Origin of the sequence: Gordonia humi, from assembly GCF_014197435.1 — a bacterium.
Lineage (GTDB): Bacteria > Actinomycetota > Actinomycetes > Mycobacteriales > Mycobacteriaceae > Gordonia > Gordonia humi.
Genome location: NZ_JACIFP010000001.1, coordinates 2,351,598 through 2,466,940 on the forward strand (window position 1 = coordinate 2,351,598; position 115,343 = coordinate 2,466,940).

Consider the following 115,343-nt stretch of genomic DNA (forward strand, 5'->3'; position numbering starts at 1 on the left):
ATTCGTGTAGGACCGCGTCCAGTTGCGCTTCTACCCAAGTCGGCAACATTGACGGGACGCCTAGAACGCGACGCAGAGTCTCGTCGGCTCCTCGTGACTTGTTCTCCAGGTCGAGCAACCGGCTTTCGACTTTACCGTCGACAAAATCGAGGGCGTAGACGTTGGAAGTGGGAACGCTCGTGACTACAAAAGGGCTATGTGTTGACACCACGAAGTGTATGTTCGGGAAAATCTCCAGGAGGCTGGGCAGTAGCGTCCGCTGAAGATTTGGGTGTAGGTGATTTTCGGGCTCGTCAAAACAGACAGTATAGTCTCGCTTTTGGAACGATCCGATAAGAATCATCCACGCATACTCTATTAGGGCGCTGATGCCCCCGGATACGCCGTCGACAGGAAACCTAGTGGTTTGAGTTTCGATATAGAGCTCGGGGGATTCCACTTTCAACCTGACAAACCCTAAGTCGGCAGGAAGGAGCTTTGTGAGCGCCGACTGAAAACCGTTCCACAGGTACTGTGCAGAGCTGTTTGCCCGTACCGCCGAGGTGTCTTGGCTGAATACCGCTGCCGCAATTAGGGATTCCTTCAACTTGAGGGCTGGTGTATCCTTTCCAAATTGGGTGGTGTTTAAATTGGGATACGCCCTCTTTAGTTGTTCGCTTATGTAGGCGTTGAGTAGCGAATCAATACTCATGAAAGAAGTGGGTATCGTTGACACCGATGTAGGTGATGGTGGCGTTCGGTGCGAAGTTATGAAGAGGCCATCCATCGGTTTCTGATTCTGCCACGTGGTCACAAAGGATGACTTTGAAGAATCGGGAACGACAAGCCGACATTCGGTGCCATCCGAGTAGGTGAGTATGCTGCTACGATTGATTTCCCGCCTTGAGACCTCGTGGGTGATCTGGTTTTCCCATTTCTCTTGGTAGTCCAATGGGTCACCAGAGAACTTCGGTTTCCAGGAGAAGTGTGGGCTGAGGAGATTTAGGATTGTGGATTTTCCTGAGCCATTGGCTCCTGTCAGTACCGTGAGGCGATTATGAAACTTGACATCGACGTTTCTGAACTGTCTCCAGTTGGATATTTGGATTCTTGAAAACCTATTCATGCTTGCACCTTGGGCTGGGTATTCATCGCGTCAGTAAATTGAATACTTGGATCGACACGTGAGAAATGATGGTGGGCGAGTTTCATATCGATTTCACGATCGACGTTGGTGAACGGCTCCTGGTAGGTGATGCCGTCGACGGTGAGGTCGGCCGGCTTGAAGGAGCCCTTCTTGCGGTACTCAGACGCAAGCTTCGTTGAGAGTTGGCGGCCGGTTGCGTCGTACAGGGCTTCACGCTCGTACTTCTGCAGGACCGGGAACTGAGTACGGTAGATCGTAAGCAGCTCATCAGCAGTGATGCCGAGCATGATCGCGACGATCGCGTCGATCTCGACGAGGGCCTGACGACGGTCGGCAGCGTGTCGCAGCGGCGTTGACCACTCCCACTGCTTGCCGATCTCGCCGAGCGGCACGCGCCCGGCGTAGTCGACGCCAACTCCAGGAACCCACGAATCCTTCCGCCAAGCGTCGTTGTACAGCTCCTCCCACAGCGGTGCGTACGGGCGGACCAGGCAGTTCAATCGGAGCGTGCGGAGGATGAGTTGGGATTCGAGTGGGTGGTTGCGGATGTGCGGAATACGACGGGTGACGCCGTGTTTAAGCTCAGATACTCCAGCTGCCTTGATGAAGAAATCGACTGGCACCGATGACCAGATTCCGTTTGCAACTGCCAGGTCAGCGAATGAGGGAAGATCGGCGGAAAGGACGGTCCCGACGAAGCACGGCCCTGGCGCCACGATTGCAGAGTGCAGAGTCCGGACTGTTGCCGAGTCGGCCATGCGGCGCCAGGCGAGGCGGAAGAATGACGAACTGGGTTCACCGTGCCACTTAGGGTAGGCGGCAATGTACTCGTCGTACGGTTTCGCGACTTGGTAATTAGTACGTGGGATGAGATCTTCCGAGAGTGTTTCAAGGTCCAGCGTTTCGTATAGGTCCTCCCGTCCGGGGGCTGCGTCCGCCTGTTGGTTAACTGGCGTCGCGACGGTGAGATGAGGCCCCTGTAAGATGATGTCTTTCCACACCGTTGGCGTGGTCTGGCGTGATTCGAAAAGCCCGCGCTTTCGGTCTGCAGATTCATGCCAACCGGCGGTCCAATGGAAGTCGATATCGCCGAGGCGTGGCGCGGCGACAATCTTTTCAAGAACCTTAGTACTCGCCGTATTTACGGGGTAAAGCATCCGAGCCTCGGTTGCAGGGGTACCGGGCTCATCGATAAGCGCCCCCCAGGTCGCCAACTGGCTCTCGGTGACCCTGATGATGCGTTCCGCATGCGGCCGCTGATCCCAGTCGCCTTTTTCGTCTTTGACACCTGGGGCGGTGCCAGTCCCATCGTGTTGAAGTGACCTGACAACTGTGTCTGGGTGATAGAGTGCGGCTCCCTGAAGGAAGTCCACGCTCGTTGCCGCTCCGTACACATGAACGGCATACGGTCGGGTGTGCTGAATCTCGTTGAATAGCTTAAGTTCGTTGCGGAAGAGCCAGTGTCGTCGTAGCCGTTGATACGCTTCCTTACGGAGGGTCTTTGCCCTTAGCTCAGTGAAATGGCTATCCGGGTGAATGAGGCTGGTAATTCCAGTGGCACCCATCGATCGCCACGTCCGCTCTATAAAGCAGCGGTACAAGTCCGGCTGCAGTCCAACCAGGACGGGGCGGTCGACTCCCGACCCGAGATTCTCCTTCACCCCGGCCTGTTCGGCACGTTCGTCGAGGTAGGCATGGAGAATCTCCGGACTGTTGAGTGCATCCTCACGCTTGGCGCGCTTGACTGGCTCGGCCGGCTTGTTCGTCAATTGCCACCACGGATCGAACTCGGCTAGCATCCCGGCCTCATCCCAGTCTGGCCGCACCCACGGCGGATTTCCGACCTGCAGGTCGAAGCCGCCGCGCGCAAACATCGGAGCGAAGTCCAGTTCCCAGTGGAAGAACCCTTGCCGATCCGCAATGTCGGCGGTGGCCGTCAGCCACGGGGCCCGGTCGAGCGCCTTCTCAATCGGCAACGCCTGCGCGAAGGTGCGGTCGGTGTCCTCGGCAAGGTCGAGTTCCTGCCAGTTCATGTCGCTGGCGAGGCTGGTCTGCCCGTACTTCTCGAACTTCCCGACCTTCGGCGGCACACCAAGAATCGCCTCCAGACCACCTACCCAAAGATCCCAATCCGGCGGGTCGATCTCAGTCGTTAGCGGCCACGACCAGAGAGCGCACCACGCATCCATCGCCCTGCGCAGCCGACGGTAAGCGCCATTTTCGTCGTTCAGCGCCTGTTCGATCTGCTCGCGCGTCACCGTCGGTGTTTGCTCTTTTGGTTTCGAACCCCACAGATCAATGTCGCGTCGAATCTCTGATTCCGCGATCGTCAACCGTCGGAGCGTGAATTCCCACAGCGTCTCCACTCGCTGTGCCAGCGAGGTGAGGCGTTTCGCGATTTCCTTGCTGGGTGACTTGCGGATTTCGTTGCGCCATAGCCGCAACTCTTCGCGCTTCTCGGGCGCATACTTCTTTGCTTCCGCGGTGTCGATCACCGCGCCCCAGCCCTCGGAGGGTAGGAGGAAGTGGTGGATGCCGGTGCCGATGGGGTTTCGACCAGGCTCAACCGGCGACGAGAGCGCCACATCCTTCGCGGGAGTCTTCAGCCACTGCTTCTTCGTCAGCAGGCTCGGCGCGTAGACCGACCGCCGTGCACCAATCAGCGAGTTGCCGCGGCGCAGGTGCAGACCGAACCACGGGGCCTGCAACCCGGCGACCATCGTGTCCAACCACAGTGAGATTTCCGCAAGCTCCACGGCTGTGGCGTTGAGGTCCACGCCGTACACCTGGTGCAGCGCAATGTGTGCCTTCACCTTCTGCAGCTCGACCGGGTACTGGTCGGCGTCGATCAGCTCGCCCAGATCCTCCTGCTTGCGTTTGAGGTACTCGGCTGCCAGCTGGCGAACCGCCTCGATGGCGAACGCGCCGGACCCGAGAGCTGGCTCACAGATGCTCAGTTCCAGGATCTGCTCGGGCGTCGTCCGCTCGTAGTTCTGGTCCAACAGCTCTTCAAGAGCCTGCGAAACCACGAACTTCGTCAACACTTCGGGGGTGTAGTACGAGGCCGACTGCTGGCGTTCGCGGCCAGCGAGCCGAAACACGAAGGTGCCCTTGCGGTGCAACACCGGCTTCTCCTCGCCGGTTGCCTCGTCGACCGCGCGGACGAAGTCCTTCTCATCCAGGTGATCGGAGCAGTCGACAGGAACCACCCACGAACCCTTCTCCGGGTCACCGTTCTTTGCGACCTCGTACAAGTCTTCCTCCGCGAAGAAGCCGGTGTAGCTCATCAGGCCCTCGTACACCGCGCCCAGCTGGTTGATACCCAGTTCCGCATAGGAGATGAAACCGCGGTCGGCGCCCTTGCGGCCCTTGCTCTCCTTCGACAGCAGCAGATGTTCGAGCACCCGCTGCGTGGCCTCGTTGCCGAGGCCCACCTCGTCGATCAGCGCCGTCGACTCGGGCTTGAACAGGTCGGCGCGCAGCGGCTGGAACTCCAGGCCCGGCGCCGGATCGTCCGCGACATCCTTCCGCACGGTGGGGGCGTGGCCGCGGTCCACGAGCCGGAACAGCGTCGCCAGCGACTCGTACAGGTGTGTGCCGGTGCGGGCTTGCTCCGACACCAGCTCGGTGAGCGTCAGCTCCCGCAGCCGGTCCAGGCCGTAACCCTCCTCGTACTCCGCCGTGCCGGTCGGCAGAACCCTCATCTCCGGCGACGCCTCCGCATACAGCAGGAACAGGATGCGGTACAGGAACCGCAGCGAGTGCTTCGCGAGATCCTGCCCGTCAATGCCGTCGAGAGTCAGGCCCTTGGCGGCGCGGCGCCGGACCACCTCGTTGGCGATGATCTCGATGGAAAGCCGTATGCCTTCACGCAGGTCCTTCGAAACTCCGACGGTGTGCTTGACCGAATCGTCCAGGACCCCGGTCCACCAGATGTTGCCGTCGGCGTCAGGCAGCAGCGCTTGGCGTCCGAACATCGCGGCGACACGGTCGACCTCGCCGCCCTTCGCCTCGTGGCGTCGCTCCGCGACGACGAGGAGGTCCACGGCGAGGTATCGACCCTCAGCCCATCGCTCGGCTTCGGCGAGCAGCAGCCACTGGCCGGCCTGCACCACCACGAACGCAGGCGGCATATCGGATCGGAACGCGGCGGACACGGTCTTCGACGCCGACTCGATCGGCTTGCCGTCCTCAATAGCCGGGGTGATCAGCAACCCGGTGTCTGGGTCGAGCAGATCCTCGATCGAGGCGACCGGTGCGGCCTGCAGAAGCAGCACACTCGCGGTGCCGTCGAGTTTCGCGTCCGGAATCTCCAGCTCAGAGCCAGCGCGTTCGGCGGTGAACGTCGACAGCGCGCCCGGATAACCGAACGTGGTCCGGGCCAGTGTGTGTGCCTCTGGTGCGGCGTCGGGGTTCTCTGCCAGCCCGGCCAGCGCGGTTTGCAGGGCACCAGTGGCGGCAAGGAGGTCGTCGCGGACCGTTGTTCGGCCCGCTTTCTTCTCCGCATCCCACAGCTTGCGTAGTTCCAGCACTTTGCCGTGGAACGACTCCTTCGCGGAGTCGGTGGTGAAGTAGTGCTCGCTGATCCAGTCCTCGCCGATGACGATGGAATCGAAAGACGCCACGACCTACTGGTCCTTTCCGGAGGTGTTGGGAACGATGAGTAATAGCGGTCGCACCAACTGCTGGGTGGGAGCGAGGGATTCGGCGAGACGCTGCTCGTCAGCGATCCGCCGTGACCAGGTATCCACCTTCTTACGCTGCGCGCCAAAGAGTTCGAGTTGTTCGGCGCCGGTGTGCCAGCGGTCGCCGCGTCGCCGCCACTGGTCCAGCCGTTCGGTGGCGGCCCTCTCCTGCGCGTCGAGCACCGTTGTCTGCATCGTCGTCGTCGCTTCATCCACTGCGATCGGCACCAGCGACCGGTACTGCTCGACGTCGGCGACGGGACCAGGGTTCGCTGACCCCGGCTGCAGCCCCGTCTCCGTGGTGAGGAAATCGAGATCCGCTCGCGTCTCCACTACACAAAACGACGGGTTGTTTGGATTGGGGAATTCGGCGGTGGAGAACACCCGTGAGATCAACTGGCCGCGCCGGTTCATCAGCGTGCCCATCAGAAGGACTGTGGGGGAGTCGACGTCGCCGCGTATCACGAAGATCTGGCCTCGGCCCAACGCGCTCAGTGCGCGGTCGCTCGCCCAGTCGAGCACGGGGTGCAGTGGTCCGAGGTAGTGGGCCTCCGGCCACGTGGTGTTCGCGACGCCCTTGCCCTCGCGGGCCGCGGCGAGCTGAGCGTTGCCGACTTCCGGGGAGGTCGCGAGGGTGAGTCGTTCCATCACCCTGCCGTGCTGCAGGTAGTTCTGCGGCAGCTGCCCGAGGCGCTGCCGCAGATCCCGCGGCGGTGTCAGCTCGGCGACGGCGTGGTTGGCGTGCACAGTCCAGTCGATGCCACCGGCCTCGATGCTTGCGTGCGGAACGTCGTGGAACGCGGCCTTGAGGGCCTCGTCGAGGAAGGTGAGGTCGTCGGCGTATAGGCTCTGCCGCGGGGCCTGCGGCAGAGCGGCCGCAGGGTCGTCGTCTTGCGTTTCCTCGAGATCGAACTGCGCGAAGAACGCGTCCAGATCGTCGCCGGCGGCGACCTCCTCGGCGTCGCGAATCTGTTCGCTGAGGGTGGCCTTGCCGATCAGGATGTCGCGGATTGCGTTCTCCTCGTCCGTGACCGAGTGCTTACCCATGAGTGAGGCCACGTCGCCGAGAGTGCCGTGTGCCTGATTCTCGCGCTCCAATAGGCGCGAGAGCACCCGAAGGTCACCGGAGAAGTCCGGGTCTGTCGGTTCCAGAATGAGCGACGAGATGACGGGAGGGTGGGTCTGTCCGTAGCGGTCGATACGGCCGTTGCGCTGTTCGATCCGAATCAGTGACCACGGGATGTCGAAGTGGATCAGATCATGACACTGTGCGTGAAGGTTCACACCCTCCGATGCGACGTCGCCGGTGACGAGCACACGGATCGGCGAGGTCTCTAGCTTGAAGCTGTCTACTATCTCCTGTTGCTCGACATCCGACAGCCCACCGTGGAGCATCGCGATGTTCTGCGGCTTGAGCCCCAACTGCTTCGGCAGGTGCTCGGTGAGCCACCGCAGTGTTGCGACGCGCTCCGCGAAGACCACGGCGCGAGTGTCGGATCTCGCGCCGACTCCGATCTCCTTGAGTCGCTTCACCAGCGCGGCCTGCTTGCCTGCCGAGTCCGTCAGGGCCTTCGCGTTCAGTTCGTCGAGAGTGTCCAGCGCTGCGAGTTCGGTGGCGTGGTCGGGGACCTGAGGGTCGAGTTTGGCCCGACGCTGCTTGATCGACTCCGCGAGCGCGGCGGGGGAGGAGAGGAAGGCCTTGGCGAGTATCCACGGAAACAGTGCTTTAGTCGCGCCCGAGTATGGGGAGCGGCCGGTAGCCGGGTGCAGCCATGTCTGCGACAGTTCGTGGGCGACGGCGTCCTCTGCCTGCGACGGCTTGACGAGTCGGTGGACCGGTTCGGCGCGTTCGGCCCAGTCGCTGCCTACTTCCGCGGCTACCTCTGGGTGGTGTCGGTGCCGCCGGATCAACAGTGACGCCACATCTTCCTTGGTGAAGCTGCCGTCGGCGGCGACCGCCGTTGGGTCGAGCAGGCGCAGCAGCTCTGCGAACGACTCCTCTTTACCGTTGTGCGGCGTCGCTGATGCGAGGATCAGAGCCTCCGTGTTCGGTGCGAGGACACGGGCGAGTTCGTTGTTCTGCGTACCGACGTTGGTCAAGTTGTGGGACTCGTCGATGACCACTGCGTCCCAGTGCTGACGCTGGAGATGCGCCTTGTAGCGGGGGCTCTTGAGCGTGTCGATCGAGATGATCGCCCGCTTGAAGTACGTGAACGGGTTGCGCGTCGCCGGCAGTTTCTGCCGCACCTTTTGAATACCCGTCGAGTCCAGTCGTACGAACGGCAACGCGAAGCGGCACCACAGCTCGTGCTGCATCTGTTCGAGCACGTGCTTCGGGGTGACGATCAGTATCCGCTCGCCGCGTCCGCGCCGAACCAGCTCCGAGAGGATCATTCCGATCTCGAGTGTCTTGCCCAGACCGACGGCGTCTGCGATCAGAATGCGCGGGCGGATGTGTTGCGGATCGAGGGCCTTCGCCACTGCTGCGCGCTGGTAGCCGAGCGAATCGGCGAGCATCTGTGTCGACACCGTCAGAGTCTGGTCGCCGTAGGGGACCGGCGTCTTACGCAGGAGGGCCTCCAGCCAGAGCCGAGAGTCACGGTAGCCAGGAGAACCGTCCGCGACGACCTCGGCGTTCCTGGGATCCTGCGGTTTGATCGTGTCGAGGCTCGAGTAGAAGGACGCGGTCGTGTCCGCGACGAGCTCCGACAGACCTCGCGCTTTGATGAGCCACCCGTCAGAACCCTGCTCGGCCGACGTCACGAGCCATTCCTCGTCGCGGACCACCACGATAGAACCGGGCGCGACGTTGAGGTCGACGTGTGTCGTCATGCGGTGTGGCTCCTCGGGGCGGTGACGGTGGTCTCAGACTGTTAATCTAGCGAAGTCTGAGTTATGCGAGTTGTGTACCCAAGTCAATGTCTGGGAAACAGTCGGTCGGCGCCAATCTAACTGGTGGTTCGGACATCCCAGGAGTAACGACCGTTTTGATGGGCTGACGGCACCCCATCATTTCGAGCCACGGCACGACTCCAGCGAGTACCCAGTTGTATGTGACTCGCCAAATTGTGGCGGGGAGCGAGGGGATCTCTGGGAGCAGGTCGTCGTCGATCACGTGGAAGCTGTTGAGGGAAACTGCTACGGACGACATTAACCGGCAGGATCGTCAGGTTGACCGCTTCACCGGAGGATCGACGGCCTTGCGTCCGCTCGTCGCTGAAGCTCGGATACCGCATTCCACTGGTGGTAGCGTTTGTACGTGCTTTCGCGGTCGTCCTCACGCATTTCGAGGAGACCTTCGGTCCAATATGCGATCATGCTGCGCCGCACGCCTGGCAGACCGAGCAGCTCGAGCGCATCGTCGAAGCCACCACAGAACCATATACCTGTGGCCCGATCACGCTGCGTGGCATAGTCGACGTCGTCGACAGAGCCTCCATGCTGCCGGGCCCACTGTGTGACTTCGGGGAAGTCGTTGATCAGGCGGTCGACCATCAGGAAGTTGGTGTGTCCATTTTCGCCGCGGCGTGGAGTCGATGAGAAGGCGACCTCGTGCGAACCGATGTTGACGGTGAAATATCTGCCGCCGCTCGTGGTGGTGAAGAGGGTGAGGGTCCATGCGCCTTGATCGTCGACGAAGTTCGGCAGTCCGGCGTACTGATAGAGCGTGTCGAGGTACGCCGCCAGCCGTGGGTCGTAGAAGCAGCGTTCGAGTTTTGGGTACGCGTACATCTCGTCCACTGTCGGTATTGACCGGAGGAGAGCCAGCGCTTCGGCGAGTGGGATGCGGAACAACTCGTTCTGGCCCGAGACCGATGAATCGTGGTGCGCACGAATCTGACGGTGGATCCTGGTCTCTACCGCGACCGAATCGTAGACCTGGACGACGTCGGCGATGGTCCACGGTCCGAGCTCCTTGTACGGCGAGGTGTTGTTGATTTCGCGGAGTCGATGCGGCGGCTGTTGGTTGGTTCGGCCGATCTTGACGCTCGGGCAGTTCGGTGAGGTCAGAACGTAGACGTAGCCGAGGTCGTTGTGAGATGGCATCGGGTGGGAAGCTCCTCGGCTATGTAGGAGGCGGTCCGCTTGGGTACCCGGTGGCACCGCGTAGTCCGCCGACAGACAGGATTTTCACAGTAGCGGTGAAGACTCTGACATGTGTCGTCGATCGGCGGATTCCGCATGTTCGGATGGCGGGGCCACTGATGGTTGTCAGAAACTTCGACGTAGCGATCACCGTCGTGTTCGAGAGCGACCAGACGGACGACGACTGGATCGACGCAGTTGTCGCGGATATGGGTGATCGGTGTGCCATCGACCTTTTCGGTCGCGGTCCACGGACCCGCAGCGCGCGGGTCGTCGAAGACGGCAGGACTGAAGTTCTGGACGCGTCCGGCGTTGGTCTTACGCGCCAGGCTCGCGGGGAACGGTCCGCGGACCACACCACTGTGTTCGCCCGGCGTCGACGGTTCCCATTTCACGATGTCGAGCCGGTTGGTCAAGTCGTTGCCGGCGTCGAAGGATGCTAGCTCGGAGTCGGTGCCGGGAACGATCAAACCCGGCGAGATCTTGCCGCGCAGCTTCACGTTCGCGACCGTCGATCGGCTCGATCTCGTCGGGGTGGACAGGCGCGCGAGGATACGCATGGCGATGCTTTTCGAATGGAGAACTCAGAAGCGTAAGTCGGAACTGCGACGGTGTCGCCTCATTTGTCTCCGTGGATGCTATTCACACGGTCTGGCCGCGACGGATTCGGCTTACCTCATGGTACCAATGAGGCACGATGGGCATATGCCTCGAATCGACGTCACCCAAGGCGACATCACCCGCGTCGACGCCGACGCTGTCGTCAACGCAGCGAACACTCGCATGCGTGGCGGTGGCGGCGTCGACGGCGCCATCCATCGGGCTGGTGGACGGGCGATCCTCGAGGACTGCATTCGACGGTTTCCCGACGGCCTGGCAGCCGGCGGGGCCGGGTACACGACGGCGGGTGACCTGCCCGCGCAGTATGTGATCCACACCGTCGGACCGAATTTCTCTGCGGGACAACGCGACCGCTCACTGCTCGAATCCTGCTATCGGAACAGTCTCGCCGTCGCGGACGACCTGGGCCTGCGCAGAGTCGCGTTTCCACTGATCAGCGCCGGCGTCTACGGATGGCCGATCGACGACGCGATCGCCGCGGCAGTCGACACGGTCGCCGGCGCGATGACGTCGGTTGAGACGGTCACGTTTGTGGCGTTCAACGATGAGTTGGCCGATCGCCTGCGCACGCATCAGATGCTCGCGACGCCGCTGCGGATCCTGGCCGGCCTGCGCGAAGCACATCGACGCGGCCGCGGAGACCTCCGGTTCGTGCCGTACATCTACGCGACGGGCGCGTGGCGGATTGAGATCGGTACTCGTCGCGCGGTCCACGACCAGGGAAGCAGTCCGCGCGTCGGCGATGCCGGTGGAATTCTGCGGTATTCGAGTGCGCAGGGGACCGAGTTCGGGAGCGGTCGAGTCACAGGGGCGACGCCGGTCGGCGCCGTCGCCGATCTGATCATCGCGTCGACGGCCGAGGAGAATGGGGTGCGCTCACCCGCTTACGGGGCGTGGCTCGACGCGCTGATCGACGCATGCACCGACAAGCGCGCACTGCCGTACGCGTTCGACGACGAAGACGGCGCCGACGGGCAGGTGTGGAGGCTGACCGGAGGTCATGGAACGGTGCCGGTGCCGCCGAGCCCCGAGTTCGATCGTGCCTGAGGACAGACAGCGACGTCGTTGTGCAGATCGTCGGCGGGCTTGACTGTGAACGGTCAGGAAATCCTGAGGCTCCAGATACCAGAGATTCAGGTCGTCGCTGGGGACATCACTCTGTTCGTAGCTATTGCGATCGTCAACCTGAAGGATAGGAAGTCCGTGTGCTCTCGAAGCAGAACGTCGACATAGCGGTGGTCTTCTTCTGAATCAGTGAGAGCGAGTGTCGGTGGCCACCGGTAATCTGCACGTGTCGGACTGCTCACGGATCAACGGAGAAGGAGAGGCTCAGTGGCGGAGGAATGGAGCGTCGTCGACCTCAGCCGCGTTGTCTACTCCTCCGGGAAAGTGTTCGACGGGCTGTCGACCGGGCGCCTGGACACCGAGAACTTCCTCGCCGACGGCAGCCTTGAAGGAATCGCGTCGCGTGCGGACCTCGCGTTGCTCGAAGATCTTCGGGATGCGGCGTCGTTCATCATCGGCAACGCCGACCGGGGTGTGGATGCGAACTTCGTCAAGGCGCTCAACGCGACGATCACTCGCAGTGGCGCGTTGCATCCGGGCCGACTACGGACAGCTAGTCAGCGGATCGGCGTTGCGACGCAGCATGGCAGACACGAGCCGAAGGCGCTCACCGACGATGAGTTGCAGACTCTGATCGAGTCGGCGTCGGCGAGTGATGACGTCCTTGAGGCGGCAGTCGACCTGTTCGTAGCAGTTGCGAAGGCACAGCCGTTCGAAGATGGCAACAAACGAACTGCGATCTTCGCGGCCAATGCGTTGCTCATCAAGGGCAGCGACGTCATTCTCACTATCCCCGTCAGCGAGGACGACCCGACGGTGGCGTCGTCGTTCAACGAGGCGTTGGCGCGTGCGTACGTCTTCGACGACCCCGACGATGTGAAGGCGATGCTTCGGAGTCGAGGCCTGGTGTCCCGGACCGCGTGACGTGCTGCGTCACATCCGCTCCACCAGCGTCGATAGCACGTCCCTGCGACCGTTAGACTCACTCTCGTGACGAACCCATCCTCAGAGCATCCCCGCCCTGTCCTCGTCGTCGACTTCGGAGCCCAGTACGCCCAGCTCATCGCTCGGCGCGTGCGTGAGGCTCGGATCTACTCGGAGGTCGTCGCGCACGACGCGCCGCTCGAGGAGATCACCGCGAAGAACCCGGCGGCCATCATCCTCTCCGGGGGGCCGGCGTCGGTGTACGCCGACGGTGCGCCGACCGTCGACGAGAATCTGTTCGACCTCGGGGTTCCCGTGTTCGGCATCTGCTACGGCTTCCAGAAGATGGCGTCCGCACTCGGCGGTGTCGTCGCCAACACCGGCGGCAGCGAGTTCGGCCGAACGACATTGACGGTGTCGGGCGACGGCGCACTGCACCGCGGGCTCCCAGAGACCCAGCCGGTGTGGATGAGCCACAACGACGCCGTGCAGACCCCGCCCGACGGATTCGCCGTGACCGCGTCGACGCCGGGCGCTCCGGTCGCCGCGTTCGAGTGCGTCGAGCGCCGCATGGCCGGCGTCCAGTATCACCCCGAGGTGATGCACAGCCCGCACGGCCAGGAAGTGCTCACCCGCTTCCTCTACGAGGTCGCAGGCCTCGAACCGACGTGGACCGCGGCCAACATCGCCGAGGCGCTCATCGCCGACGTGCGTGAGCAGGTCGGCGACGGCCTGGCGATCTGCGGTCTGTCCGGTGGCGTCGACTCCGCCGTCGCCGGTGCGCTCGTGCAGCGCGCCATCGGCGACCGCCTGACCTGTGTGTTCGTCGACCACGGACTTCTCCGAGCCGGTGAGCGCGAGCAGGTGCAGAACGACTTCGTCGCAGCCACCGGCGCCCGTCTGGTGACGGTCGACGCCGAGGAGACCTTCCTCGGCCACCTCGACGGCGTCTCCGATCCGGAGACCAAGCGCAAGATCATCGGCCGCGAGTTCATTCGCTCCTTCGAGGGCGCCGTCTCCGACGTCCTCGGCGACCAGGCGGCCGACGGTAAGAAGGTCGACTTCCTCGTCCAGGGCACCCTGTACCCGGACGTCGTCGAATCCGGCGGCGGCAGCGGCACCGCGAACATCAAGAGCCACCACAACGTCGGTGGTCTCCCGGAAGACCTCGAGTTCAAGCTCGTCGAACCGCTCCGCCTCCTGTTCAAGGACGAGGTGCGTGCCGTCGGACGCGAGCTCGGACTGCCCGAAGAGATGGTCGCCCGCCAGCCGTTCCCCGGCCCGGGTCTGGCCATCCGCATCGTGGGCGCAGTCACCAAGGACCGCCTCGACCTGCTGCGCAAGGCGGATCTGATCGCCCGGGAGGAACTCACCGCGGCCGGGCTCGACGGCCAGATCTGGCAGTGCCCCGTCGTACTGCTCGCCGATGTCCGCAGCGTCGGTGTGCAGGGCGACGGCCGCACCTACGGTCACCCGATCGTGCTCCGTCCGGTCTCGAGCGAAGACGCCATGACCGCCGACTGGACCCGCATTCCCTACGAGGTGCTCGAGACCATCTCCACGCGCATCACCAACGAGGTTCCCGACGTGAACCGCGTGGTTCTCGACGTCACCAGCAAGCCGCCGGGGACCATCGAGTGGGAGTGATCCTCCCATAACTTCGAAGCGTCAGGCCCTCGCACTCGTAGAGAGCGCGAGGGCCTGATGTGGTTCCGGGGTCAATGCCACCCGGCGATCGCGGTCGTCAGCGATTCTCGAATCGCGCTCGGTGGCTGTGACAGATCGATCTGCCGTACGCGAACAGGGATACCGGTCAATTCGATGTCGAGGTCCCTTCCGGTGGATCCGTCGACAAGAGCCCCGATCAGCAGCGCCGACGTCGTCACCGTCGCATCCCCGGCGAAGACCGACGCATAAGAGTGGATCTGACGGACATACCCGGGCTTGATCATGGTCTTGCCGTGCCACTGATCGAACATCGGGGCGAACTTGCACTCGACGACGGTCTGATGGTGCGGTCCGCGGATCACCGCGTCGGTCTTCAGCCGCGGTAAGAACGCGAGATGCTCGGGATCGCCCGAGGCCGGCCAGGGCCTACTCGGCGCCGAGACCGTCGCGTCGTCGAGCCGGACCCGATAGAAGCCGCGCACCGCGGCCTCGAACAGCCAGCGGAACGCGGGCTCGTCGTCGACGACGGCGGGAAGACCGACATCGCCGGGAGTGTGCTCGGGCGCACACATGTCCCGAACGAGCCGGCTGGTCCGCAGCAGCGCGCGGTCGACCGAGTCGAAGTGACCGTACTGCTCCTTCGACAGGTCGGCCGCCGTCGGATCGACCGGGGCGACTCCGCTGCGTTCGAGCGTCCGCGCGGTCGTCAGACACCGACGGCGGACACGCTCGGAGGAGGCGCGGTGCGCGGCGCGGCGCAGTGTGATCAGCATGTACCGGTACCGCGGCAGATCGAGGGTCTGCTCGGTGTAGCGACATCGGATGCGGCCGGACTCGGTCAGTCGTCGTCGGGCGGTGCCCAGATGATCGATGCGGCCGCGGACCCGCGACAGCGCCTCCGTGCGTGGGCGGTAGCCGACGGACATCATCGACCGGATCCGCGCGTCGACGTCGCGGGCGAACGTCTCGGCGACCGCGTCGAGGAGGTCGTTGTCCCGCTCACCGCGCAGCAACGACTCCTTCTGCGCTCGATCAGTGAGCCTGTCGAGATGGTCCGACGCGTACAGGAGGAGGAACCAGACGCTGCGGACGTCGATCCTCGTCGTACCCGCCCCGGCTCGGTACATCTCAGAGGCCCGACATGAGGTCGGCGACGACGTCGTCGACCGTCGCCGGAGCGTCGTGCCAGTATTCGGCGAGCTGAGGTCGGACCGATGATTCGACGACCGAGGTGAACCAGGTCGCGAGATCGGGGGCCTCGAGCCCGGGCGTGAAGTACGCGTGTCCGATCCGGAACGACGGGCCCAGGCTCGGGTCGTCGGCGATGCGCTGGTTCATCGCGACGATCCGGGTGCGCAGGCCGTCGATACGGGTAGGTGCGTCACTGCGGAAGCGGCCGGCGAGTTCGGCCGCCCATGCGTCGGTGAACTGCGGTTCGAGCTCGAAGAAGGCGAAGCGGCGGCGCAACGCGAAGTCGACGAGGGCGAGCGACCGGTCCGCGGTGTTCATCGTGCCGACGACGTACAGGTTGTCCGGAAGGAAGAACGCGAGCTCGTCGTCGCGCATGTAGGTCAGCTCGAGGGCGTCGGCCGCCGTGCGCTTGCTCCGCTCCAACAAGGTGAGCATCTCGCCGAGAGCCTGTGCGGGGTTGCCGCGATTGAACTCTTCGATGACGATGACGTGCGGGATGTCCGGTGCGGTGCGTGCGCGTGCGGCGTGCTGCAGCAGAGGTCCATCGACCAGGGTGAGTCTGCCGTCGCCGCCGGGACGCCACCCTCGTACGAAGTCCTCGTACGAGGTGCCCGGATGGAACTGAACCGACCGCACCGCATCGTCGAGTCGGCTCCCGATGAGCGCGTACGCCAGTCGTCGGGCGAGCCAGGTCTTACCGGTGCCGGGAGCGCCCTGCAGCACGATGTTCCGGGTCTCGCCCCACCGCTGAACGATCTTGCGGAGCTCCTCGGGGGAGTGGAAGGCGCCGTCCGCGATGATCGATTCGACGGTGTAGTCGCCGTCGACGACGGGGCAGGCGGTGTCTACGTCGCCGTCGACCTCCTCATCGTCGGGCTGCCAATACGACTTGAGCGGCTCGGCATAGTAGTCCGGCGTGTCACCGGGTTCGGACTGCAGCCAGAATCGGAGTGCGGCGAGATCGACGTCGACGTCGTCGGACGGGGCGCGACCGGTCACGGACGGGAAGAACGATTCGACGATGGCGCGCTTCTGACCGACCGACACGATCGACATGAAGTAGTCGGGGTGGCCGAGGTAGGTCAGACATGCCCGCAGCGACGGCTCGGCGGCTCCGGGGGAGCCGTGCACTGTCGCGCGCCAGAGCAGCGGATCCGCGAACGCGGCGTCGACCTCGTCCGCGGGCAGCGCGCGGAGGTGCCGGGCGAACTCGATGAGAACGGACAACTGCTGGAATCTGCGGATCGTGAACGCGACGCCGCCGTTGAAGATCGGGTGATCGAGCGCGTCGTCGACCTCCGCCGGGACCCGATGGTCGACCTCGACATCGCGGAGCACGGACTCGATGTTGGCGAGCTTCTTCTGCTTCGACACCTGCATGATCGGCAGCATCTGCAGGAGATAGATCTCGGCGAACAGGATGCGGACGTCGTCGCCGGTGCCGGCGAGCTGTTTGTCGAGCTTGGCGGGGAACGACGAGCCCGAGACGTCCGGCTGATTGACGAACCGCTCGACCAGCGTCTCGATGTTCGCCTCCGTCCAGACATCTCGCTCGCACAGCACGGAGCCTCCGGACCGGAGCGCGTCGAGAAACATCGCGGCGGCGACCTTCACCGGGCCCTCATCGGCGCGGTGCTCACACGGGATCGGCGGTACGTCGATGGCGGTCGGCGATGCATGCTCGGGCACGGGAGGGTCTCCTCGGGGTCGGGATCGCGATTGATGCGTCGATGGCGATGGTAGTGACGAGCCACGACAAATCGTCGCGGCGGAGGTCAGACCCGCCCGTCACGCTCGGAGACGATCCGGTCGTAGTCGCGTTTGCCGCTGATCCTCAGCAGCGGAATGTCGTCGATCTGGTCGAACGTCAAGACTGCCTCGGGGCGGGAGAGGCGTTCGACGTCGTCCTTCGACGGTTCCGGGACCACGATGGCGGCGTCGACGAAGTCCCAACCGGTGATCGAATCGTGGGTCCACCGACGTTCGTTCTCATCGAGCTGGCGATCGTGGGAGAGAAACCAGTTGGCGATCAGACGACGCTGCCCGGGCAGAAGAGTCCACACCTTTTGACGATCGATCCTGGCGTGCGCCGTCGGACGCATCACGCCGAGCCACTCGAGGTCGCCGTCGCTGTTGAAGAACTGCCAGAAGCGGTACTTGTCGACATTCACCATGGTGGAACGGTAGCGGGCGGTACCGACGAAATCGGCGCTACCGCCGGTGGATCCCGCTGGCGACGAGGCCGACGCCGATCACGACGCCGATCACGAGGATGGTCCAGGGGACGGCGCTGGTGGAGCTGATGTCGGGGCCGTCGGCCAGGCCCCATCCTGCGACGAGGAGGGCGAGGACGCCGAGGACGGCGAGGAACGGACTGCGTCGTCCTTCGGCGGTGGTCTCGGTGGACTGGTCGTCGGTCATTTGGTCATCTCCACACCGCCGACGGTGACATGGGCGTCAATGGTCAGGGTCGGGGTCTTCGCATCGGGATTGATCAGGCCGTCAGTGCAGGTCACGTCGCCGACGGTCACCTCGCAGTCGGTGCGGACGCGGATGTCGTCGGGCAGGTAGACGGTCATGTCGCCGACGCCCTGGCGCAGACGGATCGTGCGGTCGCGATCGAGCGGACCGAGATCGCGGAGGTCGAGGGTGGTCGAGCCGAGGGTCAGCTCGTACGAGTCGCGCAGGTCCGTCGCCGCGCGCGGATGCCAGGTCCGGTCGCCGACTCCGCCGTTCGGGAACGGGCCGCTCATACCGGCGAAGCCCGTCGTCGCGACGACGACGACCGCGGCCACGAGGGTGACCGGAACCAGACCCGAACCGCCGCGCTTGCGGGTCAGCGCGCCCATCACCAGGCCGAGTCCGAGGACGGCCAGCACCAGCGAGGCGATCCTGCCGGGAGTGAACCAGTCGACGCCGGCCAGATTCGCGGCGGCGCCCGCGGCGCCGGTCATGACGGCCAGTCCGAGGAAGATCGGCGTCACCGGTGATCGCGGCACCCGCGGCGCCGGCGGCTCGGCGGGAACGGTCGGCTCGGGAAGATCCCACGCGAACTTGGCCGCGCCCAACGGATCCCAACTCGGCGGCTGATCGATCGGAGCGGTCGGCAGACCGTCGGCCGGAGTGCCGGCGGGCAGAGTCGGCTTGGTCAGATCGACGCCGCCCGGCGCCTCGACCATCCCGGCCATCACCGGAGCAGGCGCCTGGACGAGCTGATCCGCGGAGGTGCCGGCCGGGGCCTGCGGAGTTCGCTGGTACAGCAGCCACCAGCCCACGCCCATCAACAGGAACCCGAGGAAGCCGCTGCTGCCCCAACGGAACTGCGAGCCGATCACCGAGAACACGATCACCGCGAGGATCGCCAGCGGGACCACCTTCGAGAGCGGATGGTCGTTCCGGTTCCAGTTGTGGCGGCGTCGTCTGTGCTCGCGGCGAGGCTCGGTCTCGTCATCGGCGGGAAACGCGATCAGCGCCGCGATGTACAGCAAGACGCCGCTGCCGCCGAACACGGTCGCGACGACGAAGGCGACCTTCACCAGCGTCGGATCGACGCGGTAGCGGTCGCCGATCCCCGCGCACACGCCGCCGATCGTGTTCCCTTCACGGCGGCGGACAGGCCGGGTGGTCCACATGTCCTGGATGGTCGAAGCGTTCATGTCATCAATAGTGTCGCCCGAACGCCGTCGGCGGATCGGGCTAAACCCTGAGATGCTCCCTGATGTGCGGACCGCCCCGTTCGTGCCACTATCGAATCAATGACTTCACAGATTCGACCCCGGCCCGAGCCGCGGCTGCGACGACGCAGCGGCGGCAAGGTGATCGCGGGTGTGTGCGGCGGCGTCGCCGATCACCTCGACGTGTCCGTGTTCCGCGTACGCGTCGTGTTCGTCGTCCTGGCCGCACTCGCGGGAGCAGGAGTCCTCGCGTACGCGTTGCTCTGGTTCTTCTGCCCGGCGGGCGACGACACGGCCCCCGCCGAACCGCGAGAACGACGACAGGCGTACGGCCTCGTCGTGATCGGCGTGATGGCGCTGATCGGCAACCTGATCGTCGCGTCGAGCGCTCCCGCGCAGTCGTTCCTGGCGGTCCTGTTCGTCCTCGGCGGCGCCGCCCTGGTGTGGCGCGAAGCCGACGTCACCGGACTGTCGACGGGACGCTCGCGGCTGCTCACCTGGTCGCGGCTGATCCTCGGTGCGTTGTTCGTCATCGGCGGTCTCGTCGTGATGGTCGCCGCGCCCGACACTCCGCTGGCCGGTATGAACCCGATCCTGCTGGCAGTCCTGGTGACCATCGTCGGCGGCGTCTTGCTGACCGTTCCCGTGTGGATGCGGATGCTGCGGGCCCTCAACGAGGAGCGCGCCGCGCGCATCCGCACCGACGAACGCGAGGAGATCGCCTCCCACCTGCACGACTCGGTGCTCCAGACGCTCGCGCTGATCCAGAAGCAGGCGTCCAACCCGGACACCGTCGCACGACTGGCGCGCAGCCAGGAACGTGAACTGCGCCAGTGGCTCTTCGGCGACCAGGCACGGCCCAACGAGTCGCTCGCCGCCGCGATCAGTGCCGTCGCCGTCGAAGTGGAGGAGACCTACGGTCCCGAGATCGAGACGGTCACCGTGGGCGACGTGACCGCCGACGAACTGCGCGACCCCGCGCGAGCCCGGGCGTGGGGCGCACTCGTCGCCGCTACACGCGAGGCCCTCGTCAACGCGGCCAAGCACTCCGGCGCCTCCACGATCGACGTGTACTGCGAGGTGGTCGACGACGAGGTGGAGGTGTTCGTCCGCGACCGCGGTGTCGGATTCGACGTCGACGCCGTCGACCCGGACCGCCAGGGCGTGGCCCGATCGATCCGAGGCAGGATGGAACGCGCGGGCGGTCGGGCACGGGTCACGTCGACGCCGGGTCGCGGCACCAACGTCGCACTGACTCTGCCGCGTACCGCCGAACTGACCGAACGACCCGCCGACCCTCGCCCCGAGAACGACCAGGAGATCGCATGAGTGAGTACCGACTGTTCCTCGTCGACGATCACGGAGTGTTCCGCTCCGGAGTCCGCGCCGAACTCGCAGGCGAGGACGGATTGGAAGTGGTCGGCGACGCCGGAACCGTCCCCGAGGCGATCGCGCAGATCACCGCGACGCGTCCCGACGTGGTGCTGCTCGACGTCCACATGCCCGGCGGCGGAGGCGTCGCCGTGCTCCGCGGCGTGACCGACGCCCTCGGATCGGAGGCCCCGGTGTTCCTGGCGCTGTCGGTCTCGGATGCCGCGACCGACGTCATCGCGACCATCCGCGCGGGCGCCCGCGGCTACGTCACCAAGACCATCGACGGCAAAGAGCTGGCCGACGCGGTACGACGGGTCGCCGAGGGCGACGCCGTGTTCAGCCCGCGACTGGCCGGTTTCGTCCTCGACTCCTTCACCGGGAAGTCGGCCGTGCCCGAGCCGCACCTGGATCCGGAACTCGACTCGCTGACCAAACGCGAACTCGAAGTGCTCCGGCTGCTGGCGCGCGGATACACCTACCGCGAGATCGCCGAGGAACTGTTCATCTCGGTCAAGACCGTCGAGACGCACGCGTCCAACGTGCTGCGCAAGACACAGCAGTCGAACCGGAACGCGCTGACGCGGTGGGCGGTCAACCGGCAGTTGGGGTAGGGGCGCTGCGGCTCGACCGGCGAGGCTCGCTACACCGTCAGCACGATGATGACGGCGACGATCACCGTCAGCAAGACCAACAGGGCGAAGATCGCGGCGGCCAGGCCGAGATTGCTGCTCTGCTGGGGCTGCTGTGGATAGTAGGGCTGCTGGTAGGGGCCGGACTGGGGTTGTCCGGGGTATCCCATCTGCGACGGGTTCGACGGGTACGGCACCGGCTCGGGTGTCATGCGCGGAGCGTAGTTGCCGCTGGTGGTCGGGGCCACCTGGGTCGGCGCGTGCGGCGGCGGAGTCGGGGTGGTCGGCGGTCGTACGGGTCCCGGCGTCGCGGCAGGCGGCACGAGGGTCTCGCGCGCCGACTTGGCTCGCTGCGGTTTGGTCGTGACGAGGCCGGTCAGCACCTTCTCGGTGGTGCCGAGTGTTCCCGCCGCGAACTGCACCAGTAGATCACGAGCCTCCGACATCGTCGGCCGAGCCGCCGGTGAGGGCTGCAGGAGTCGCAGCAGCACCGGTTCCAGCGCGCCGGCGCGGACCGGCGGATCGATGTTCGCGTTCGCGGCGCGGTGCAGCGTCGCGATGTAGTTGTCGTTGTCGCCGTACGGAGGTCGGCCCTCGACCATCGTGTACAGTGTGGCACCCAGCGAGTACACGTCGGCTGCTTCGCCCGGTTCGTCGCCGCGGGCCACCTCGGGCGCGAAATAGGCTGGTGTGCCGGTCACGATGCCGGTCTGAGTCAGCGAGACGTCGTCCTTGGCGCGTGAGATCCCGAAGTCGGTGATCTTCACCAGGCCCAGACTGCGTCCGCTGTTCGCGATCAGGATGTTGGCCGGTTTGATGTCGCGGTGGATGATGCCCGACGCGTGCGCCTCGGCGATGGCGTCGGCCACCTGCGCGGCGATCTGCGCGGCCTCGACCGGTGGGATCGTCTCGTTGTCGCGGAGGACGTCGGCCACGCTGTGCGACGGAAGGTACTCCATCACCAGCCACGGATTCTCGCCGTCGAGGGCGACGTCGTGCATCGCGATGGCGTTGCGGTGGGACATGCGCGCCGCCAGCCTGCCCTCGCGCATCGCGCGTTGGCGGTTGGTGAGGGCTTCGTGGTCGGTCATCCCGTCGGTCGAGAGGACCTGCTTGACGGCGACGTCACGGTCGAGCAGCGTGTCGCGGGCAAGCCACACCGCGCCCATGCCGCCGCGCCCGATCTGTCTGACCAGTCGATAGCGGCCGGCGACGAGGTACGAGGGTGCAGGCGCGGCCGGTCCGGTCATGGGCTGAGTCTAAGCGATCGCCGTTCGTCGTCGTCCGGACCCTTGACGCGGAGATAGAACATGTGTTCGGATGTTGGCATGAGTGGGTTGCCCGGACTGGTCGCGGACAGTCTCGAGCGGACCGTCCGGTTCCCCGAGGCGCCGCGGCTGACTGTGCACGAGACGTGCTCGCGGACCGTGCTGCGTTCGGTGACCGGCGATCGACGGCATCCGTACGACTACGCGCTCGAGACGATCACGCGCGCCGGCGACGACGCGCATGTCGCGGTGAATGCCGCCGCCGTGCTGCGGCGAGAGCTGCGTCGTCGGTCGTGGCATCGGTCGACGGTGGCGATCGGTGCCACGGGCTCGGATCCGTACGGGCACCTGGAGGAGCGGTATCGGCTGATGCCGGGAGTCGTCTCGACGCTCGCCGAGTTCGAGACGCCGTTCGCGCTGTACACGGGGTCCGACCTCGTGCTGCGCGATCTGACGATGCTGCGCGTGGTGCGGCATGCGGTGCCGACGACGGTCGTGGTGACCGTACCGTGCCTGGACGTCGACCTGTGTCGACGTGTCGATCCGGACGGGTCGTCGCCGGTGGAGCGGATCGAAGCCGTGCGACGTCTGGCCGATGCCGGGCTCGCGCCGCACGTGCGGATCGCGCCGCTCCTGCCGCTGCTGACCGACTCGACGTCGCAGCTCGACGAACTGCTCGGACTGCTCGCCGAGGCGGGCGCCGATCGAGTGTCCGTGTCGGTGCTGGTGCTCTCCGACGACGGCTACCTCGACTGGCTGGCCGACGAGCATCCGGCGCTGGTGCGCCGATACCGGTCGCTGTACGGCCGTGGATCCTATGCGCCTGCCGACTATGCGGTCCGGCTGCGCGAACGGATGGCGCCGCTGGTCCGTCGCCACGGACTCGAACGGCCGCATGATGAGGAGGTGACGCCGGTGCGTGAGGCGGCGCCGGCGGTGCACGAGCAGGATGTGGGCGAGCAGGCGCTCACTCTGTTCTGATGCTTGTATCAATGCGTGAGTGCACACGAACTGGTGACGACGATCGTCGCCGTGGCGATCTTGGCGTGCGTAGCCGTCGTCGTGCTGCGCATGTACCGGGTACCGGGGAACTGGGCGCCCGCGTGGGCGATCGTGCGCGGTGCGCTGCAACTCGCAGTGCTCAGCGTGATCCTGGCCGGGGTCATCACGAGTCCGCTTCTGGTGGGTGTGGGGATCGCGGTGATGTTCGGTGTCGCGGTGACCACCGCGACCATGCGGATCGGGGCTCCGGGCGGACGGCGCCGCGCCGTCGTGTTGGCGGCCGCGGCCATCGCTGCCGGGGTGGCGGTGTCGTTGACCGTGGTGTTCGCCTCCGGCGCGCTCGACTTCTCGATCCGCTATGTCCTGGCGATGGCAGGCATCGTCATCGGCAACACCATGAACATCGTGTCGCTGACCGGGCGGCGATTCGCCGAAGCGGTGAACGAGCGGTGGGACGAGGTGCAGGCATGGCTCGCGATCGGTGCGACGCCGCGGCAGGCCACGTCCGACATGGCCCGCCATGCCGTGCACAGCGCCCTGGTGCCGTCGATCGATCAGGCGCGCACCACCGGCCTGGTGACGTTGCCCGGTGCCTTCGTCGGCGCGATCTTCGGCGGACTCTCACCGTTGGAGGCGGGCCGGTTTCAGATGCTGGTGCTGGCCGCGCTGCTGGCCTCCGGTGCGATCGCATCGGTGACCGTCGCGCATGTCACGTCAGCGGTGACCACACGTCCCGTTCTTCCCGACCCCGGTCGGTCGCGGAGTATGCGCAGAGCGCGGCGGTCAGCAGCATGACGACGGTCAGCGGGATGAGGACGGCCTTGCTCGGCCCGAGTTCGGTGCCGAACGGTACGAGGCCGACCTGATCGAGGACGTTGTTCGAGTACCAGCCCGGCCAGATCATCACCGCGACCGGGACGAACGCGCCCAGGACGCAGACGACGGCGGCCGCCGCGTTGGCCAGACGCGCCACCGGCTGTGCTTGAACGGCGGGCATCAGCGAGATCAGCGCGGCAAGGATTGCGACGATGGAGGCCGCGATGACCAGCCAGCCGCGGCCTGCGGGGGCGAAGTCGTCGACACCGGCCAGACCGCCCATGCCCAGTCCGTTCCAGGAGACGTCGAACCCGACTGGACGCAGACTCATCCAGGGGAGTGCGGTGAGGGCGATCGCCGTCGCAGCGGCGACGATCGTGGCGAACGGGAACAGGCGAGACGACTGCATGACGCCGACTGTAATGGATTCGCTTTCCGTCGGTGATCTGCGGCGTTGACGATTGTCGGACCCCGCAACTAAAGTATCGAACAGAAGTTCGAACACCGGGGATTGGGGAAGCGATGGCTCGGTCAGCAAGTTCCAGCACAGGGCGACGGGACGTCCCCGTGGAGATCGAAGAACTGCGTCGTCGACTGGCGAGTATGAGCGGTGACGCGATGGCGGAGACGTCGACGCTGCCGGTCCCGGAGGCGATGACGCCGTTGTTTCCGCGAGGAGGTCTCTCGCGCGGGACGGTGGTCTCCTCGGTCGGGGCCACCACTGTGCCGATGGCGATCATCGCCGCGGCCACCAGATCCGGAGCGACGGCCGCTCTCGTCGGACTGCCGCGACTGAACCTGGCCGCGGCCATGGACATGGGCGCCGATCTGAGCCGTGTCGCCGTGGTCACCGAGCCGGGGGTGGACCCGTTCGAGGTGGCCGGAGTGCTGCTCGACGGGATCGACCTGGTGGTGCTCGGGTCCGATCTGGGGCACGGACGCTTGCGCGGTCCGGTGACGCCGTCGCGGGCTCGGGTGCTCGCGGGGCGGGCGCGTAAGCAGTCGTCGACGCTGCTGGTGCTCGACGACGACTGGCCGGGGGCCGCCGTGCGAATCGAAAGCGAGGTGACCGACTACCGCCATGTGCCCGCTCGCCGCAGCGGGTACGGCCGGATCGGAGGGTTCGGGGTCGACGTGCAGGTGTCGGCGTCGGGGGCGCGTCCGTCGTCGGGCCGGTTCGACCTCGTGGCGCCCGCGATGGGAGAGGGACCGGTCGACGGTCACGGCGGGTTGGAACTGGTGGCGGCCGCGGGCAGTGCCGTGGTGCCGTCGCGTCCGCGTCTGGCCGTGGCGAATTGACCGGCGGGCAACCGGGGGAGTCGGGTCCGTCGCGTCGGGTGATGGCGGTGTGGTGCCCGGACTGGCCGGCCGTGGCGGCCGCGTCGACGGCGGGGCTGACCGCCACGGCACCGATCGCGGTATTGGAGGCGGGCACGGTGCAGGCGTGCTCGCGGGCGGCACGGGCCACCGGTGTGCGACGAGGCATGCGCAAGCGGCAGGCGCAGTCGTTGTGCCCGGATCTGGTGCTCTCCGATGCGGATCCGGCGCGAGACGGGAGGCTGTTCGATCCGGTGGTGACGGCGGTGACCGATGTGGTCCCGCTGACCGAGGTGCTGCGTCCCGGCCTGCTCGTGGTGACCGCCGACCGCGCCGCGCGCTATTTCGGCGGAGAGGACGCGCTCGCCGAACAGATCGTCGACGCCGTCGCCACGACCGGGGTCGTCGCCTCGGTCGGGACCGCCGATGAACTGTTCACCGCGGTGCTCGCCGCGCGGTCGGGTCAGACGGTGCCCCCGGGGACGGATGCCGCTTATCTGGCCACGAGACCGATCTCGGACCTCACCGTCGAGTCGACGCTGTCCGGACCGGAACGCGGGAATCTCGTCGACCTGCTGTGGCGACTCGGCCTTCGAACCCTGGGGGCGTTCGCCGAACTGTCGGCCGCCGATGTGACATCACGGTTCACCGCCGACGCGGTGACCGCGCACCGACTGGCCGCCGGGATGCCCGGACGGCGTCCCAGTCGCGCGCCGATCCCCGCCGCGCTGGAGGTGGAGTACGAATGCGATCCGCCGATCGATCGCATCGACGCGGCGGCGTTCCTCGGTCGCCGTCTCGCCGACGACCTGCACCGACGTCTATCGGCGGCGTCGCTGGCCTGCACCCGGTTGACCGTGCATGCGATCACCGAACGCGGCCAACGGCATTCGCGGACCTGGCGATGCGCCGAACCGCTCACCCCGGAAGCGACGGCCGACCGTGTCCGGTGGCAGTTGGAGGGTTGGCTGACCGGTGGTGCGCGGGGCGGGAGCGCTCCCGACTCGCCGATCGCCAGGCTGCAGCTGGAACCGGTGGAGGTGGTCGACCCGGGGACTCTGCAGTACGCGTTCGTCGGCGCCGGACTGCCCACTGCCGTCGGTGACGGTCTCGGCGACCGCGCTCGACGGGCTCTGGTCCGCGTGCAGGGGTTGCTTGGCGGCGAAGCCGTGCGGGTGCCGGTCCGCAGCGGCGGTCGCGGTCCGGCCGAGCAGGTGTCGCTGGTGGCATTGGGCGACGAACTCGTCGCCGAGCGGGACCCGGACGCGGCCTGGCCCGACCGGTTGGCTCGGCCGTCGCCTGCTCTGCTCTCGCACACCGATGCCGAGGTGCTCGACGCGGACGGTCGTCTCGTCGCGGTGACCCTGCGCGGTGCGTTCACCGCCGAGCCGACGGACGTGCGGATCGGACGCAGTCTGCATCGCCTGCGGTGGTGGGCCGGTCCGTGGCCCTTCGGATCGGCCGCGCAGCCTCTCGCGGTGTCGGCGAGAGCCCAAGTGCTGCTGGAGGATTCGCGCGCATTGCTGCTGTGCTATCGGGAAGAGGAGTGGACGGTGGAGGGGGTGTACGAGTGAAGGGGGCCTCGACGGGTGGGATGCTACTTCCGACCCAACGCCGCGTCCGACTCGCCGACCATCAGGAACTCCTGGTGCATGATGCGGGTGGTCAGGCGGGGCAGCAGGTGGTGGCCCGCGTCGACGAGATCGCCGAGAAAGGTGTTGATCCTCGTCGGACGGTCGACGACGGCGTGCAGCACCCGGGCGGCGGCCTTGTCGACGCTCCACACACCGTGCTGTGATTCGTAGGCGTCGGTCGGCGCGATCATCCGAGTCCGCGTCAGCGGGAGTCGCACGGTGCTGAACGTGATGTGGTCCGAGAGGGTTTCGGCCGCGGTCGCCGCGCTGAACGCCTCGAGCGCCGCCTTCGACGCGGCGTACGCGCCGAACCTCGGCCCGCGACTCTGCACGGCGATCGACGACACGTTCACCACGTGCCCGGACTGACGCTCGGCCATGTGCGGGAGCAGTGCGAGGGTCATGTAGACGGCGCCGAAGTAGTTGACGGCCATCGTCCGCTGATAGTCGTGCGAGCGGTCCACCGCGTTCAGCGTCGACCGACGGATGGATCGGCCCGCGTTGTTGACCAGCACGTCGACGTGACCGTGCTCGGCGATGATCGACTTCACGACGGTCTGCACCGATGCCTCGTCGGTGATGTCGGCCTGGTATGCGTACGCTCGGCCGAGCGGCAGTCCGTCGACGGGCGTCTCGGTCTCCAGTTCGGCGACGGCCTCGGCGAGCCGGTCGGCGTCGCGGGCGACGAGGAAGACGTTCGCACCCCGGCGGATGCACATACGCGCCGTCGCCCGGCCGATACCAGCGGACGCGCCGGTGATCAGGATGTTGGTGCCGACCAGCGGTCCACGCAGATCCCGGCGACGGTGCCGGGCCGGATCGAGATTGTCGTACCAGTACCGCCACAGTCGCGGGCCGTACTCGGTCAGATCGGGGATCTCGACGCCGAGTTCGCGCAGCGTCGCGGCCGAGGAGTCGCTGCGGAAGTCGACCGGAAGCGAGACGAGGTCTGCCATGACCGGCGGAACCCCGAGCTGGGCCACCACCAGATCGCGTGCGGCACGCAGCGGACCGCGGGAACCGGCCGCCAGAAGCGGGCGTACCAACGCGTTCGGCACGACGTCGAATCCGCGCGGCGCGTCGAACGCGGGTGCCAGCGCGTTGACCATGTCGGTGATGGTCCTCGGTGTCGGATCGGCCAAGTGGAACACGAGCTCGCTCTCGTCGGGACGGTGGTCGACGAGAGCGACGATAGCGTCGGCCACGTAGTCGACCGGCACCAACTCGATGCGTCCGAGGTCGGGCATCGGCATCTTCACGAACGACGGCAGCTTCCCGAGACCGGCCAACTGGCCGAAGAAGTAGTAGGGGCCGTCGATCTTGTCCATTTCGCCGGTGCGCGAGTCCCCGACGACGGCGGTCGGCCGGTAGACGCGCCAGCGCAAGTCAGGAGCATCACGGACGATCTTCTCGGCTTCGAACTTGGTGCGATGGTACGGGGTGGGGAAGCCCTGCCCCTTGTCGAAGTCGGTTTCGGTGAAGACTCCGTCGTAGTCGCCGGACACCGCGATCGACGAGACATGATGCATCATCGCGTCGAGTTCGACGGCGAGCGCGGTGACCCGCCGCGTGCCCTCGATGTTCGCCGCTTCCTGCGACGCCGCATCGGCCGCCATGTCGTAGATCGCGGCCAGATGGATCACGTGGTCCACGTCGCCCAGAGCCGCGGCGTCGACGCCGAGGCCGTCGACGGTGAGATCGCCGGTCGCGGTGATCACCCGGTCGCCGCCGTCGATCGTCTCGAGCATCTGAGCGAAACGCGGCACCGATGCGGAGCGGACGACCGCGGTGATGCGCACGGCGGGATCGGCGGCGAGGAGTCGCTGCAGTACGCGGCGGCCGATGAAGCCGCTCGCGCCCGTCAGAAGGTATCCGGTCACTGACACAGGTTCTCATATCTGTGTCGAAGCCGTTCGATCGAACCAGTCGGGTGTGTCTTGACGACCGCATCGCTCCGGTGCAGCGTGAAGCCATGCCTGTCGAAGAACTGCTCCGTCTCGGAACCGTCCGCCCGATCGTTCGCTGGGGTGAACCTGTCTTGCACCGCCCCGCCCGGCCGGTCACCGACTTCGGTGACGACCTTCAGAACCTTCTCGCCGACATGTTCGCGACCAACCGAGCCGCGTCCGGTGCGGGACTGGCGGCGCAGCAGATCGGTGTCGACCTGGCCGTCTTCATCTACGACTGCGCCGATGAGACCGGGCGACGCCGCACCGGGGTCGTCTGCAACCCGATATGCGAGCAGCCCCGGGGCGCCGAGCGACGTCTGATCTCGTACGACGAGGGGTGTCACTCGCTGCCGGGCGCGTTCGTTGATCTGGCGCGCCCCGAGTCGGCGACATGTCGAGGGTTCGACCAGTTCGGTGAGCCGATCGAGTTGACCGGCGGCGGTACATTCGGCCGGTGCCTGCAGCACGAGACCGATCACCTGGGCGGGACGGTGTTCGGCGATCGGTTGTCGTCGAAGAAGCGCAGACAGTTGTATCGCCGGTTCGAGGAGACGGCGGACGAGTATCCGGCGGAGTGGCCGGTAGAGATCGCGACGAGTCGTATGCGGTGACATCTTCCGAGCGTCCGCGCGATGGCAGTCATCGAACGTACGTTCTATACTGTCCTGGTGGGTTGGAGTAATGGTCCGCCGACCTGGTCGGAGATGGAGAGAGTGCTGTCGGGGCGGTCCCCCGGGGCCAATGACCGAGGCGGCGATACGTTCCCGCCCACGGCCGACGGCAGGGTGCCCGGCGACGGGGGCGACTCGCCCGCGTGGTCGCGCAGACGGGGCGAGTACGTGGCCGCCGACATCGCGCACGGCCGGTCGACCGTGCCGTACGCCGAACTGCACGCGCACAGCGCCTACAGCTTCCTCGACGGTGCATCGATGCCGGAGGCCATGGTCGAGGAGGCGCAGCGACTGGGTCTGACAGCACTCGCGCTGACCGATCACGACGGCTTCTACGGTGTCGTGCGTTTCGCTGAGGCGGCGCGAGAATTCGGCATGCCCACTGTGTTCGGGGCGGAGCTGTCACTGCAGCGCGATGCGGCCCGGGCCGGTGCCGTGGACCCGCCGGGCGATCACCTGCTGATTCTCGCGCGCGGCGCCGAAGGCTACCGGCGGCTCTCGCGCGTCATCGCCGACGCGCACATGAGCGGCGGCGAGAAGGGACTGCTTCGGTACGACGCCGATGCCATCACCGCGGCGGCCGTCGGCGGGCACTGGCAGGTCCTCACCGGCTGCCGCAAGGGGACGGTCCGACGAGGCCTGGCCCGCGCCGGACGGCACGGCGCTCGTGATGCGCTCGGCGACCTCGTCGAGCGGTTCGGGGCGGGCAACGTCGCTGTGGAACTGACCGCCACCGGCGTGTCCGACGACGACGAACGCAATGCGATCCTCGCCGACCTGGCCGCCGAGATGAGCCTGACGACGGTCGCGACGACGGGCGCGCATTTCGCCGGACCGGCGAACCGCAGGCTGGCGACGGCGGTCGCAGCGGTACGCGCCCGCACCGACATGAACACCATCGACGGCTGGCTCCCCGGCGTCGGCGGCGCCCACCTGCGCAGCGGCGACGAGATGGCACGACTGCTGTCCGCTCATCCCGACGCCGTCGAGCACGCTGTCGCCATCGCCGCCGACTGCGCGTTCTCCTTGGCGCTGATCGCCCCGAATCTGCCGCCGTTCGAGGTCGGTGAGGGGCACACCGAGGCGACCTGGCTACGGCATCTCACCGAGGAGGGAGCGGTGCGCCGCTACGGTACGCGCGCCGAGCGGCCCGACGCGTATCGACAGATCGACCACGAACTCGCGATCATCGAGGCGCTGACCTTTCCCGGCTACTTCCTGGTGGTCCACGACATCGTCACGTTCTGCAAGACCCACGACATCCTGTGCCAGGGGCGGGGGAGTTCGGCCAACTCCGCGGTCTGTTTCGCGCTCGGCATCACCAACGTCGACCCGGTCGGCAACAAGCTGTTGTTCGAGCGATTCCTCTCCCCCGAGCGCGACGGTCCGCCGGACATCGACGTCGACATCGAATCGGACCGTCGCGAGGAGGTGATCCAGTACGTCTACCGCAAGCACGGCCGGAGTCACAGCGCGCAGGTCGCCAACGTCATCACTTATCGGGGACGGTCGGCGGTGCGGGACATGGCGCGCGCCCTCGGATACGCGCCGGGACAGCAGGACGCGTGGAGCAAGATCCCCGACTCCGCCCCCGACGACGTCCGTGACCTCGCATCCCAGATCTCCTCCATGCCGAGGCATCTCGGAATCCACTCGGGCGGCATGGTGATCTGTGACCGGCCGATCGCCGACGTCGTCCCCACCGAATGGGCGCGGATGGAGAATCGCAGCGTCCTGCAATGGGACAAGGACGACTGCGCCGCCGTCGGTCTGGTGAAGTTCGACCTCCTCGGCCTGGGCATGCTGTCGGCGCTGCACTACGCGATCGACCTGGTGAGCGAGCACAAGGGGATCGACGTCGACCTCGCGCAGCTGGATCTGAGCGAGCAGGCCGTCTACGACATGCTGTGCCGCGCCGACTCGATCGGCGTGTTCCAAGTGGAGTCGCGCGCGCAGATGGCGACGCTGCCTCGGTTGAAGCCGCGGAACTTCTACGACCTCGTCGTCGAAGTGGCGCTCATCCGTCCCGGCCCGATCCAGGGCGGTTCGGTGCACCCGTACATCCGGCGGCGCGACGAGAAGGAGGAGGTGACCTTCGATCACGACTCGATGAGACCCAGTCTGGAACGCACCCTCGGCATCCCGCTGTTTCAGGAGCAGATGATGCAGGTGGCGGTCGACGTCGCCGGCTTCGATCCGGCCGAAGCCGACCAGTTGCGTCGCGCGATGGGCTCCAAGCGGTCGCCGGAGCGGATGGAGCGGCTGCGCAAACGCTTCTACGACGGGATGCGCCAGACGCACGGGATCGAGGGGGCGGTGGCCGACCGCATCTACGAGAAGATGGCGGCGTTCGCCAATTTCGGCTTCCCGGAGAGTCATTCGCAGAGTTTCGCGTCGCTCGTGTTCTATTCGTCGTGGTTCAAGCTGCACCATCCGGCGGTGTTCTGTGCGGCACTGCTGCGGGCGCAGCCGATGGGCTTCTACTCGCCGCAGAGTCTCGTCGCCGACGCCAGACGGCACGGAGTGCAGGTGCACCGGCCGGATGTGAACGCATCGCGCTCGTACGCGTGGTTGGAGAACGGCGGCCTCGACGTGCGGATCGGGCTGGCCGCGGTGAAGGGGCTCTCGGACGATGCGGCGCAGCGGATCGTCGACGCTCGGGAGTCGGGTCCGTTCACCTCGGTCGCCGACCTGTCGCGGCGGACGGAGTTGACGTTGCCGCAGCTGGAGGCGCTGGCGACGGCGGGCGCCTTCGAATGCTTCGGGCTGGACCGGCGTACCGCGCTGTGGGAGGCGGGCGCGGCGGCCGGTCTGCGGGACGAGCAACTCGACGTCACATCGCCGCGGGCGGCGCCGATGCTGCCCGGCATGTCGGAGGTGGACCTGACCGCCGTGGATGCGATCTCGACGGGCATCTCGCCGCGCGCGTATCCGACCGAGTATCTGCGACCGCGGCTGGCCGCGATGGGCGTGACCCCGGCCGACGGACTGCTCGCGGTGCCCGACGGGACGCGCGTGCTGGTCGGGGGAGCGGTGACACATCGGCAGCGGCCGGCGACGGCGTCCGGGGTGACCTTCGTGAACCTCGAAGACGAGACCGGCATGGTGAACGTCGTCTGCTCGGTCGGCCTGTGGTCGCGGTACCGGACACTCGCACAGACTGCGTCCGCGTTGCTCATCCGCGGAAAGGTGCAGAATGCCGAGGGCGCGGTGACCGTCGTCGCCGACCGGCTGCAGAAGCTGGATCTGAAAGTGGGGACGCGGTCGCGGGACTGGTGCTGAAGTCGCGTGATCTACTCCGCGCGCACCGGCTCCGGTCCCACGTAGCGGGCCACCGGCCGGATGATCTTGGCCTCGGCGACCTGCTCGAGGATGTTCGCGGTCCAGCCGACGACGCGGGCGACGCCGAAGGTCGGGGTGAACATGTCCACGGGCAGGCCGACCTCGTGCATCAGCACCCCCGCGTAGAACTCGACATTCGCGTACAGACGGCGACCCGGCTTCAACTCGTTGATCGCGGCCTCGATCTCGGCTTCGACGGCCATCGCCTGCCGCACCAGATCGGAGTCGTAGCGCTGCCGTACAACCGATTTCAGCAGTTCCGCGCGGGGGTCGCGGGTCCGGTAGACGGCGTGGCCGAAGCCCATGACGATCTCGCCTCTCTCGATGCGTCCGCGCACCCAGTCGCGCGTGTTCGCCGGATCGCCGATCTCGTCCAATGCGGCCAGCGCTCGACTCGGTGCGCCACCGTGCCGCGGGCCGAGGAACGCGCCGAGCGCGCCCAACACCGACGACGTCATATCCGATCCGGTGGAGGCGACGACGCGACCGGCGAACGTCGACGCGTTGAACCCGTGATCGATCGTGGTGATCAGATACGTGCGCAGTGAGTCGGCGGCCTCGGCGTCCGACGAACCGGTGGCCATTCGCAGATAGTCGGAGACGTGGTCGGCCTCCGGATCGGGGTCGAGGACATCGAGTCCCTGCGAGATACGATGTGCCGCAGCGAGAATGGTCGGTACGACCGCTCCGGTGCGCAGTGCTGCGTCGACCAGTTCGGGGCGGTCCATGTCGAACGTCGGTCGGTCGGCGACGCCCAGCGCCGCCAGTGCCACGCGCAGCGCGGCGAGCGGTTCGACGCCCGGGCCCGCCACTCGACGGAGCAGCTCGACGGTCTCGTCGTCGATGACGCGGAGTGCGCCGATCCGTCGCACGAACGCCGCCGACTGCTCCGGAGAGGGAAGCGTCCCGAACACCATCAGATGCCAGACGTCTTCGAACGTCGCCGTCCGAGCGAGCTGCGTCGCGTCGTACTGCCGGTAATGGTAGAAACCCTCTTCGCCTCGCACATCACCGATCTCGGTGTCGGTGACGATGACGTTCTTGAGGCCGCGGGGAACGCTGATCGGTGTGCTCATGACTCGATCATCATCGACATTGATCAACATCGTCAATGTTGATTGAATCAACGTGTGGACTCCTGGATCACCACGTCGGAGGCGGCGGCGCGACTCGGCGTCAAACGCGGCACGCTGTACTCGTACGTCAGTCGAGGGCTGCTGGAGTCGCGACGGCAGCCGGGGCAGGAGGAGTCGCTGTTCGACCGCACGCAGATCGACTCTCTCGCCGCGGCCAAACACGACGGTCGCCGTGCGGGCGACCGTCTGCTCAAGTTCCGGGCGGTGTCGACGCGCGTGTCGTCGATCAGCGACGACCGGCTCTACCTGCGAGGGCGCGATCTCTCCGACGTCTGCGACACCATGGACTTCGCGGCCGCCGCGCGGTTCGTCCTCGCCGTCGACGAACCACGGCGAGCGCCCGAGGTGGATCTGTCCGTCATCGCACGGGTCGACGTGGAGCGACGGATCCCCTTGACCGTCGCCTTGATCGCGGCCGGCGATCCGCTGCGCGCCGACCGCACGGACGCCGCGGCGAAGGCACTCGGACTGCTTCCCGTTCTGGCGCAGGCTGTTTCGGAGATCGATCTCGGACACCCGTGGATCGACCTCCTCGTGACGACATTGATCGACAACGGACTCGCCGCTTCCACGACCGCGGCGCGTGTCGCGGCCTCGGCTCGTGCCGGAATCTTCGACGCGGTGCTCGCGGGTTACGCCGCACTGTCGGGCCCGTTGCACGGTGGCGCGCCCGCCGCGGCGTACGAACTCGTCGACGCCGTGGTCGACGGCACTCCCGTCGATCGGGCCCTCGCCGACGCCGTGGTCGACGGCAGACTCCCCGGATTCGGACACGTCGTCTACGGTGGCCCGGATCCCCGTGCGACGATCGTCTTCGACCGGATTCGAGCCGATCGGCCGACCTCACCCGCATTGGCCGCCGCCGACCTGATCGTCGGCCGCGCGGGGAGGGCGGCCAACGTCGATCTGGCGAGCGCCGTCGTCGCCCGCGAGCTGGGTCTCGGGCCGCGCGCCGGCGAGGTCCTGTTCCAATACGGCAGGACGGTCGGCATGGCCGCGCACGTGGTCGAGGAGTACGGCGAGGCGCCGCTGCGCTGGCGCGGCAGCGACACCGGGCACGACCGTACGAGATGACGGACGGCCGCGGATCGGCGATATTCGCTGGACGCCTCGGGCCGGGCGTTGTTAGCCTCGTCGCGACCGTGCAGTACAGCTGAGGAGGTGGTTACCCGTGAACGATTCGACAGGGTGCTCCTCGCAGAGGTCACGGTAGGACGACAAGTCGTCCGCGGAGCGCCGATCACGCACTTCGCAAAGGACCACGACCATGTATTTTCACTCCGATCCTCGTATCGACGACGTCGTCGTCGAGCGTGACTTCACTCTCGGCGACATACCGGGAATCCTGTGGACGCCCGCGTCGGTGTCGGCTTCCGCATCGCCGATCCTGCTGGGCAATCAAGGCGGACTCGACCGGATGCGCGCACGTCTGGCGGCCCGTGCCCGAGCGGCGGTCGAATCCGGATTCGCTTGCGCGACTCTGGAACTTCCGGGCAGTGGCGTCCGTGAGCCGCTCGACGCCGTCGACCGGGCTCGCGCGGACCTGCATCGAGCGCTTGCCGCGGGCGAACCGCTCGACGGGATCGTCGACCGACTGATTCCGCCGTTGGTGGACGCGGCCGTCCCCGAGTTCCAAGCTCTGCTCGACGCGCTCTACGAGTTGCCTGGGATCGACGGCCCCGCCGGGACGTCCGGCGGGATCACCGCGATCGCGGTGCGCCTGGCCAGAGTCGACCCGCGGATCGTCTGCGCGGTGCTGTTCGCCGGGAGTCTCCTTCCCGCGGCCACGTTCGACGACGCCCGCGAGCTGACGATCCCGCTGCACGTCCTGCTGCAGTGGGACGACGAGGGCAACGACAGACAGGCCGCCCTCGACCTGTTCGACGCGTTCGGCTCCGCCGAGAAGACGCTGAACGCCAATATGGGCGGTCACGCCGGTGTGCCCGAGCACGCCGGGGCGGCCGCGTCAGCGTTCTTCGAGCGGCACCTGCGCTAACGTCTCGATCTCGACGGCGGCGAGTTCGTCCCGTCGGAGCGTCGCGTCGATCGCCGCGATCGCTCCGGCGGGCGTGAACGACACGTCCATCACCAGCAGCATCGCGTCGCCGCCCGCCGGATGAGGGACGGCCACACCGACCTTCCCGTCGAGGGCGACGGTGAGCGCGGTCTTCGCCCGGAACATGAACGCGTCGGCGATCGCCGGTGCACCGTGCACCAGGGCGGGAGGCTCGTCGTCGGTGAACGTGCGGAACACCGAGTCCGGATCGAGGAGTTCGACGAGGCCGGTGAAGTCGCCGTCGCGCGACGCGGCCAAGAACGCCGACACGGCGCTCGCCCGACGAGACCCGGCGTCGGGTGGCGCCGCGGACACCCGCTTACGCGCACGGCTCGCGATCTGCCGAGTCGCGGCGGGAGTCTTGCCGAGGATCGACGCGACGTCGTCGAACGGGACGCCGAACACGTCGTGCAGCACGAATGCGACGCGTTCGGCGGGTCCGAGGGAGTCGACGACGGCGCCGAGCGCGGCCCCGACGGCGTCGGCGAGCTGCGCTTGGTCGTCGGGTCCCGCGTGCGGGTCGGCGAGCTCCACATCGTCGATCGACGCGGTGTCGCGGCGGGCGCGCAGCATGTCCAGGCATACGCGTGAGACGACGGTGGTCAACCAGGCGGGCGGATTGTCGATCTCGTCGTCGACGCCGACCGCTCGAAGCCACACCTCCTGCACGGCCTCCTCCGCGTCCGTGGGCGATCCGAGCATCCGTGTGGCGATTGCGACGAGCCGTGGTCGGGCGGTCTCGAAGTCGTCTACCTGCATGTGTCACATCCTTGTCCATCGATCCGTCATAGGTGTGACGAAGTGAGCGCTTTGCATGTGACATCGACTCGAGGAGACCACCCATGTCCGCACGTATGACCAACCCCGTGTTCCTTCTGCCCGGCGTGTTCGAGGGGCTCACCGCGATCGGGAAGGCGATCGCCGACACCGGCCTCGGCCAGGATCTCTGCGAGATCGTGAACATGCGCGCCAGCCAACTCAACGGCTGCAGCACGTGTCTCGACGGGCACTGGCGACTCGCACGCCGACACGGCGTCAGCGACGAGAAGCTGTTCGCCGTCGGCGCCTGGCGCGACGCACCGTACTTCTCCGCCGCCGAGCGCATCGCGCTGGAGATGACCGAGGAGCTCACCCACCTGTCGATCAAGCCCGCGGCCGTCTCGGACGACCTGTGGGATCGTGCGGCCGACGAGTTCGACGAGGCCCAGCTCGCGGCCCTCGTCGTCGCCATCGCGAACATCAACCTGTACAACCGGGTCAACCACGCCACTCGTCAGGAGGGCGGCTCATGGAAGCCGTGACGAGCGTCGTGGCCGGCGGTTGAGCAACTCGTGACAAGATGACCCGGAGAGCAGGCGGCGCGAGAGGGATCGATGATCCGTCTCAGGGGCATCCCCTGGGTTCATGCACGGCACGGCTTCGCGTCGCGCGCAGACGGGCACACTCCGTGTACGGCGCTGCGCGCCGAGAACGACATGTTCTGGTCGCGCCGCCTGCGCTCGTCGACGAGGGGAGCGCGATGACGGGGCAGGGGCTCGAGCCGCCGCAGCGCTTCACCGGACACGATGCGAACGCGATGGGATTCGCGGTGTCCCGCCGCATGATGCGGCTCCGACCCGCCGAGAGGGCCGACGCCTGGACGTGGCTCACCCTGCAGGAGATGTTCGCCGACACGGTGTGGCCCGACGACGCGGACGAGATCGCCCAAGCGGTGCTCGCCGTGTATCCGGAGCCGCCGTCGCGCATCCAGGAGGCGTTGACGGCTGTCATCGTCGCGATGCCCGGGCGGCGCGAACCCTTCGCCGCCGACCCCGGGAGCTCGTCGCCGGTGTTCGACGTCCGGCAGATCGCCGATGTCGAGGAGCTCGCGGCCTGGCAGAATCTGTCGATGCCCGAACTGGACTGGTTCGCCGCCCGCGGCCGTGGGTCCCGCCGGGCGCCGACGCGACTGCGGCACTACCGGGTCTGGCAGATCCCGAAGCGGCACGGCGGTCTCCGCATCATCGAGGCGCCGAAGGAACGGCTCGCCACCATTCAACGACGCATCCTCGACGACGTCCTCGCGCATGTCCCGCCCCATCCGGCGGCCCACGGTTTCGTCCGCGGGCGCTCGGTCACGTCGTTCGCGGGTCCGCACGCGCTGCACGACGTCGTGCTCCGCATCGATCTGCGCCACTGTTTCGAACATGTCACGTATCCGCGAGTCAAGGCGGTGTTCACGGCGATCGGGTACCAGCCGGGCGTCGCCGCGTACCTGACGGCGCTGTGCACGACGACGATCGCGGTCGACGACCAGCGACTCACCGACTCTCTCCACGCGGCACTGCTCCGGGAACGGCACCTGCCCCAGGGGGCGCCGACGTCGCCTGCGCTGCTCAACCTGGTGTTGCGACGCACGGACATCCGCATCGCGGGTTTCGCCGCCGCGAACAGGCTCACGTACACGCGGTACGGCGACGATCTCGCGCTGTCCGGCGACGACGTCGACGTGGGGCGGGTGCTCTGGGCGGTGTCGTCGATCATCCGCGACGAGGGCTTCACCGTGCATCCCGACAAGGTCCGTGTGATGGGCGAGCATCAACGTCAACAGTTGACCGGGCTCGTCGTGAACGCCGGACCGCGCGCCGCCCGGGCCGACTACGATGCACTGAAAGCGCTGCTGCACAATGCGATCCGCGACGGAGGTCAGTCGCAGAACCGCGCAGGCCGAGACGACTTCCGGGCGTATGTGTACGGGCGTATCGGCTGGGTGTCGACCGGATCGCAGGCCAGGCGTCGCAAACTCACCGAGATGGCGGCACGCGTCGACTGGGAGCGTTAGACCGCCCCGTCGAACCCGTGCTGCCGCCAGGCCTCGTACAGGACGACGCTGGTCGCGTTGGCCAGATTCATGGATCGGCGGTCCGGGAGCATCGGGATCCGCAGCTGGTCGGTGACGTGCGGGTCGGCCATCACCTCGTCGGGCAGCCCGGTCGGTTCCGGTCCGAACATCAGCACGTCGCCCGCGCGATACTCGACGTCGGTGTAGAAGCGCGTCGCGTGCGAGCTCAGCGCGAAGACACGTTCGGGTCGTAGTCGGTCCCATGCGGTCTCCAGATCCGGGTGCACGGTGACGTTCGCCATCTCGTGATAGTCCAGACCGGCCCGCTTGACCTGCGTGTCGGTCATGGTGAACCCGAGCGGCTCGATCAGGTGCAGTTCGCAGCCCGTATTGGCCGCGATCCGGATCGCGTTGCCGGTATTGGGTGGAATGCAGGGCTGGTAGTACATGATCCGGAACACGACTGCGAGTGTATGCCTGACCCGTCGCCGCGATCTCGGATGGTCAGCAACTCCCCGGTTCGCCGATCTTCACCGCAGACAGAACGGCCTCGCCTTCGCCGAATTCCGTACCGGGGTCGGGCGTCTGCGATACGACCACCCAGTTCCGGTCGAGGATCTGAGCGCGGCCCTGGCCGGTAGCGTCCTCACTGCGTGAGAAGAAGACGCCCGCCTCCTGGATGCGGTTCTGCGCAGCCTGAAGATTCATACAGACGACGTCGGGCATGATCGCGGTGCTCGCCTGCGTTGAGCTCTCGACCGCTTCGGTGGTGGTCGTGGTCTCGGCCGCCGTGTCCTCGGTCTCATTGTCGTCATCCGACGACGGTGCGAGCACCGGTGCAGGGATCGATGCGCTCGTAGCATCGCTCGGGGGAGTCTCCGCAGTATCAGTGCCGCTCGAGCACCCTGCCAGGGCCAGAACTGCGGCTGCCGACAGGATGGCCGCGGACACGGAACGTCGCATCGACGAGATGCCTTTCGGTAAGGAGAACGGGCCGTCTCATCTTGTCGCTGGAACTGACGTCGTTCCCGTGTATGAGGGATCTTCGTCTGAACGAATGAATCGACAGTTTCCACATAACCCTTGACGTACACCGAACGTTCGTGCGAGACTGGTATGTCTGCAGCAAACAGCGTTGATCATCTCACGGTCCGCGAGCACCGCTGCGAAAACTCCCGAGGTTTCAGGGTCGACGGATCGCGCGCCACACGGCGAAGGCGAACCGGGACAACCTCATCTGACAGGGACCCGGACTCTGATCGATCGGCGTGAGGATCACGCCGATCCGGAGCCGGACCGACCCACGACACATGTCGAAGCAGTGGCGCGCCGCGTCGCTGCCCACTACTCATGCCAGGAGGCATACACATGCATACCCACAAGACCGACACCACCGATCTCGATCCGCGCCAGACCGTCTGGTTCCAGATCGACGACGCCACCGGCTTCTACGTGACCGTCGAGGAGTTCCTCGCCGTCGCACGTTCGCAGCAGCCGATCGCCGCCTGACCTGCGCGCGTAGACGGGCGAATCCGAGACCGCGAGGCGTCGGATTCGTCCATCGAGCGCGCGCGGACGCTCGACCCTCGGTAGCGTGATCGGCAAGCGCGATGAGCGATGTGCCGACCATCGACCCGAGAAGGCAGGGCTGTCAATGGAAGTCGTGATCACCGACCGTCCCGAACACGTGATGGCCGACATCGTCACGAACGCCGTCGCCGAGGGGGCGACGACCCTGGGACTTGCGACCGGGTCGTCGCCGCTGGCGACGTACACCGAACTGATCCGCAGGCACCGGGAAGACGGGCTGTCCTTCCACGGAGTGAACGCCGTCCTGCTCGACGAGTACATCGGACTCGAACCGACGCACCCGGAGGCGTACGCCCGATTCATCCGCGACAACTTCACCGACCACGTCGACATCGGCGAGGTCCATTCCCCGGACGGGATGAACCCCGACTTTCGGGGTGCCGCCGACGCATACGACGCGTTGATCGCCGACCTCGGCCCGGTGGACGTCCAGATCCTGGGCATCGGCAGCAACGGACACGTCGGCTTCAACGAGCCGTCGTCGTCGCTGACGTCGAGGACGCGGATCAAGACACTCACCGAGAAGACGCGGCAGGACAACGCCCGGTTCTTCGACTCGATGGACGACGTGCCCATGCACGTCATCACCCAGGGCCTCGGCACGATCAGCGACGCGAAGCACCTCGCCCTCGTCGCGACGGGGGAGGGGAAGGCCGAAGCGATCGCGGCCGCCGTCGAGGGGCCGCTGTCGGCGTCCTGTCCGGCGTCGATCCTGCAGTGGCATCGGCACGCGACCGTCGTCGTCGACGAGGCGGCGGCGAGCCGCCTGCGCGACGCCGACTACTACCGATACGTGTACGACCACAAGCCGTAGCCCCCTGGTGGAGGTGACCGACCGATCCGATTGCGCGGCACACGGCCCCCGCGTGGAAGAATGGGACACCGTGACGGCGATTCGACTGGACGGCAAACTCACCCGCGACGAGATCTTCACCGACCTCACGACCCGCGTGGACGCACTCCGCGCGGCGGGCATCACCCCGGGACTCGGGACGGTGCTCGTCGGCGACGACCCGGGCTCGCAGAGCTACGTGAAGGGCAAGCACTCCGACTGCGCGAAGGTCGGCATCGCGTCGATCCGCCGGGACCTGCCCGCTGACATCACGCAGGACCAGTTGAACGCCACGATCGACGAACTCAACGCCGACCCGGAGTGCACCGGGTACATCGTTCAGCTCCCGCTGCCCAAGCACCTCGACGAGAACGCGGCCCTCGAGCGCATCGCGCCGGAGAAGGACGCGGACGGTCTGCACCCGATCAACCTCGGGCGCCTGGTCCTCGGCAAGGCGTCGACCCTGCCGTGCACCCCGCGCGGCGTGATCCACCTGCTCCGCCGCTACGACATTCCGCTCGACGGCGCGCACGTGACCGTCGTCGGTCGCGGCGTCACCATCGGTCGCCCGATCGGACTGCTGCTGACCCGCCGCAGCGAGAACGCGACCGTCACCCTGTGCCACACCGGCACGCGCGACCTCGCGGCCGAGGTCCGCCGCGCCGACATCGTGGTCGCCGCGGCCGGCGTCGCGCATCTGATCACCGCCGACATGGTCAAGCCGGGGGCCGCCGTCGTCGACGTGGGCGTCTCGCGCACCGACGAGGGACTCAAGGGCGACGTGGCCCCGGACGTCTGGGACGTGGCGGGCGCGGTCTCGCCGAACCCGGGCGGCGTGGGCCCCCTGACCCGAGCGTTCCTGCTCGCGAACGTCGTCGAGCGCGCCGAACAACAGCTGGCCGCAGCGAGCGCCTGATGACCGACGAGCGCGTCGACGAGCTCCGCCGGGCCCGGCGGATCCACGGCTGGATCGTGAACATCCCGTTCTACGTGGTGCTCGCGCTGGTCGCGGTGGCCGCCGTGCTCGTGCTCGTCGACCGCTGGCGTCGCGGCGCGTTCGTCTTCGGAGCGGCGCTGGTCGTCGCCGCGACGATCCGCGCCCTGCTCCCGACATCGCGTGTGGGACTGCTACAGATCCGCAGTCGCCCGTTCGACGTCGTGACCATGGCTGCCCTCGGCGCCGCCGTCCTCTGGCTCGCCACGTCGATCGACGCGCTGGGCACGGCCTGACCGGCGAATGCTGCCGAAGAGCACACCGGACACCACCAGCACGGCTCCCGCGATCTCGACCGGACGCACGGACTGATCCAGCATCAGCCAGGCCGTCGTCATCCCGACCACGGGAACGAGCATCGAGAACGGGGCCACGACGCTCGCCGGATACCTGGACATCAGCCAGGTCCACACGCCCGATCCGAGGACTGTCGCGACGACCACGGTGAACAGCAGTCCGAGATCGGCGGGCAGACCGTCGAGAGTGAACGCGGTGCGAACCGATTCGCCGATCTCCGCGGGCCCCTCGACCAGCAGGCTCACGGCGAGCATCGGGATCGGCGGCACCACCGTCATCCACAGCATCAGCCGAAACGGATCCGCCGTTCGTGCCTGTCGGTTGCAGACATTGCCGATCGCCCACCCGAACGCGCCCGCGAGGGTGAGCAGAAACGGCAGGATCGCCGCGTGCTCGGCACGCTGCCAGCCGACGACCGCGAGTCCGGTGACGGCGACGACGATGCCGACCACCTGGCGAGTCGACAGCCGCTCGCTCAGGAATGTCGCGCCGAGGAGGACGGTGAACGGCGCCGACGCCTGCAGTACGAGCGACGCCAGACCGGCGGGCATCCCGGCCGACATGCCCCAGTACAGGAATGCGAACTGCAGGACGCCGAACCCGACACCGTAGCCGATCAGCCAGCGAGTCGGAACCGCCGGGCGGGGTACGAACAGCACCGTCGGAATCGCGATGAGGGCGAAGCGGACCACCACGAGGAACATCGGTGCGAACGTGTCCAAGGAGTAGTCGATGGCGATGAAGTTGACGCCCCAGACAGCGGCGACGAGGACGGCGAGAGCGATATGGCGGGAGGGCACGTCATCCATCGTCCCGCCGTTGACATTTCAGTACAACTGAAAACATCTACATCGACACTGTAGTTTGGCTGCATGGACGTGCGTCATCTGGAGCTGCTGCGCGAATTGGCCGACCGCGGCAGCATCACCGCCGTCGCGCGGGCCTCCCATCGGACGGTGTCGGCGGTCTCCCAGCAGCTGCGGACCGCTCAACGCGAGTTCGGGATGGCCCTCACCGAACCGGACGGACGAGGGCTGCGACTGACCGAGGCGGGCCGTCTGCTGGCCGACGGCGGCCGTCGAGTGCAGACGACGGTGGCGCAGGTCCAGGCCGAATGGGACGCCTACCGGAACGACGCGGGCGGATCGGTCTCCATCCTGGCGTTCCCGAGCTCCGCGGCGGTGTTCTACCCCGCGGTCGTGGCCGCCGCCGATCTCGCGGGCATCGACCTGAGGCTCGACGACGCGGACCTCGCCGAGGTCGAGTTCGCCGAGCGCACGGCCGATTACGACATCGTCGTCGCGCACAGTCTGGACCGTCGACGACCGGCCGGGACCGACGGCCTCGTGGTGCGCCAGGTGGCCGTCGAGCCGCTCGACATCGCGATGGCGCCCGGGCATCCGCTCGCCGCGCTGCCGACCCTGCGGGCCGCAGACCTCGCGGGGCAGCGCTGGATCGGCGTTCCCGAGGGCTATCCGTTCGATTCGGTGCTGCGCGGGATAGCCGCGACGCTCGACGAGACTCTCGACGTCCGTCAGCGGCTCCGGGACAATCGGGTGGCCGAGTCGTTGGTCAGGACCGGAGACGTGCTCGCCGTGCTGCCGCGGTTCACCACCGTGCCCGACGACGGCCTGGTCCTCCGCGAGATCGTCGACGTGCCCGCGGAGAGGACCTTGTCGGCGATCATGAGGCCCGACCGGGCGCGGCGCCGTGCGGTGACGACCGTCCTCGACGCGATCGTCGAGGCGATGACGTCCGCCGCTGGGTGAGACGAGTGTGTCACGGTGGAGTATGCACGAAACCACCGACACCGACCTGTATCGCCGTTGGATCGACGACCTGTGGAACGGTCCCAAGGATCGAGGCAAGCTCGCCGCCGCGGCGGAGGAGTTCGTCGATGAGGACTTCGTGGGGCACTGGCCGACGATGGATGTGATCGGTCCCGGCAAACTCGCAGCGCTGGTCGCCGCGGTGAAGGCCACGCACACCGGTCTCGAGTACCGCCTGGAAGTGGAGCCGTTCGCCGGAGACGGCCACGTCGCCGCCCGCTGGATCAGTCACGGCGCCGTGCGCGCCGGTCAGACGACGCACGGTTCGGGCAACGACATCCTGCGCGTCGAGAACGGGCGGATCGTCGAATGCTGGGTGGCGTCGCCGGGCGTGTGAGTGGCGGGTTCTCTCCGCCGGTCGAGCGAGTCCGGACCGGCGGTCAGCGGCGCTGCGACCGCACCAACTCCAGCGCCTCGCCGAGCAGCTCGCCGATGGGCTCCTTCGCGGTGAGGAAGCCGTCGTGGCCCGCGTCGGAGGAGATCACGCGCAGGTCGCCGACCGTGTGGGCGAGCTCGTCGGCGATCTGCTGTTGCTGGTAGATCGGGTACAAGCGGTCCGAGTCGATGCCGCCGACGATGGTCGGCACGGCGCAGGCGTTGAGGGCGGCCCGCCAGCCGCCGCGGCCGCGGCCCACGTCGTGGTTGTTGAGCACCTCCGAGAGGGCGACGTAGCTGCCCGGGTCGAAGCGCGACTTGAGCTTCTCCGACTGGTATTCGAGGTAGCTGGCGATCGCGTAGCGGCCGCCGGTCAGCGGATCCTCGTCGCCCTGCGGTTGATTCTCGAACCGCTCGTCCAGCTCGCGTCCGCTGCGATACGACAGGTGCGCCACCCGGCGGGCGATGCCCATGCCGGCCATCGGCTCGCGGCCGGTGCCGTAGTAGTCGCCGCACTGCCAGTCGGCGTCGGCCTTGATGGCCGCGATCTGCGTGCTCTGGGTGCCGATCTGGTCGCCCGAGGCGTGGGGGCCGACGGCGAGCACCAGCGCGGCGTCGATCCTGTCCGGATGGCTGACCGCCCACTCGAGTGCGCGGGCGCCGCCCATCGATCCGCCGGCGACGACGGCGAACCGCTCGATGCCGACCGCCGAGAAGGCGGTCCGCTCCGAACGCACGAGGTCGCGCACGGTCAGCAACGGGAAACGCGAACCCCACGGCTTGCCGTCGGGGGCCGGGGAACCGGGACCGGTGGAGCCGTAGCATCCGCCGATCGCGTTGGGGGCGACGACGCACCACTCGTCGGTGTCGACGGCCGCGCCGGGGCCGATCAGGCCGTCCCACCATCCGGTCATCGAGAACCGTTCGTCGGCGGGGCCGGTCACATGGGAGTTGCCGGTCAACGCGTGCAGCGCGAGCACGATGTTGTCGCGTGCGGCGTTGGGCCGACCCCACTTCTGAAAGGTGACCGTGACATCGGCGAGGACCGCCCCCGAATCGAGGGACAGATCGCCGATGCGCACGGCGACGTCCGACCCGTCCGGGGCCGCGGCCCAGTCCGGGTCGAACGCCGTGGCGGCCGGGTCGAGGATCACCGACACCGGACGCCTCCTTCGTGAGTTCGAATCACTTGGCGGCCTTGAAGCCCTCGGTCAGGTCGGCCAGGATGTCGTCGATGCCCTCGATGCCGACGGCCAGGCGCACCAGTCCCGGTGTCACACCCGCGGACAGCAGTTCCTCCTCGGTCAGCTGGCTGTGCGTGGTGGACGCCGGGTGGATCACCAGTGAACGCACGTCGCCGATGTTCGCGACGTGGCTGTGCAGGGTGAGAGCGTTGACGAACTTCTTGCCGGCCTCGACGCCGCCGTCGATCTCGAACGCGATGATCGCGCCCTGGCCCTTGGGCAGGAGCCGCTGGCCGATCTCGTAGTACGGCGACGACTCGAGACCGGCGTAGGTCACGCTGGTCACCTGGTCGTGCCCGTCGAGGAACGCCGCGACCTTCTGCGCGTTGGCGACGTGGCGCTCCACGCGCAGGCTCAGGGTCTCGATGCCCTGGGCCAGCAGGAACGCGTTGAACGGCGAGATGGCCGAACCGGTGTCACGCAGCAACTGCACGCGCGCCTTGAGCGCGTAGGCGGGTGCGCCCAGGTCGGCGAACACGACGCCGTTGTAGCTGGGGTCCGGGGTGGTGAAGCCGGGGAACAGGTCCTGACCGTCGCGCTGCACACGCCAGTCGAAGGTGCCGCCGTCGATCAGGACGCCGCCGATCGAGTTGCCGTGTCCGCCGATGTACTTGGTGGCCGAGTGGACGACGACGTCGGCGCCGAGCTTGAGCGGATTCAGCAGGTACGGGGTGGCGACCGTGTTGTCGACGATCAGCGGCAGCCCGGCGTCGTGCGCCACCTTCGCCAGGCCCTCGACGTCGAGGATCTGGTTGTGCGGGTTCGAGATCGTCTCGGCGAACACGGCGCGCGTGTTCGGCTTGATCGCGGCCTTCCAGGACTCGAGGTCGTCGGGATCCTCGACGAACGAGACCTCGACGCCGAACTTGGGCAGGGTGTAGTTGAAGAGGTTGAACGTGCCGCCGTAGATGCGCGGGCTCGAGACGACGTGCCCGCCGGCTTCGACGATGTTCTGGACGGCGTACGTGGTCGCCGCCATGCCGGAGGACACCAGGAGCGCGGCGACGCCGCCCTCGAGCGCGGCCAGGCGCTGCTCGACGGTGTCCTGCGTCGGGTTCATGATGCGGGTGTAGATGTTGCCCGGCTCGGCGAGTGAGAACAGATTCGCGGCGTGGTCGGTGTCGTTGAATACGTACGACGTGGTCTGGTAGATCGGGAGGGCGCGAGCATTGGTGGTCGCGTCCACGACCTGCCCGGCGTGAACCTGGGTGGTCTCGAAGCTCCAGTTTGCGGCGTCAGACATGAGACGTCATCACTTTCTTCTGGTCGGCCGGGCGCACTGCCCGCTTGTTCCTTGGGTCCGACCTTCGGACCCGCGCTTGCGGCGACGAAGCTTCGCCCCGTTGCCGCCAGGTCATCACCCGGAGCACCCCACCGCGGTTGGAGGGTTGCCGGTCAGCAAGCCGGGGCTCACTGCTGACGCTCATGACCTGAGAACGAGAGTATCGCACGCGTGTACTCGGGTGAGAATGCCCGAACCTCCCGGGCCTGAAACCCTTTCGCCGCCGTGCGAACCTGTGCTAACAGGCAGCCGTCCGACAGTCGACTGGCAAGCGTCGTCTGATCGATCGACATGCGCGGGCGCGCTCCACCCCATGCTATTAGTGAGGCATGCCTAACCTCAATAGCAAACGAGAGTGCAACAGTGCGGATACGTTCTGTAGCGCCGATGCGACGGACCGGGTCGACCGTGTGAACTCTGCGCCACATGTGATCTGCGTCGTACGGAAGCGACTCCGGGCGCTCAACGATCTGGGAGTGACCAAGACACGAACCCTCCCGCTACTTCTCATGTCGATCTCCGTGATCGCCGGCGTGACAGCCCTGGTGAATCCGGCAGGCGGAAGTACGGCATCGGCGGACTCGTGCGGCAACGGCGGTGCCGTCGTCGTCGCAGGCACGCTCGCTCCCCGCAACGCGGACGGGGTTCCGGCGGGCGGCGTGACGGGCGTCGGAGATCGGTACGCGGACCGCGGCTATCAGGTCGCGTACGTCGACTATCCGACATCTCTGTGGCCACTCGGCCCGATCAGTTACGACGACGACGTCGCCCTCGGCAAGATCGCCACGGAGAACGCCATCGTCGACTACCAGCAGCGCTGCCCGGGACGGCCGGTGGTCGTCGCCGGCTACTCACAGGGCGCCCGCGTCGCCGGTGACGTCCTCTCGGACGTCGCGAACGGTCGCGACGCCAACGGCGTGCGACAGGCGGGCCTGTCGGGCGAGCTGTACTCCGATCCGCGACGCGTGGGCCGGGCGGACGGCACCGGCGTCGAGAACTCCCTCATCGGGTTGCTCCCCGGGACCACCATGTCGGGGCCGCGCGACGGCGGGTTCGGCACCATTCCGGTCCGTCAGGTCTGCGCTCAGGGCGACGGCGTCTGCGACGTCCCCGATCCGCTCTACGACCCGATCGGCGCAGCGGACTCGCTCGTCGGCTACTTCGTCAAGCACGGCTACTACCCGATGCGCATGCGGACGACGCCGGCCGACTGGGCGGGCGTGGACTGCCGGACGCAGGGCGCCACCGACGACTGCGTGGTGCCGCAGACGTCGGCGGCGTCGATCGTCGCGGCCGGTGCCGCACGCGAGACGGGCACGCCGCTGCCGGCCCTCGACACGGCGGCCACCGCGGTGGAGGGCCGGTCGGCGCTCGATCTGACGCCGGGCCTCACGCTCGCGTCGCTCCGTCCGATCGTCGGCGGCCGTCCGGACTCGTCGTCGGGCGATCTGACGATCGGCGTCCGGACCGTCGTCGCCGGTCTGGTCGGCGTGGATGTGAGCCGCAGCTGGGGCACGGAGAACAGCCTGTCGGTCGGCGTCGACCTGGGCGTCGGGATGACCGATTCGCCGGCCGTCCCCGACGCGCTGGTCCCGGACACCCGACTGCTGCGCACGGAGCTCGATGTCCCGATGATCGACAGCCGGAAGCTGCCGGGCATCGTGTTGAATCCGTCTCGGGCACTCGGCGACCGTGCACCCGAGAGTGCGATCCTCGCGGACCAGGCACCGACGACGCAGCCGTTGCTGACCGTTCGGGCGGCACCGCGCACCATCGCGGACACGACGGTGGCGGCCGGTCCGTCGACCCCGCAGATCGCTCCGACTCCTGCGCCGCGGGACGTCCCGACGCCGACCGCGCCGACCGCGGGGCCGCAGTCTCCCGCGTTCATCCGGAACGCGATCGCGACGGTCCGGGTCGGACAGTGACGGCGGGCATCGCGCCGAACGGCGTCAGACGATGCTGCGGCCCTCCTTGCGGGCCTGGCGCCACTCCTTATAGAAGGCGCGCACGATCACGCTGAGCATGCCGAGGGTGATCGCGGGCCAGACGAGTACATACAGGGTCATCCAGAAGGTGGTCATTCGGTGGCTTCCTCTCCGGTGGCGGCGACCGCGGGGGTCGTCGGGTGGTCGTCGCTGTCGTCGAAGCGGCCGGTGCGATCGGCGATGACGGCGAAGTCGAACCTCTTATCGGTGTTGAGCATGGTCAGTCCGACGCATACGAGCGTGCTCACCGCGTACGCCACGAGCGATGCCGACAGCACCGCGTACTGGTGCAGGAATCCGATTGCGAACGGGGCGGCGATGATCGGTGCGACGATGCCGATGACGAGTGCGACCGTCTTGCCGAAGAAGCCGAACGCCATCAGTCCCAGGACGACGCCGATCCCCACCGTCGACAGCACGTCGAAGAAGATTCCGACGCCGCCGTCCATCGAGATCCAGGAGAAGCGGACGGGCAGGAAGAAGATCAGCGCGACGACGACGGCGACGCTGAACGCGAGGTTGGTCACTCGGTTCCAGTAGAAGGAGGCGATCACCGGGAACACGAGCGCACCCCACAGGGCGCCGACGAACACGAGCAGGTCGAGGACGTTGAGGTGCTGTGCGGCGAAGACCATGCCGAGGACGGTGGCGACGACCATCGTGACGCGGCCGATCATGACCATGGTGGCCGGGTTCGCCTTCCTCTTGCCCGCGATGTTCTGTCCGTAGACGTCGGCCATCATGATGGACGCGAGGGCGGTCATGTCGGCGTCGGCCGTCGAGGCCAGCGAACCGATGATCATGACGAAGAACAGGCACAGCAGGACCGCGGGAAGGTACGTCGCCGCCATCTGGGGGATCAGGTTGTTGACGTCACCGTCCATCGGGCTGATCCCGGCGTACAGACCGAGGACGCCGAGCATCCCGATGCCGATGATCGCCGCCCCGTAGCCCACGGTCGCCGTGACGAAGGTCTTCTTGATCAGATCCTCGCGCACGGCGAACAGGCGCTGGGCGATGGTCTGGTTGCCGATCGCGTATGCGAGGACGGCCGCGATGTAGGGGGCGCCCTGGTTGAAGAACGCGTCGGAGGAGAAGAAGTCGCGCTGCTGATCGGTGAGGTTGTGCGCACCGCTGGTGAACAGATCCGGGCCGCCCGCGGCGAAGAACACCACCGGAATGATGATGACGACGGCGCCGAGCATGAACACGACTTGGACGAAGTCGGTGAGCACGGAGGCGCGGAAGCCAGACCACAGCGTGTACAGGAGGACGCCGCCGCCGATGGCGACGATGCCCTCGACGAAGGTGAACGGCGAGAGCATGTCGATCAGTGCGCCGCCCGCGATCAGGTTGGAGGTCAAGCTGATCAGACTGCCGAGCACATTCGAGCCGGCGAGCAGGAGTTGGCTCGACCGCCCGTGGCGGGCGAACATGACCTCGGCGATCGTGTGCGCATTCGGCGCCACCGCGCGGATCCGCTTGCCGAACGGGTAGATGAGCAGGATCATCAACGCGCCCCAGAGTCCGTAGTGGATGGGCCCGGAGACACCGTAGGTGTAGCCCGATTCGGCTGAGGCGTACATCGACGACGCCCAGATCCAGGTCGCGGTCATCGATGCGGCTGAGATGCCGTATCCGATCTTGCCGCCGGCGGTCATGTATCCGTCGGCGTTCTCCTTCTTGCGTCCGATTCGGAGCGCGATGTAGAGACTGGTGCCGAAGAAGGCCACGAAGAGCAGGATGACTATCGGGCCGGAGAGGGTTGTCAGTTCTGACACGAGTGAATCGCTTTCACATCAGGCGGCGCGGGACCGCGACGAGGTGGACGAGGATTCAGCGGTCAGTCGGGAGGTTCGAGCTGTCCGGGAGTGATCGTTCTCGCCGAGAACGAGATCCGCGTTGCTGAGCGGGGGACGGTGACACTCCGGGCCGTCGACACAGTGGTCCTTTCTCTCCAGGTGGCGTCGCATACGACGCGAGGCATCCTCTGTCTTTACCCAACGGCCCGCGCGGAAGCCAGTTCATCCGTTTGCCCGACAATGCCGTCGATGCGTCATATGCACTGGTGAGGTGTGGTGATCACACGAGGGGGTGCAGTGCGGAAAGTCACACTCGGGTCGACTGTCGCAGTGCGGGCAGCGCCACGACGGCGAACGGGTTCTCGGTCCGCGGTCGCCTGACCTCGGCGCCGAGTGCGTTCACCGCGGACAGCGCGGCCGCGGACAACGCGGCGCGCATCGAGTTCCAGTCGGTGGCGGTCGTCTGCGGGGTGCGGCTGACCAGCACGACGATGAAGCGCCGATCGGTGCCGACGACGCCTGCGCTGTGCAGGTGCGCGGTGTCGGCCAGGCAGCACATCCAGCCCTGCTTCACGGTCGTGAAGGAGTCCAGGTCCTCGCTGCGCAGCCCGAAGAGCTGATCGAAGCCGTCCGCGGCGACCGGAGGGGCCGACTCCATCGGTCCGAGCACGATCTCGCGTGCGAACTCGGGAAGTCCGAGAACGTTGTCGAACACCCGGGCCACCTCCCGCGCCGTCGTGGTCGTCGCGCCCCAGAACGAGCCGTCGACCGGTGGCGCTGTCTGCCGGAGACCCCACATCGTGTCGAGTCGGCGCAGGACGTCGACACCGTCGAACCGCACCCACAGCTCGTTCATGGCCAGGTCGTCGCTCGGTCCGAGTGCGCGGCCGATGAGATCGACGTCGTACGGGTCCACCGGAACTCCTGCGCGGCGTGCACCGTCGACGATCGAGGCGGCGACCATCAGCTTCGCCAGCGACGCGGTGAACATCGGCTCGTCGGCGGCACCGGAGACGGCGACCTCACCCGTGTGCCGATCGACGACGACGGCGCCGATCCGCGTGGACGATCCCGGTGAGGGGCTTTGCGCGCCCGCCAGCGTCGCGGCGCGGGCGGCACGATCGGCGGGGGAGCCGACGACCCCGTCGCCGGTCGGCGCCGCCGAACCGGATGTCAGGAAACCGCAGGTCGCGACCAGAACCGCGAACACGGCGACACCGACGGGTGTCATCCACCGTGCCGCGGGTCGTCGAACCTTCACGAAACGGAAGTTTAGGCGATGACGCCGATCAGAGGATATGCGATCGGGCACGCTCGGTGAGCGGAATCACCGCGGTGTCGGGAAGCCCGCGACGGGGTCCGCACGTTATGGCACTGTGCGTGAATCTCCTGTGACCCTCGATCATGCCCCGGCCGGCACCGACACCTCCCGTCGATCGCCTCGGCTGGCGTTGATCATCCTCGTCCTGGCACTCGGCGGCTTCGGGATCGGGACCACCGAGTTCGTGGCGATGGGACTGCTGCCCGACATCTCTCGTGACCTGGGGATCACCGAGGCGACAGGCAGCCATCTGATCTCCGCGTACGCGATCGGTGTGGTGATCGGAGCGCCGGTGATCGCCGTGGCCGCCGCCCGCATGTCGCGTCGTACGCTGCTGATCGCGCTGATGGTCGCGTTCACCGTCGGCAACGCGTTGAGCCTGGTGGCACCGTCGTACGGCGTGCTGATGGCGGCGCGAGTGATCGCGGGTCTGCCGCACGGTGCGTACTTCGGGGTGGCCGCCCTGGTCGCCGCCCACGTCGCGGGGCCCGGGCGCCGCGCCAAGGCCGTCGGACAGGTGATGCTGGGACTGTCGGTCGCCAATGTGATCGGCGTGCCCGCGGCCACCTGGCTCGGGCAGAGTTTCGGCTGGCGTGCGGCGATCGCGATGGTCGTGGTGATCGGCGCGGTCACCGTCGCCGCCCTGTGGCGGGTCGTGCCGAGTCTGGCCGATATGACCACCACCGATCCGCGGACCGAACTCGGCGGCCTGAAGAACCGGCAGATCTGGCTGACTCTACTCGTCGGCATGGTCGGGTTCGGCGGCTTCTTCGCGTTCTACACGTTCCTGAACTCGGCGCTGACCTCGCTCGGCGGTCTCGCCGAATGGACCGTGCCGATCGCGCTCGCGCTCTTCGGCGTCGGCATGGTGGTGGGCAACCTGGTCGGCGGTGCACTCGCCGACCGCCTCGGCGACCGCGCCATCGCGATCGGCATGATCGGTGCGGCCGCCGCGCTGCTCGTCTTCGCGGCGACGGTCACCACCGGGTGGCCCGCCGTGGCCGTCGCCTTCCTGGTCGGCATGTCCGGATCGGTCGCGATACCGGGGCTGCAGACCCGGCTGATGGATGTCGCGCAGGACGCGCAGACGATCGCCGCGGCGCTCAACCACTCGGCGCTCAACGTGGCGAACGCCATCGGCGCCTGGCTCGGCGGGGTGGTCGTCGCCGCCGGGTGGGGTTACCGCGCGCCGTCGTTGGTCGGCGCCTGCCTCGCGTTCGGGGGAGCCGTGGTCCTGGCCGTCGCCGTGCTGGTGAACCGCCGGGAATCGTCCGTTGTCGGCGCCCGAGGATAAGGTCGGGCCGTGACGAACTCCTTCACCATCAGCACAGTCAACGTCAACGGGATTCGCGCCGCGGTCAAGACCCGCAACGAGAACAATCACGGCATGCTTCCGTGGCTGTCGGAGAACACTCCCGATGTGGTGCTCATGCAGGAGATCCGCGCATCGGAGGCCATCACGCGGAAGGCCCTGGCGCCCGCGCTCGACGACGGTTGGCACCTGCACATGACCGAATCATCGGTCAAGGGGCGCTCGGGCGTCGGCATCCTCTCGCGCACCGAACCGACCGCCGTCCGCACCGGCTTCGGCAGCGACGAGTTCGACGAGCTCGGGCGCTACATCGAAGCCGACTTCGACCTCGGCGGAGGGCCGGTGACCGCGGCGAGCCTCTACCTGCCGTCGGGCGCCGCGCTGACCGACGATCCGAAGGACGTCGAGAAGTACGAGGAGAAGGTGCGCTTCCTCGACGAGTTCGGGCCGTACCTGGACGGTCTGCGCGACGACGCGCGCCAGGTGGTGGTCGCAGGCGACTGGAACATCGCCCACACCGAACGCGACATCAAGAACTGGCGAGGCAACCGGAAGAACTCCGGATTCCTGCCACACGAGCGCGAATGGGTGGGCGCCCGCATCGACGGCGGTTGGGTCGATGTGGCGCGCACCCACCACGGTGACGTCGACGGTCCCTACGCGTGGTGGTCCTGGCGCGGTAAGGCCTTCGACAACGACTCCGGCTGGCGCATCGACTACCACCTGGCGACGGCGTCGCTCGCCGACCGACTCCAGCGGACCTGGGTCGATCGCGCGTCGGCCTACGACCGTCGCTGGTCCGACCACGCGCCGGTCACCGCCGAGTTCGCCTGAGCGAAACCCGGTTGCGCCGATCTGAAAGAATCGGCGCATGACTTCTGCGCAGCCCACACCGCGTCGCCGCGTCCTGTCCGGGATTCAGCCGACGAGCGATTCGTTCCACCTCGGCAACTATCTCGGGGCGGTCAAGCAGTGGGTTGAACTGCAGGAGGACTTCGACGCCTACTACTTCATCCCGGACATGCACGCGATCACCGTGCCGTTCGAGCCGAAGCAGTTGCGCGAGCGCACGCGTCGCAGTGTCGCGCAGCTCCTCGCGGTCGGCGTCGACCCGCAGAAGGCGACGATCTACGCGCAGAGCCAGGTTCCCGAGATCTCTCAGCTGAACTGGGTGCTGACCTGCATCACCGGTTTCGGTGAGGCGAGCCGGATGACCCAGTTCAAGGACAAGTCGGCCAAGGCGGGGCAGGACGCCGCCGGCGTCGGACTGTTCACCTACCCGATTCTGATGGCCGCCGACATCCTCGCATTCCAGGTCGACGCGGTCCCGGTCGGTGAGGACCAGCGTCAGCACCTGGAGCTGACTCGTGACCTCGCGCAGCGCTTCAACAAGCGTTTCGGCGCGTCGTTCACCGTGCCGATGCCGCACATCGTCGAAGAGTTCGCGAAGATCTACGACCTGCAGAACCCGACGGCCAAGATGAGCAAGTCGGCCGACAGCGACGCCGGTCTGGTCAACCTGCTCGACGATCCGAAGCGCTCGGCCAAGAAGATCCGCTCCGCGGTCACCGACAACGACCGCGTGATCGCCTTCGATCGTGAGAACAAGCCGGGCGTCTCGAACCTGTTGACCATCCAGTCCGCACTCACCGGGCGCGGTGTCGACGAGATCGTCGCATCGTATGACGGGAAGGGCTACGGCGACTTGAAAGTCGACACCGCCGAGATCCTGACCGACTTCGTGACCCCGCTGCGCGGAAAGGTCGAGGAGATCCTGGCAGATCCGACATACCTCGACACGATCATGAGCGACGGCGCGGCCAGAGCCAGGGAGATCGCCTCGGCTACCCTCGCAGACGTCTACGACAAGGTAGGGTTCGTCGCGCCGTAAGAGGAAGCTGAGCGAGAGGGACGCGTGGACCGGATCAAGGCATTCTTCGCCGGATTGCCGGCGCTGCTCGAAGCGATCAAGCAGTGGCCGGTGGTGGGCCGCATCTTCGCGATGCAGGATCATTACACAGCGCGTCGGGGCAACGTCTATGCCGCGGCGATCAGTTTCACCGGCATCCTGGCGCTGGTACCGATCCTCATGGTCTCGTTCGCGATCGCCGGCTTCGTGCTCGCGAGCCGACCGGAGCTGATCACCGAGATCACCGACGCCGTTCTCAAGAACATCCCCGGCGACCTCGGTAAGCAGCTCAACACCGTGATCGACTCGGCGATCGCCTCGCGTGCCACGGTCGGTGTGCTCGGTCTGGCCAGCGCGGCGCTGACGGGCCTCGGTTGGATGGGGCTCACGCGCAACGCGCTCAGCGACATGTGGGGCGGGCGCCGCAAGCGCAATGCCGTCGTCGGCAAGCTCGTCGATCTGGTCATGTTCGTCGCGCTCGGGCTGCTGTTCGTCCTCACCATCGCACTGACCGTGGCGACCACCGGGCCGGTCGGGCAGTGGGTGATCGATCAGCTCGGCATCGAGCAGTCCGGTGGAGGCAGACTGCTGCTGCGGGTGGCGTCGATCGTCGCCTCGGTGATCGCGACGTGGCTGCTCTTCTCGGTGGTCCTGTCCCGGATGCCGATGCAGACCATCCCGATCCGCGTGGTGATGCCCGCGGCCGTCGTCGTCGCGGTGTTCTTCGAGATACTCAAGTCGCTCGGCGCGGTGTACCTCCGGTCGGTGTTGAGCAGCCCGGCGGGTGCGGCCTTCGGACCGATCATCGGCGTCATGGTGTTCGCGTATCTCGCCGTCCGGGTGGTGCTGTACGCGACGGCGTGGACCGCATCGAACCCGGACAACGTCGAACTGCTCACCGACGACGAGGTCGAGTCGAACGGAGACGAGACCGAACACGAGCCGGTCTACCTCGCCCCGGTGTACGAGGTGTCCCCGACCTCGAAGACACGCAGCCTGGTCACGGCTGCGGGTCTGGGAGCGGCGATCGGCGCCGTGCTCGGTCGGCGACGGCGCTGAGTCGTTCGGCGACTATTCCGAGCCGTCGCCGTCGGCGCGGTTGCGACGGGTCACGAGCGCCCAGAGCAGGGCCGCGACCACCACCACGGCGATGCCGAGCAACGCCCACCGGCCCCAGTGGGACGGTTCGTCCACGAACGACGCGGTGAGCTCACCGCGATCACCGTGGCCGTCCTCGTGCGAGGTCGGCGGATCGATCAGCGTCCCGACGGACGTGCCCGCGGGGCAGGCGAAACCGTAGTCGAGCATGCGGACCGCCTGATCGGTGTAGAGGTTCTCGCTCTGGTTCACCCCGTACATCTGCACGATGATCAGGGTGCGGCCGTCGCGTTGGACGGCGCCGACGAACGTCTTCAGCGCATCGTCGGTGTATCCGGTCTTGCCGCCGATCATGCCGGGGAAGCCGTCGCGCAGCAGTGCGTTGCTGGTGGTCATCGTGTAGCCGGGGTGCGGTTTGTCTCCGGGGACGTCCGTCAGCGGCGGAAAGCCGGGGAAATCATAGGTCGTCAGCGTGATCATGTGCCGGAACGTCTCGTTCGCCATGGCGTCGCGGAAGATCAGCGCCTCGTCGTACGGCGAGGTCGACATGCCTGCCGCGTCGAGGCCCGACGGGCTCGCCGCTCGCGTGTCCTGTGCGCCGAGTGCCACCGCGTGCGCGTTCATCTTCGCGAGCGCCTCGTCGCGTCCGCCGAGTTCGCGGGCGAGGGCGTTGGCGCAGTCGTTTCCGGACACGAGCAGCAGTCCGCTCAGCAGATCGCGGACGGTGTAGGTCCCGCCGGGACCGATCCCACAGGAGTCGCCTTCCATGGCGTAGTCATCGTCGGTTCCCGTCACTTCGGCGTCGAGATCGAGTTCGTCGAGGGCGGTCAGCGCCAGCAGCACCTTGACGGTCGACGCCGGACGGTAGCGTCCGTGCGGGTCCTTCGCGGCGATCACGTCGCCGGTGTTGAGGTCGGCCAGGAGCCATCCCGCGCTCGTGAGCCTCTCCGGCAGCGGGCCTGCGGCGGGATCGGCGACGATGTCGCAGCCGGCGAGTCGCTCGCCGCCGACGGCGGGTGTCGGTACCGGCAGGGGAGTGGGCGTCGTGGACCCCGGGGTCACGACCTCGGAGGTGTCGACCGCGTCCGGGGGATGCGTCTTGTGCGGACAGTCGCGGGTGTCCGGATGCGGGACGGGCACGAACTCGGTGTACTCGTCGATCGGGTCGGCGGACGCGAGGCCGCCCGGGACGGTGAGCGTCGCCGCCATGACCGCTGCTGTGATCAGGCGTGCCATCCGCCCGGTGCGTGATCGAGACATCGCGCTACAGGGTACCCGCCGGTCTCGTCCGCCCGAGGCACCGCGCGTCCGGGCCGGGAGGCGAGCAGACAAGAGCGCCCCGACCGATACGGTCGGGGCGCTCTCGGGGCTGCAGAGACAGGTCTGCTGATTCAGCGCGAGAACATCAGGGCGCGCTTGACTTCCTGGATGGCCTGCGTCACCTGGATGCCGCGGGGGCATGCGTCGGTGCAGTTGAAGGTGGTGCGGCAGCGCCACACGCCGTCGACGTCGTTGAGGATGTCCAGGCGCTCGGCCGCGGCCTCGTCACGGCTGTCGAAGATGAAGCGGTGAGCGTTCACGATCGCGGCCGGACCGAAGTACGAGCCCTCGTTCCAGAACACCGGGCAGCTCGTGGTGCAGCATGCACAGAGGATGCACTTGGTGGTGTCGTCGAACCGCGCGCGGTCGGTGGCACTCTGCAGGCGCTCCTTGGTGGGCTCATTGCCCGTGGTGATCAGGAACGGCTTGATCGCGCGGTACGCGTCGAAGAACGGCTCCATGTCGACCACGAGGTCCTTCTCCACCGGGAGACCCTTGATCGGCTCGATGGAGATGGTGATCTCCTTCGACGGGTCCTTGGGCAGCAGGTCCTTCATGAGGAGCTTGCAGGCCAGGCGGTTCACGCCGTTGACACGCATGGCGTCCGAGCCGCACACGCCGTGGGCGCAACTGCGTCGGAACGTCAGCGATCCGTCCAGGTAGCCCTTCACGTAGAGGAGCAGGTTGAGCAGACGGTCGGTCGGCAGCGCCGGGACGCGGAAGCTCTCGAAACCCTGCGCGTCCGGATTCTCCGGGTTGAACCGGTAGATCTTCAGCGTGACCATGGTCGCCTCGGCGGGGACCGGGGGCAGCGGCGGCTCGCTGGTCGCCGGGTTCTCCAATGTGGCAGTCATCAGTACTTACGCTCCATCGGCTCGTAGCGGGTCTGGACGACGGGCTTGTAGTCCAACTCGATGTCGGAGAGCAGGCCCGTGCCCTTCTTGTACGCCATGGTGTGCACCATGAAGTTCTCGTCGTCGCGCTTGGGGAAGTCCTCGCGCGCGTGTCCGCCGCGCGACTCCTTGCGGTTCAGCGCACCGACGACGGTGACCTCGGCCATCTCCAGCAGGAAGCCGAGTTCGACGGCCTCGAGCAGGTCGGTGTTGAAGCGCTTGCCCTTGTCGTGGACGCGGACGTGGTTGTACCGCTTCTTGAGTTCGCGGACACCGTCGAGGGCCGTCGTGAGTGTCTCGTCGGTACGGAACACCGAGGCGTTGTTGTCCATGAGCTGCTGCAGCTCGGTGCGGATGTCGGCCACGCGCTCGTTGCCGTGCTCGGAGAGCAGACCCGCGAGCCACTCGTCGACCATCGCGGTCGGGGTCTCCTCGAGTTCGGAGAACGACGCCGAGTTCGCGTAGTCGGCCGCGGCGATGCCCGCGCGACGACCGAAGACGTTGATGTCGAGGAGCGAGTTGGTGCCCAGACGGTTCGCACCGTGCACCGACACGCACGCGCACTCGCCCGCCGCGAACAGACCGTGAACGATCTGCTCGTTGTTGCTCAGCACCTGGCCGTTGATGTTGGTCGGGATGCCGCCCATGACGTAGTGGCAGGTGGGGTACACCGGGACGAGCTCGGTGACCGGGTCGACGCCCAGGTAGGTGCGCGAGAACTCGGTGATGTCCGGGAGCTTCTCGTTGAGCACGTCCTCGCCGAGGTGGCGGACGTCGATGTACACGTAGTCCTTGTTGGGGCCGGCGCCGCGACCTTCGAGGACTTCGAGGACCATCGAGCGGGCGACGATGTCGCGCGGTGCGAGGTCCTTGATGGTGGGGGCGTAGCGCTCCATGAAGCGCTCGCCGTCGGCGTTGCGGAGGATGCCGCCCTCGCCTCGGACCGCCTCGGAGATCAGGATGCCCAGACCGGCCAGGCCCGTCGGGTGGAACTGGTGGAACTCCATGTCCTCGAGGGGCAGGCCCTTGCGGAAGATGATGCCCATGCCGTCACCGGTGAGGGTGTGCGCATTCGACGTCGTCTTGTACATGCGGCCCGAGCCGCCGGTGGCGAACACGATCGACTTCGCGTGGAAGACGTGGATCTCGCCGGTGGCCAACTCGTAGGCGACGACGCCGTTGGCGACGGGCTCGCCGTTCTCGTCGGTCGTCATGTTGATGTCGAGCGCGTAGAACTCGTTGAAGAACTCGACGTCGTGCTTGACGCAGTTCTGGTACAGAGTCTGGAGAATCATGTGGCCGGTGCGGTCGGCGGCGTAGCAGGCGCGACGGACCGGAGCCTTGCCGTGGTCGCGGGTGTGCCCGCCGAAGCGGCGCTGATCGATGCGGCCTTCGGGGGTGCGGTTGAACGGGAGACCCATCTTCTCCAGGTCGAGCACCGCGTCGATGGCCTCCTTGGCCATGATCTCCGCGGCGTCCTGGTCGACGATGTAGTCGCCGCCCTTGACCGTGTCGAAGGTGTGCCACTCCCAGTTGTCCTCTTCGACGTTCGCGAGCGCGGCGCACATGCCGCCCTGTGCGGCGCCGGTGTGGCTGCGCGTCGGGTAGAGCTTGGTCAGCACCGCGGTGCGGGCGCGGGGCGCGGCCTCGATGGCCGCACGCATGCCTGCACCACCGGCACCCACGATGACGACGTCATAGCGATGTTCCTGCATGAGTTTCTCGATGCTCCTTAGCGGCCGAAGGTGAGGATGGTGTAGGTGCCCAGGACGAGGATCAGGATCATCGACAGGCCGAGGAGGACGTTCAACCAGAAGCGGGTGCGGTCGTTACGCGAGTAGTCGGCGATCACGGTGCGGACGCCGTTGCCGCCGTGGAGTTCGGCCAGCCAGAGCATGAACAGGTCCCAGACCCGCCAGAACGGCTGATGCCAGCGCTCGGCGACGTAGCTCGCGTCGATGCGGTGCACGCCGGTGTCGACCATGAGGCCGATGAAGATGTGGCCGAACGTCAGGACGATCAGGAAGATGCCGGAGAAGCGCATGAACATCCACGCGTACTTCTCGAGGTTGCCGCCGCGTCGCGGACGCGGGCTGCGCGGGTTGTCCAGGCTGGCCGGACGGTCGTAATCGGTGCCGAGAGTCTTCACTTCAGTCATTGGTTTCTCCCGGTCCTAGAACGCGTGGGTGATCAGGATCTGCAGCAGGCGAGCGGCCGCGGCGATGAACACGATGGCGACGATGACGAGGATGGTCCACAGCATCTGTCGCTGGTACTTGGCACCCTTGCCCCAGAAGTCGACGAGCACGACGCGCAGACCGTTGAACGCGTGGTACACCAGGCAGAAGACCAGACCGATCTCCATGAGGCCGATGACCGGGTTCTTGTAGGTGCCGATGATCTCGGTGTACGTGTTCTCGTTGACGTTGATCGTCGCCGTGTCGAGGACGTGCACGAAGAGGAAGAAGAAGATGGAGACGCCGGTGATGCGATGCAGCACCCACGACCACATTCCTGGGTCACCTCTGTAGAGAGATCGTTTGCGCACCGGAGTCGGTGCAACCTCGGTGGGGGTGCTCATAGCGAAACTACGCCTCCAAAGTCGTCGAATATTTCAGTGAGTCTCACCGGCGCGCTCAGACGGCGCAGCGGGACTCATCGCACCTGACTCTAAACCTAAGCTGAGTCCTATCGTGAATTGCCCGAACAATGTGATCAGAGTCCCGAGAATTCATTAGGTATGCCTTACCTTTTGCATTCTGGGGATGGACGAGAGGGAATTGTGACGCACGTCGACTTCGATGTTCTGCGGAAATGTGCTGTAGATGCGATGACCAGGGCGTATGCGCCCTACTCCGGCTTTCCAGTCGGCGCGTCCGCCATCACTTCCGAAGGTGAATTGATCAGCGCAGCCAATGTGGAGAATGTCTCATATGGTCTGGGTCTCTGTGCGGAAGTGGCTTTGGTCTCAGTGGGAGTCTCCCGAGGTGCCCTAGTGGAACCGTCGAGGGTTTCCGGGAGGCGACTCGTCGCCGTCGCCGTGGTGGACGGCGACGGTCGCGTCCTGACGCCCTGTGGTCGGTGCCGACAGGTCCTCCTCGAGTTCGGCGGGCCCGAGTTGATGATCGACACCGTCGACGGGCCCCGCCCGCTCGGCGAGCTGTTGCCGGACGCCTTCGGTCCGGCCGATCTCGACCGTGTGCGGGGCGCGTGATGGATCCGATCGCGGTGATCGCGACCAAGCGTGACGGTGCCGAACTCTCGACCGTGCAGATCCGCGAGATGGTCGCGGCGTACACGGCCGGCGACGTGGCTCCCGAACAGATGTCCTCGCTGTTGATGGCGATCGTGCTCAACGGGATGGGCCGACGCGAGATCGCGGACTGGACCGCGGCGATGATCGACTCCGGAGTCCGTCTGGATCTGTCCGGGCTGCGGACCGTCGACAAGCATTCGACGGGCGGCGTCGGCGACAAGATCACGTTGCCGCTCACTCCGCTCGTGGCCTCGTACGGGCTCGCGGTGCCGCAGTTGTCCGGCCGCGGGCTGGGCCACACCGGCGGAACGCTCGACAAGCTGGAGTCGATACCCGGCTGGCGGGCGGACCTCGGTGTCGATGAGATGCGGGCGCAGTTGCACGGCGTCGGCGCGGTGGTGTGCGCGGCGACCGCCGACCTCGCGCCCGCCGATCGCAAGCTGTACGCGTTGCGCGATGTGACCGGGACCGTCGCCTGCATCCCGCTGATCGCGAGTTCGATCATGAGTAAGAAGATCGCCGAGGGCACCGGGGCGCTGGTACTCGACGTCAAGGTCGGCTCGGGCGCGTTCATGAAGTCCTACGACGAGGCGCGTGAGCTCGCGCAGACCATGGTCGAGTTGGGCGACGACGCGGGGATGGACACGCGCGCCCTGCTCACCGACATGTCGACACCGCTCGGCCGAACGGCCGGAAACGCCGTCGAAGTGGTCGAATCGTTGGAGGTGCTGGCCGGCGGCGGGCCGTCGGACGTCGTGGAGCTGACCCTGGCCCTGGCGCGCGAGATGCTCGACGCCGGCGGGCTCGACGACGTCGATCCGGCCGAGAATCTGCGGAACGGGCGGGCGATGGACACCTGGCGTGCGATGGTCGTCGCCCAGGGCGGCGACCCGGATGCCGACCTGCCCGTTCCGGGGCACACGCATGTGCTGACCGCGGGCCGCTCCGGCGTGCTGTCGTCGCTCGACGCTCTCGCCGTCGGAGAGGCCGCCCGGCTGCTCGGCGCCGGTCGGTCACGGCCGGGGGAGCCGGTCTCGTACGCGGCCGGCGTCACATGGCATGCGGGCGTCGGCGACGACGTTCGCGCGGGCGCGCCGCTGTTCACACTGAGCTTCGACGACGAGGCGCGACTGAATGCGGCGGCGGCGCGACTGGCGGATGCGGCGCTGATCGGTGAGGCGGCCGAGCCGGCGGGCTCGCGCGTGCTCGGCCGTGTGGGGCCTACCGCCGGTACTTCGTGGGCAGCGGAACACCCTCGGCCTTGAACACCGAGCGCAGACGCGTCGGGTAGTCGGTGATGATGCCGTCGACGCCGTAGGAGAGCTGTGCGCGCATGTCGGCGGCCTCGTCGACGGTCCACGGGATCACCGCGAGGTGCGCGGCGTGCGCCCGGTCGACGAGATCCTTGTCCGAGAGGGTGAAGTCGGGGGAGAGGATGTCGAAGCCCGCGGACTTCGCGGCGGCGACCACGTCGCCGTCGAACTTCTCGTAGCTCACCGGGCCAAGCCACTGCGACTTCGGCTTCCACGTGGTCGCGTCGTAGAGCGCGACCAGCGGGATGTTCGGCTGCTCCTTGCGGACCAGCGGGAGACTGCGCCAGTCGAAGCTCTGGATCTCGACCCGATTCGTCAGATGCGCCTTGCGCACCTCGCGGAGGATGGCCGACACGAACTCCCGCGGCGTCGCGCTGCGGGTGCGTTGCTCCGCTTCGATCTTGGTCTCGATGTTGAAGCGGACCTTGTTGTTCTTGTACTGCGCGGCCAGTGCGAACAGCTGCGGCAGCGTCGCGATCCGATTCCCGAGGACACGCTTCGCGTCGGGGAAGTCCGGGAGCTTCTTATCGCAGACGAGGGTCTGGACCTGACGATAGGTGAGGTCGTGAAGGTCCTTGCCGACGTACGGGAACTGCTTGTCGCCGGGAGACGCCGGGATCGTGTCGATGCATTTGGCGGCCTGGACGTCGGGATCGTGCCAGACCAGCGGCACGCCGTCCTTGGTCATGATGATGTCGAGTTCGAGTGTGGTGACGCCGAGTTCGAGCGCCCGAGCGAAGCCGTACAGCGACTCCTCGGTGTGCTCGCCGCGGCCGCCGCGGTGGGCCTGGAGATCGATGGTCTCGGTCGGTCGTCCGGGCTCGGCGTGGACGGGGCCGGCGAGCGCGGTTCCGGCCGCGATCGCGGCGGCGACGGTGGTCACGGCGCGGCGGGCGAGTCGAGTTCTCATGGCGGGCAACGCTAGTGGTGGCAGGTGGCCGCGAGCGGGCGAACACGTTGCCGGGACTCGTCGAACTCATGTCGTCTGATCGAAGGACGGCGGGTCGGAAGCCCGTTCTGACGAGCGAGTACGTGCGACGGCGGATACGGTCGAGTCATGATCACCGTCGACCAGTGCCGGCTGGCACCCAAAGTCCTTCTGCACGACCATCTCGACGGAGGACTGAGACCGTCGACGGTCCTGGAACTGGCCCGCGAGACCGGGTACGACGCGCTGCCCGCCGACGAGGCGGAGTCGTTGGCCGCGTGGTTCGCCGCGGCGGCCAACAGCGGTTCGCTGGAGAAGTATCTGGAGACGTTCGCGCACACCGTCGGCGTGATGCAGACCGCCGACGCGTTGGAACGCGTGGCCCGGGAGTGCGTCGAGGACCTGTCCGCCGACGGCGTCGTGTACGCCGAGGTGCGGTTCGCGCCGGAACAGCACCTCGAGGCCGGCCTGTCGCTCGACGAGGTGGTCGAAGCCGTCCTCGCCGGTTTCGACGCCGGGCAGCGGCAGGCCCGCGACGCGGGCCGTCCGATCGTGGTCGGATGCCTGGTGACCGCGATGCGCCACGCCGCGCGATCGCGGGAGATCGCCGAACTGGCCGTGCGGTTCCGGGACCGGGGCGTGGTCGGCTTCGACATCGCCGGCGCCGAGGCGGGCAATCCGCCGAGCCGTCACCTGGACGCCTTCGAGTACCTGCGTGCCGAATGCGCGCATTTCACCATCCACGCAGGGGAGGCCTTCGGCCTTCCGTCCATTCACGAGGCGATCGCCTTCTGCGGCGCCGACCGACTCGGGCACGGCGTCCGCGTCACCGACGACATCGACCTCACCGACGGGATCGCCGGTGCGCGTCTGGGACGCGTGGCCGACTACGTGCGCGACAAGCGGATCCCGTTGGAACTGTGCCCGAGCAGCAATGTGCAGACCGGAGCCGTCGCCTCGCTCGCCGACCACCCGTTCGACGAGCTCGCCCGACTGCGCTTCCGCGTCACGGTGAACACGGACAACCGGTTGATGAGCGATACGACGATGAGTCGCGAGTTCATGGTGCTCCACGAACAGTTCGGTTACGGCTGGGCCGACTTCGAACGCTTCACCGTCAACGCCATGAAGTCGGCGTTCATCCCCTTCGATGAGCGTCTGGCCCTGATCGACGATGTGATCAAACCGGGGTTCCGGGTGCTGATGGGATAGGTCCGACAGGCTACCCGCGCTTGATCAGGCGGTCCTCGAAATCGTGGACCAGGGCGCGCCAGACCTCGGCCTCGTTGTCGTACGGGCCCGAGGGCGCCAGACGCTTCGGGTCCGGGGTGATCGCATAGTCGACGAACCAGCCGAGGGGCGTGGTCGAGGCCAACTCCTCGTTGACGGTGTCGATGCCCGCGTAGTCGGCGGCGTCGGTGAGCAGTTCGACCGCCAGATCCATCTGGCGGGCCTCGACGCGGCGCGGACCGTCGAGGATGTCCTCGTCGATGCCCTGCAGCGCGTACACGTTCTCCGGCAGCACCTGGTACTCGATCTCCGCCGTCTCGGCGGCACTGCGCACGTCGGTGAACGTCGAGAGCTTCTTCAGGTCGTGGTCGGCGTCGCCGGCGAGGAAGCGGGTCAGCGCGCGTTCGGAGCCGAAGCCGAAGATCTGGCCCTTCGACCCGAGGAACAGCGGGTCGTCGCCGAGGTAGCAGCGCAGGGTGAGGAATTCGCCGTCATCGGTGTAGATGCGGATCGGGTCGATGCCGACCGCCGCCCAGAAATCGTCCTCGTCGACGAGGTCGTCCTCGTCCTCGTCGTCTTCCTCATCGTCCTCGTCGTCGGATTCCTCGCCGTCCAGCGGGTCGATGTCGTCGTCGGGTTCGTCCTCGTCCTCGGCCGATGCGGCGGCCTCGAGCTCGTCCTCGGCCTCCTCGACCGCCTTCGGGTCGACCTTCGGCCTCGAGACGACGGCGTCGAGTGCGTCGATGACGTCGTCCCAGTGCTTGGCGATGATGCGGCCGATGCGGACCCACAGATCGACGCCGTCGCGCCCGGAGAAGTCGTTGGTGCCGACGGCGACGGCGCCCAGGATCGGATTGCCGGTGAAGAACTTGACGATCGGCGCCAGATCGCAGACCTCGCCGATGATCCGCACGATCTCGAGCGCGTCCTCGAGTTCGGCGACGACCTCGGGCTTCGGGTCCTCGGCGGCCAACTCGGGCACGCCGATCAGATCGTACGAGTGACGGTCGTCGGGGACCAGCTCGTCGGCCTGCAGCTTCTTGATCATGTCCCATGCCGGGTGATCGGCGAGGTCGTTGTCGTCGTCGCCGCGCACGAACGCGGCGAGCTCCGCGACAGAGTCGAGAACGTACAGGTCCTCGTCGAGACCGAGGAAGGCCTCCCACTCGTCGTCGCCCTCGCGCCAGCGCGGGGCCCACAGAGTGAAGAGGTTTCCTTCGGTGAGTCCGAGTTCAATGGGGACGATGTCTCCGGCCATGATCACAGAGCGTAGTCATGTTCGATCGATCCTGCTGCACGCACCCGCCCGAGACGTCCTCATCGGGCACGGAGTCGAGTCGCATACGGGCCGCGGTCGGGTGCCCCACCCTCCGGTCGGGCGCTCCGCAGCGGGTTCGCGACGGGGGTTCGCGACGGGGGTTCGCGACGGGTGGCGATGTCCTCTAAAGGAGACATCGCCGCGGTGAATCCGATGTTTCCATTGACACGAAATGGCGGTCGGGTGAATCTGGTCACTGACTGTTCGCCGAGGAGCTGCGCGAACGGCATGTGAGACGGGCAGGGTGGCACGACGTGACAGACATGAGTACGCGCGGGATCTGGATCGAGCAGTACACGGCACCTCGGGAACGCTATGTCGCGCCTGCCGCATCGATCCCCGCCGCGTTCGCCGACACCGTCGCCGCTCGTCCGGACGAGACGCTGATCCGCTACTTCGACGGCGCGCTGTCGGTGTCCGAGGTCGACCGGCTCGCCGATGCGACGGCCGTCGCCCTGGCCGAGCGCGGCTTCGGACGCGGCGACCGCGCGGTTCTCTACCTGCAGAACGTTCCGCAGTACCTGATAGCGGCCCTCGGGGTCTGGCGGCTCGGCGGCGTCGTGGTCTCGGCCAATCCGATGTACAAGGCGCGCGAACTCGGCGAGATCGTCGCCGACAGCGGAGCGCGGGCCGTGATCGCCATGGAGTCGCTCCACACCGTGGTGACTGAGGTCCTCGTCGAGCATCCGACGCCCATCGTCGTCACGACCTCCGAGCTCGAGTTCGCCGAGCGCCGCGACGGCGTCCTCTCGTCGTCGGCCCGCATCAACTGCCCGGGCGCCGTACCGCTCGCGGACCTGCTCGCCGAGTACGCGGGCGCTCGCCCCGAACCCGTGGCCGTCGGCGCGGACGATCTCGCCGTCCTGACCTACACCTCGGGTACGACCGGCCCGCCCAAGGGGGCCGAGATCAGCCACGGCAACCTGGTGTTCAGCGCGACCACCTACCGCGACTGGATCGGCATCGACGCCGACGACGTGATCTTCGGCGTCGCGCCGATGTTCCACATCACCGGTGTGGTGGGCCACGCGGCCCTGGCGATGCTCACCGGCGCGACTCTCGTCCTGACGTACCGGTTCGACCCGGTCGACGCGGTCGAGACGATCGCCGAGTACGGCGCCACCTTCACCGTCGGATCGATCACCGTCTTCATCGCGCTGATGAACGCTCCGAACGCCACCCGCGAGAAGCTCGCGACGCTGGCCAAGATCTACTCCGGCGGCGCGCCGATCCCGCCGTCGACCCTCCAGATGTTCGACGAGGCGTTCGGTCACCACATCCACAACATCTACGGACTCACCGAGACCACGTCGCCCGCGGTGGCCGTACCGTGCGGCAGGCGCGCGCCCGTCGACGCCCGCACCGGTGCGGCCGCCGTCGGCGTGCCCGTGTACGACACCGTCGTCCGCATCGTGGACGATGCGGGCGAGGACGTCGACCCGGCGGAGTCGGGCGAAGTCGTGATCGCCGGACCGCAGGTGGTGCGCGGGTACTGGAACCGTCCCGACGAGACCGCCGCGGCCATGCCGGGCAACGCCCTGCGAACCGGTGACGTCGGATACTTCGACGCCGACGGTTGGCTGTACCTGGTGGACCGCAAGAAGGACCAGATCAATGCGAGCGGATACAAGGTGTGGCCGCGCGAGGTGGAGGACGTTCTCTACGAGCACGCCGCGGTCCGCGAGGTGGCCGTGGTCGGCGTCCCGGACGCCTATCGCGGCGAGACGGTAAAGGCGTTCGTGAGTCTGCGCGACGGAGCGCGAGTCACGGCGGCGGAGCTGACCGCATACGCCCGCGAGCGTCTCGCGGCATACAAGGCGCCCACGGAGATCGCGCTGCTCGACGAGCTGCCGAAGACCGCGAGCGGCAAGATCCTCCGCCGGACGCTGCGCGACGCGGGGCGGTGACCCGGACCACAGTGCGCTGGTATCTTGCATGGGGACCACGCGGGCGAGAGGAGAGATGACGATGCAGGCGGCTCACGACGTCCTCTCCACGCGCCAGATGCGCGCGGTCCTCGCCGTGCTGGAGCGGTGTGAGGAGCTCGGCGACGGCCCGGACTTCAAGGAGGGGCTCGCGGAGGCGATCGCCCGATACTTCGACGTCCGCGACGTCACCTTCTTCCACGGTCGCACGTACTCGACGATCTTCGACGATCCGGCGCCGGTGCTGACCGGCGCCACCGAGTCGCTGCTGTCCGCGTATCACGAGCGGTGGCGCGACAAGGACGTGTTCACCCTGCCGCAGGCGCGTCGTGCCCTCACCGAGAACGGCTTCGCCACCCTCGACGAACTGTCGCGACTCCCGGTGCCGCAGCACTCCTACGTGGTCGACTACCTGCATCCCAACGACATGGACACCGCCTCGGCCATGCACCTGCAGCTCGCGGACGGTGAGGCGTTGATCGGCATGTTCGACAAGGTGCGCACCTGGGAGGCGTCCGATGTGGTGGCGGTGCGGATGCTCGCCCGCCAACTGCGGGCCCGCACGGTGTCGGTGTCGGTCGCGGACGCGTCGGTCGACGAACTGGCCGCACTGACTCCGCGGCAACGCGAAGTCGCGGCCCTGGTCAGCGAAGGTCTGAGCAATGCCGAGATCGCCGAGCGGCTGTTCCTCTCGGAGCTGTCGATCAAGAAGTACATCAGCCGGATCTTCGAGGCCACGGGCCATCGCAACAGATCCGAACTCGCGACGGCCGTGCTGAGGCACGACCGTCGCGCGTCGGCGTAGCGTCGGCCTCCTATGCGACGCCCACCGCGGCCCGCAGGGTGTGCCCCATCCGGTCCCGTTTGGTCGCCAGATAGTCCGCGTTCTCCGGCGTCGGCGGGGTCTGCAGTCCCACGACCCGCGTGACGCCGACGCCCGCATCGATCAGGCCCGCGCGTTTGGCCGGGTTGTTCGACAGCAGGGCGATCTGTTCGACACCGAGGTCGGCGAGGATCGCGGCGGCGTCGTGATAGTCGCGGGCGTCGACCGGGGCGCCCAGCGCGAGGTTGGCGTCGACGGTGTCGAGTCCCTCCTCGTCCTGCAGTCGGTAGGCGTCGATCTTCGCGGCCAGTCCGATGCCGCGTCCCTCGTGACCGCCGAGATACAGCACGATGCCCGTCTCGGCCGCGGTGATCTGGGCCATCGCGGCGTGCAACTGCGCACCGCAGTCGCAGCGCCGCGAGGCGAGGGTGTCGCCGGTGAGGCATTCGCTGTGCACGCGGACCAGCGGCGTGCCGGCGTCGACGTCGCCGTGGACCAACGCCATGTGCTCGGCGCCCGTCGCCGACGTGTAGACCGTCGCCTCGAAGTACCCGTGGTCGGTGGGCAGGCGGCAGGTGGCGCCGCGGGTGAGGCCGGCGGTGCGTCGCCGGTACGTGACGATCTCGTCGATCGTCACCACGGCGAGACCGTGTCGGTCGGCGAACGCGTCCACGTCGTCGCGAGCCAGCATTCCGCGGCGATCGGGGGTCACCATCTCGCAGATCAGACCGGCCGGAGACAGTCCGGCGGCCGCGCACAGGTCGACCGACGCCTCGGTGTGGCCGCGTCGGCTCAGGACTCCGCCCGCGCGGGCCCGCAGCGGCATCACATGGCCTGGGCGGGTGAGGTCGTCCGCACCGCACGACCGATCACCGAGGAGCGCGATGGTCCGCGCCCGATCGGCTGCGCTGATGCCGGTGGTGACCCCGGAGGCGGCGTCGACGGAGACGGTGAACGCGGTACCCAGGGGGTCCGTCGGATCCACCACCATCTGCGGCAGACGCAGGCGGTCGGTGGTCTCGGCGGGCAGCGCGACGCACAGGAATCCGGAGGTGTGCTCGAGGAAGAACGCGACGGTGTCGACGTCGGCGTACTCCGCGGCGAGGACGAGGTCGGCCTCGTTCTCACGGGAGGCGTCGTCGAGGACGATGACCGGCCGGCCGGCGCGGAGCTCGGACAGACAGGTCTGCACTCGGTCGGTGCTCATCAGCGGGCTCGCAATCCGTGGAAGGTCGATCGGTGGAACACCAGCGGATCGGAGGTGCGCGGCACCAGCAGGCCGTCGACGGCGCCGACGATCAGCTCGTGGTCGCCGATCGTGTGCCGGACGTCGATGGTGGCGTCGATCCAGGCGTGGGCGCCCGCCAGGCGAGGGGCGCCGCCGACGCCGGGCGTCCACTCGACGCCCGCGAACTTGGCGGTGCCGCTGCGGGCGAAGGCGCGGGCCAGATCGTGCTGAGTCTCGGACAACACGTTGACGCAGAACGTCCCGCCGCCGAGCACGCGGGGAAGGGTCGTCGAGGTGTGTGCGGCGAAGAAGCCGACCAGCGGCGGTTCGAGGGAGATCGAGGTGAACGAGCCGACCGTCATCCCGACCGGCTCGCCCGTCGGATCGATCGCGGTGATGACGACGACGCCGGAACCGAAGTGCGACAACGCCTCACGGAAGTGTTCGCGGACCGTGTCCGGTGCGGTGGCCTCGATGGTGTTGCTGTCCATGGGGGTCTTTCTGACGATGGCCGGGGGACGTCGCGGCGGACGTCCCCCGGGCCGGTTGATTCAGCGGGAGCGAGTGAGCTGGGCCTTGAGCTCGTCGAGAGCGCCGGAGTAGATCTCGGTGATCCCGGTGGTCAACCCCTGCTCGACGTCGGCCGATGCCGCGCCGAACTCGGCCGACCACACGACGCGGCTGGAGTTCGGGCCGGTCTCGTGAACGGTCACCGTCGACTCGTAGTGCTCCAGCGGCAGTGGACCGTCGATGTACGAGTACGTGTAGCTGCGGTCGGTGTCGCTGTGAGCGACGATCCGCTCGCGGGCGGGCTCGCCGTCGGTGAAGACCACGTGCCGCACGTCGCCTTCCATGCGCGACGAGCCGATCGCCGGAATCCAGTCCGCGACGTCGGCGGTGTTGCCGACGTGGCCCCACACGGTCGCGGCGTCGACAGGGAAGTCCGATTGCACCGTGATGCTCGCCATGGCCGTTACCGTCCCAACTCCGCGTTGTACTTCTTGGTGAAGTGGTCGAGGGCGCTCGCATGCGCCTCGGCCTGACCCTCGCGGACCGCCTCGGCACGGTTCGCCGCGTCGATCATCGGCTGCGCCTGCCCCTGGAAGTAGGGGATCACGTCCTGGGCGAACAACTCGAACGAACGGCGCGTGGCCTGCGGGTTCGCCCAGTCGTGGGCCTGGACGAGGAGGGTGCCGAAGCCGCCCGACTGATCGATCAGGCGCTGCACCTGTGCGCGGGCCTCCTCGGCGGTGCCGATGACGCCGATGCCGGACGTGTTGATGAAGTCGATCATCTCGTCCTTGTTGGTGCCGCGGACGTCCATCTGCGGGAACGCGGCGACGTGCTGGAGGTAGTTGAACCAGTACTCGATGCCGTGCTGGACGTCGGCGTAAGCCTGTTCCTTGGTCTCGGCGATGTGGAACGGCCCGACGAGGCGCCACGTGGAGCGGTCGACCTCATCGAGGCGTCCGGACTGTTCCGCAAACTCCTCCAGGATGCCCCAGTGGTGCTGCAGCGCCGAGAATCCGTCGGCGGTCAGCGTCGCGGCGATCGAGAGCAGACCGATGCCGTGCTTGCCCGCCAGGCGCGCACCCGACGGCGATGCGACAGCCGCGGCCACCACGTCGAACAGCGGATCCGAGTAGGGCGCCATCTGGATCTTGGCGTCGAACAGCTCGTGCGTCTTGGTCTTGGCACTGACGGTCTCGCCGCGCAGCAGCCGCATGATGATGTCGGTGTTCTCGGCGAGCAGTTCGCGGGTGTCGATCTGCGAGAGGCCGAGCATGGCGGCGTCGGTCGGCAGCGAGCCCGGGCCGAGACCGAAGAGGACGCGACCCTTGGTGAGATGGTCGAGCATCACCATGCGTTCGGCCGCCCACAACGGGTTGTGGTACGAGACGGAGGTGACGCCGGTGCCGAGTCTGATGCGGCTGGTGCGCTCGCCCGCTGCGGCGATCATGATCTCCGGCGAGGCGTAGATCTCCGCGCCCGCCGAGTGGTGCTCGCCGAACCAGGCCTCGTCGTAGCCGAGCTCGTCCAGGTACTGAACGAGCTCCAGGTCGCGCTGCAGGAGCAGGGTCGGGTTCTGGCCCGGCTCGTGGATCGGCGCCAGAAAGGCGCCGAACTTCAGCTTGCTCATGTGGTCCTCCGGTATCGACTATGAGGTATGTCACCGATGAATCTATGGCGCGCATCACACGGCGGGTAAGTCCGCGAAAGTAGACATCTGCGAACTGCGGGTTCATTCGGGATTCGACGACACGCCGGGGTCGGTGGAACCGAATCGACATCCGGTGCGTCTGACTGAGTATGAAGGACGTCACAGTGGAACCAGGATCAGTCAGTCAGGCGGCGGGCACTCAGCAGACGGCCGCGGAGCAGGTCGCGGCGCAGGCGAGCGCCGAGCGGATCGACACCGGCGCTCTCGCCGGCACCTTCGGTCTGATCGGTGCGGGATTCCTGTCGGCGCTGGCCGAGGTGGGCGCGCAGCGGACCCGGACATTGGACGAGTTGGCGACGGCGCACGCCTCGACGTCGTCGTCGGCGACGCAGGCGGGCCTCGCCTACTGCCAATGCGACGACACCGGGGCCCGGGAGGTGGCGGTGTGAGCGCCGCACTGCTGATCGCACCGTTGAAGATGCTCGTCTCGGTGCTGGGCACCGGCGTCCTGCCGCCCGGTGCGACGACGGCACTGGCCGACGCCGAGTCGACGCTCGGCGCGGCCTCCGACGAGTCGAGCGGCACGGCCCGCGCCGTCCGGGCGGGGTGGTACGGCGACGGCGGTGACGCGGTCTCCGCGGTCGCCGCGGAGCTCGGGAACGCGGACACCGCGGCGGCCCGGTCCGGGGTGGACGTCGCATCCACGATCGAGACGGCCGCCGGACACGTGCGCACCGCGAACACGGCGTTGAACGCGCTCGTCGACTCGTTCGTCACCGCGGCCTCGGCGGTTCCGGCGGCTGCCACCCCCGCGGGTCTGGCAGTGCTGATCCCGCTGGCGCTCGACCACATCGCACGGGGTGTGCAGGTGATCCAGACCGCGCAGACGCAGCTCGACGCCGATACCGCCGCACTCGGGCGGCACCAGGCGCCCGCCGAGGTGGTCACCACGGAGGCGGGCGGACCGACCGCCGCGACGGCGGGTGCGGAAGGCGGTGTCGCGATCACCCTGCCCGACGGCTCGACGTCGTACGCGCCCAACGAGACGGCGGCCACGGCGGTCCGCGCGGCGCTCAGCGTACGGGGCACCCCGTACGTGTGGGGCGGCACCACCACCGACGGCTTCGACTGCAGCGGTCTCACCCAGTGGGCCTACCACCAGGCGGGTGTCGATCTGCCACGACTCGCGCAGGAGCAGGACACCGCCGGTGCGGCCGTCGCGCAGTCGGACCTCATGCCGGGCGACCTCGCCGTCTGGTCCGGCCACGTCGCCATGTACATCGGCAACGGCCAGTACGTCGAGACCGGCGGCGATCCGGTGGGCGTCACCCCGCTGTACACGAACAACCCCGGCCAGTCGTTCGAGGGCTTCTACCGGCCGCGGACCTGACGGCGTCGCGATCCCTCTTATACTCTGCCCATGACCTCGTCCAGTTCCGGCGACGCCCTCGACATCCACGTCGTCGACCACCCGTTGGCGCGAGCCTGGCTGACCGTCCTGCGCGATGAGGTCACCGACAACACGGCGTTCCGCAGCGCGCTCGCCCGCCTGAGCCGGATGCTCGTCTACGAGGCGTTCGCCGACGCGCCGGTCGACGAGGTCGACGTGCAGACGCCGGTCGGCGTCGCTCCGGGCGTGCGCGTTCGGACGCCACCGCTGTTCGTCCCGGTGCTGCGCGCCGGGCTCGGCATGCTCGACGCGGCGTTGGCGGTCCTGCCCGACGCACGGATCGGCTTCGTCGGCGTCGCCCGCGACGAGGAGACCGCACAGCCGGTCGAGTACCTCGCCTCGCTGCCGGAGGATCTGTCCGGGCAGCCGGTGTACGTTCTCGATCCGATGCTGGCGACGGGCGGGTCGCTGCTGCACACCCTCGACCTGCTCGCCGCTCGCGGGGCCACCGGGATGACCGCGGTGTGCGTCGTCGGCGCGCCGGAAGGCATTGCGGCACTGCGCGACAGCGATCACCGGGTGCGCCTGGTGATCGGCGCCGTCGACGACCGGCTCAACGAACGGAACTTCATCGTGCCCGGCCTCGGTGATGCGGGCGACCGACAGTACGGGCCGCGATAGATGCAGAACGTCCGGCGCCGCGAGTGGCTCCTCGCGGTGATCCTCTCCGCGGTCGCGGGCGGGCTCGACGCGATCGGCTTCCTCGATCTCGGCGGCTACTTCGTCTCGTTCATGAGCGGCAACACCACGCGGATGTCGGCCGAGACCGTCGAAGTCGGCTGGGCTGTGGCCTGGCATGCGGTCGGCCTGGTCGGTCTGTTCTTCGTCGGCGCGGTGATCGGTTCGATGATCGCGCACATCGGCGACGGGCGAGTCACCGTCATGGCGGCGTCGACGGCCCTGGTGGGGGTGTCGGCCGTCGGAACGCTCATCGACGCGTTGCCGTTCCCCGCGGTGTTGGGGGTCGCTGTCGCGATGGGAGTTCTGAATTCGACGTTCCTGCGCGACGGAGAGGTGTCCATCGGCGTCACGTACATGACCGGCACCCTGGTCAAGGCGGCGCAGAGGTTCGGCATGGCGTTGATGGGCGGTCCGCGGTGGGTGTGGGTCCGCTATCTGAGTCTGTGGGCGGCACTGGCCGCCGGGTCGTTGCTCGGCGCCTGGGCGTACTCGGCGTGGCAGATCGCGTCGTTGTGGGCGGTGTTCGCGGTACTGGTGATCACGACGGCCGCGACGTGGTGGTCGCGGCGCGCGCAACCGGCTCAGCTCACCCAGGCCTGAATCATCGACTCGACATGCGGGGTGCCGTCGGGTTCGGTGATGACGAGCGTCGACGTGCTCACCTGGTAGGTGGTGCCGTCGTTCTCGGCGGTGAACGTGCCGCCGCTGCGCACCGGGTAACCGATCTCGATGGATCCGCCGTCGGCCGCCCCCTTGTAGTAATAGCGGCCGGTCTGCGATCCCACCTGACAGATCACGACCTGGGAGCGGTCGGTGTAACCGACGAACACGGCGGCGTCGTCGCCGTTGCACGACGCGGCCGAATCGATGAAGCCCTGCCAGTTCGCACCCGACACGTCCGGCGACGAATGCGAGGTGGTCGGCGGCGCCTGCGTCGTCGTCGGCCGGTCGGCGGTCTGCGACGGCGTCTCGGTGACGGTGACCGTCGAACCGGGTGACGAGGTCTCCGACGGAGAGGTCGACGCGGCGACGTCGGTCGTGTCGTTCGAGTTCGAGTTCGCGTAGACGATCGCCCCGACGGTTCCGCCGATCAGGACCAGCACGCCGGCGACGATCGCGACGATCACGGCCGGTGAGCCCAGCGGGGAACGCCGCGGTGGTTGCGGCGGCATCGGATAGGTCATCGGTGGTCCTCCATGGGGTACGTCGCGATCTGTTCCAGTGCGTGTGCGAGGTCCCCCGACGACTGTTCGCGCTGTAGCCCCAGGCTAGCGCCTGCCCACGGTCGGGTCAGCTGACCGTAGATCTTGAGTTTCGGCTCGGTGCCGCTCGACCGGACGAAGATGCGGAGAGCCTCCTCTCCGTCGGTCGAGCCCTGTTCGCCGGTCGAGTGCGGTCGAGACCCCGTCAGCTCGATTCCGTCGGTCGCGAGCGCATCGTGGCGGTCCGCGTAGTCGGCGACGGTGACCGGGAATCCGGCGACCTCGCCGGGCGGGGACTGCCGCAGCGCGGTCAGGAACGCGGTGATGCGCGCCGGATCGTCGAATCGGAGCGATCGCTGAGCGGTGACGTAGACACCGCGCCGTCGGGCGAGTGCGTCGAGTGCGGCGCCGATGCCGCCGCGCCCGGCCCACGACCGGGCGATCAGCGCGCACGCCACGGCGGCGCTGATCCCGTCCTTGTCGCGGACGGCGTCCGGGTCCACACAGTGCCCGAGGGCCTCCTCGTAGGCGTAGACGAGGGGTTCGCCCGCGCGGACCAGCCATTTGAAGCCGGTGAGGGTGCGCCGGGCGTCGGCGCCGCGCGCGCGGGCGTCGTCGTGCATGAGAGTGCCGGAGACGATCGAGCTCGCTACGACGGGCGGCGGATCGGCGGGTGCGTCGGTCAGGATCGCCTCGCCGAGAAGCGCGCCGGTCTCGTCGCCGGTCAGCATCCGCCAATCGTCGCCGTCGCGGATGCCGATCGCGCACCGGTCGGCGTCGGGGTCGAGGGCTATCGCGAGGTCGGCGTTCACGCGGCGCGCGGTGGCGAGCAGCAGATCGGTGGCCCCGGGCTCCTCCGGGTTCGGAAAGGCGACGGTGGGGAAGTCGGGGTCGGCCTCCTGCTGCCGCGGCACGGGGTGCACGTCGGGAAAGCCGGTGCGGTGCAACGCGTCCACGACGAGGGGGCCGCCGACGCCGTGCATGGCGGTCACCGCGATGCGAACGGGTGCCCCGTCGGTCTCGGGGAACCGTACGGCGATCCGGTCGAGGTAGTCGTCGCGGATGCGGCGGGCGCGGGCGTCGGAGCCCACCGGCGTGCGGGCGACGTCGTCGGCGGCGGCGGAGATCGCGGCCTCGATCTCCCGGTCGGCCGGACCGATGAGCTGTGCTCCGCCGGCCAGATAGACCTTGTAGCCGTTGTCGCCGGCCGGATTGTGCGAGGCCGTCACCATGACTCCGGCGACCGCGTCGAGGGCGCGACAGGCGAACGCCACGAGCGGCGTCGGTCCGGGATCGGGCAGGGCGACGACATCGAAACCCGCGGCGGCGAGCACTTCGCGCGTGGCCGCGGCGAAGTCGTCGGAGCCGTGGCGCGCGTCCCGCCCGACGACGACGGTCCCGCCCGCGTACCCGTGTGCACCGAGCCAAGCGGCCAGACCCGCCGTCGCGCGGGTCACCGTGGCGACGTTCATGCCGTCCGGGCCCTCGCGGACCGGTCCGCGCAGTCCGGCGGTGCCGAAGGCGAGCATCAGGCGATCTCGCCGATCACCGCGGCCAGCAGCCGGCCCATGCGGGTAGCGGATTCGCGGCCGACGGCCAGCACCTCCGCGTGGTCGAGCGCTTCACCGGTGATGCCCGCGGCGAGGTTGGTGACCAGCGACAACCCGAGGACGTCCAGTCCGGCGGCGCGCGCGGCGATCGTCTCGTGGACAGTCGACATGCCGACCAGGTCGGCCCCGATCACACCCAGCATCCTGATCTCGGCCGGAGTCTCGTACTGCGGTCCGGGCAGACCGGCGTACACGCCGTCGTCGAGCGTCGGATCGACGCGGCGCGCGGCTCGCCGCAGCGCGGGGGAGTACGCGTCGACCATGTTCACGAAGTGCGCCCCGCGCAGCGGCGAACGACCGGTGAGATTGATCTGATCGCTGATGAGCACCGGCTGTCCGACACTCATGCCCGGCCGGATGCCGCCGGCCGCGTTCGTCACCACGACGGTGCGCGCACCCGCCGCGGCCGCCGTGCGGATCGGATGGACGACGCGTGCCAGATCGTGCCCCTCGTAGGCGTGGATGCGGCCGAGCAACACCAGGACGCGGGCGTCGCCGATGCGGATCGACTGCACGGTGCCCGCGTGGCCCTGCGCCGACGGCGGGGCGAAGCCGGGAATTCCGGCCATCGCGAGTTCGGCGGTCGGCGCTCCGATCGCGGCCGCCGCCGGTGCCCACCCCGATCCGAGGACGACGGCGACATCGTGGCTGGGACAGGCGGTTTCGGCGGCAATGGTCGCGGCGGCGGCGCGTGCGGCGGCATCGGGGTCGACGGTCGGATCCATGGGTCCACCCTAAGATAAGCTTTTCAGCTATGCCGTACTTGAAGCTGACCGACGACGCAGCCGAGCTCTACCTGGGCACCGAAGGCGTCGAACTGGACGAGGCCAATCCGGAGAATCGCTTTCAGCAGGCGTGGCTCGAACAGGTCACCGGGCTGATCGACGAGGCGATCGCCGCCCGGAAGCCGCTCATCGTCTCGGCGACCGGCAAGTTCTTCTCCAACGGACTCGACACCGACTACGTGTTCGCCAACGCCGGGGCGCTGCCCGCCTACCTCGACTCGGTGCACCAGCTGTACGCGAAGGTGCTGACCGTTCCGGCGCCGGTGATCGTCGCCGTCAACGGTCACGCGTTCGGTGCGGGCGCGATGCTCGCACTGTGTGCGGACCACCGCGTCATGCGCTCGGACCGCGGGTTCTTCTCGCTGCCCGAGGCCGCACTGAACATGCCGTTCACCCGTGGCATGGCCGCACTCGTGCGCACCCGCATGCCCGACGCCTCTGCGACGGAGGCCATGCTCACCTCCCGTCGTTACGGCGGCGCCGACGCGGTGGCCGCGGGCATCGTCGACGAGGCCGTGGCCGCCGACGCGCTGCTCGAGCGGGCCCGCGACGTGGCTCGTGAACGTGCGTCGCTGGTCGGCGACAACCAGGCCGCGATCAAGCGCGGACTGCGTCTGCCCCTGCTGGAGGACTTGAACACGCCGACTCCGGTCACACTTCTCTGATGCTGCCCGTCATCGCCGAGTGGCTCGAGGCGAACACCGATCGCGTCATCGGCTGGCGACGGGAACTGCACGCGTTCCCCGAACTGTCGAAGGCGGAGACCAAGACGACGGCGACCGTCGTTCGCATCCTCACCGAGGCGGGGCTGTCGCCGCAGGTGCTGCCGAAGGGCACCGGCGTGGTGTGCGATCTCGGGCCGACCGACAAGCCGCGGATCGGTCTGCGGGCCGACCTCGACGGACTCCCGGTGCCCGAGCAGACGGGGCTGCCGTTCGCCTCGCGCAACGAGGGCGTCTCTCACTCGTGCGGCCACGACGCGCATTCGGCGATCCTGCTCGGGGTCGGGACGATGCTCGCCGAGATCGATCGGGACCAGGGGCTGCCGGTCGGTGTGCGCCTGCTGTTCCAGGCGGCCGAAGAGGTCATGCCCGGCGGCGCCCTGGACGCGATCGACGCGGGCGTCACCGACGGCCTGAATCGGATCTTCGCGCTGCACTGCGAGCCCCATCTGCGGGCAGGCACCGTCGGCCTGCGCGTGGGGCCGCTGACGTCGGCGGCCGACCGCGTCGAAGTGCACCTGCACGGTCCGGGCGGGCACAGCTCGCGACCGCATCTGACCAGTGACCTCGTGTATGCGATGGGTGCGATCGTCACCGGGCTGCCCGGCATCCTGTCCCGTCGGATCGACCCGCGGTCGGGGACCGTCGCGACCTGGGGAGCCATCCACTCCGGTGACGCACCGAACGCCATCCCGCAGGAGGGACGCATGCGCGGCACCGTCCGCACCGGCGACCATGAGACGTGGCAGCAGCTGGAACCGTTGGTGCGCAGCGTGATCGGCGAGATCGCCGCACCGCTCGGTGTCTCGGCCGACATCACCTACTTTCGCGGTGTGCCGCCGGTGGTCAACGACGCCGACTCCATCGCGATGCTGCGCCGCAGCGTCGAGGCCCTCGGCCCGGGCTCGGAGGTCGACACCCCGCAGTCGGCGGGCGGCGAGGACTTCGCCTGGTACCTCGAGCGCGTCCCGGGCGCGATGGCGCGGTTGGGCGTGTGGAGCGGCGAGGGGCCGATGTGCGATCTCCACCAGCCCAACTTCGACATCGACGAGCGGGCGCTGAACACCGGCATCGCCACACTCGCCGGAGTGGTCCTCGATTCCTGACACCGTCGACGGCCCAGCGGTCCGGACCCTGCTCCCACTGGTAGAGGACCTGCCTGCAGGTCGGTCGCAGCACCCGATGGCCCGGGGGCGTTCGCGGTGAGATCGCGGAGTCGGTCGCACTCGTACGCCGTCGATCCACACCTGGGGAGTGATCTGCGGGTTCGGCGTCGCCAGCCGACGACGGATCTGCCCGCCCGATCAGTCGTCGTCGAGCGGGGCGTCCGGGCCCGGTCCCACGTTGCGGGCCTCGTGCAGGCGCAGGCGTTCGACGTAGTCGGCCGGTGCGCCCGCCACCTCGGCGGCGTCTGCCATCACGCCCAGATAGCGAGCCGACGGCAGACCGCCCTCATAGCCGTCGATGACGTACAGCCAGGCGAGGACCGGGCCGTCGGCGGTGTCGACCCGTGCGCGGACCTTGCGATGCACGCCGAGATCGGTGCCCTCCCACTGATCGAGGTTCTTCTCGTCCTCGGGCGGCACGTCGTACAGCACCACGAAGACGCAGGCGGACGGGTCGTCGCGATCCTCGGTGACCGTCGCGAGCGAACCCTCCCAGCCGATGTCGTCGCCGGCGAAGGTCAACCGCCATCCGTTCAGCCACCCCGTGGACGACATGGGGGAGTGCGGTGCCCGCTGCAACATCTGCGCGGGATCCATGTTCGAAGCGTAGGCGGCGTAGATCGGCACGCGACCAAGCCTATGCGCTCACGCGATGCGGCGGAACCGTGACCCGGCTAAGTTTGTATGGTCAGCCCCCGAACTCGTCAGTAACAGGAGAGTGCCACTGTGTCCAGAATCGTCATCATCGGCGGAGGTCCGGCCGGGTACGAAGCGGCCCTCGCGGGGGCGGCCTACGGTGCCGACATCACGATGATCGATTCGGACGGACCGGGCGGTGCCTGTGTGCTGTGGGACTGCGTGCCGTCGAAGACCTTCATCGCCTCGACCGGTATCCGCACCGACGTCCGTCGCGCGCGCGACCTCGGCGTGCAGGTACAGGTCGACGCCTCGCACATCGACCTTCCGCGCATCCACCAGCGGGTCAAGGATCTCGCGTTCGCGCAGTCGGCCGACATCCGCGCGCGGCTGACCACCGAGGGCGTCAAGATCGTCGCGGGCCGCGCGCGACTCGCGCAGACCCAGCCGGGCGTCGGCGCGCACACCGTGGTCGCGACGCTGACCGACGGCAGCGAGCAGGAGTTCGAAGGAGACGTCGTCCTGATCTCGACCGGTGCGTCGCCCCGCGTGCTCCCGACCGCCGTGCCCGACGGCGAGCGCATCCTGAACTGGCGCCAGCTCTACGACCTCGAGGTGCTGCCCGAGCACCTCATCATCGTCGGCTCGGGCGTCACCGGCGCCGAGTTCGCGCACGCCTACACCGAACTGGGCGTCCAGGTGACCCTCGTGTCCAGCCGCGACCGCGTGCTGCCCCACGAGGACGAGGACGCCGCCCTCGTCCTGGAGGACGCGTTCTCCGAACGAGGTGTGACGCTGATCAAACATGCGCGCGCCGACCGGGTGACACGTGACGAGACCTCGGCGACCGTGCATCTGGCCGACGGTACGACGGTGACCGGCTCACATGTGCTGATGACGGTCGGATCGGTGCCGAACACCGACGGACTCGGCCTCGACGACGCCGGAGTCGCGACCGATCGCAACGGCTACGTCACCGTCGACCGGGTCAGCCGCACCTCGGTGCCGGGCGTCTACGCCGCGGGCGACTGCACCGGACTCCTTCCGCTGGCGTCGGTCGCGGCCATGCAGGGGCGGATCGCGATGTACCACTCGCTCGGCGAGGGCGTGAGTCCGCTGCGGCTCAAGACCGTCGCGTCGGCCATCTTCACCCGGCCGGAGATCGCGAACGTCGGCGTCTCGCAGAAGGCGATCGATGCGGGCGAGTACCCGGCGCGCACCGTGATGCTGCCGCTCAAGACGAATCCGCGCGCCAAGATGAGCGGTCTGCGACGAGGCTTCGTGAAGATCTTCTGCCGCCCGGCGACCGGTGTGGTGATCGGCGGCGTCGTCGTCGCGCCGAACGCGTCGGAGCTGATCCTGCCGATCGCGCTGGCCGTGGAGAACAAGCTGCAGGTGTCCGAGGTGGCCAACACGTTCTCCGTGTACCCGTCGCTGTCCGGATCGATCGCCGAGGCCGCGCGCCAGCTCGTGCGGCACGACGACCTGGACTGATCTCCGCGAGTTGCCCGGAGCGGGGTTATTCTAATATTCTTTGGAATATGGCTTCCTGGGGTGATCTTGCGGCGCGTGAGCACCGCTCGTCGGTGATCGTGCTGGCGGGCGGCGTCGCGCTCTATGCGATCAACGTCTATCTGACCACGTCGCTGCTGCCGAACGCGGTGGCCGACATCGGTGGCGAAGAGCTCTATTCGTGGACGATGACGGTGTTCCTCGTCGCGTCCGTGATCTCGTCGATGCTGGTGAGCCGCACGCTCGCTCGGTTCGGCGCGCGCTGGGCGTACGCGGTGAGTTTCACGGGCTTCGCGCTCGGCACGGTGATCGCGGGCGTGGCCCCGACGATGATCGTGATGCTGGTCGGTCGCGCCGTACAGGGTTTCGCCGGCGGCGTGCTCGTGGGACTGGGCTTCGCCGTCGTCCGGACCGTGTTGCCGGCGAACCTGTGGCAACGCGCGATCGCACTGATGTCGGCCATGTGGGGTGTCGGCAACGTGGTCGGCCCGATCGTGGGCGGCCTGTTCGCGCAGTTCGGCATCTGGCGCGGCGCGTTCGCTCTGCTCGCGGTGATCGCCGCCGGTCTGGTGGCGCTGACGTTCCGGGCTCTGCCCGCGGGGGCGGGCGCGGCGGGGGCCGCCGATCCGATTCCGTGGGCGTCGCTGTTCCTGCTGACCGCGGCGGCCGCGGCGGTGTCGATCGCATCGATCGTGGACGGGACGGCGACGATCGTCCTCCTGGTGGTCGCGGTGGCGATCGGCGGCGCATTCGTGCTGTGGGAGCGGATCGCGTCGTCGCGCGTCCTGCCCGAGATGACCTACCGCGGACGGTCGCCGCTCCGGTGGATCTACCTCGCGATCGTCGTCCTCGCGGTGGTCTCGACGATCGAGATGTTCATTCCGCTGTTCGGGCAGCGGCTCGGCGGTCTCGGACCGCTCGCGGCCGGTCTGCTCGGCGCCGCGATCTCGTGGGGCTGGACCGTGGGAACGTTGTCGAGCAGCGGTGCCGAGACCGATCGGATGCGCCGCGCGGTGCGAGTGGCCGGGCCGCTGATCCTGGCCGCGGGACTCGCGGCCTACGGCCTGCTGCAGGTGGACGATCCGTCGGGCTGGGTGATCGCGGGCTGGTATCTGACCCTGCTGGTCGCCGGAACCGGCATCGGCATGGCGATCTCGCACTGGTTCACCGCGGGCATGCGGGTGAGCACCGACGACGCCGAGGCCGCCCAGGCCTCGGCCGGACTCAACACCAGCCAACTGATCGCGAACGCCTTCGGTTCGGCGTTGGCCGGCGTGTTGGTGGCGCTCGGCGGTCCGAGCACCGTGGGCTCGGCGCGCGTGCTGACCTTCGGGTTCGTGATCATCGCGCTGCTCGGGGTGCTGATCGCCTTTCGTGAGTTCGCCGCGGCCCGGGGATGGCGGAACGCCGAGACTGCGGAACGGGCCGTGTTGTGACATCGGGCGACGTGTACTCGCAGCTGGCGCGGATCGGAAAGGCGCTGTCGAATCCGCTGCGACTGCGGATCCTCGATCGTCTGGAGACGGGGGAGCACACCGTCGACGAGCTCGCCGAGGCCACCGGGATCCCGGTCAAGAACACGTCCGCGCAGCTGCAGCAGCTGCGCGCGGCGCAGTTGGTGATCGCCCGCCGCGACGGTGTGCGCATCCACTATCGGATCGCCGGCCCCGCGACCTCGACGTTTCTCGGTGCGTTCAGCGAGTACGCGCGTGTGTCGCTGGCCGATCTGCGCGATCAGCTCGCCGCCCTCGACGCTGAGCGGTCCGCGCTGGAACCGGTCGGGGTCGACGAACTCGCGCGGCGACTGGACGACGTCGTGCTGGTGGACGTGCGGTCGGCGGACGACTTCGCGCGCGGGCACATCGCCGGGGCGATATCGATTCCGGTCGCGCAGCTGCACGATCGGATCGCCGAGGTACCGGCGTCGGGCGATGTCGTCGCGTACTGTGCGGGGCCGTACTGTGTGGCCTCAGCCGACGCCGTCGGTGTGCTGACCGCCTCGGGTCGCGCCGCGCGTCGCGTCGACGGGGGAGTCACCGCGTGGGTCCGGTCCGGGCATCCGCTCGAGACCTGATTCAGGCGGCGAGGAATCCGTCGATCTGGTTGATCGCGCCGGACGCCCCTTCGATGGCGCCCATGTCGAGGACCTTCTGCAGTGCCTCGGCAGTGGCGTACTTGGACACGTACGCCGCGCGCGTGCCGGAATCGATCGCGGTGAACGTGTACTCGTTGAGACCGACCGGCATGTCGTCGACCGGATCGAGGTCGGCGTCGGCGAAGCCGTCGTCGAACGCGAGGAACGTCGGCGCGTCGATGTGCGTGAACTTCCACCAGCCGCCGAACTTCTCACCCTCGGGCGAGGTCATGTAGTACGTGGCGCGGCCGCCGACACGGAAGTCGTGCTCGACGAACGTGGCGGGGAAGGTCGGCGGACCCCAGATCTTCTCGACCTGGCGCGGGTCGGCGTAGATCTGCCAGACACGTTCGACCGGGGCGGCGAACTCGGCGGTGATCGTCAGGGTGAGGTTGTCGGTGTCGGTGGTGACGTCGATCACGGGCATGATGAGCTCCTTGATGGGATTCGATGCGGTTCAGGGATTGTCGGTGACTTCCGCGGCGAGTATGTCGTCGATCCGCGCGATGCGACCGCGCCAGATCTGTTCGATCTCGTCGAGCATCGACGACACCGAACGCACAGCTTCCACATCGCCTGACGCCATCTGCTGGCGTCCGTCTCGTCGTTTGACGATCAGTCCGGCCTTCTCCAGGACGGCGACGTGCTTCTGTACCGCGGCGAAGCTCATGTCGTACTTCTCCGCCAACGCGCTGACCGAGTGCTCACCGGCGAGGACGCGTCGCAGGATGTCCCGGCGCGTCCGATCGGCGAGTGCGTGGAACAGGGCGTCCGCCCGGTCCTCGTCGATCTCGGCCATGCACTAAACATACAACCGATTAGTTGTATGTCAAGGGTGTGCCCATCATGCGGTGGGGTGCAGACACGATGCGCGTGCGTCGGCCGCCGCGCTCCTTCGACGTGCGCGCGGCCGCTCGGTGAGCGTCTACGCCAGACCGAAGCTGTGCTCCACCGCCTGGTTCCATCCCCGATACAAGGCGGCGCGCCGATCGTCGGCCATCGACGGCTCCCAGCGGCCGCCCTGCGCCCAGTTCGCGCGGATGTCGTCGGTGGACTCCCAATAGCCGACGGCCAGTCCCGCGGCGTACGCGGCGCCTAGCGCGGTGGTCTCGTTGACGACCGGTCGGACGACGGGGACCGACAGGATGTCGGACTGGAACTGCATGAGCAGTTCGTTCACGACCATCCCGCCGTCGACTTTCAGGGTGCTGAGCGCGACGCCGGAGTCGGCCTCCATCGCCTCGATCACCTCGCGGGTCTGGTAGGCGCTGGCCTCCAGGACGGCGCGGGCGATGTGGTTGCGATTGGCGAACCGGGTCAGTCCGACGATGACGCCGCGGGCGTCCGATCGCCAGCGGGGCGCGAACAGCCCGGAGAAGGCCGGAACGAAGTAGACGCCGCCGTTGTCGTCGGCGGCGCGCGCCAACTGTTCGACTTCGGCTGCGCTGGAGATGATTCCGAGGTTGTCGCGCAGCCACTGGACCAGTGAGCCGGTCACCGCGATAGACCCCTCCAACGCGTAGCGGGCAGGGTCGTCGCCGATGCGGTAGCAGACCGTCGTGAGCAGACCGTGTTCGGAGTAGACGGGTTCGGTACCGGTGTTGAGAAGCAGGAAGTTGCCGGTGCCGTAGGTGTTCTTGGCCTCGCCGGGGTCGAGGCAGGCCTGTCCGAACATCGCCGCCTGCTGGTCGCCGAGGATGCCCGCGAGCGGCACACCGGGTAGGGCGCCCGCCGAGCGCAGGGGAGCGATCACCTCGGAACTGCTGCGGATCTGCGGCAGCATCGAGACGGGGACGCCCATCTCGGCGCAGATCTGCTCGTCCCAGTCGAGGGTGTGCAGATTCATCAGCATCGTGCGGGAGGCGTTGGTGACATCGGTGACGTGCAGTCCTCCGTCGACGCCGCCGGTCATGTGCCAGGCCAGCCACGAGTCCATCGTCCCGAACGCGAGGTCGCCGCGTTCGGCGCGCTCGCGGGCACCGTCGACGTTGTCGAGGATCCAGCGCACCTTGGGTCCGGCGAAGTAGGCGGCGAGCGGCAGTCCGGTCTGCTGCCGGTAGCGGTCGGGTCCGACGTCGCCGCCCAACTCCCGGCACAGGGCGTCGGTTCTGGTGTCCTGCCAGACGATCGCGTTGTAGACCGGCTCGCCGGTCGCCCGGTCCCAGACGACGGTGGTCTCGCGCTGATTGGTGATGCCGCAGGCCACGACATCGCCCGGGAGCAGTTCGACCGCCGCCATCGCGGCGGCCGCCACCCGCCGGGTGTTGCGCCAGATCTCCACGGGATCGTGCTCGACCCAGCCCGCGCGCGGGAAGATCTGCTCGTGTTCGAGCTGCTCGGACGCGACCACCCGGCCGGCCCTGTCGAACACCATGGCGCGCGTGGACGTGGTGCCCTGATCGATTGCGACGACATACTTACCGCGAGAACTCACGGCCACAGTGTGTCACGTCACAGGCTCGTCCCGGATGTCCGCCTACCCTCCGGTAGCCTTGCGCGCATGGAGACCGAGTTCAATCCGGACCGCCCCGCCGACCTTTCCCCGGCGTACCGGGACGAGGCGTGGCGACGTCTCGGCAGCGAGCAGTTCGACATCGTCGTGATCGGTGGCGGCGTGGTGGGCGTCGGCGCGGCGCTCGATGCGGCGACCCGGGGTCTGCGCGTCGCACTCATCGAGGCGCGGGACATCGCGTCGGGCACCTCGAGTCGGTCGTCGAAGATGTTCCACGGCGGCCTCCGCTACCTCGAACAGTTCGAGTTCGGTCTGGTCCGCGAGGCGCTGCGCGAACGCGAACTGTCACTCCGTCTGCTCGCACCGCACCTGGTGAAGCCGCTGCCGTTCCTGGCCCCGATCACCCACCGTTTCTGGGAGCGCCCGTACATGGCCGCCGGACTGTTCCTGTACGACCGGATGGGCGGCGCGAAGTCGGTTCCGGGGCAGCGCCACGTGACCCGTTCGGGTGCATTGCGGGTGGCCCCGGGCCTCAAGCGCAGCGCGCTCGTCGGCGGCATCCGCTACTACGACACCGTCGTCGACGACGCCCGCCATTCACTGACCCTGGCGCGCACGGCGTCGAACTACGGAGCGGTGATCCGCACCTCGACCCAGGCCGTCGGCTTCCTCACCGAGGCCGACCGGATCAAGGGCGTGAAGGTCCGCGACAGCGAGACCGGCGAGACCACCGAGATCGCCGCCCACTGCGTGATCAATGCGGCGGGCGTGTGGACCGACGAGGTGCAGGCGCTGTCGAAACAGCGCGGGCACTTCACCGTCCGTGCGTCCAAGGGCGTGCACATCGTGGTGCCGCGCGACCGGATCGTGTCCGAGACGGCGATCATCCTGCGCACGGCGACGTCGGTCCTGTTCGTGATCCCGTGGGAGACGCATTGGATCATCGGCACCACCGACACCGACTGGAACCTCGACCTCGCGCATCCGGCGGCCACGCGCAAGGACATCGACTACATCCTCGACCGCGTCAACACCGAACTGGTCACCAAGCTGACGCACGACGACATCGAGGGCGTCTACGCCGGCCTGCGTCCGCTCCTGGCGGGCGAGGACGAGGGCACGTCGACGCTCTCCCGCGAGCACGCGGTGGCCGTCGTCGCGCCCGGGCTGGTGTCGATCGCGGGCGGCAAGTACACGACCTACCGGGTGATGGGCGCCGACGCGGTGGACGCCTGCACCGACTATCTGCCGTCGCGGGTGGCCTCGTCGATCACCGAGCGGGTGCCGCTCGTCGGCGCCGACGGATACTTCGCGCTGATCAACCAGTGCGAGCACCTCGGTGAACGCCACGGTCTGCATCCGTACCGGGTGCGGCGTCTGCTCAACCGGTACGGCTCGCTGTTCGACGACGTGCTGCTCTACGCCGATGAGGACCGCTCGCTGCTCCGTCCGCTGGAGGCGGCGCCGCAGTATCTGCGTGCCGAGATCGTGTACGCCGTCGCCGCCGAAGGCGCGCTGCACCTGGAGGACGTCCTGGCCCGACGCACTCGCATCGCCATCGAGTACAGCCATCGCGGCGTCGACTGCGCCCGTGAGGTGGCCGAGCTGATGGCTCCGATCCTCGGCTGGGACGAGGCGACGACCGGCGACGAGGTCACGACCTACACCGCCCGCGTCGAAGCCGAGATCGCCTCACAGCGGCAGCCCGACGACGCGTCCGCCGATGCGTTGCGGGCGGCGGCTCCGGAGGCCCGCAAGGAGATCCTCGAACCGGTTCCGGTGCCGGAGTAGAACTCGCCCGACCGTTCGCATCGTCCGCTGGACCACCTCGAAAGATCCGCAACAATTCTCATTTGGGAAGTCTTTCCCTCCGTTATCGACGACTTTACGATCGATACAGCGCGATACGGACTATGAGGAGGATCGATGCTCGATACCGTCGAAGGTCAGGGATGTGTTCACTTGTCCGTCGATCGCGACACGGGTGTGGCGACATTGACTCTCGAGAACATCGGGAAGCTGAATGCGATCACCCCGGGAATGATCGCCGACATTCATACGCGGTGCGATGAGATCGACGCCGATCCGGCGGTTCGAATGCTGGTCGTTCGGGGCGCGGGCGGCACGTTCTCGTCGGGATCGGACATCACGGAGTTCGCGCGGTTCGTCGACGGTCGCGACGGCGTCGAATACGATATGCGATTCGTCGAGCTCGTCGGACGGGTGGAATCGGTCTCGGTTCCGACCGTGGCGCTGGTCGAAGGCGCTTGCGCCGGAGCGGGACTGGTGATCGCGGCGGCATGCGACATCAGAGTGGCGACCGACGACGCGTATTTCGCATTGCCCATTGCTCGGACCCTCGGCAATACGCTGTCTGCCTATCCGCTGGCCCTGCTCGCCGACAAATTGGGGGAGTCGACTCTGATGTCCCTCGTCGTCCGCGCACATCGATATTCCGTGATAGACGCGGCGGAATCGGGATTCGTCACAGAGATCGTCGCCGAGCCCGGATCGTCGCAGCGGGTGAATCAGATATTCGCGGATATCACGGGAGTCTCCGCCGTCACGATCGTCTCGGTCCGCGAGACGATGCGTCGACAACGGCTTCGTCGACTCGCCGACACCACGGACCTCGTATTCCACGCGTACGGATCGGCGGAATTCATGTCGTCGGTACGGCGATTCCTCGGGGACGACGACGCGTCGGATTCGATCAGTTCACGACCCGTTCCGGCTCCGGCCCGATCCTGAACCTGCGGCCGCTGATCTCGTCGACGGCGATGCGCACGTAGACGGTCTTGAGCGTCGGTATCCACGGGCGCAGGGGAGCGCGGTCGGCCTCCTGGATCTCGTCGGTTCCGGTCAGAATGTGGGCGGCGCCCTTGGCGATCACGCTCCAGCCGACCCGGCTGGTGAACGCGTCGGTTTCGAAGCAGACGCGCTCGTTCACGGCGAGCGAGGAGAGCTTGGTCCCTTCGGCGGTGCGCAGCAGAATCGTCCGGCCGTCCACGTGGACGTTCAACGGGAAGATCTCGGGCATGTCGTCGACGCTGACCGCGAGCCGTCCGAACACGGTGCCGCTCAAGAGCTCCCAGGCCTGCTCGTCGGACATCTCGGTCACTGCGTCGTTGTGGGTCGTCATGCGTCCATCGTCCCGCCATCGGCAGGCGACCGATAGGGCATTACGGCTTCTGGCACGCGGGGCACAAGTAGGTGGCACGCTCGGCGAGAGACTCGCGGATCACCGCGGTGCCGCACCGTCGGCAGGGGCGACGGTCCCGGCCGTACACCCAGAGTTCGCGTCCCCGCGCGGTCACGCCGGTGGTCGACCGGACGGTACGCAATCGGTTGTCCCACAGCAGTCGTCGGGCGAGGTCGACGATGCCGGGAAGGTCGACGTCGCCGGTGCGGACGGTCGGTCTGACACGGGTGAGAAAGCACAGCTCGCTGCGGTAGATGTTGCCGATCCCGGCGAGGTTCCGCTGGTCCAGCAGGGTCGTCCCGATAGGGGAGGCCGAATGCGCGGCCAGGTTCGCCGCCGCCAGGCCTGGGTCCCAGCCGGCGCCGAGGAGGTCCGGCCCCAGGTGCGCGACGGCGGTCGCGGGATCGGCGAGCACCTCCAGCACGCCGAGATCGAAACCGATCGCCTCGACCTCGCCCGCGCGGAGGACCACCCGGGCCGCATGTCCCGGTCTGCGCCACCGCGCGCCGGCCGGGCCGATGTGCCAGACGCCCTCCATCTTCAGATGCGAGTGGATGCTGACCCTGGAACCGTTCGACCCGGACACGTCGATGAACAGGTGCTTGCCCACGGAACGGACGTCGGTCACCTCGCCGCCGACGAGGTCGACGGTCGCATAGCGAGGCACTCGGAAGTCGGTGCGGGTGAGCGTCCGTCCCAGCAGTGCGGTGCGCAGCCGATGCGCGGCGGCGAAGACCGTGTCGCCCTCGGGCATCAGGCCATCCCGGCGTTGTAGTTCATCCGCAGACCGCGCGGGGTGGAGGAGAAGCCCGCCTCGCGCAGTGCGAGGCCGAAGTCCGTCGTGAGCACCGGCTGCCCGTCCACCTGGTCGATGTGGATGCGCGGGACGCGTCCGGCGCGCACCGCGGCCACCACCTCGCCCGCCGCGGACGCCAGCGAGTCGGCGTCGTCGGTGAAGGTCAGCACCGTCTTGCCGCCGCGTTCGATGAACGCGATGAGTTCGCCGGCGACGAGTACGACGACGGCGCCCGCCTTGCGTCCCGGCCGATGCCCGGAGTCCTCACGCGAGGGCCAGTCGAGCGCCGCGCCGTACGGGTTCGCCGGATCGGTGGAGGCGATCAGGACCGCCTCGAAGCGTCGATCGCGCGGCACGTCGACCTCGTCGCGCAGCCGGTCGACAGTGTGTCCGGCCGCGAACTGCGCGCCGCCCAGCCCCTCGATGTAGTAGCCGCGGCGAACCTGACCGCTGTCCTCGAACACCGTGAGCGCCTTGTACATCCGCGAGAAGCCGCCGTCGATCTCACTGACCGTCACCGCGCCCTTGGTGACGACGCCGAACCGGTCGAGGAGGATCTCGCAGGTCGCGGCCGCCCGCGCCGTCGCATCGACGGCGGGTCGGGTCAGGAGCGACCAGCGGCCGCCGAGCAGCGGTGGGACGTGCGAGGCGGCGTCCACCCCCGCGAGGTACCGCGAGGACAATCGGGCGGTCCGCAACCGTGGGGCTCGTCCGCGCGAGGCGTGCGCGGGACGCGACGACGAGCGGGAACGGGTCGGATTCAATGCGGCGCGCACCACGGAGAACGAGTCGTTGGTGACTCGCCCGGACCAGACCAGCTCCCACAGCGCCGACTGGAGCGTCGCGTCGTCGGAGGCCAGGTCGCGGAGGTCTCCCGCCCGCAGGGCGTGTCCGCCGTCGAGCGCGGCGAGAATCGCCTCGTGCAGTGACGAGGTCTCGAGCTCGTCGACCGGGCGCAGGGTGAGCGGCGCGTCGTCGGTCAGGTGCAGTGCGATCCAGCCGTCCGATCCGCCGATGGCACCGTGCCCCGACCAGCAGACCTCTCCGGAGGAGAGGAGTTCGTCGAGCATCGCGGGCGCGTAGTCGGCGACCCGGGTCGGCAGGACGAGGGTGTCCCACGCGGAGGCGGGGACGGGATGGCCGGCGAGTTGTTCGATCACCTCGGCGACACCGGCCACCCCGCGCAGGCGGGACGACGGCGCCACATGCTGGCGCTCGAGCAGGAAGCGCGAGAAGACCCGGGTGGGAACGGGTTCGACCTCGGCCCGTCCGGCGGCGAGCGAGCCTCGACGCAGTTGGCCGAGGACTTCGGAGTGGCACCATTGGCTCTGGCGCGGACCCTCGTGCGGGACGAACTCGCCTTCGAGGACCGTGTGCCGACCGGCGAGGGTCGCCAGTGTCGAGGTCACGACCGCCGGTGCCATTCCGAGGGTCTGCGCGGCCTCGTCGACCGTGAACGGACCGTGTGTGCGGGCGAACCGGTGGACCAGGTCGCCGACCGGATCGGCGACGGCGGTCAGGAAGTCGGCGGGCACGCCGAGCGGCAGCGGTACCCCGAGTCCGTCGCGGAGCCGGGCAGCGTCCTCGACGGCGGCGAACAGTTCGCGTCCGCGATGCCGGATCTCGATGACCCGCCCGGAACGGACCAGTTCGCCCAGCGCCGACGCGGGGTCGAGTTCCTCACGCGAGCGTGCGATCACCTCGTCGACGGTCAGCGGACCGAGCCAGCGCAGCAGGTCGCCGACGTCCTCGGCGTCGCGGGCCCGCCGTTCGGGGGCGAGCCGCTGCAGTCGTGCGACCACGTCGTCGATCACCGTCGGATCGAGCAGCTCGCGCAGGTCGACGCGGCCGAGGAGTTGGGCGAGCAGTGCGGTGTCGAGGGAGAGCGCGGTGGCGCGCCGCTCGGCGAGCGGCGCGTCGTCGTCGTACATGAACGCGCCGACGTAGCCGAAGAGCATGGCCGCGGCGAACGGCGACGGCGAAGCGGTCTCGACCTCGGTCACGCGAACCTTCCGGGACCGGATACGAGTCAGCAGATCGACCAGCGCGGGCAGGTCGTAGACGTCGGCGAGGCACTCGCGGACCGTCTCCAGAATGATCGGGAAGTCGGGGTACTGCGAGGCCACGGCGAGCAGTTGCGCGCTGCGCTGGCGCTGCTGCCACAGGGGAGCGCGCTTGCCGGGGTCGCGACGCGGAAGCAGGAGCGCACGGGCCGCGCATTCTCGGAATCTCGAGGCGAACATCGAGGAGTCGGCGAGGGCGCGCGTCACCTCGTGCTCCACATGATCGGGATCGACGACGAACACCTCGGCCCCGGGCGCGGCGTCGTCGGTGTCGGGAAGGCGGACGATGATCCCGTCATCGGTGGCGGTGGTCGCCCCGTCGAGGCCGAGCCGAGCCGACAGCTGTGCGGCGATCGCCGACGCCCACGGTGCGTGCACACGCAGTCCGTACGGCGAATGCAGCACCAGCCGCCAGTCGCCGAGCTCGTCGCGGAACCGTTCGACGACGAGGGTCCGGTCGGTCGGGACCACACCGGTGGCCTCGCGCTGTTCGGCGAGCAGCGACGACAGGTTGCCGCGGGCGCGCTCGCTCAGTCCCAGTCTCGTCGCCCGCGCGGCGAGTTCGTCCTCGTCGCCGACGGCCCCGACGAACTCGCCGATCGCGGCGCCGAGCTCGGCGGGGCGGCCCTGCGAGTCGCCGATCCAGAACGGGAGCCGCCCCGGCATCCCGAACGCCGGACTCACCAGCACCCGATCGTGGGTGATCTCCTCGATCCGCCAGCTCGACGCACCGAGCGCGAACACGTCGCCCACACGCGACTCGTAGACCATCTCCTCGTCGAGTTCGCCGACCCGGCGGAGCTGGCCGTCGTCGGAGGAACCGGTCAGGAACACCCCGAACAGCCCGCGGTCGGGGATGGTGCCGCCGGAGGTCACGGCCAGGCGGAGGGTGCCGCGCCGCGCGGTGAGGGTGCGTGCGGCGCGGTCGTAGTCCACGCGTGGGCGCAGCTCGGCGAACTCGTCCGACGGGTAACGGCCGGAGATCAGATCGAGCACGCCGTCGTAGACGTCACGGGTCAGTTCTCGATACGGCATGGCGCGGGTGACGGTGGCGTACCAGGCGTCGACGTCCAGATCGTGTGCCGCCGTCTCGGCGATGGTCTGCTGCGCGAGGATGTCGAGCGGGTTGGTCGGGACGGCGAGGGACTCGATCTCGCCGCGCCGCATCCGGTCGACGGTCACGGTGGTGTGAATGAGGTCGGTCCGGTGCTTGGGGTAGAGGATCCCGCGGCTGATCTCGCCGACCCGGTGACCGGCGCGGCCGATGCGTTGCAGGCCGGAGGCCACCGACGGCGGCGACTCCACCTGGATCACCAGATCGACCGCGCCCATGTCGATGCCGAGCTCGAGCGAACTGGTGGCCACCACACAGCGCAGCCGACCGGATTTGAGGTCGTCCTCGATCGAGGCGCGCTGGTCCTTGCTCACCGAGCCGTGATGAGCGCGGGCCAGGACCGACGCAGCACCCGACGAGGTGCCCGAACCGGACACGTACGACGGCATCCCGCCGGGTACCGAGGGATTCGCCGTGACCTCGCTCGCGGCCCCCGCCCGCGCCTGCGCGATCTCGTTGAGCCGCGCCGTCAGGCGTTCGGCCAGGCGCCGGGAGTTCACGAACACGATGCTCGACCGGTTCTGCTCGATCTCGTCGACGATCGACTCCTCGATGAACGGCCACAGCGACCCCGCGGTGGGGGAGAAGGCGTCGTCGAGATCGTCGGCGCCGGCCGGCGACGGTGGAGCCGGGATGTTCGCCATGTCGTCGACCGGCACATCGACGCGCAGGTCGAAGGTCTTCGCCGCACGCGGCTTGACGACGGTGCACGGCGCCGAGCCGGACAGGAACCGGGCTACTCGCTCCTCGGGGCGGACCGTCGCCGACAGTCCGATGCGTTGGGCGCGCCGCTCGAGCAGCTCGTCGAGCCGCTCCAGGGAGAGCGCCAGATGGGTTCCGCGTTTGGTCGCGGCGACGGCGTGCACCTCGTCGACGATCACCGTGTGCACTCCGGTCAGGCCCTCGCGGGCCGACGAGGTCAGCATCAGATACAGCGATTCGGGGGTCGTGATCAGGATGTCGGGCGGATTGCGCTGCAGCGCGCGGCGATCGGCGGCGGGAGTGTCGCCGGAGCGTACGCCGACACTCACCCGGGGCGGCGGATCGCCGAGCTCGGCGGCCGCATGCGCGATGCCGGTCAGGGGCGCGGCGAGATTGCGTTCCACGTCGACTCCGAGCGCCTTCAACGGCGAGATGTAGAGGACGCTGACTCCCGCGCGATCGGGTCGTCGGTCGTGCGCCAGCGTGTCGATGGCCCAGAGGAACGCGGCGAGCGTCTTACCCGATCCCGTGGGGGCGATGACGAGGGTGTCGTCCCCGTTCGCGATCGAGTCCCACGCGCCGGACTGCACCGGTGTCGGGCGCGCGAAGGCTCCGGTGAACCAGCGCCGGGTGGCTGGCTGCATCCGGTCCAGTGCGGGGACGGTTCGGGCCACACGACCATTGAATCGCATCGGTCCGACACGATCTGTGTCGAGGGCGACACCGGGCAGGAGTATGGTTCTCTCATCCCGGTGCTGAGAATTCGGTGAGAGTCCGAGACGGTCGCGCCACTGTGAGTCCCGCAACGGACGAGTCAGGTCATTGCCCGGGTGTACATGTTTCACGAACCGGACGCACGATCCGGAGGACAGGAAGAACCGCCATGACGGCTTCGACTGCAACAGCCGAGGGTGCGACGCGCTCGCTCGCGCTGCCCGACATCTCCGCCGCGAGCGTCGCGTTGACGCTGACGGCCACCGTTCTGCTGGCCGCACTGGCCTACTACTTCCTCGGTTATGACCAGGGCGCGGTGTCGATCTTCGGCAACGACACGCACATTCACGAGTTCATCCACGACTCGCGCCACTTCCTCGGCTTCCCCTGCCACTAGACGGAAGCTCCCGGAGGAAAACAGAACATGGAACGCAAATTCATCGGCGCGGGACTGCTCGCAGGTCTGATCGCCGGCATCGTGTCGTACATCTTCGCCCGCATCTTCATCGAGCCGCAGGTCGCGAAGGCGATCGACTACGAAGACGTCCGCTCGGACGCCGAGGCGATGTTGAGCGGCGATCACGCGCATGAGCACGAGCTGTTCAGCCGTTCGGTGCAGGAGGGCATCGGCGCCGGCATCGGCACGCTGGTCTTCGCGCTGGCGATCGGCGCGCTCTTCGCCGTCGCCTTCACCGTCACCTGGGCGTACGTCGGGCGGTCACGCCCGGACGCCGACCCGCGCACGACGGCGGTCGTCCTCGGTGCGATCTCGTTCGTCGCCGTCATCGCCATCCCGTTCTTCGTGTACCCGCCGAACCCGCCCGCGGTGGGTGAGGAGGACACCATCGGTTCGCGGTCGAGCTCGTTCCTGACGATCACGATCGTCTCCATCGTGCTCGCGATCGTCGGTGTGCTGATCGCACGCTCGGCGTCGTCGAAGATCGGCGGCTGGTGGGCCGCCGTCGCCGGTGCCGTCGTCTACCTGATCGGCGTCACCGTCGCCGCGGCACTGCTGCCCGAGTTCAAAGAGGTCCCCGGACCCGTCATGGACGGCGACACGATCGTGGCACCGGGCTTTCCGGGCCAGGTGGTCGCCGACTTCCGGATCTACGCGGTCGCCAACCAGGTGCTTCTGTGGACCGTGCTGATCACCGTGTTCGTCGGTCTGCTCGGCGTGATGATGCGCCGCACCCGCAACGCCGTCGAGGCCGCGGGCTCGGTCGAGAAGCTGTCGGCCTGAGCGTCACCGTCGTCGTCGCGGGCCGGACCGCGCCCAACCGTGCGGTCCGGTTCGGCGGCGAGCACGACGATCTCGACGCCGGGGGACGTGCCGCTCTCGCCCGGATCGCGATCCCGGCGGGCCCGTACCGCGTGGGCCCGGAACTCTCGGTGGTCTCCACCGCCGCCGCCCTGGGGGTGGCGGTCGAACCGGATCCGTCGCTGGCCTCTCTCGACATCGGTCGCTGGCGGGGCCGGGCGCCGGAAGACGTCGCCGCGGACCTGCCCGTCTGGTTCGCGGATCCGGACGCGTGCCCGCACGGCGGTGAGAGCATCCGAGCGTTCGTCGCGCGGATCGGTGCCGCGGTCGACGACGGCGACCAGGTGATCGTCGCGTCACCGGTCGCTCAGGCGCTGCTGTGCGCGGACGCGGACCGGTACTTCGCGGTCGAGGTCCGCCCGGCGTCGGTGTTCGACTGCCGGTGACGACGCCGGAGGAGGAGCGACGTCGACGAGGACTGTCGTAGGGGCGTGCCACCATGCAGTCATGAGACGGGGTGACGAGAAGCTGGTGGTGCCGAAGGACTGCGTCGTCTGGTGTCACCACCAGCCGTACGCGGAGGCCGTCCTCGACGATTTCGCCGAGGTCGATCTGGACAGGTGGAACACCCGGCTGGCGGCGCTGCGGATCCCCGCGCGCGTGTACGCGACGGACGCCGACGGCCGACAGATCGAGTCGGGGATCGGTCACGTCCGACGCGGCGACCTCGAGGCGTCGAGCACCACTCTCGACCTCGGCCCCGAACCCGCGCTCAATCGGCTGTACCTGTGTGCGGCGTGGCTGCGGTCTCATTCCGACCGCGGTGGTCGCCGCCGGTTCCTGGACGTGCGCGACCCGCACGACAGCCACCGCCCGTACGACGTGATCGCGCGGGCGTTGGACGCCTGCGAGAGAGAGCCCGCCCTCGTCCAGACGGGTGCGTTCCGCACATGGTCGGGATGGCCGGTGGCACCGGGAGTCGGGCACTCGCTGCTGTCGCTCTACAGCTGGGCGGTCCACGGCTCGGTGCCGGACCGACCCCAATTGCTCGACAAGTTCTCGGCCGCCAGCATGGTTCGCCACGGGTGGATGGAGGACGGTTCACCGTCGCAGTTCTCGGTGCGGACGTACTCGCGCTATTCCAATCTGATCCATCAGTGGGCGGGGCAGGCCGGAACCCGACCCGAGATCGTCGAGCTCTGGCTCAATCAGGACTGGCATCGCCGACTCGATCGGTCGATCCGTCGGGACGCGCTGTCGCTCTGGTGATCGGCCGTCAGGATCGTGGGAAGGCCGCCGCGATCGTGTCGAGCAGACCACGGTAGCGTCCGCCGTCGACGTCGCCGAGCGGCTTTCCGCTGCTCACGACGGCCGTCGCGAGATCGCGTTGCGGATCCGCCCACATCGCGATCTGGGTGAGTCCGGTGTGTCCGAACGCCTCGGGAGCTCGGCGCCCGAACGGTCCGAAGTAGTGCGAGCCCAGCATGAAGCCGGTGCCCCAGCGCAGTGGGACGCCGGCGGTCGCGACGTCGGGACGCAGCGCCCGTCGCTCTCGGCGGGCGGCCACGATCGCGTCCGCCGACAGGATCCGGACACCGTCGAGGGCGCCGCCACGCAGGAGCATCTCCGCGAATCGGGACAGCTCGACGGCGTTCGACACTCCGGTCGACGACGGAATCGTGCTGGTCAGGACCTCCGGTGCGTTCGATGACGAGATGATGCCGTCGAGGGTGCGGCCGGTGGCGAGCCGGAAAGCGGTGTCCACGGCGAACGAGGTGCGCGATCCGGTGACGTGGCTGCGGGCGACCTCGATCACGTCGGAACGGTCGACGCCGATATTGGTCCATCGAAGTCCGAGGGGGCCGGTGATCTCATCGGCGATGTACTCGCGCATCGGGCGCCCGGTGGCGGTCTCGACGATCTCGCGGACCAGCGGTCCCCACGTGAGCGCATGGTAGAAGTGCAGCAGTCCGGGCCGGTGCAGCGGAACCATGCGACACAGCGCCGCGCGTACGAAGGCACGGTCGTCCGCGCGTGTCTGGTCGGCGCTGCCCGCGAGCGCGAACGGGATCCCGGCTCGATGGGTGAGGACGTGGTCGATGGTCGTCGAGCCCTTGCCGTTCGCCGAGTATCCGGGCACCAGGTCGGCCACCCGGGTGCCGAGGTCGACGACACCCTGATCGATCAGTCGCCACACCGCGACCGCGGCGATCGCCTTCGACGCCGAGAACAGGCAGAACGGCGTCGCCGATGTGACGTTCTCGATCGGTGTGCGGCCGTGTCCGACGGCGCGGTCGACGATCACCCGACCGCGATGACGGACGCACACCTGGATCGCGGGCTGCGTGCCCCCCGAGTACCAGTGCTCGGCCGCGCGCCAGATCGCATCGGCACGCTCGTCGCCGGCCTCGTCGCCGATCCATGTCCGGTCCGACAACTGTTGGGAGGTAAGCGAGTCGGGAAGGTGAATGCGTCCGTGCTGCGGCGCGCTCCTGCGCGAGGCGATAGGGTCGTCATCGACATAGAACACGTTTCAATTCCTTGGAGGTCGCATGTTCGAGTGGTCCGACGAAGACCGGATGGTGCGGGACGCCATCCGAGGGTTCATCGAGAAGGAGGTTCGACCGCACATCCACGAACTCGAGAGCGGTGAACTCCCGCCGTACGACATCATCCGCAAGATGCTCGCCACATTCGGCATGGATGCGATGAACGCCGAGAGTCTGGAAAAAGAACTTGCGGCGGCCGAGGCCGGTGAGGCACGCGCGGCCGGCGGCTCGTCGACGTTGGCCAACTCGATGTTCCTGATCCTGAACATGGAGATGGCCGGAGTCAGTCTGGGCACGATCGGATCGATGGGGGTGTCGATGGGGCTCACCGTGTCGACGATCCGCGGTCGCGGCACGCTCGCGCAGAAGAGGCGCTGGCTGCCCGACCTGGTCACCATGCGCACGGTCGGCGCCTGGGCGATCACGGAACCGGACAGTGGGTCGGACGCGCTGGGCGGCATGAAGACCACCGTGCGGCGCGACGGAGCCGACTACATTCTCAACGGGAACAAGACGTTCATCACCAACGGTCCGTACGCGGACACGATCGTCGTGTTCGCGAAGCTCGACGAAGGGGACGGCACTCCGATGCGTGAGCGCAAGGTGCTCACCTTCGTGCTCGACGGCGATATGCCGGGTCTGACCCGCGGTAAGCCGTTCAAGAAGATGGGCATGATGAGTTCGCCCACCGGAGAACTGTTCTTCGACGACATCCGGCTGACACCCGACCGTCTGCTCGGGGAGACCGAGGACACCGGATCGGACAAGCGGGGCGGAGACAGCGCGAAGTCGGGGTTCACCGCCGAGCGCATCGGCATCGCCGCGCTCTCCCTCGGCATCATCAATCGCGCGCAGGAACTGTCGATCGACTATGCGAAGAAGCGGACCCTGTGGGGTCAGGAGATCGCGAAGTTCCAGCTGATCCAGCTCAAGCTCGCCGAGATGGAGGTGGCTCGGCTCAACGTGCAGAACATGTTGTTCGTGGCGATGGAGGCGTCGAAGGCCGGTAGGCCGCCGACGTTGGCGCAGGCCTCAGCGATGAAGCTGTATTCGTCCCGGGCGGCGACCGAGGTCGCCATGGAAGCGGTTCAGCTGTTCGGCGGAAACGGCTATATGGCGGAGTACGAAGTGGAACGACTCGCCCGTGACGCGAAGTCCCTGATGATCTATGCCGGGTCGAACGAGATCCAGGTGACGCATGTCGCGAAAGGCCTTCTGGCCGAATAGTTCGCGACATGCGTCGATCGGTCGTCGATCAGACCGCGGGGGCGGGTTCGGCGGGGACGGTCTGCTTGCGATAGTCGAGGTAGGGATCGACGATCGCGCCCTTGCGGAGCTGTTTCACGTCGGCGGCGACGGACATGGTCATGGTCCACGGCACCTGCGTGCCCTGCTTGGGCAGGCGGTCGAGGGCTCGCTTGACGTAACCCGCGCCGAAGTCGAGCAGCGGACGCGTCGGCATGGCCGGGTCGGCGACGGCCCGCACCGAGGTGAACTCGCTCGCATCCATGTAGGTCAACATGCGGCAGAAGTACTCGCACAGCAGACCGATCTTGAGCGTCCAGGACGAGTTCGTGTAACCGATCGCCATCGCGAAGTTCGGGATGCCCGACAGCATCATGCCGCGGTAAGCCAGTGTGTCCGACAGGTCGATGGTCTGACCGTCGACCTTGACCTCCATACCGCCGAACAGCTGAAGGTTCAGTCCGGTCGCCGTGACGATGATGTCGGCCTCGATCTCGGTGCCGTCCTCGAGCAGGACGCCGTTCTCGGTGAAGGTTGCGATGCGGCCCGTCGCGATCGAGGCCGAGCCCTTCTTGATCGCTTTGAACAGGTCGCCGTCGGGGACCACGCAGACGCGCTGATCCCACGGGTTGTACGGCGGGTTGAAGTGCGTGTCGACGTCGAAGTCGCTCGGCAGCATCGCGACGTTCGTGGCTCGGATCACCTTGCGCGCCACGGTCGGGAACTTCTGGCTGAGCTGGTAGAAGAGCTTCTGCTGGACGATGTTCTTCTGGCGGCTCAGCGCGTAGCCGCGATCGGGGCCGAGGACCTTCTTCATCGCATTCGAGATAGCGTCCTCGCGGGGGAGCGGAATCACATACGTGGGCGTGCGCTGCAGCATCGTGATGTGCTCGGTGGCCTCCGCCATCGACGGAACCAGCGTGACCGCCGTCGCGCCCGAACCGATCACCACGACCTTCTTGCCCGCGTAATCGAGATCGGACGGCCAGTGCTGCGGATGCACGATCTGCCCCGTGAACCTCTCGCTGCCCGGGAACTCGGGGGTGAAGCCCTCGGCGTAGTTGTAGTAGCCGGTTCCGGCGAACAGCCACCGGGTCTGGACGACGAAGTCGTCGTCGGCGTCGTTGCGGTGCACGGTGACGTTCCACAGCTGATCGGACTCGGACCAGTCGACCGAGGTGGCCCGGCGGTTGTAGACGATCACCTCGTCGAGGTGATCGTCCGCGATGGCCTCGTGCAGGTAGTCCAGGATGCGCGGTGCGTCGGCGATGGCCTGCGGGTCGCGCCACGGCTTGAACTCGTAGCCGAACGTGTTCAGGTCGGAGTCCGAGCGGATGCCCGGGTACGTGAACAGGCTCCACGTGCCGCCCGCGGACTCCCGTGACTCCAGGATCGCGAACTTCTTCGACGGATGCTCGGTGCGGAGGTAGTGCCCGGCACCGATGCCGGAGATGCCTGCGCCGAGGACGAGTACGTCGAGCGGGCCGTCGGTCAGGATGGAATCGGTGGGCATGGGCTGTCCGTTCTACTTGAAGTTCAACGCCGTCGGTGCGGTCGAGCGGGTCTGTTCGCCGGGTGAGTGGAGTCGAGACCCTCCTTAACAATCATCGTTGTCATGGTTAACTTTTGCAAGCACGAATGAGACCTGATCGGCGGGGAATCGGGTGCATAATGCACCATATGAACGCACATCCTGTGGATTCTGGCGTCTCACCCGCCGTCGCCGAACTCATTCGCGACGGTGTGCGCGCCATCCTCGAGGCTCCGCCCGAGTGGATCGACGAGATCAACTCCGCGGTCACCGACGGCGCGGGGATGGAGGCGATCGCCGGTGACGAGGCGCTTCTCACGGTGGCACTGGAGATCAACGCGGGCAACCTGGCGCACTGGGCGGCGTCGAACATGGCCGATCCGGGAGCTCGCGTCCCGGTGGCGATCACCGACCACACCAGGACGTACATCCGCGATCTCGCGCGCCGGGGTCTCGACTCGCGGGCGCTGGACTCGTTTCGCACGGCGCAGAACGTCGCCTGGCGGTTGTGGATGGAGATCTGCTTCTCGTTGACCGACGATGCCACGGTCCTGCGCGAGTTGCTCGAGGTCACCTCGGCGTCGATCGCGGCGTTCATCGACGACACGGTGCACGAACTGGCCGAACTCATCGACCTGGCGCGCACCGAGTTGGCCGGCGATACGCACGCCGAGCGGCGCGCCGCCGTCGCCCTCGTACTGGAAGGGGCTCCCATCGCGCAGGAGCGCGCCGAGTCCCAGCTCCGGTATCGACTCGACGGGCCGCACACCGCCATGGTGGTGTTCGGAGACGCCGAGACCGGGCCCGACGATGTGGAGACGGTCTGCGCCGCGGTGATGGAGGCCTCCGGTGTGAGCGGTCGGCTCACGGTCATGGCGGGCGCGTCCGAGCTATGGGTGTGGCTGCCGTGTCGCGAGGTGCGGGCCGAGGGCGCCGTCGCCGATCATCGCGGCGTCCGCATCGCGGTGGGCTCGGCCGGCGACGGTCGAGAGGGGTTCCGCCGCAGTCATTTCGAAGCGTTGACCGTGCGGAGACTGCTCGCTCGCTCGAGCGGTGCGCGTCGAACGGCACACTTCGATCAGGCTCGACTCGTCGCGCTCCTCGGTGAGGACGACCTCGCCGCACGAGGTTTCGTCGACGCCACACTCGGGGAGCTCCGGCACGCCGACGCCGACGTCCTCGAGTGCGTCCGCACGTGGTTCGGTGCGGGATGCAACGCGAGTGTCACGGCGTCGCGCCTGTACACCCACCGCAACACGGTGCTCCGGCGGCTCGCGCGAGCCGATGCTCTGCTCCCTCGACCGTTGCCGACGAACGCCGTTCACGTGGCGGCGGCGTTGGAACTGTCGGCGTGGCTCGACTGACGGCCGGACCTCACGCCGGGCGGTACGGCACCGAATCGCTGACCTTCTCATCGACGTGGATGCCGTGTCCGAGCATCGGGAACGCGCGTTGCGGACACGCGGGCCGGTCGCACACCTTGCAGCCGCCGCCGATCGGGACGACGGTGCGTGCGTCGCCGAGGTCGATCCCGGTCGCGTAGACGAGTTCGTCGGCGTGCGACAGATCGCAACCGAGTCCGATCGCGAACTCGGGAGCCGTCGACAGATGCCCGCCGGGCGACGGATCAATGGTCCGCGCCAACCAGAAGTACTTGCGGCCGTCCGGCATCTCGGAGACCTGCGTGTGAATCCGACCCGCCATCGAGAACGCGTCGTGCACCACCCACAGCGGACAGTTGCCGCCCACACGGGAGAAGTGGAACGCCGTCGCCGACTGGCGCTTCGAGATGTTCCCGGCCCGATCGACGCGGACGAAGATGAACGGAATCCCGCGGTCGCCGGGCCTCTGCAGCGTCGACAGGCGATGGCATACCGTCTCGAAGCCGACCTCGAAGCGGCGCGAGAGCAACCCCACGTCGTAGCGCAGCTCTCTCGCCGCCGAAGCGAACACGCCGTACGGCAGGACGAGTGCCCCGGCGAAGTAGTTCGCGAGGCCGACACGCAGCACGGGCCGAGAATCGTTCGCCACCGTCGACGCGTCGACCAGCGCGTCGATGCGGGCGCGCTGCGAGAGCAACGCCAGCTGGGTGGCGAGCTGAAAGGCGCGCTGTCCGGCGGTGAGAGACCGTGCCAAGGTGACCGTCGCGGCCTCGACGTCGTACCGGCGCTTGGCGACGGTGGGCTCGCCGGACGAGCCGATCACCACGCGGACCCCGTACGTCTGGTCGAGGTGTCGTGCCAACTGGAGGTCGAGTCCGCCGATCGAGAACCCCTCGTCGGAGAACAGCCGCTCGGCGGCCGCATCGAGTTCGGCGACGTGGTTGCGCCGATCGTAGAAGTAGTCGCGGACCTGTTCGAACGGCGTCACCGAGAGCTCCGGGGCCACCGCGCCCGCGGATCGGTGGTCCTCGAGTTCGGCGGTCGCCGCACTCAGTCTGCGATGCAGATTGACCAGTGTGCGGCCCACCGACGGCATCCGCGAGACGAGTTCGGTGATCTCGGACCGGTCTGCCTCCTCACCGTGTGCGAGGAGTGCGTCGGCGATGTCGGCGGACAGCCGGGCGTCGCCCGAATCGGCGAAGTAGTCGGCGGGGAGATCGAAGGTCGACGCGAGCGTCAGCAGCACCGGAACGGTGATCGGTCGTTGGTCGTTCTCGAGCTGATTGACATACGTCGTCGACATGTCGATACGGCGCGCCAGTGCGGCCTGGCTGATGCCGAGGTCGGCGCGCAGGCGGCGTAGTCGTGCCCCCACATAGGTCTTCGCCATAGATGCCAGCCTACGACAGGAAGCGTCCGCAACATCCGCAATAGTCGATGAAAATCTCCGCAGAAATACGCATTTGCCAGGACTTACCTCGGATGGTGCAGTCTGCGTACGGTGCAAACATGATCAACCACGAAGTTCGCACCCGACGCAGCGCCGACGAGTTCCCGATCGAAGAGCACCTCGCTTACAAGATCGCTCAGGTCGCCGTCGATCCGGTGGAGGTCCCCGCCGACACCGCCGAGATGATCGTCAATCGGGTCATCGACAACGCCGCCGTCAGTGCGGCCTCGGTGGCCCGCCGACCGGTCACCAGCGCCCGTCGCCAGGCGCAGTCTCGTCCGCTGGACGGCGGTTCGACCGTCTTCGGCGTCGACGGGCGGTTCGCGCCGGAGTGGGCCGCGTGGGCCAACGGCGTCGCCGTCCGGGAACTCGACTTCCACGACACCTTCCTGGCCGCCGAGTACTCGCACCCCGGCGACAACATCCCGCCGCTCGTCGCCGTCGCCCAGCGGACCGGTGCGAGCGGAGCCGACCTCATCCGCGGTCTCGCCACCGCGTACGAGATCCAGATCGACCTGGTGCGCGGCATGTGTCTGCACGAGCACAAGATCGATCACGTCGCGCATCTCGGACCGTCGGTCGCGGCAGGCATCGGCACCATGCTCGGCCTGAACATCGACACCATCTATCAGGCGGTCGGCCAGGCGCTGCACCTGACGACCGCCACCCGCCAATCGCGCAAGGGGCTCATCTCCAGTTGGAAGGCGTACGCACCGGCGCATGCGGGCAAGATCGCGATCGAGGCCGTCGATCGCGCCATGCGCGGCGAGGGTGCGCCCGCCCCCATCTGGGAGGGCGAGGACGGCGTCATCGCGTGGCTGCTCGGCGGTCCCGACGCGACGTACACGATCCCGTTGCCCGGCCCCGGCGAACCCAAGCGGGCCATTCTGGACAGCTACACCAAGGAGCACTCGGCCGAATACCAGAGCCAGGCTCCCATCGACCTGGCGCGTCGCATGCGCGATCGCATCGGCGACCTCGACCAGATCGCGTCGATCGTCCTGCACACCAGCCATCACACGCACTACGTGATCGGCACCGGCTCGAACGATCCGCAGAAGTTCGACCCGACCGCCAGCCGGGAGACGCTCGACCACTCGGTCATGTACATCTTCGCCGTCGCCCTGCAGGACGGCGACTGGGATCACGAGCGCTCCTACGCGCCCGAACGCGCCTCTCGGCCCGACACCGTGGAGCTGTGGCGCAAGATCTCCACCGTCGAGGATCCCGAGTGGACGCGCCGCTACCACTCGGCCGACCCGAACGAGAAGGCGTTCGGCGCCCGCGCGGTCGTCACGCTCAAGAGCGGAGAGGTCATCGAGGACGAACTCGCGGTCGCCGACGCACATCCGCTCGGCGCCCGCCCGTTCGCCCGCGAACAGTATCTCGCCAAGTTCGCCCGCATGGCCGACGGCGTCGTCGACGAGACGGAGCAGTCGCGGTTCACCGCGGCGGCGACCGGACTGAACGGACTCGCCGCGGGCGACCTGGGCGGACTGAACGTCCGCGTGCTCGACCAGGTGCTGGCGTCGGCGCCCGCGACCGGTGAGGGGATCCTCTGATGTCCGACGGGACGAACGGCCTGTTCAACTCGGGTGTCAGCGACGCCGCCAAGCGTGCGGACCTGCGTGCCGCGCTCGACTCGGGTGACCTCCAGCGGTGGCCGGGTGCGTTCAGCCCGCTCGTCGCGAAGATCGTCGCCGACGCGGGTTTCGAGGGCGTGTACGTCTCGGGCGCTGCGCTCGCCGCCGACCTGGGTCTGCCCGACATCGGCCTGACGACGCTCACCGAGGTCGTCACGCGAGGGGGCGCCATCGCTCGAGCGACGGATCTGCCGACGCTGATCGACGCCGACACCGGATTCGGCGAGCCGATGAGCGCGGCGCGCACCGTCGCCTCGCTGGAGGACGCGGGTCTGGCCGGCTGCCACCTGGAGGATCAGGTGAATCCGAAGCGGTGCGGCCATCTCGACGGCAAGGAGGTCGTGCCGGTCGACGACATGCTGCGGCGCATCGTCGCCGCGGTCGGCGCCCGTCGAGACCCGAACTTCATCGTGTGTGCTCGCACCGACGCCCGGGGCGTGGAGGGACTCGACGCGGCCATCGACCGTGCCAAGGCCTATGTCGACGCCGGCGCCGACCTCATCTTCACCGAAGCGCTCGCCGACGAACGCGAGTTCGAGACGTTCCGCAAGGCCGTCGACGCGCCGCTGCTGGCCAACATGACCGAGTTCGGGAAATCGCAGCTGCTCACCACCGATCAGCTGCGGAACCTCGGATTCAACGTCGTGATCTACCCGGTCACCACCCTGCGCCTGGCCATGGGCGCCGTCGAGTCGGGTCTCGCGGCGATCGCCGCCGACGGCACCCAGGAGCCGCTCCTGGACTCCATGCAGCATCGGGCCCGCCTCTACGAGTTCCTCCGATACTCCGACTACAACGCCTTCGACCAGAACCTCTTCACCTACACCAAGCCAGGGAAGTGACCATGAGCGCAGAAGCAACACCCACCATCTACAAGGGTCTGGCCGGCGTCGTCGTCGATACGACCGCGGTCTCCAAAGTGGTACCGGAGACCAACTCGCTGACCTACCGCGGCTACGCCGTGCAGGAATTGGCGGCGTCGTGCTCGTTCGAGCAGGTGGCGTACCTGCTCTGGTACGGCGAACTGCCGAGCGACGGCCAGCTCGCGCAGTTCACTCAGCGCGAGCGGGCCAGCCGACGTCTCGACCGGTCCGCGCAGGCCGTCCTGGCCCGTACCCCGGACACCTGTCATCCGATGGACGTCGTCCGGACCATGATCAGCTACCTCGGCACCGAGGATCCCGACGAGGACGCGACCGATCCGGCGAAGCTGATGGCGAAGGCACAGCGCATGTTCGCGATCCTGCCGACCATCGTCGCCGCCGACATGCGCCGCCGCCGCGGACTCGATCCGATCGAACCGCACCACGGCCTCGGATACGCCGAGAACTTCCTGACCATGTGCTTCGGCGAGGTCCCCGACCCGGTGATCGTCCGCGCCTTCGAGAAGTCGATGATTCTGTATGCGGAGCACAGCTTCAACGCGTCGACGTTCTCCGCGCGGGTCGTGACCTCCACCGGATCGGACATGTACAGCGCGGTCACCGCCGCCATCGGCGCCCTCAAGGGATCGCTGCACGGCGGCGCCAACGAGGCCGTCATGTACGACATGATCGAGATCGACACCCCCGACCGCGCCCGAGGATGGCTCACCGAGAAGCTCGACGCCAAGGCGAAGGTGATGGGCTTCGGACACCGCGTGTACAAGAACGGCGACTCGCGCGTGCCGACCATGTACGACGCGCTGGTCGACGTCTCGCAGCACGTCGGCCAGGACAAGTGGCTCAAGATCTACCACGAGCTGGAAGACGAGATGGTCTCGCGGACCGGGATCCGACCGAACCTCGACTTCCCGACCGGGCCGGCGTACCACCTGATGGGCTTCGACATCGGCGCGTTCACCCCGATCTTCGTGATGAGCCGGATCACCGGGTGGACCGCCCACATCATGGAGCAGGCGGCGTCGAACGCGCTGATCCGTCCGCTGTCGGCCTACAACGGTCCGCAGCAGCGCAGCGTCCCCGCGTAGGGCGGCGAGGAGAACGGCGGCGGGCGTGGACACATGCGACCGCCGCCGGTCTTCGTCGTCCCTCGCGCAGGACTCATTCGCAGAAAGGACCGGACAACACCATGTTCGCCAAAGTACTGGTCGCCAACCGCGGCGAGATCGCCGTGCGGGCGTTCCGCGCAGCCTATGAACTCGGGGCGGGCACCGTCGCGATCTACCCCGAGGAGGATCGCAACTGCATCCATCGCGGCAAGGCCGACGAATCGTATCGGATAGGGGAGCCGGGGCACCCGGTCCAGGCATACCTCGATGTCGACGAGATCGTGCGGGTGGCCCGAGAAGCGGGCGCCGACGCCGTCTATCCGGGATACGGCTTCGTATCCGAGAACCCGGATCTGGCCGCCGCCTGCGCGGCGGAGGGGATCACCTTCGTCGGCCCGAGCTCCGCCGTGTTGGATCTGACCGGCGACAAGCAGCGGGCGGTGACCGCTGCCCGCGACGCCGGTCTCCCGGTGCTCACGGGATCGGCACCGTCGTCGGACGTCGACGAACTCGTCGAGGCCGCCGCGGACATGGTGTTCCCGGTCTTCGTGAAAGCGGTGGCCGGTGGCGGCGGACGGGGTATGCGGCGAGTCGAGGACATCGCCGATCTGCCCGATGCGATCGGGGCGGCTTCGCGTGAGGCCGCATCCGCATTCGGCAATCCGACCGTGTTCCTCGAACAGGCGGTGGTGAATCCCCGCCACATCGAGGTGCAGATCCTCGCCGACGAGCACGGGAACGTCGTTCATCTCTTCGAGCGGGACTGCAGTCTGCAGCGTCGTCATCAGAAGGTCGTCGAGATCGCGCCCGCGCCGAACCTGGACGCGCAGCTGCGCGAGCGGATCTGCGCGGACGCCGTCGCCTTCGCCCGACACATCGGCTACAGCTGTGCGGGCACCGTCGAATTCCTCGTCGACGAATGCGGTCGGCACTTCTTCATCGAGATGAACCCGCGCATCCAGGTGGAGCACACGGTGACCGAGGAGATCACCGATGTCGACCTGGTGGCCGCGCAGCTGCGCATCGCGTCGGGCGAGACCCTCGCCGACCTCGGTCTGCGCCAGGAGTCCATCGCGATTCGCGGCGCCGCTCTGCAATGCCGCATCACCACCGAGGACCCCGCGGACGGATTCCGCCCGGCGACCGGACGCATCACCTCGTACCGGGCGCCCGGCGGCGCCGGAGTCCGACTCGACGGAGCGGCGGCGCTCGGCAGCGAGATCACCGGGCACTTCGACTCGATGCTGGTGAAGCTGACGTGCCGTGGAAGCGATTTCGCAACGGCGGTGCGCCGCGAACGCCGGGCGCTCGCCGAGTTCCGCATCCGCGGCGTCACCACCAACATCGGCTTCCTGCAGTCGGTGCTCGACGATCGGGACTTCCGCGCGGGAGCGATCACCACGTCGTTCATCGAGGACCGGCCGTGGCTCACCACGGCGCGTCCCACCGACGACAAGGGCACCAAGCTCCTCTCGTACCTCGCGGACGTCACCGTGCACCAGCCGTACGGACCGCTTCCGACGCCCGTGCATCCGCATACCAAACTGCCCGCGCTCACCGCGCAGCAGCTTCGGGAACCGCCCGCGGGATCGAGGCAACGGCTGCTCGAACTGGGCCCGGAGGGATTCGCCCGCGCCCTGCGCGAGCAGAAGGCGCTCGCAGTCACCGACACCACGTTCCGCGACGCACACCAGTCGCTGCTTGCTACGCGGGTGCGCACCAGCGGCCTGTCGGTCGCCGGACCGTACGTCGCGGCCACCACCCCGCAGTTGCTGTCGGTCGAGTGCTGGGGCGGTGCGACCTACGACGTCGCGTTGCGGTTCCTCAAGGAGGACCCGTGGGATCGACTGGAACGCCTGCGCGCGGCCATACCCAACATCTGTCTGCAGATGCTGCTGCGCGGTAAGAACACCGTCGGGTACACGCCGTATCCGACCGAGGTGACGACGGCGTTCGTGGCTGAGGCCGCGCGCACCGGTATCGACGTCTTCCGCATCTTCGACGCCCTCAACAGCGTCGAGGCCATGCGTCCGGCGATCGACGCCGTCCGGGAGACCGGGACCACGGTCGCCGAGGTCGCCATGAGCTACACCGGTGATCTGACGAGTCCGCGGGAGGACGTGTACACGCTCGACTACTACCTGCGCCTCGCCGAACAGATCGTCGACGCGGGAGCGCACGTCCTCGCGATCAAAGACATGGCCGGACTGCTTCGCCCGAGTGCCGCGCGGACCCTGGTCTCGGCCTTGCGTGAGCGTTTCGATCTGCCCGTCCACCTGCACACGCACGACACCCCGGGTGGACAGCTGGCGACGTATCTCGCCGCATGGGAGGCGGGGGCCGACGCCGTAGACGGGGCGAGCGCCGCGCTCGCCGGGACGACGAGCCAGCCGTCGTTGTCGGCGATCGTCGCGGCCGCGGAGAACACCGAGTTCGACACTGGTCTGTCCCTGGACGCGGTGACGTCGATGGAGCCGTACTGGGAGGCCGTGCGGCGCGAGTACGCTCCGTTCGAGTCGGGGATCCCCGCACCCACCGGACGGGTGTACGCGCACGAGATCCCGGGCGGCCAGCTGTCGAACCTACGGCAGCAGGCCATCTCCATCGGCGTCGGCAACCGTTTCGAAGCCGTCGAGACCGCGTACGCCGCCGCCAACGAGCTGCTTCTGCGGCCGATCAAGGTGACCCCGTCGTCGAAGGTCGTCGGCGACCTGGCGATCGCGTTCGTCGCACAGGGAGTGACCGCGGAGCAGTTCGCCGCCGATCCGGCCGCCTACGACATCCCGGACTCGGTGATCGGCTTCCTCAGCGGCGAACTCGGTGAACCGGTCGCCGGCTGGCCCGAACCGCTGCGCACCGCGGTGCTCGCCGGGCGCGAGCGGCGCGCAGCGGAGGCGGAGCTGTCCGACGACGACCTCGCCGCGCTCGCCGAACCCGGCCAGGTGCGCCGAGACGCGCTGAACCGTCTCCTGTTCCCCGGCCCGACAGCCGACTACCAGCAGCACCTGGAGACCTTCGGCGACACGTCCCGGCTGCCCGCGCACCAGTTCTTCTTCGGACTGCAGCCGGGCTTCGAGCATCGAGTCCGACTGCGGCCGGGCGTCGAACTGCTGATCAGACTGGAAGCGATCAGCGAACCCGATGAGACCGGGCAGCGCACCGTCGTCATGACGGTCAACGGGCAGCTGAGGTCGGTCACCGTCCGCGACCGCGGAGTCGACCCGGCGGTGCCCGCCGCGGAGAAGGCCGAGCGATCGAACCCGAAGCAGATCGGGGCGCCGTTCACCGGAGTCGCCACGGTGGCCGTCGCGGTGGGCGACGAGGTCGCCGAGGGCTCCGTCGTCGCCACCATCGAGGCGATGAAGATGGAGGCGTCGATCACCAGCTCGGCCGCGGGGACGGTCGCTCGGGTGGTCGTGGTCGGCGCCACCGAGGTGTCTCCGGGCGATCTGCTCGTCGAACTGAGCTGACCGGGCGACGGCGTCGACCCGCCGCAGCTCACCAATGCGGCGGGTCCACACGACGAAGGCCTCCCCACATCGTGGGGAGGCCTTCGTCGGATGGTCCGTCAGCGCACGGCGCGGGCGGCCGCCACGAGGTTCTCCAGAGCCTCGGTGACCTCTTCGGTGGTCCGGGTCTTGAGACCGCAGTCGGGGTTGACCCAGAGTCGGTCGGCGGGCACCGCGGCGAGCGCCTCGCGCAGCGACGCGGTCACCTCGTCGGCGTCCGGGACGCGCGGCGAGTGGATGTCGTAGACACCCGGTCCCACCTGGTTGCGGTAGCCGATCGCGTTGAGATCGGCGAGGATCTCCATATGCGAACGGGCGGCTTCGATGGACGTCACGTCCGCGTCGAGGTCGGCGATCGCGCCGATGACTTCACCGAACTCCGAGTAGCACAGGTGCGTGTGGATCTGCGTCGCGTCGGCGACTCCGGCCGTGGACAGCCGGAACGCGGTGACCGCCCAGCGCAGGTACTCCTCGCGGTCGGCGGCGCGCAACGGCAGCAGCTCCCGCAGCGCCGGCTCGTCGACCTGGATGATGGCCGCCCCGGACCGCTCGAGGTCGACGGTCTCGTCGCGGATCGCCAGCGCCACCTGGAACGCGGTGTCGGCCAACGGCTGGTCGTCGCGCACGAACGACCACGCCAGGATCGTCACCGGGCCGGTGAGCATGCCCTTGACCGGCTTCGACGTCAGCGACTGCGCGTAGGCGATCCAGTCGACGGTCATCGGAGACTGCCGCACCACGTCGCCGAACAGGATCGGCGGGCGCACACACCGCGACCCGTACGACTGGACCCAGCCGTTGGCCGTGGCGAAGAAGCCGTCGAGCTGCTCGGCGAAGTACTGCACCATGTCGTTGCGCTCGGGCTCGCCGTGCACCAGCACGTCGAGGCCGATCTTCTCCTGCAGCGCGATCACGTCCGCGATCTCGGCCTGCATGCGGCGCGTGTACTCGGCGTCGTCGATGGCCCCCGTCCGCAACGCCTGGCGGGCCTTGCGGATGTCCGTCGTCTGGGGGTACGAGCCGATCGTCGTCGTGGCCAGTGCGGGCAGATTCAACGCCGCGTCCTGGACGGTGCGTCGCGCGGCCGAGTCCGGCCGGGTCCAGTCGGACTCGGCGAGGGCGGACAGGCGGGTGCGGACCGACTCCACGTGCAGGCGCGGATCGGTGGCGCGGGTCGTGAGCGCCTGTGCCGCCGCGTCGAACGCCTCGGCCTGGTCGGCGCGGCCGTTCGCGTAGGCGCGGGCCAGGGCGACGACCTCGGCGTGCTTCTCGGCGGCGAACGCGAGCCATCCGCGCAGCGCGTCGTCGAGCCCGTCCTCGCCCGCGAGCGTGTACGGCACGTGCAGTGTGGAGCACGACGTCGACACGACGAGTGAGCCGACGCCGCCGCGGAGCGCTTCGAGGGTGCGCAGTGCCGCGTCGAGATCGGTGCGCCACACGTTGCGGCCGTCGACCACGCCGGCGACGACGATCTTGCCGCCGAGCCCGGCGGCCGCCACCGTGTCGACATCGCCCGCGACGAGATCGACACCGACGGCCTCGACTCCGGTCCGACCGAGTGCCGCGAGCGACTCGCGAGCATCGCCGAAGTAGGTCTGGACGAGGATCCGCGGACGCGCCGACACCGCCGACAGCGTGGTGTAGACGTCCTCCGCCAGCGCGGGCAGATCGCCGACGGCGTCGGTCACCAGGATCGGCTCGTCGATCTGCACCCACTGCGCACCGGCGTCGGCGAGGGCGCCGAGCAGCTCGACGTACAGGGCGACGACCTCGCCGATACGACTCAGCGGCGCGTCCGCGCCGTCGACGGCCTTCGACAGGGCGAGGAAGGTGATCGGTCCGACGATCACCGGGCGGCCCGCGACACCGTCGGCCGCGGCCTCGGCCAGCTCGGCGAGGACCTTGGTCGCGTCGAGCGAGAACGCCGTCTCGGGGCCGATCTCGGGAACGATGTAGTGGTAGTTCGTGTCGAACCACTTCGTCATCTCGAGGGGGGCGACGCCGTCGGCGCCGGGATCATTCAGCCCGCTCACTGCGTTCCCGGCGCCGCGCGCGGCCGCGAAATAGCGGTCCAGCGGGTCGTCGATCGTCGTCACACGCGGCGGCAGCGCGCCGAGCATCACAGCGGTGTCGAGGACCTGGTCGTAGTACGAGAACGTGTTGACCGGCACCGAGTCGATGCCTGCCGCGACGAGGGCGCGACGGTCCGACGCGCGCAGCTCGGCGGCGACGGCTTCGAGTGCCGCGCGGTCCGAGCGCCCGGCCCAGTAGGCTTCGACGGCGCGTTTGAGCTCCCGGTTCGCACCGATGCGGGCGGTGCCGGGGACAGTCGCGGTGAACGGTGGGGTGGGTGTCGTCGTATCGACGGACATGTACTTCTCCTGCAAACAGTGGTGACGACCGTCGCCCGACAGAAGATGAGCACAGAACCGCGGACCCGCGACGCGCACGGGCCGGCCTCCGGTGTCATCGCCTGATCCACGAGGCGGACAGCCACCGAGTGCGGCGCACCCGGTACACCA

The 115,343-nt window shown here is 67.9% G+C and carries 100 protein-coding genes and 3 riboswitches (2 of these 103 cut by a window edge); of the genes, 52 read left to right on the forward strand and 48 right to left on the reverse strand.

The features are described 5' to 3' along the window. The 5 genes from BKA16_RS10745 to BKA16_RS10765 all read right to left on the reverse strand — a co-directional run. On the reverse strand, positions 1–1,105 hold the 5' portion of the coding sequence (locus tag BKA16_RS10745) for an AAA family ATPase (protein WP_183370640.1). Its footprint begins 122 nt before the window's first position; only the first 1,105 of its 1,227 coding nucleotides appear in the window; its start codon is at positions 1,103–1,105; the stop codon falls past the left edge of the window. Then, positions 1,102–5,751, reverse strand: a complete 4,650-nt coding sequence (locus tag BKA16_RS10750) for an Eco57I restriction-modification methylase domain-containing protein (RefSeq protein ID WP_183370641.1) — start codon at positions 5,749–5,751, stop codon at positions 1,102–1,104. The genes BKA16_RS10745 and BKA16_RS10750 overlap by 4 nt, the downstream gene beginning before the upstream one ends. Positions 5,752–5,754: 3 nt before the next feature. Next, positions 5,755–8,643: a helicase-related protein gene (locus tag BKA16_RS10755; RefSeq protein WP_183370642.1), complete on the reverse strand. Its 2,889-nt coding sequence runs from the start codon at positions 8,641–8,643 to the stop codon at positions 5,755–5,757. Between the two features lie 348 nt (positions 8,644–8,991). Next, positions 8,992–9,858: a GIY-YIG nuclease family protein gene (locus BKA16_RS10760; RefSeq protein WP_183370643.1), complete on the reverse strand. Its 867-nt coding sequence runs from the start codon at positions 9,856–9,858 to the stop codon at positions 8,992–8,994. Continuing rightward, positions 9,819–10,397 (reverse strand): hypothetical protein, encoded by a 579-nt coding sequence (locus BKA16_RS10765; protein ID WP_183370644.1) that lies wholly within the window; start codon positions 10,395–10,397, stop codon positions 9,819–9,821. Before BKA16_RS10765 ends, BKA16_RS10760 begins: the two co-directional genes overlap by 40 nt. 205 nt (positions 10,398–10,602) lie before the next feature. On the opposite strand from BKA16_RS10765, the gene BKA16_RS24180 reads away from it, so the two are divergent. From BKA16_RS24180 to guaA, 3 genes are all read left to right on the forward strand, one after another. Next, positions 10,603–11,565, forward strand: coding sequence for an O-acetyl-ADP-ribose deacetylase (locus BKA16_RS24180; protein WP_183370645.1), 963 nt, complete (start codon positions 10,603–10,605; stop codon positions 11,563–11,565). A gap of 285 nt (positions 11,566–11,850) precedes the next feature. Further along, positions 11,851–12,507, forward strand: coding sequence for a Fic family protein (locus BKA16_RS10775; RefSeq protein ID WP_183370646.1), 657 nt, complete (start codon positions 11,851–11,853; stop codon positions 12,505–12,507). A 66-nt stretch (positions 12,508–12,573) separates the two neighbouring features. Then, positions 12,574–14,154: a glutamine-hydrolyzing GMP synthase gene (gene guaA, locus BKA16_RS10780; protein WP_183370647.1), complete on the forward strand. Its 1,581-nt coding sequence runs from the start codon at positions 12,574–12,576 to the stop codon at positions 14,152–14,154. A gap of 71 nt (positions 14,155–14,225) precedes the next feature. Here the strand turns inward: guaA and BKA16_RS10785 are convergent, their stop codons facing one another. The 5 genes from BKA16_RS10785 to BKA16_RS10805 form a co-directional block, all read right to left on the reverse strand. Continuing rightward, complete coding sequence (locus tag BKA16_RS10785) at positions 14,226–15,302, reverse strand: 5-methylcytosine restriction system specificity protein McrC (RefSeq protein WP_183370648.1); 1,077 nt, start codon at positions 15,300–15,302, stop codon at positions 14,226–14,228. A gap of 1 nt (position 15,303) precedes the next feature. Further along, positions 15,304–17,055 (reverse strand): McrB family protein, encoded by a 1,752-nt coding sequence (locus BKA16_RS24185; protein ID WP_343067368.1) that lies wholly within the window; start codon positions 17,053–17,055, stop codon positions 15,304–15,306. Positions 17,056–17,141: 86 nt separating this feature from the next. Next, positions 17,142–17,540, reverse strand: a complete 399-nt coding sequence (locus BKA16_RS10795; protein WP_183370649.1) for a hypothetical protein — start codon at positions 17,538–17,540, stop codon at positions 17,142–17,144. A 37-nt stretch (positions 17,541–17,577) separates the two neighbouring features. Further along, positions 17,578–17,787, reverse strand: a complete 210-nt coding sequence (locus tag BKA16_RS10800) for a hypothetical protein (RefSeq protein WP_183370650.1) — start codon at positions 17,785–17,787, stop codon at positions 17,578–17,580. Further along, positions 17,784–19,022 carry a PspC domain-containing protein gene (locus BKA16_RS10805; RefSeq protein WP_183370651.1) on the reverse strand — a complete coding sequence of 413 codons (1,239 nt, stop codon included), beginning with the start codon at positions 19,020–19,022 and terminating at the stop codon, positions 17,784–17,786. Before BKA16_RS10805 ends, BKA16_RS10800 begins: the two co-directional genes overlap by 4 nt. A gap of 99 nt (positions 19,023–19,121) precedes the next feature. Between BKA16_RS10805 and BKA16_RS10810 the strand changes: the two genes are divergently transcribed. Together BKA16_RS10810 and BKA16_RS10815 are read left to right on the forward strand one after the other, a co-directional pair. Beyond that, a complete protein-coding gene (locus tag BKA16_RS10810; protein ID WP_183370652.1) occupies positions 19,122–20,369 on the forward strand; it encodes a sensor histidine kinase in 1,248 nt (415 codons plus the stop codon). Next, positions 20,366–21,025, forward strand: coding sequence for a response regulator (locus BKA16_RS10815; protein ID WP_183370653.1), 660 nt, complete (start codon positions 20,366–20,368; stop codon positions 21,023–21,025). The genes BKA16_RS10810 and BKA16_RS10815 overlap by 4 nt, the downstream gene beginning before the upstream one ends. Positions 21,026–21,054: 29 nt before the next feature. Here BKA16_RS10815 and BKA16_RS10820 read toward each other — a convergent pair whose 3' ends face one another. Continuing rightward, positions 21,055–22,293 (reverse strand): serine/threonine-protein kinase, encoded by a 1,239-nt coding sequence (locus BKA16_RS10820; protein ID WP_183370654.1) that lies wholly within the window; start codon positions 22,291–22,293, stop codon positions 21,055–21,057. Between the two features lie 78 nt (positions 22,294–22,371). Between BKA16_RS10820 and BKA16_RS10825 the strand changes: the two genes are divergently transcribed. Next, positions 22,372–23,292: a radical SAM family protein gene (locus tag BKA16_RS10825; protein WP_183370655.1), complete on the forward strand. Its 921-nt coding sequence runs from the start codon at positions 22,372–22,374 to the stop codon at positions 23,290–23,292. 15 nt (positions 23,293–23,307) lie between these two features. Then, positions 23,308–24,108, forward strand: a complete 801-nt coding sequence (locus tag BKA16_RS10830) for an ABC transporter permease (protein ID WP_183370656.1) — start codon at positions 23,308–23,310, stop codon at positions 24,106–24,108. Here the strand turns inward: BKA16_RS10830 and BKA16_RS10835 are convergent. Continuing rightward, positions 24,023–24,538: a hypothetical protein gene (locus BKA16_RS10835; RefSeq protein ID WP_183370657.1), complete on the reverse strand. Its 516-nt coding sequence runs from the start codon at positions 24,536–24,538 to the stop codon at positions 24,023–24,025. The two genes, BKA16_RS10830 and BKA16_RS10835, sit on opposite strands and share 86 nt — an antisense overlap. Positions 24,539–24,696: 158 nt before the next feature. On the opposite strand from BKA16_RS10835, the gene BKA16_RS10840 reads away from it, so the two are divergent. Continuing rightward, positions 24,697–25,428: a P-loop NTPase family protein gene (locus BKA16_RS10840; protein WP_343067370.1), complete on the forward strand. Its 732-nt coding sequence runs from the start codon at positions 24,697–24,699 to the stop codon at positions 25,426–25,428. Positions 25,429–25,469: 41 nt separating this feature from the next. After that, positions 25,470–27,020 (forward strand): DNA polymerase Y family protein, encoded by a 1,551-nt coding sequence (locus tag BKA16_RS10845; RefSeq protein ID WP_183370659.1) that lies wholly within the window; start codon positions 25,470–25,472, stop codon positions 27,018–27,020. Between the two features lie 23 nt (positions 27,021–27,043). Here BKA16_RS10845 and BKA16_RS10850 read toward each other — a convergent pair whose 3' ends face one another. Beyond that, positions 27,044–28,960 carry an SDR family oxidoreductase gene (locus BKA16_RS10850; RefSeq protein ID WP_183370660.1) on the reverse strand — a complete coding sequence of 639 codons (1,917 nt, stop codon included), beginning with the start codon at positions 28,958–28,960 and terminating at the stop codon, positions 27,044–27,046. Positions 28,961–29,052: 92 nt separating this feature from the next. On the opposite strand from BKA16_RS10850, the gene def reads away from it, so the two are divergent. Then, positions 29,053–29,640 (forward strand): peptide deformylase, encoded by a 588-nt coding sequence (gene def / locus BKA16_RS10855; protein WP_183370661.1) that lies wholly within the window; start codon positions 29,053–29,055, stop codon positions 29,638–29,640. A gap of 57 nt (positions 29,641–29,697) precedes the next feature. Further along, positions 29,698–32,982 carry an error-prone DNA polymerase gene (locus BKA16_RS10860; protein WP_183370662.1) on the forward strand — a complete coding sequence of 1,095 codons (3,285 nt, stop codon included), beginning with the start codon at positions 29,698–29,700 and terminating at the stop codon, positions 32,980–32,982. An 11-nt stretch (positions 32,983–32,993) separates the two neighbouring features. Here BKA16_RS10860 and BKA16_RS10865 read toward each other — a convergent pair whose 3' ends face one another. Continuing rightward, positions 32,994–34,118 (reverse strand): citrate/2-methylcitrate synthase, encoded by a 1,125-nt coding sequence (locus BKA16_RS10865; protein WP_183370663.1) that lies wholly within the window; start codon positions 34,116–34,118, stop codon positions 32,994–32,996. 54 nt (positions 34,119–34,172) lie between these two features. Between BKA16_RS10865 and BKA16_RS10870 the strand changes: the two genes are divergently transcribed. Both BKA16_RS10870 and BKA16_RS10875 read left to right on the forward strand, forming a co-directional pair. Next, the gene (locus BKA16_RS10870; RefSeq protein WP_183370664.1) at positions 34,173–35,252 is read left to right on the forward strand and encodes a citrate/2-methylcitrate synthase; all 1,080 of its coding nucleotides are present in this window, start codon (positions 34,173–34,175) and stop codon (positions 35,250–35,252) included. Between the two features lie 193 nt (positions 35,253–35,445). Continuing rightward, positions 35,446–36,174, forward strand: a complete 729-nt coding sequence (locus BKA16_RS10875) for an alpha/beta hydrolase (protein WP_183370665.1) — start codon at positions 35,446–35,448, stop codon at positions 36,172–36,174. On the opposite strand, the gene BKA16_RS10880 is transcribed toward BKA16_RS10875, so the two are convergent. Next, positions 36,145–36,993: a sigma-70 family RNA polymerase sigma factor gene (locus BKA16_RS10880; protein ID WP_183370666.1), complete on the reverse strand. Its 849-nt coding sequence runs from the start codon at positions 36,991–36,993 to the stop codon at positions 36,145–36,147. The two genes, BKA16_RS10875 and BKA16_RS10880, sit on opposite strands and share 30 nt — an antisense overlap. Before the next feature lie 83 nt (positions 36,994–37,076). Here BKA16_RS10880 and BKA16_RS10885 point away from each other — a divergent pair, with 83 nt between their 5' ends. Together BKA16_RS10885 and BKA16_RS10890 are read left to right on the forward strand one after the other, a co-directional pair. Beyond that, entirely contained in the window at positions 37,077–37,535 is a 459-nt protein-coding gene (locus tag BKA16_RS10885) for a carboxymuconolactone decarboxylase family protein (protein ID WP_183370667.1), read from the forward strand. 218 nt (positions 37,536–37,753) lie between these two features. Further along, on the forward strand, positions 37,754–39,055 hold the full coding sequence (locus BKA16_RS10890) for a reverse transcriptase family protein (protein ID WP_183370668.1): 1,302 nt from the start codon (positions 37,754–37,756) through the stop codon (positions 39,053–39,055). Here BKA16_RS10890 and BKA16_RS10895 read toward each other — a convergent pair. Together BKA16_RS10895 and BKA16_RS23875 are read right to left on the reverse strand one after the other, a co-directional pair. Further along, positions 39,052–39,516 carry a TrmH family RNA methyltransferase gene (locus BKA16_RS10895; RefSeq protein ID WP_183370669.1) on the reverse strand — a complete coding sequence of 155 codons (465 nt, stop codon included), beginning with the start codon at positions 39,514–39,516 and terminating at the stop codon, positions 39,052–39,054. The two genes, BKA16_RS10890 and BKA16_RS10895, sit on opposite strands and share 4 nt — an antisense overlap. Before the next feature lie 43 nt (positions 39,517–39,559). Further along, on the reverse strand, positions 39,560–39,889 hold the full coding sequence (locus tag BKA16_RS23875) for a PASTA domain-containing protein (protein ID WP_343067371.1): 330 nt from the start codon (positions 39,887–39,889) through the stop codon (positions 39,560–39,562). Positions 39,890–40,423: 534 nt separating this feature from the next. Between BKA16_RS23875 and BKA16_RS10905 the strand changes: the two genes are divergently transcribed. The 4 genes from BKA16_RS10905 to BKA16_RS10920 all read left to right on the forward strand — a co-directional run bounded on the left by BKA16_RS10905 (position 40,424) and on the right by BKA16_RS10920 (position 42,707). Beyond that, positions 40,424–40,564: a hypothetical protein gene (locus tag BKA16_RS10905; protein ID WP_183370671.1), complete on the forward strand. Its 141-nt coding sequence runs from the start codon at positions 40,424–40,426 to the stop codon at positions 40,562–40,564. A gap of 145 nt (positions 40,565–40,709) precedes the next feature. Next, positions 40,710–41,459, forward strand: a complete 750-nt coding sequence (gene nagB / locus BKA16_RS10910) for a glucosamine-6-phosphate deaminase (RefSeq protein ID WP_183370672.1) — start codon at positions 40,710–40,712, stop codon at positions 41,457–41,459. Positions 41,460–41,529: 70 nt separating this feature from the next. Beyond that, entirely contained in the window at positions 41,530–42,393 is an 864-nt protein-coding gene (locus BKA16_RS10915; protein ID WP_183370673.1) for a bifunctional methylenetetrahydrofolate dehydrogenase/methenyltetrahydrofolate cyclohydrolase, read from the forward strand. After that, a complete protein-coding gene (locus BKA16_RS10920; protein ID WP_183370674.1) occupies positions 42,393–42,707 on the forward strand; it encodes a DUF3017 domain-containing protein in 315 nt (104 codons plus the stop codon). The genes BKA16_RS10915 and BKA16_RS10920 overlap by 1 nt, the downstream gene beginning before the upstream one ends. Here the strand turns inward: BKA16_RS10920 and BKA16_RS10925 are convergent. Next, on the reverse strand, positions 42,606–43,568 hold the full coding sequence (locus BKA16_RS10925; RefSeq protein WP_183370675.1) for an EamA family transporter: 963 nt from the start codon (positions 43,566–43,568) through the stop codon (positions 42,606–42,608). The genes BKA16_RS10920 and BKA16_RS10925 overlap by 102 nt on opposite strands. Positions 43,569–43,640: 72 nt before the next feature. Between BKA16_RS10925 and BKA16_RS10930 the strand changes: the two genes are divergently transcribed. Together BKA16_RS10930 and BKA16_RS10935 are read left to right on the forward strand one after the other, a co-directional pair. After that, complete coding sequence (locus BKA16_RS10930; protein ID WP_183370676.1) at positions 43,641–44,537, forward strand: LysR family transcriptional regulator; 897 nt, start codon at positions 43,641–43,643, stop codon at positions 44,535–44,537. A gap of 22 nt (positions 44,538–44,559) precedes the next feature. Then, a complete protein-coding gene (locus BKA16_RS10935) occupies positions 44,560–44,934 on the forward strand; it encodes a nuclear transport factor 2 family protein (protein WP_183370677.1) in 375 nt (124 codons plus the stop codon). A gap of 43 nt (positions 44,935–44,977) precedes the next feature. Here the strand turns inward: BKA16_RS10935 and metX are convergent, their stop codons facing one another. Together metX and BKA16_RS10945 are read right to left on the reverse strand one after the other, a co-directional pair. Further along, positions 44,978–46,132: a homoserine O-acetyltransferase MetX gene (gene metX / locus BKA16_RS10940; protein WP_183370678.1), complete on the reverse strand. Its 1,155-nt coding sequence runs from the start codon at positions 46,130–46,132 to the stop codon at positions 44,978–44,980. A 25-nt stretch (positions 46,133–46,157) separates the two neighbouring features. Next, positions 46,158–47,459, reverse strand: coding sequence for a bifunctional o-acetylhomoserine/o-acetylserine sulfhydrylase (locus tag BKA16_RS10945; RefSeq protein ID WP_183370679.1), 1,302 nt, complete (start codon positions 47,457–47,459; stop codon positions 46,158–46,160). Between the two features lie 67 nt (positions 47,460–47,526). Continuing rightward, positions 47,527–47,647: riboswitch (SAM riboswitch) on the reverse strand. A gap of 327 nt (positions 47,648–47,974) precedes the next feature. Between BKA16_RS10945 and BKA16_RS10950 the strand changes: the two genes are divergently transcribed. Next, positions 47,975–49,426, forward strand: coding sequence for a PE-PPE domain-containing protein (locus BKA16_RS10950; RefSeq protein ID WP_343067372.1), 1,452 nt, complete (start codon positions 47,975–47,977; stop codon positions 49,424–49,426). A gap of 24 nt (positions 49,427–49,450) precedes the next feature. Here BKA16_RS10950 and BKA16_RS23655 read toward each other — a convergent pair whose 3' ends face one another. The 3 genes from BKA16_RS23655 to BKA16_RS10960 all read right to left on the reverse strand — a co-directional run bounded on the left by BKA16_RS23655 (position 49,451) and on the right by BKA16_RS10960 (position 52,549). Next, positions 49,451–49,582: a putative transporter small subunit gene (locus tag BKA16_RS23655; protein ID WP_221246809.1), complete on the reverse strand. Its 132-nt coding sequence runs from the start codon at positions 49,580–49,582 to the stop codon at positions 49,451–49,453. Next, positions 49,579–51,267, reverse strand: coding sequence for a sodium:solute symporter family protein (locus BKA16_RS10955; protein ID WP_387996737.1), 1,689 nt, complete (start codon positions 51,265–51,267; stop codon positions 49,579–49,581). Before BKA16_RS10955 ends, BKA16_RS23655 begins: the two co-directional genes overlap by 4 nt. A gap of 328 nt (positions 51,268–51,595) precedes the next feature. Next, positions 51,596–52,549 carry a D-alanyl-D-alanine carboxypeptidase family protein gene (locus BKA16_RS10960; protein ID WP_183370680.1) on the reverse strand — a complete coding sequence of 318 codons (954 nt, stop codon included), beginning with the start codon at positions 52,547–52,549 and terminating at the stop codon, positions 51,596–51,598. 115 nt (positions 52,550–52,664) lie between these two features. On the opposite strand from BKA16_RS10960, the gene BKA16_RS10965 reads away from it, so the two are divergent. From BKA16_RS10965 to BKA16_RS10980, 4 genes are read left to right on the forward strand one after another with little or no spacing between them, the layout of a single operon-like run. After that, positions 52,665–53,903 (forward strand): MFS transporter, encoded by a 1,239-nt coding sequence (locus BKA16_RS10965; protein ID WP_382427140.1) that lies wholly within the window; start codon positions 52,665–52,667, stop codon positions 53,901–53,903. Between the two features lie 9 nt (positions 53,904–53,912). Continuing rightward, a complete protein-coding gene (locus tag BKA16_RS10970) occupies positions 53,913–54,755 on the forward strand; it encodes an exodeoxyribonuclease III (protein ID WP_183370682.1) in 843 nt (280 codons plus the stop codon). A 37-nt stretch (positions 54,756–54,792) separates the two neighbouring features. Further along, complete coding sequence (gene trpS, locus BKA16_RS10975) at positions 54,793–55,812, forward strand: tryptophan--tRNA ligase (protein ID WP_183370683.1); 1,020 nt, start codon at positions 54,793–54,795, stop codon at positions 55,810–55,812. A 24-nt stretch (positions 55,813–55,836) separates the two neighbouring features. Next, positions 55,837–56,889 carry a YhjD/YihY/BrkB family envelope integrity protein gene (locus tag BKA16_RS10980; protein ID WP_183370684.1) on the forward strand — a complete coding sequence of 351 codons (1,053 nt, stop codon included), beginning with the start codon at positions 55,837–55,839 and terminating at the stop codon, positions 56,887–56,889. 12 nt (positions 56,890–56,901) lie between these two features. On the opposite strand, the gene BKA16_RS10985 is transcribed toward BKA16_RS10980, so the two are convergent. From BKA16_RS10985 to sdhC, 5 genes are all read right to left on the reverse strand, one after another. Then, positions 56,902–58,188: a D-alanyl-D-alanine carboxypeptidase family protein gene (locus BKA16_RS10985; RefSeq protein ID WP_246371728.1), complete on the reverse strand. Its 1,287-nt coding sequence runs from the start codon at positions 58,186–58,188 to the stop codon at positions 56,902–56,904. A 131-nt stretch (positions 58,189–58,319) separates the two neighbouring features. Next, on the reverse strand, positions 58,320–59,102 hold the full coding sequence (locus tag BKA16_RS10990) for a succinate dehydrogenase iron-sulfur subunit (protein WP_183370685.1): 783 nt from the start codon (positions 59,100–59,102) through the stop codon (positions 58,320–58,322). After that, entirely contained in the window at positions 59,102–60,856 is a 1,755-nt protein-coding gene (sdhA, locus tag BKA16_RS10995) for a succinate dehydrogenase flavoprotein subunit (protein ID WP_183370686.1), read from the reverse strand. Before sdhA ends, BKA16_RS10990 begins: the two co-directional genes overlap by 1 nt. A gap of 17 nt (positions 60,857–60,873) precedes the next feature. Continuing rightward, on the reverse strand, positions 60,874–61,299 hold the full coding sequence (locus BKA16_RS11000; protein ID WP_183370687.1) for a succinate dehydrogenase hydrophobic membrane anchor subunit: 426 nt from the start codon (positions 61,297–61,299) through the stop codon (positions 60,874–60,876). Positions 61,300–61,314: 15 nt separating this feature from the next. Continuing rightward, a complete protein-coding gene (sdhC, locus tag BKA16_RS11005; RefSeq protein WP_183370688.1) occupies positions 61,315–61,722 on the reverse strand; it encodes a succinate dehydrogenase, cytochrome b556 subunit in 408 nt (135 codons plus the stop codon). Positions 61,723–61,920: 198 nt separating this feature from the next. Here sdhC and BKA16_RS11010 point away from each other — a divergent pair, with 198 nt between their 5' ends. Then, entirely contained in the window at positions 61,921–62,355 is a 435-nt protein-coding gene (locus tag BKA16_RS11010; RefSeq protein ID WP_183373012.1) for a cytidine deaminase, read from the forward strand. After that, the gene (locus tag BKA16_RS11015; RefSeq protein WP_183373013.1) at positions 62,355–63,662 is read left to right on the forward strand and encodes a thymidine phosphorylase; all 1,308 of its coding nucleotides are present in this window, start codon (positions 62,355–62,357) and stop codon (positions 63,660–63,662) included. Before BKA16_RS11010 ends, BKA16_RS11015 begins: the two co-directional genes overlap by 1 nt. Here the strand turns inward: BKA16_RS11015 and BKA16_RS11020 are convergent. Continuing rightward, entirely contained in the window at positions 63,619–64,620 is a 1,002-nt protein-coding gene (locus BKA16_RS11020; protein ID WP_183370689.1) for a glycerophosphodiester phosphodiesterase, read from the reverse strand. The two genes, BKA16_RS11015 and BKA16_RS11020, sit on opposite strands and share 44 nt — an antisense overlap. Positions 64,621–64,767: 147 nt before the next feature. On the opposite strand from BKA16_RS11020, the gene BKA16_RS11025 reads away from it, so the two are divergent. Beyond that, positions 64,768–65,850 carry an adenosine deaminase gene (locus tag BKA16_RS11025; RefSeq protein ID WP_183370690.1) on the forward strand — a complete coding sequence of 361 codons (1,083 nt, stop codon included), beginning with the start codon at positions 64,768–64,770 and terminating at the stop codon, positions 65,848–65,850. Between the two features lie 10 nt (positions 65,851–65,860). Here the strand turns inward: BKA16_RS11025 and BKA16_RS11030 are convergent, their stop codons facing one another. Then, complete coding sequence (locus BKA16_RS11030) at positions 65,861–67,126, reverse strand: primosomal protein (protein WP_183370691.1); 1,266 nt, start codon at positions 67,124–67,126, stop codon at positions 65,861–65,863. 323 nt (positions 67,127–67,449) lie between these two features. On the opposite strand from BKA16_RS11030, the gene BKA16_RS11035 reads away from it, so the two are divergent. After that, positions 67,450–69,093 (forward strand): AMP-binding protein, encoded by a 1,644-nt coding sequence (locus tag BKA16_RS11035; RefSeq protein ID WP_183373014.1) that lies wholly within the window; start codon positions 67,450–67,452, stop codon positions 69,091–69,093. Positions 69,094–69,148: 55 nt separating this feature from the next. Then, positions 69,149–69,916 (forward strand): response regulator transcription factor, encoded by a 768-nt coding sequence (locus BKA16_RS11040; RefSeq protein ID WP_246371730.1) that lies wholly within the window; start codon positions 69,149–69,151, stop codon positions 69,914–69,916. A 10-nt stretch (positions 69,917–69,926) separates the two neighbouring features. Here BKA16_RS11040 and ribB read toward each other — a convergent pair whose 3' ends face one another. From ribB to BKA16_RS11060, 4 genes are read right to left on the reverse strand one after another with little or no spacing between them, the layout of a single operon-like run. Beyond that, positions 69,927–71,141 carry a 3,4-dihydroxy-2-butanone-4-phosphate synthase gene (ribB, locus tag BKA16_RS11045; RefSeq protein ID WP_183370692.1) on the reverse strand — a complete coding sequence of 405 codons (1,215 nt, stop codon included), beginning with the start codon at positions 71,139–71,141 and terminating at the stop codon, positions 69,927–69,929. Next, positions 71,141–71,653 carry a flavin reductase family protein gene (locus tag BKA16_RS11050; protein WP_183370693.1) on the reverse strand — a complete coding sequence of 171 codons (513 nt, stop codon included), beginning with the start codon at positions 71,651–71,653 and terminating at the stop codon, positions 71,141–71,143. The genes ribB and BKA16_RS11050 overlap by 1 nt, the downstream gene beginning before the upstream one ends. Before the next feature lie 60 nt (positions 71,654–71,713). After that, positions 71,714–72,130 carry an SRPBCC family protein gene (locus tag BKA16_RS11055; RefSeq protein WP_183370694.1) on the reverse strand — a complete coding sequence of 139 codons (417 nt, stop codon included), beginning with the start codon at positions 72,128–72,130 and terminating at the stop codon, positions 71,714–71,716. A gap of 5 nt (positions 72,131–72,135) precedes the next feature. Beyond that, positions 72,136–73,302, reverse strand: a complete 1,167-nt coding sequence (locus BKA16_RS11060; RefSeq protein ID WP_183370695.1) for an LLM class flavin-dependent oxidoreductase — start codon at positions 73,300–73,302, stop codon at positions 72,136–72,138. A 170-nt stretch (positions 73,303–73,472) separates the two neighbouring features. Between BKA16_RS11060 and BKA16_RS11065 the strand changes: the two genes are divergently transcribed. The 4 genes from BKA16_RS11065 to BKA16_RS11080 are packed head-to-tail and all read left to right on the forward strand — an operon-like array spanning position 73,473 to position 76,054. Then, a complete protein-coding gene (locus BKA16_RS11065) occupies positions 73,473–73,772 on the forward strand; it encodes a type VII secretion target (RefSeq protein ID WP_246371733.1) in 300 nt (99 codons plus the stop codon). After that, on the forward strand, positions 73,769–74,713 hold the full coding sequence (locus BKA16_RS11070) for a C40 family peptidase (protein WP_343067373.1): 945 nt from the start codon (positions 73,769–73,771) through the stop codon (positions 74,711–74,713). Before BKA16_RS11065 ends, BKA16_RS11070 begins: the two co-directional genes overlap by 4 nt. A 30-nt stretch (positions 74,714–74,743) precedes the next feature. Then, a complete protein-coding gene (upp, locus tag BKA16_RS11075; protein ID WP_183370698.1) occupies positions 74,744–75,394 on the forward strand; it encodes a uracil phosphoribosyltransferase in 651 nt (216 codons plus the stop codon). Continuing rightward, complete coding sequence (locus BKA16_RS11080; protein WP_183370699.1) at positions 75,395–76,054, forward strand: YoaK family protein; 660 nt, start codon at positions 75,395–75,397, stop codon at positions 76,052–76,054. It begins immediately after the preceding gene. Here the strand turns inward: BKA16_RS11080 and BKA16_RS11085 are convergent. The 3 genes from BKA16_RS11085 to BKA16_RS11095 are packed head-to-tail and all read right to left on the reverse strand — an operon-like array spanning position 76,036 to position 78,991. After that, a complete protein-coding gene (locus tag BKA16_RS11085; protein ID WP_183370700.1) occupies positions 76,036–76,638 on the reverse strand; it encodes a hypothetical protein in 603 nt (200 codons plus the stop codon). The genes BKA16_RS11080 and BKA16_RS11085 overlap by 19 nt on opposite strands. Beyond that, complete coding sequence (locus BKA16_RS11090; RefSeq protein ID WP_183370701.1) at positions 76,635–78,185, reverse strand: phospho-sugar mutase; 1,551 nt, start codon at positions 78,183–78,185, stop codon at positions 76,635–76,637. The genes BKA16_RS11085 and BKA16_RS11090 overlap by 4 nt, the downstream gene beginning before the upstream one ends. After that, on the reverse strand, positions 78,185–78,991 hold the full coding sequence (locus tag BKA16_RS11095; RefSeq protein ID WP_183370702.1) for a purine-nucleoside phosphorylase: 807 nt from the start codon (positions 78,989–78,991) through the stop codon (positions 78,185–78,187). Before BKA16_RS11095 ends, BKA16_RS11090 begins: the two co-directional genes overlap by 1 nt. Positions 78,992–79,020: 29 nt before the next feature. Here BKA16_RS11095 and BKA16_RS11100 point away from each other — a divergent pair, with 29 nt between their 5' ends. Together BKA16_RS11100 and BKA16_RS11105 are read left to right on the forward strand one after the other, a co-directional pair. Beyond that, positions 79,021–79,716, forward strand: coding sequence for an enoyl-CoA hydratase/isomerase family protein (locus tag BKA16_RS11100; protein WP_183370704.1), 696 nt, complete (start codon positions 79,021–79,023; stop codon positions 79,714–79,716). After that, positions 79,716–80,879: an amidohydrolase gene (locus BKA16_RS11105; RefSeq protein WP_183370706.1), complete on the forward strand. Its 1,164-nt coding sequence runs from the start codon at positions 79,716–79,718 to the stop codon at positions 80,877–80,879. Before BKA16_RS11100 ends, BKA16_RS11105 begins: the two co-directional genes overlap by 1 nt. 198 nt (positions 80,880–81,077) lie before the next feature. Here BKA16_RS11105 and BKA16_RS11110 read toward each other — a convergent pair whose 3' ends face one another. After that, on the reverse strand, positions 81,078–81,566 hold the full coding sequence (locus BKA16_RS11110; RefSeq protein ID WP_183370708.1) for a gamma-glutamylcyclotransferase: 489 nt from the start codon (positions 81,564–81,566) through the stop codon (positions 81,078–81,080). A 99-nt stretch (positions 81,567–81,665) separates the two neighbouring features. On the opposite strand from BKA16_RS11110, the gene BKA16_RS11115 reads away from it, so the two are divergent. From BKA16_RS11115 to BKA16_RS11125, 3 genes are read left to right on the forward strand one after another with little or no spacing between them, the layout of a single operon-like run. After that, the gene (locus BKA16_RS11115) at positions 81,666–83,069 is read left to right on the forward strand and encodes an NAD(P)H-quinone dehydrogenase (RefSeq protein ID WP_183370710.1); all 1,404 of its coding nucleotides are present in this window, start codon (positions 81,666–81,668) and stop codon (positions 83,067–83,069) included. A gap of 47 nt (positions 83,070–83,116) precedes the next feature. After that, on the forward strand, positions 83,117–84,523 hold the full coding sequence (locus BKA16_RS11120; protein WP_183370711.1) for an MFS transporter: 1,407 nt from the start codon (positions 83,117–83,119) through the stop codon (positions 84,521–84,523). Continuing rightward, on the forward strand, positions 84,520–85,161 hold the full coding sequence (locus tag BKA16_RS11125; RefSeq protein ID WP_343067375.1) for an ArsR/SmtB family transcription factor: 642 nt from the start codon (positions 84,520–84,522) through the stop codon (positions 85,159–85,161). The genes BKA16_RS11120 and BKA16_RS11125 overlap by 4 nt, the downstream gene beginning before the upstream one ends. Position 85,162: 1 nt before the next feature. Here the strand turns inward: BKA16_RS11125 and BKA16_RS11130 are convergent, their stop codons facing one another. The 3 genes from BKA16_RS11130 to glpK all read right to left on the reverse strand — a co-directional run bounded on the left by BKA16_RS11130 (position 85,163) and on the right by glpK (position 87,655). Next, positions 85,163–85,648, reverse strand: coding sequence for an SRPBCC family protein (locus tag BKA16_RS11130; RefSeq protein WP_183370714.1), 486 nt, complete (start codon positions 85,646–85,648; stop codon positions 85,163–85,165). Positions 85,649–85,678: 30 nt separating this feature from the next. Continuing rightward, on the reverse strand, positions 85,679–86,020 hold the full coding sequence (locus BKA16_RS11135) for an ArsR/SmtB family transcription factor (RefSeq protein ID WP_183370716.1): 342 nt from the start codon (positions 86,018–86,020) through the stop codon (positions 85,679–85,681). A gap of 126 nt (positions 86,021–86,146) precedes the next feature. Beyond that, a complete protein-coding gene (gene glpK, locus BKA16_RS11140; protein ID WP_183370717.1) occupies positions 86,147–87,655 on the reverse strand; it encodes a glycerol kinase GlpK in 1,509 nt (502 codons plus the stop codon). Between the two features lie 66 nt (positions 87,656–87,721). Here glpK and BKA16_RS11145 point away from each other — a divergent pair, with 66 nt between their 5' ends. Further along, positions 87,722–89,464, forward strand: coding sequence for a glycerol-3-phosphate dehydrogenase/oxidase (locus BKA16_RS11145; RefSeq protein WP_183370719.1), 1,743 nt, complete (start codon positions 87,722–87,724; stop codon positions 89,462–89,464). A gap of 135 nt (positions 89,465–89,599) precedes the next feature. Next, the gene (locus BKA16_RS11150; protein ID WP_183370721.1) at positions 89,600–90,424 is read left to right on the forward strand and encodes an enoyl-CoA hydratase-related protein; all 825 of its coding nucleotides are present in this window, start codon (positions 89,600–89,602) and stop codon (positions 90,422–90,424) included. On the opposite strand, the gene BKA16_RS11155 is transcribed toward BKA16_RS11150, so the two are convergent. From BKA16_RS11155 to BKA16_RS11165, 3 genes are read right to left on the reverse strand one after another with little or no spacing between them, the layout of a single operon-like run. Further along, positions 90,387–90,815: a pyridoxamine 5'-phosphate oxidase family protein gene (locus tag BKA16_RS11155; protein ID WP_183370723.1), complete on the reverse strand. Its 429-nt coding sequence runs from the start codon at positions 90,813–90,815 to the stop codon at positions 90,387–90,389. The genes BKA16_RS11150 and BKA16_RS11155 overlap by 38 nt on opposite strands. Before the next feature lie 40 nt (positions 90,816–90,855). After that, the gene (locus BKA16_RS11160; RefSeq protein ID WP_183370724.1) at positions 90,856–91,629 is read right to left on the reverse strand and encodes an Fpg/Nei family DNA glycosylase; all 774 of its coding nucleotides are present in this window, start codon (positions 91,627–91,629) and stop codon (positions 90,856–90,858) included. Continuing rightward, on the reverse strand, positions 91,629–96,194 hold the full coding sequence (locus BKA16_RS11165) for an ATP-dependent helicase (RefSeq protein WP_183373016.1): 4,566 nt from the start codon (positions 96,192–96,194) through the stop codon (positions 91,629–91,631). Before BKA16_RS11165 ends, BKA16_RS11160 begins: the two co-directional genes overlap by 1 nt. A gap of 89 nt (positions 96,195–96,283) precedes the next feature. Beyond that, positions 96,284–96,395: riboswitch (cobalamin riboswitch) on the forward strand. Positions 96,396–96,433: 38 nt separating this feature from the next. Between BKA16_RS11165 and BKA16_RS11170 the strand changes: the two genes are divergently transcribed. The 4 genes from BKA16_RS11170 (at position 96,434) to BKA16_RS11185 (ending at position 98,791) form a co-directional block, all read left to right on the forward strand. Beyond that, on the forward strand, positions 96,434–96,661 hold the full coding sequence (locus BKA16_RS11170) for a CbtB domain-containing protein (protein ID WP_183370726.1): 228 nt from the start codon (positions 96,434–96,436) through the stop codon (positions 96,659–96,661). A 27-nt stretch (positions 96,662–96,688) separates the two neighbouring features. After that, the gene (locus BKA16_RS11175) at positions 96,689–97,504 is read left to right on the forward strand and encodes a CbtA family protein (RefSeq protein ID WP_183370728.1); all 816 of its coding nucleotides are present in this window, start codon (positions 96,689–96,691) and stop codon (positions 97,502–97,504) included. A 149-nt stretch (positions 97,505–97,653) separates the two neighbouring features. Then, entirely contained in the window at positions 97,654–97,968 is a 315-nt protein-coding gene (locus BKA16_RS23880) for a histidine phosphatase family protein (protein WP_343067376.1), read from the forward strand. Between the two features lie 61 nt (positions 97,969–98,029). Continuing rightward, positions 98,030–98,791: an 8-oxoguanine DNA glycosylase OGG fold protein gene (locus BKA16_RS11185; RefSeq protein ID WP_183370730.1), complete on the forward strand. Its 762-nt coding sequence runs from the start codon at positions 98,030–98,032 to the stop codon at positions 98,789–98,791. 7 nt (positions 98,792–98,798) lie between these two features. Here BKA16_RS11185 and BKA16_RS11190 read toward each other — a convergent pair whose 3' ends face one another. Further along, positions 98,799–100,052 carry a serine hydrolase domain-containing protein gene (locus BKA16_RS11190; RefSeq protein WP_343067377.1) on the reverse strand — a complete coding sequence of 418 codons (1,254 nt, stop codon included), beginning with the start codon at positions 100,050–100,052 and terminating at the stop codon, positions 98,799–98,801. A gap of 22 nt (positions 100,053–100,074) precedes the next feature. On the opposite strand from BKA16_RS11190, the gene BKA16_RS11195 reads away from it, so the two are divergent. Continuing rightward, positions 100,075–101,298, forward strand: coding sequence for an acyl-CoA dehydrogenase family protein (locus BKA16_RS11195; protein WP_183370731.1), 1,224 nt, complete (start codon positions 100,075–100,077; stop codon positions 101,296–101,298). 28 nt (positions 101,299–101,326) lie between these two features. Here BKA16_RS11195 and BKA16_RS11200 read toward each other — a convergent pair whose 3' ends face one another. Next, positions 101,327–102,829, reverse strand: coding sequence for a flavin-containing monooxygenase (locus BKA16_RS11200; RefSeq protein ID WP_183370733.1), 1,503 nt, complete (start codon positions 102,827–102,829; stop codon positions 101,327–101,329). Positions 102,830–102,996: 167 nt separating this feature from the next. Between BKA16_RS11200 and BKA16_RS11205 the strand changes: the two genes are divergently transcribed. Next, on the forward strand, positions 102,997–104,211 hold the full coding sequence (locus BKA16_RS11205) for a PucR family transcriptional regulator (RefSeq protein ID WP_183370734.1): 1,215 nt from the start codon (positions 102,997–102,999) through the stop codon (positions 104,209–104,211). A gap of 10 nt (positions 104,212–104,221) precedes the next feature. Here BKA16_RS11205 and BKA16_RS11210 read toward each other — a convergent pair whose 3' ends face one another. Then, positions 104,222–105,619: a short-chain fatty acyl-CoA regulator family protein gene (locus tag BKA16_RS11210; RefSeq protein ID WP_183370736.1), complete on the reverse strand. Its 1,398-nt coding sequence runs from the start codon at positions 105,617–105,619 to the stop codon at positions 104,222–104,224. A 119-nt stretch (positions 105,620–105,738) separates the two neighbouring features. Between BKA16_RS11210 and prpD the strand changes: the two genes are divergently transcribed. From prpD to BKA16_RS11230, 4 genes are all read left to right on the forward strand, one after another. Further along, positions 105,739–107,241, forward strand: a complete 1,503-nt coding sequence (gene prpD, locus BKA16_RS11215) for a 2-methylcitrate dehydratase PrpD (RefSeq protein ID WP_183370737.1) — start codon at positions 105,739–105,741, stop codon at positions 107,239–107,241. Continuing rightward, complete coding sequence (gene prpB / locus BKA16_RS11220; protein WP_183370738.1) at positions 107,241–108,164, forward strand: methylisocitrate lyase; 924 nt, start codon at positions 107,241–107,243, stop codon at positions 108,162–108,164. The genes prpD and prpB overlap by 1 nt, the downstream gene beginning before the upstream one ends. Before the next feature lie 2 nt (positions 108,165–108,166). Continuing rightward, positions 108,167–109,291 carry a bifunctional 2-methylcitrate synthase/citrate synthase gene (locus BKA16_RS11225; protein WP_183370739.1) on the forward strand — a complete coding sequence of 375 codons (1,125 nt, stop codon included), beginning with the start codon at positions 108,167–108,169 and terminating at the stop codon, positions 109,289–109,291. A 101-nt stretch (positions 109,292–109,392) separates the two neighbouring features. Next, complete coding sequence (locus tag BKA16_RS11230; protein WP_183370740.1) at positions 109,393–112,782, forward strand: pyruvate carboxylase; 3,390 nt, start codon at positions 109,393–109,395, stop codon at positions 112,780–112,782. 98 nt (positions 112,783–112,880) lie between these two features. Here the strand turns inward: BKA16_RS11230 and metE are convergent, their stop codons facing one another. Next, a complete protein-coding gene (gene metE / locus BKA16_RS11235) occupies positions 112,881–115,193 on the reverse strand; it encodes a 5-methyltetrahydropteroyltriglutamate--homocysteine S-methyltransferase (RefSeq protein WP_183370741.1) in 2,313 nt (770 codons plus the stop codon). 133 nt (positions 115,194–115,326) lie between these two features. Next, positions 115,327–115,343: riboswitch (cobalamin riboswitch) on the reverse strand (it continues 202 nt past the right edge of the window).

What these genes read in the sequence shown, in the direction of transcription:
- BKA16_RS10890 (WP_183370668.1), top strand. Translation starts at nt 37,754, where the DNA reads ATGACGGGGCAGGGGCTCGAGCCGCCGCAGCGCTTCACCGGACACGAT.
- BKA16_RS10985 (WP_246371728.1), bottom strand. Translation starts at nt 58,188, where the DNA reads ATGTCTCGATCACGCACCGGGCGGATGGCACGCCTGATCACAGCAGCG.
- BKA16_RS10920 (WP_183370674.1), top strand. Translation starts at nt 42,393, where the DNA reads ATGACCGACGAGCGCGTCGACGAGCTCCGCCGGGCCCGGCGGATCCAC.
- BKA16_RS11185 (WP_183370730.1), top strand. Translation starts at nt 98,030, where the DNA reads ATGAGACGGGGTGACGAGAAGCTGGTGGTGCCGAAGGACTGCGTCGTC.
- BKA16_RS11015 (WP_183373013.1), top strand. Translation starts at nt 62,355, where the DNA reads ATGGATCCGATCGCGGTGATCGCGACCAAGCGTGACGGTGCCGAACTC.
- nagB (WP_183370672.1), top strand. Translation starts at nt 40,710, where the DNA reads ATGGAAGTCGTGATCACCGACCGTCCCGAACACGTGATGGCCGACATC.
- BKA16_RS10945 (WP_183370679.1), bottom strand. Translation starts at nt 47,459, where the DNA reads ATGTCTGACGCCGCAAACTGGAGCTTCGAGACCACCCAGGTTCACGCC.
- BKA16_RS11055 (WP_183370694.1), bottom strand. Translation starts at nt 72,130, where the DNA reads ATGGCGAGCATCACGGTGCAATCGGACTTCCCTGTCGACGCCGCGACC.
- BKA16_RS11105 (WP_183370706.1), top strand. Translation starts at nt 79,716, where the DNA reads ATGCTGCCCGTCATCGCCGAGTGGCTCGAGGCGAACACCGATCGCGTC.
- BKA16_RS10880 (WP_183370666.1), bottom strand. Translation starts at nt 36,993, where the DNA reads ATGCAGGTAGACGACTTCGAGACCGCCCGACCACGGCTCGTCGCAATC.
- BKA16_RS11095 (WP_183370702.1), bottom strand. Translation starts at nt 78,991, where the DNA reads ATGGATCCGACCGTCGACCCCGATGCCGCCGCACGCGCCGCCGCCGCG.
- BKA16_RS11170 (WP_183370726.1), top strand. Translation starts at nt 96,434, where the DNA reads ATGACGGCTTCGACTGCAACAGCCGAGGGTGCGACGCGCTCGCTCGCG.
- BKA16_RS11205 (WP_183370734.1), top strand. Translation starts at nt 102,997, where the DNA reads ATGAACGCACATCCTGTGGATTCTGGCGTCTCACCCGCCGTCGCCGAA.
- BKA16_RS10810 (WP_183370652.1), top strand. Translation starts at nt 19,122, where the DNA reads ATGACTTCACAGATTCGACCCCGGCCCGAGCCGCGGCTGCGACGACGC.
- BKA16_RS11050 (WP_183370693.1), bottom strand. Translation starts at nt 71,653, where the DNA reads ATGGACAGCAACACCATCGAGGCCACCGCACCGGACACGGTCCGCGAA.
- sdhA (WP_183370686.1), bottom strand. Translation starts at nt 60,856, where the DNA reads ATGCAGGAACATCGCTATGACGTCGTCATCGTGGGTGCCGGTGGTGCA.
- BKA16_RS11030 (WP_183370691.1), bottom strand. Translation starts at nt 67,126, where the DNA reads ATGGCCGGAGACATCGTCCCCATTGAACTCGGACTCACCGAAGGAAAC.
- BKA16_RS11065 (WP_246371733.1), top strand. Translation starts at nt 73,473, where the DNA reads ATGAAGGACGTCACAGTGGAACCAGGATCAGTCAGTCAGGCGGCGGGC.
- BKA16_RS10865 (WP_183370663.1), bottom strand. Translation starts at nt 34,118, where the DNA reads ATGAGCACACCGATCAGCGTTCCCCGCGGCCTCAAGAACGTCATCGTC.
- BKA16_RS11020 (WP_183370689.1), bottom strand. Translation starts at nt 64,620, where the DNA reads ATGAGAACTCGACTCGCCCGCCGCGCCGTGACCACCGTCGCCGCCGCG.
- BKA16_RS10805 (WP_183370651.1), bottom strand. Translation starts at nt 19,022, where the DNA reads ATGAACGCTTCGACCATCCAGGACATGTGGACCACCCGGCCTGTCCGC.
- BKA16_RS11200 (WP_183370733.1), bottom strand. Translation starts at nt 102,829, where the DNA reads ATGCCCACCGATTCCATCCTGACCGACGGCCCGCTCGACGTACTCGTC.
- BKA16_RS11155 (WP_183370723.1), bottom strand. Translation starts at nt 90,815, where the DNA reads ATGACGACCCACAACGACGCAGTGACCGAGATGTCCGACGAGCAGGCC.
- prpD (WP_183370737.1), top strand. Translation starts at nt 105,739, where the DNA reads ATGATCAACCACGAAGTTCGCACCCGACGCAGCGCCGACGAGTTCCCG.
- BKA16_RS11085 (WP_183370700.1), bottom strand. Translation starts at nt 76,638, where the DNA reads ATGACCTATCCGATGCCGCCGCAACCACCGCGGCGTTCCCCGCTGGGC.
- BKA16_RS11210 (WP_183370736.1), bottom strand. Translation starts at nt 105,619, where the DNA reads ATGGCGAAGACCTATGTGGGGGCACGACTACGCCGCCTGCGCGCCGAC.
- BKA16_RS11230 (WP_183370740.1), top strand. Translation starts at nt 109,393, where the DNA reads ATGTTCGCCAAAGTACTGGTCGCCAACCGCGGCGAGATCGCCGTGCGG.
- BKA16_RS10875 (WP_183370665.1), top strand. Translation starts at nt 35,446, where the DNA reads ATGTATTTTCACTCCGATCCTCGTATCGACGACGTCGTCGTCGAGCGT.
- BKA16_RS10845 (WP_183370659.1), top strand. Translation starts at nt 25,470, where the DNA reads ATGGCGGTGTGGTGCCCGGACTGGCCGGCCGTGGCGGCCGCGTCGACG.
- BKA16_RS10930 (WP_183370676.1), top strand. Translation starts at nt 43,641, where the DNA reads ATGGACGTGCGTCATCTGGAGCTGCTGCGCGAATTGGCCGACCGCGGC.
- BKA16_RS10820 (WP_183370654.1), bottom strand. Translation starts at nt 22,293, where the DNA reads ATGACCGGACCGGCCGCGCCTGCACCCTCGTACCTCGTCGCCGGCCGC.
- BKA16_RS11100 (WP_183370704.1), top strand. Translation starts at nt 79,021, where the DNA reads ATGCCGTACTTGAAGCTGACCGACGACGCAGCCGAGCTCTACCTGGGC.
- prpB (WP_183370738.1), top strand. Translation starts at nt 107,241, where the DNA reads ATGTCCGACGGGACGAACGGCCTGTTCAACTCGGGTGTCAGCGACGCC.
- BKA16_RS10800 (WP_183370650.1), bottom strand. Translation starts at nt 17,787, where the DNA reads ATGACCGACGACCAGTCCACCGAGACCACCGCCGAAGGACGACGCAGT.
- BKA16_RS11130 (WP_183370714.1), bottom strand. Translation starts at nt 85,648, where the DNA reads ATGCCCGTGATCGACGTCACCACCGACACCGACAACCTCACCCTGACG.
- BKA16_RS11080 (WP_183370699.1), top strand. Translation starts at nt 75,395, where the DNA reads ATGCAGAACGTCCGGCGCCGCGAGTGGCTCCTCGCGGTGATCCTCTCC.
- BKA16_RS11135 (WP_183370716.1), bottom strand. Translation starts at nt 86,020, where the DNA reads ATGGCCGAGATCGACGAGGACCGGGCGGACGCCCTGTTCCACGCACTC.
- BKA16_RS11175 (WP_183370728.1), top strand. Translation starts at nt 96,689, where the DNA reads ATGGAACGCAAATTCATCGGCGCGGGACTGCTCGCAGGTCTGATCGCC.
- sdhC (WP_183370688.1), bottom strand. Translation starts at nt 61,722, where the DNA reads ATGAGCACCCCCACCGAGGTTGCACCGACTCCGGTGCGCAAACGATCT.
- BKA16_RS11150 (WP_183370721.1), top strand. Translation starts at nt 89,600, where the DNA reads ATGCTCGATACCGTCGAAGGTCAGGGATGTGTTCACTTGTCCGTCGAT.
- trpS (WP_183370683.1), top strand. Translation starts at nt 54,793, where the DNA reads ATGACTTCTGCGCAGCCCACACCGCGTCGCCGCGTCCTGTCCGGGATT.
- BKA16_RS10755 (WP_183370642.1), bottom strand. Translation starts at nt 8,643, where the DNA reads ATGACGACACACGTCGACCTCAACGTCGCGCCCGGTTCTATCGTGGTG.
- ribB (WP_183370692.1), bottom strand. Translation starts at nt 71,141, where the DNA reads ATGAGCACCGACCGAGTGCAGACCTGTCTGTCCGAGCTCCGCGCCGGC.
- BKA16_RS24180 (WP_183370645.1), top strand. Translation starts at nt 10,603, where the DNA reads ATGCCTCGAATCGACGTCACCCAAGGCGACATCACCCGCGTCGACGCC.
- BKA16_RS11040 (WP_246371730.1), top strand. Translation starts at nt 69,149, where the DNA reads ATGACGATGCAGGCGGCTCACGACGTCCTCTCCACGCGCCAGATGCGC.
- BKA16_RS11160 (WP_183370724.1), bottom strand. Translation starts at nt 91,629, where the DNA reads ATGCCCGAGGGCGACACGGTCTTCGCCGCCGCGCATCGGCTGCGCACC.
- BKA16_RS10935 (WP_183370677.1), top strand. Translation starts at nt 44,560, where the DNA reads ATGCACGAAACCACCGACACCGACCTGTATCGCCGTTGGATCGACGAC.
- BKA16_RS10885 (WP_183370667.1), top strand. Translation starts at nt 37,077, where the DNA reads ATGTCCGCACGTATGACCAACCCCGTGTTCCTTCTGCCCGGCGTGTTC.
- BKA16_RS10825 (WP_183370655.1), top strand. Translation starts at nt 22,372, where the DNA reads ATGAGTGGGTTGCCCGGACTGGTCGCGGACAGTCTCGAGCGGACCGTC.
- BKA16_RS11195 (WP_183370731.1), top strand. Translation starts at nt 100,075, where the DNA reads ATGTTCGAGTGGTCCGACGAAGACCGGATGGTGCGGGACGCCATCCGA.
- BKA16_RS11090 (WP_183370701.1), bottom strand. Translation starts at nt 78,185, where the DNA reads ATGCTCGCCTTCGGCACCGCCGGACTGCGCGGACCGGTCCGCGAGGGC.
- def (WP_183370661.1), top strand. Translation starts at nt 29,053, where the DNA reads ATGCCTGTCGAAGAACTGCTCCGTCTCGGAACCGTCCGCCCGATCGTT.
- BKA16_RS11120 (WP_183370711.1), top strand. Translation starts at nt 83,117, where the DNA reads ATGGCTTCCTGGGGTGATCTTGCGGCGCGTGAGCACCGCTCGTCGGTG.
- BKA16_RS10815 (WP_183370653.1), top strand. Translation starts at nt 20,366, where the DNA reads ATGAGTGAGTACCGACTGTTCCTCGTCGACGATCACGGAGTGTTCCGC.
- metE (WP_183370741.1), bottom strand. Translation starts at nt 115,193, where the DNA reads ATGTCCGTCGATACGACGACACCCACCCCACCGTTCACCGCGACTGTC.
- BKA16_RS10785 (WP_183370648.1), bottom strand. Translation starts at nt 15,302, where the DNA reads ATGTACCGAGCCGGGGCGGGTACGACGAGGATCGACGTCCGCAGCGTC.
- BKA16_RS10835 (WP_183370657.1), bottom strand. Translation starts at nt 24,538, where the DNA reads ATGCAGTCGTCTCGCCTGTTCCCGTTCGCCACGATCGTCGCCGCTGCG.
- upp (WP_183370698.1), top strand. Translation starts at nt 74,744, where the DNA reads ATGACCTCGTCCAGTTCCGGCGACGCCCTCGACATCCACGTCGTCGAC.
- BKA16_RS11035 (WP_183373014.1), top strand. Translation starts at nt 67,450, where the DNA reads ATGAGTACGCGCGGGATCTGGATCGAGCAGTACACGGCACCTCGGGAA.
- BKA16_RS10905 (WP_183370671.1), top strand. Translation starts at nt 40,424, where the DNA reads ATGCATACCCACAAGACCGACACCACCGATCTCGATCCGCGCCAGACC.
- BKA16_RS11025 (WP_183370690.1), top strand. Translation starts at nt 64,768, where the DNA reads ATGATCACCGTCGACCAGTGCCGGCTGGCACCCAAAGTCCTTCTGCAC.
- BKA16_RS10795 (WP_183370649.1), bottom strand. Translation starts at nt 17,540, where the DNA reads ATGGTGAATGTCGACAAGTACCGCTTCTGGCAGTTCTTCAACAGCGAC.
- BKA16_RS11145 (WP_183370719.1), top strand. Translation starts at nt 87,722, where the DNA reads ATGGAGACCGAGTTCAATCCGGACCGCCCCGCCGACCTTTCCCCGGCG.
- BKA16_RS11060 (WP_183370695.1), bottom strand. Translation starts at nt 73,302, where the DNA reads ATGAGCAAGCTGAAGTTCGGCGCCTTTCTGGCGCCGATCCACGAGCCG.
- BKA16_RS10760 (WP_183370643.1), bottom strand. Translation starts at nt 9,858, where the DNA reads ATGCCATCTCACAACGACCTCGGCTACGTCTACGTTCTGACCTCACCG.
- BKA16_RS11225 (WP_183370739.1), top strand. Translation starts at nt 108,167, where the DNA reads ATGAGCGCAGAAGCAACACCCACCATCTACAAGGGTCTGGCCGGCGTC.
- BKA16_RS11165 (WP_183373016.1), bottom strand. Translation starts at nt 96,194, where the DNA reads ATGCAGCCAGCCACCCGGCGCTGGTTCACCGGAGCCTTCGCGCGCCCG.
- BKA16_RS11000 (WP_183370687.1), bottom strand. Translation starts at nt 61,299, where the DNA reads ATGACTGAAGTGAAGACTCTCGGCACCGATTACGACCGTCCGGCCAGC.
- BKA16_RS10990 (WP_183370685.1), bottom strand. Translation starts at nt 59,102, where the DNA reads ATGACTGCCACATTGGAGAACCCGGCGACCAGCGAGCCGCCGCTGCCC.
- BKA16_RS23655 (WP_221246809.1), bottom strand. Translation starts at nt 49,582, where the DNA reads ATGACCACCTTCTGGATGACCCTGTATGTACTCGTCTGGCCCGCGATC.